Below are 115,343 nucleotides of genomic sequence, written 5' to 3'. Positions count from 1 at the left end.
CCACCGCCTCCGGCGTACGCCCGACCTGGGCCTCGACCAGCGCCGGGAGCGACCGCACCGGAACGTCCAGCACCGGCCCGTTCCACTCCGTCAGCAGCCGCGAACGCTCCTGGTCGGACAGGATCTCCACCCGGCCCAGCCGCACCTCCGGATCCGCGACCACCGCCTCCAGCAACCGCACAAAGCGCGCCACCAACCCCTCGACCGTCTCCCGGTCGAACAGATCCACGCTGTAGCGGATCTCGCCGTGGACGCCGTCGGCGGCACCGTCGGCGCCGTGGCGCTCGGTCAGGTCGACGCTGAGGTCGAACTTGCTGACGGCGACGTCGACAGGCTGCGGCTCGACCGTGACCCCGTCGAGTGCCAGCCGCGGCTCGGGGTTGTTCTGGAGGTTGAGCATCACCTGGAACAGCGGGTGGCGGGCGGCCGACCGCTGCGGGTTGATGGCCTCGACCAGCCGCTCGAACGGCACGTCCTGATGCGCGAAGGCGGACAGGTCCGACTCCCGCACCCGGTCGACCAGTTCACGGAACGAGGGGTCGCCCGAGACATCCGTGCGCAGCACCAGGCTGTTCACGAAGAAGCCGACCAGGTCGTCCAGGGCCTCATCCGTACGGCCCGCGACCGCCGTGCCGAGGGCGATATCCGATCCGGCGCCCAGCCGCGACAACAGCCCGGCCAGCGCCGCCTGCACCACCATGAACACACTCGCCCGCGACTCCCGCGCCAACCGCACCAAACCCCGATGCACCTGCGGCGAAAGCCCGAACTCCACCACATCACCACGACCGCTCAGCACCGCGGGACGCGCCCGGTCCACCGGCAACGCCAACTCCTCCGGCAAACCCGCCAGCCGCTCCCGCCAGAACCCCACCTGACGGCCGAACACACTCCCCTCGACACCCTCCACACCCAGCACCTCACGCTGCCACAGCGCGAAGTCCACGTACTGCACCGGCAGTTCGGACCACACGGGCGCACGGCCCTCGCGACGGGCGGTGTACGCGGCGGACAGATCGCGGGCGAGGGGGCTGAGCGACCAGCCGTCCGAGGCGATGTGGTGCATGGTCAGCAGCAGCACATGCTCGGCCTGCTCAGTGACAGAGAACAGGTCCGCGCGCAGCAGGACATCCTCCGCCAGGTCGAACGGCCGCGCCACCGCCGCACTCAGCGCCTCACCCAACCCCTCCCGCGACACCTCGGCCTCGACGAACGGCACCTCGACCGAGGACCGCACCACCTGCCGCGGCACCCCGTCCACCTCCACGAACACCGTCCGCAGACTCTCGTGCCGCGCCACCACATCACCCAACGCCGCACGCAACGCCACCCGGTCCAACACACCGGACAGGCGCGTGGCGTACGGGACGTGGTACGCCGAGGAGCCCTCCTCGATGCGGTTGATCACCCACTGGCCGTGCTGGGCGTGCGACAGCGGCAGCACCTCGGGGCGCACATACGGGCGCACCCCCGGCCGCGCGTCGCCCGCGTGGGCGAGCTCGGTCTCCAGCCGGGCCGCCGTGGGCGCCTCGAAGAGCGCGCCCACGGCCAGTTCCACGCCCAGCGCGGAGCGGATCCGCGACACCAGGCGCGTGGCCAGCAGCGAGTGCCCGCCCAGGGCGAAGAAGTCGTCGTCGGGGCCCACCCGGTCCACGCCCAGCACCTCGGCGAACAGACCGCACAGGATCTCCTCGCGCGGTGTGCGCGGCGCGCGACCGCTTCCGCCGGTGACGGCGTCGGGGGCGGGCAGGGCCTTGCGGTCCAGCTTGCCGTTGGCGGACACCGGCAGCCGGTCCAGGGACACGAACGCCGACGGCACCATGTACTCGGGCACCGCCGCGGCCAGGTGGGCACGCAGATCCGCGGTGTCGGGGGCGTCCGCCGGGTCCGCGGCGACCACGTAGGCCACCAGGCGCTGGTCCCCGGGCCGGTCCTCGCGGACCACGACGGCCGCCGCGGCGATCCGCGGATGGCCGGTCAGGGCGGCCTCGATCTCGCCGAGCTCGATGCGGAAGCCACGCAGCTTCACCTGGTCGTCGGCGCGGCCGAGGAACTCCAGGACCCCCTCGTCCGTCCAGCGGGCCACATCGCCGGTGCGGTACATCCGGCTGCCCGCCGGGCCGTACGGGTCGGCGACGAAGCGGTCGGCGGTCAGGTCGGGCCGGTCGAGGTAGCCCCGGGCCAGTTGGGCGCCCGCGAGATAGAGGTCGCCCGCGACACCGGGGGCGACGGGGCGCAGCATGGCGTCCAGGACCAGGGTCCGGGTGTTCCAGACCGGACGGCCGATGGGCACCGGGCCGGGTGTGTGTCCGGCCTCGCACCGCCAGTAGGTGACGTCGACGGACGCCTCGGTGGGCCCGTACAGGTTGTGCAGCTCCGCCGGGAGGGTGGCGAAGAACCGCTCGCGGAGCGGGTCGGGAAGCGCCTCACCGCTGCAGATGACGCGGCGCAGCCCGGTGCACCGCGCGGCGGCCGGCTCCTGGAGGAACTCCTGGAGCATCGACGGGACGAAGTGGAGCGTGCTGACGCCCTGCTCGCGCACCAGGTCGGCGAGGTACGCCGGGTCCTTGTGGCCCCCGGGGCGGGCGACGACGAGCGTGGCGCCCTCGGTGAGGGTCCAGAAGAACTCCCACACCGACACGTCGAAGCCGGCGGGGGTCTTCTGGAGCACCCGGTCGTCCGCGGCCAGCCCGTACTGCCCCTGCATCCAGGCGAGTCGGTTGACGATGCCCCGGTGCGGCACGACGACGCCCTTGGGGCGGCCGGTGGAGCCCGAGGTGTAGATGACGTAGGCGGGGTGGTCAGGGGTCAGCGGCGTGGTGCGCTCCGCGTCGGTGACGTCGGTGACGTCGGTGTCCGCGTGGCCCGCCAGGGCCTCGGCCCGCTCCGGCGCGTCCAGGACCAGGACGGGCGCGGCCGTGCTGGGCAGACTCCCGGCGGTGGCCGCGGTGGTGAGCACCAGGGCGGGCCGGGCCTGGGAGAGGACGTAGGAGGTACGGTCCTGGGGGTGGTCGGGGTCCACCGGGAGGTAGGCGGCGCCGGTCTTGGTGACGGCCAGCAGGGCGACGATCAGCTCCACCGAGCGCGGCACGGCCAGGGCCACGGTCCGCTCGGGGCCGACGCCCTGGGCGATGAGGTGGCGGGCGAGCCGGTTGGCCCGCGCGTTGAGGTCGGCGTAGGAGACCTCGGTGCCGTCGAAGACCACGGCGGGGTGGTCCCGGACGGCCGCCGCGCGGGCCTCGAAGAGCCGCGGGAGGGTGTCGGGCCGCACCTCGTGCGCGGTGTCGTTCCACCGGACCAGCACGTTCTCGCGCTCGTCGGCCGCGAGGGCGTCGACGGCGGCCACCCGCTGGTCGGGGTCGGCGGCGACGGCCGCGAGAACCCGGGTGAGCCGCTCCGCGGCGGTCTCGGCCGCGGCGCGGTCGACCAGCTCGGGGCGGTGGCCGACGCGCAGCCGGATCCGCTCGCCCGGGTAGGCGATGAGGCTCAGCGGGTAGTGGGTGGCCTCGGCGCCGGAGAAGCCGGAGACCCGCACACCGTCCACGGTCCGGTCCAGGCCGGACGGGTCGAAGGGGTAGTTCTCGAAGACGGCGAGGGTGTCGAAGAGCGCGCCGGTGCCCATCTCCCGCTGGATCTGGGTGAGTCCGAGGTGCTGGTGGTCCATCAGCTCGGTGTGCTGGTCCTGGAGCCGTCCGAGGAGCTGTGCCAGCGTCTCGGTGGCGTCCAGCCGCACCCGCACCGGCAGGGTGTTGATGAACAGCCCGACCATGGCCTCGACGCCCGGGAGCTCCGGGGGGCGGCCGGAGACGGTGGTGCCGAACACCACGTCGTCACGGCCGGTCAGCGACGCCAGCAGCAGACCCCACGCGCCCTGCACCACCGTGTTGAGCGTCCAGCCCCGCGACCGCGCCAGCGCCGTCAGCCGCTCCGTCAGCTCGGCGGGGAGCTCCACGCTGAACTCCTCGGGCATCCGGTCCACCCGCTGGCCGGCGCCCGGCACCAGCAGGGTCGGCTCGGTGACGCCGTCGAGGGCGGTGCGCCACGCCTTGGCCGCGGCGTCCCGGTCCTGGCGGGACAGCCAGGCGAGGTAGTCGCGGTACGGGGTGACCTTGGGCCGGCCGCTCTCGTCGCCGCGCCGCGCGTACAGCTCGAAGAGGTCGTCGACCAGCAGCGGGAAGGACCAGCCGTCCAGCAGGATGTGGTGCAGGGTGACCACCAGCCGGTACCGGTCGTCGGCGAGCCGGGCGAGGGTGCAGCGGATCAGCGGCGGGGCCGCGAGGTCGAAGCGGCGCGTGCGGTCCCGCTCGACCAGCTCGTCCAGCGCCGTCTGCCGCGCCTCGTCCGAACCGTCCCGCAGATCGGCCTCCTGCCAGGGCAGTTCCACCTCGTGCGGGATGACCTGCACGGGGCGGCTGAGCTTCTCGTGCCGGAACCCGGCCCGCAGATTGGGGTGGCGGCGCAGCAGGGCGGCACCGGCGGCGCGCAGCCCCGCCGGGTCGACCTCGCCCTCGAGGTCGAAGCCCAACTGCACGGTGTAGGCGTCCACCGACCGCTCGTCGTAGAGGGCGAGGAAGAGCATGCCCTCTTGCAGGGGCGACAGGGGCAGAACGTCGGCAAGTCCCGGCTTGGTCACGAATTCCTCCACTCGGATTCCAAAAGGTCGATCTCCGCCTGCGACAACGACACCAACGGAAGGTCCGAGGGGGTCCAGCCACCGCTGTCGGACCGGTCGGACCGGTCCGACAGCGCGTCCAGTGCCGTGAACCAGTCCTCGGCGAGGTCCCGCACCTCGGGCTCGGACAGCACGCCGTCCGGCCACGACCAGGTGGCGGCCAGCCGGGGCCCGTCCACGCCGTCTTGTGTCAGCACATTGATTTCCAGGCAGTGTGCGAGCGGCAGGGCGGGGTCGGCCCCGGCGCCCAGCACGTCCGTCAGGGGGTCGGCGGTCCACTCCGGGTCCGCTCCTCCGGTGTCGGAGGGGGCCGCGAAGCGTCCCAGGTAGTTGAACGAGATCTGCGGTACGGGGCGCGTCGCCAGGGCCCGCGCGGTGTGCGGGTTGAGGTGGCGCAGCAGTCCGTAGCCCAGTCCGTTGTCCGGCAGCGCGCGCAGCTGCTCCTTGACGCGCTTCAGGGCGGCCGTTCCGGGGGCCGGTCCGGGGGCCGGTCCGGCGGCCGTTCCGGGGGCCGGGCGGCCGGGGTCCAGCCGCACGGGGTAGAGGCTGGTGAACCAGCCGACCGTGCGGGAGAGGTCGATGTCCGGGGCGAACTCCTCGCGGCCGTGGCCCTCCAGGTCGATGAGGACGGCGGTGTTGTCGCCGCCTTCGCGCCGACGGCGCCAGCCGGTGACCGCGAGGGCCAGCGCGGTCAGCATGACCTCGTTGACCGACGCGCTCAGGGCGGCGGTCACCTCGGTCAGCACCGCGGTGGTGCGCTCGGGGTCCATCGTCAGGGTGAGGGACCGGGCGGTGCCCACGGTGTCCCGGGCGGGGTCGAGGGGGCGCCGGCCGAGGGTGCGCCCGGGCGCGGCGGTCATCCGCTCCCACAGCTCGAGTTCGGCGGTGCGCCGGGGGCTGTGGGCCTCGTCGGCGAGGCGTTCGGCCCAGGTACGGAACGAGGTGCCCACGGGTTCGAGCCGGGCCGCCCGGCCCGCCCCCGCGGCCTGCCAGGCGGCGGTCAGGTCGGGCACCAGGATGCGCCACGAGACGCCGTCCACCACCAGGTGGTGGAGGACGAGCAGCAGCCGCCCCGGCCGGTCCGGTCCGGCGTCGAACCAGACCGCCTCGACCATGCCGCCGGTCGCGGGGGCCAGCCGGTCCAGGGCGCGCCCCGACTCGGCGGTGACGCGCTCGGACAGGGCGTCGCCGTCCAGCCCCGCCACCTCCACCCGGGTGACGCGGGGCGCGGCCGGGACGGCACCGGGCTCGGGCACCTCCATGGCCCAACTGGCGTCGGACGTCCGCCGGGTCAGCCGCATCCGGAGCACGTCATGGTGGTCCAGCACGGTCTGGAGGGCGTCCTGGAGGCGGGTGAGCCCCAGGTCCGCCGGGACCCGCAGCAGCATGGTCTGGCTGAAGCGGTCGATGGGGCCGCCCCGTTCGCGCTGCCAGGTGATGATCGGCGTCTCCCGGATCGGGCCGACCCCGCTGTCCCGGGCGGCGGGGCGGCTCGTCTCCTCGGTCTCGCGGGCGACGGCCGCGAGCGCCTCGACCGTGCGGTGCCGGAACACATCGCGCGGGGTGATGACGAGCCCCGCCTTGCGGGCCCCGCTGACGAGCTGGATGGAGACGATGCTGTCGCCACCGAGGTCGAAGAAGCTCTCGTCGACGCCCACCTCGGCCACCCCGAGCACCTCGGCGAACAGCCGGCACAGGGTCTCCTCGCGCTCCGTGGCCGGGGCGCGCCCCGGGGCGGCGGCGGTGCGGTCGGGCTCGGGCAGGGCCTTCTGGTCCAGCTTGCCGTTGGGGGTCAGCGGCAGATGGTCCAGTGCCACGACCGCGCTCGGCACCATGTACTCGGGGAGCGCGGCGGCCACATGCTTGCGCAGGATCTGCTGGTCGGGCCGCGCGGCACCGGGCTCGGGCACGATGTAGCCGACGAGCCGGCGATGGCCGGGGCGGTCCTCGCGGACGACGACCACGGCGCGCTCCACGTCCGGGTGGCCCGCGAGCACGGTCTCGATCTCGCCGAGCTCGATGCGGAAGCCGCGCAGCTTCACCTGGTCGTCGGCGCGGCCGACGTACTCCAACTGGCCGTCGGCGCCCCAGCGGACGAGGTCGCCGGTGCGGTACATCCTGGCCCCCGGCGGCCCGTACGGGTGGGCCACGAACCGCTCGGCGCTGAGCCCGGGGCGGCCGAGATAGCCGCGGGCGAGCCCGTCACCGGCGATGTACAGCTCGCCGACCACGCCCACGGGGGCGAGTCGCAGCCGCTCGTCGAGGACGAGGGCGCTGGTGTTCCACACCGGGCTGCCGATCGGCGGGGCCCCGGCGCCGGGGGCGAGGGGGCCGCTGGTGGTGGCGGCGACGGTGGACTCCGTCGGCCCGTACGCGTTGACCATGCGGCGCCCGGACGACCAGCGCTCCACCAGTTCGGCGGGGCATGCCTCGCCACCGACGATGAGGGTGCGGAAGTCGGTCAGGCCCGTGGGGGTCACCCCGGCGAGGGCGGCGGGCGGGATGAGCGCGTGGGTGATCCGCTGCCCGGCCAGGACGTCGGTGAGGGTCTCGCCGACGAGCGGTCCGGGCGGCGGGACGACCAGGGCCGCACCGTGCGGGAGGGCCATGCACACCTCGAGCACCGCCGCGTCGAAGCTCGGCGAGGCGAACTGCAGCACCCGGCTGTCGGGGGTGACGAAGAACCGCTCCGCCTCCGCCCCGGAGAAGGCGGCCAGGCCGTGGTGGGTCACGACGACGCCCTTGGGGCGGCCGGTGGAGCCGGAGGTGTAGATGACATACGCCGGGTGGTCCACCGACAGCGGCGCCAACCGCTCACCGTCGACCAAGTCCGTCCCGGCCAGGGCATCGACCCGCGCCCGGGTCTCCTCCGCGTCCACAACCACCCGCGTCAGACCATCGGTCTCGGGCAGCCCGGCCGCGGTGGCACTGTCGGTCAGCAGCAGGGCCGGGGCGGCGTCGCCGAGCATGTAGGAGATCCGCTCGCCCGGATAGTCCGGATCCACCGGCAGATACGCACCACCGGCCTTCACCACCGCCAGCAACGCCACCACCTGCGCCGCCGAACGCGGCAGTGCCAGGGCCACAATCCGCTCCGGACCCACACCCATCCCCACCAGCAACCGCGCCAGCCGGTTCGCCCGCGCATTCAGCTCCCGGTAGGACAGGGACTCCTCGCCCTCGATCAGCGCCACCGCCTCCGGCGTACGCCCGACCTGCGCCTCCACCAGCGCCGGGAGCGATCGCACCGGCACGTCCAGCACCGGCCCGTTCCACTCCGTCAGCAGCCGCGAACGCTCCCGCTCCGACAGGATCTCCACCCGGCCAAGCCGCACCTCCGGATCCGCGACCACCGCCTCCAGCAACCGCACAAACCGCGCCACCATCCCCTCGACCGTCTCCCGGTCGAACAGATCCACGCTGTACTCGACGACCCCCTCGATCCCGGCGGGTGTGTCCTGCGCCTCGTGGCGCTCGACGAGGTCCAGGGTCAGGTCGAACTTGGCGGTGGAGGTGCGCAGTTGGCGGATCCGCGCGTCGATGCCCGGCAGGTCCAGCTCGGGGTCCGGGTTGTTCTGGAGGGCGAGCATCACCTGGAACAGCGGATGGCGGGCGGCCGACCGCTGCGGATTCACCACCTCGACCAGCCGCTCGAACGGCACGTCCTGATGCGCGAACGCCGACAGATCCGACTCCCGCACCCGGTCCAGCAGCTCACGGAACGACGGGTCGCCCGACACATCGGTGCGCAGCACCAGCGTGTTCACGAAGAAGCCGACCATGTCGTCCAGCGCCACGTCATTGCGGCCCGCGACCGCCGTGCCGAGGGCGATATCCGATCCGGCGCCCAGCCGCGACAGCAGCCCGGCCAGCGCCGCCTGCACCACCATGAACACACTCGCCCGCGACTCCCGCGCCAACCGCACCAAACCCCGATGCACCTGCGACGAAAGCCCGAACTCCACCACATCACCACGACCGCTCAGCACCGCGGGACGCGCCCGGTCCACCGGCAGCGCCAACTCCTCCGGCAAACCCGCCAGCCGCTCCCGCCAGAACCCCACCTGACGGCCGAACACACTCCCCTCGGCACCCTCCACACCCAGCACCTCACGCTGCCACAGCGCGAAGTCCGCGTACTGCACCGGCAGTTCGGACCACTGCGGGGCGCCGCCGGCGAGGCGGGCACGGTAAGCCGTGGTGAGGTCGGTCGAGAGCGGAATCAGCGACCAGCCGTCGGCGACGATGTGGTGCATGGTGAGCAGCAGCACATGCTCGGCCTCGGCCTGCTCGGTCAGGGAGAACAGGTCCGCGCGCAGCAGGACATCGTCCGCCAGGTCGAACGGCCGCGCCACCGCCGCACTCAGCGCCTCACCCAGCCCCTCCCGCGACACCTCGGCCTCGGCGAACGGCACCTCGACCGAGGACCGCACCACCTGCCGCGGCACCCCGTCCACCTCCACGAACACCGTCCGCAGACTCTCGTGCCGCGCCACCACATCACCCAAAGCCGCCCGCAACGCACCCCGGTCCAACACACCGGACAGGGTGATCTCGAAGGCCAGGTTGTAGGTGGCGCCTCCGTCCTCGAGGCGGTCGAGGAACCACAGGCGCTGCTGGGCGTGGGACAGCGGCAGCACCGTGGGGCGTTCATAGCGGCGCACACCGTCGCGGGCCACGGCCGCCGAGGTGAGGGCTTCGGCGACCCCCGCGGGGGTGGCGGCCTCGAAGAGCTCGCCGACGGTCAGCTCGGCGCCCAGCTCCGAGCGGATCCGGGACACCAGGCGTGTGGCCAGGAGGGAGTGTCCGCCGAGGTCGAAGAAGTTGTCCTCCACGCCGACGCGGGGAGCGTCCAGGATCTCCGCGAACAAGCCGCACAGGATCTCCTCGCGCGGCGTACGCGGCGCCCGGCCACCCGCACTCACCGGAGACTCCGGCGCGGGCAGCGCCTTACGGTCCAGCTTGCCGTTCACCGTCAACGGCAACCGCTCCAGCACCACGAACGCCGACGGCACCATGTGCTCGGGCAGCATCCCCGCCGCATGCGCCCGCGGATCCTTCGCCTTCACCTCGGCGCCCGCGTCCGGAACCACATAAGCCACCAGGCGCTTGTCCCCGGGACGATCCTCACGGACCACCACCACCGCCTGACCGACCCCCGGGCACTCCCCCAGAACGGACTCGATCTCACCCAGCTCGATCCGGAAACCGCGCACCTTCACCTGGTCATCCGCCCGCCCCACGAACTCCAGGACACCCTCATCGGTCCACCGCGCCACATCCCCCGACCGATACATCCGGGCACCCGCCGGACCGAACGGATCGGCCACAAACCGCCCCGCCGTCAAATCCGGACGGGCCCAATAGCCGCGCGCCACCCCCGCGCCCCCGACATACATCTCGCCGGAGACACCGGTCGGCACCGGCCGCAAGTCTTCATCGAGCACATACACCCGGAGGTCGGGAATGCCGACGCCGATGACACTTCCCGCTCCGGATGTCGCGATACGGGAATCCAGCGCCGCATAACTGACATGCACCGTGGTCTCGGTGATCCCATACATGTTCACCAGCACCGGCCCGGAATCCCCATGCCGGTCGAACCACTCCTCCAACCGCCAGACATCCAGCGCCTCACCGCCGAACACCACCCACCGCAACCCCAACCGGGCACCCATATCCGGCGCCTCACGATCAGCCTGCATCAGCTGATAAAAGGCCGACGGCGTCTGATTCAGCACCGTCACACCCTCATCCACCAACAACCGCAGAAACTCACCCGGCGAACGGCTCACCTCGAACGGCACCACCACCAGCCGCCCACCCCACAGCAGCGCACCCCACAACTCCCACACCGAGAAATCAAAGGCGAAGGAATGGAACAGGGTCCACACATCATCCGCGCCAAAGCCGAACCACTGATCTGTCTCGTCAAACAGCCGCACCACATTCCCGTGCGACACCACGACGCCCTTGGGCCGTCCCGTGGATCCAGAGGTGTAAATGATGTACGCGGCCGCGTCCAGTGACGTCCGGATGCCGACATCCGACCCGTCCAGCCCCGCCAACTCGGCCGTGACCCCGGCGTCGTCGAGCACCACCAGCGGAACCCCCGCCGGCACCCCGACCCCCGCACCCGCCACCGACACCACCAGCGACGGACCCGCGTCCTCCCACACATACGCCACCCGGTCCGCCGGATAACCCGGATCCACCGGCACATACACCGCCCCCGCCTTCAACACCGCGAGAACACCCACCACCAAATCCACCGACCGCGGCAGCACCAGCCCCACCCGGTCCTCAATGCCCACACCCCGCGCCACCAGCAAACGCGCCAGCCGATTCGCCCGCGCGTTCAACTCCCCGTACGACAACGACTCCTCGCCACAGACCACGGCGACACTCTCCGCCGAAACCCGCACCCGGGCCTCGAACAGCTCGGGAAGCGTGGCGGTCTGAACGCGATCGGACATCAGCTGAACCCCTCGAAAAGAGCGTGACCAGTGGAGGATTCGACGAATTGCGTACGGAATTCACGGCGCGACAAGGCCGGGGTGGAGAGTCCCTCCCCTACGGCTTGGACAATCCGCGGGAGACCCGTCCGCCCCGGCCTCGAATTCTTCTCGGCGGGTGTGGTGACCGAGCGGTCTAGCCGCAGCCTCCTGCGTGTCCAGTATCTCCACCGGGGGCGGAGAACCGGGGCAGCTCGTCATGATGCTGCCAGCCTTTCTCGACCTCTTCGAGAGGTTGGCCGCGGAAGGCCGCGACAAAGGGCGCCAGCCGGTCCGCGCCCCAGAACTTCTCGCGTCCGTGGATGAAGAACGGAACGCCGAACAGGCCGTCCTGATACGACTGGATCAGGCAATCCAGGCCCCGCTTGCGCAGCCCGGGGTCGTCCGACGCGTCCGCCAGCTGCTCGGCCGGGAGCCCCAGCTCCGCGGCGATCTCACCCATCGTCTCGCGCCGGGTGATGTCCCGGCCCTCCTGCCAGCGGGCCCGGTAGGTGAGCTCGATGAAGCGGCGGCCGTGGCCCTCCTCCTGGGCGGCGAGGTAGGCCAGGTGGGAGATCTCCCAGTTGGGGTCCTTGTCGATCGGCACGGTCATCTTCAGACCGCGCGCCTTGGAGATCCGCGAGAGGTCCTGGAGGATGTAGAAGTTCTTCGCGCGGGACATGGCGACGATGGGCAGCTCCACATCGGCCTGGTCCAGCATGTTCTGGGTGATGGCGTCCGGCTCCCAGAAGGGGATCCAGTCCATTCCGTCGGCCACGTCGGGGTAGCGCTCGAGCAGGTCCAGGTAGGCGAACCAGGAGTACGGGCTGCGCAGCGAGAAGTACCACCTCGGTGGCTTCTTGGGCTTGGGCACGGTGATGCTCCGCCTTCCGCTAGGAGTCGGTCAGATGGTGATGCCGCCGTCGATCTGGAAGACGGCGCCGGTGATGTAGGCGGCCCGGTCGGACACCAGGTAGGAGACGAGGTCGGCGACCTCTTCCGGCCGGCCCAGCCGCTTCAGCGGGATCTGCTGCAGGGCCTTCTTGCGCACCTGGTCGCTCAGTTCCGCCGTCATATCGGTCTCGATGAAGCCGGGGGCGACCACATTGGTGCGGATGCCGTACCGGCCGACCTCCTTCGCGAGCGACCGGGAGAAGCCGATGATGCCCGCCTTGGAGGCCGAGTAGTTGGTCTGGGTGGGGTTGCCGTAGACCCCCGCCACGGACGAGAGGTTCACGATGGCGCCGGACTTCCGCTTCATCATCTCGAAGATGACGGCGCGGCATACGTGGTAGACCCCGTCGAGGTTGGTGCCGATGACCTGCTGCCACTCCTCGTCGGCCATCATCAGCAGGGGGTTGTCCCGGGTGATGCCGGCGGAGGTGACCGCGGCGTCGACCGGGCCGAGGGTCTCCTCGGCGCGGGTAACGAAGGACCGCACCGACTCCATGTCGGAGACATCGGCGCGGACGGCCAGCGCCCTGACGCCGAGCTCCCGGACCTCCTTCTCCAGGACGTTCGCCGCGGCCTCGTCGGACCGGTAGCAGTACGCGACGTCGAAGCCGTCCCGGGCCAGGCGCAGGACCACCTCCCGCCCGATGCCGCGGGATCCGCCGCTGACGAGGGCGACCCTGGACTCACTGTTGTGCACGACTGTTTCCCTCTCCTGATGGGCCGCTGGCCCTCGTGACCGGCAGCGAGCCGGCGGCGGGCTATGGAACGGCGGGGGCCGCCGCGACCTGATCGGCGGAGGCCGACGGGCGCAGCTGGTCCCCGGGGCGGAACGCCATCACCATGCGGGAGAAGGTCAGCGCGACCTCGCCGCCGACCAGCGTCTCGCCCTCGAAGATCACGGTGTCGGTGAGCGCCCGGAAGAGCCGCACCCGGTGCTCCAGTACGTCTCCGGGCTGGACCGGGCGGTGGAACTCCACCCCGGACATCGAACCGGCCAGCATGACCTGGCCGGTCGGGCCGCCGGTCGCCTCGGCGCCGCACACCGCGAGCAGCCCCGCGGCCTGGCCCCAGGACTCGACCAGCAGGGTCCCCGGATAGGCGAACTCCTCCGGGGCCGCGTCCTCACCGAGATGGCGGTACCACGGCTCATTGCAGGTGATGGCCTTGAGCGCCACCAGCCGTTCGCCGGGGACGAGCTCCACCACCCGGTCGATCAGCAGCATCGGATGGCGATGCGGCAGCAGGCGCTTGATCCCGGCCGCGTCGATCATGGTGTGACCTCCGTACGAAAGCCCAGCCGCACCTTGGCGGACGTGCCGCGCTCGGTGGCGGCCGTCGCCGTGTACGTCCAGCCGCCGTCGACCGCCTTCCAGTCGGCGCGGACGGTCAGGACGTCGCCGGGGAAGACCGGGCCGATGAACCGGGCCGACTCCAGGGCCCGCAGCGAGATGGCCGCGGGCCCGGGGGCGGTGGCGAGGGCCGCGCGGTGGGCGCACTCGACCACGCACACCCCGGGGAAGATCGGGAAGTCCGGGTAGTGACCGGCGAACACCGGTTCCTCCGGTGCGATACGGAACCGGACCTCGCTGCTCAGCCCCGGCTGCCCGGCGTCCGCCGAGGCCCGCCGCACCACCTCGGGCGCGGCCCGCACCGGGCTGTTGGTGGTGTTCGCGGTCACCGGGCGCGCAGCTTCTGGGTCAGCAGCTCGTGCGCCTGGCGCAGCGACACCACCTGGCGCAGCTCGGACTCCGCGAACTTGACGCCGTACTTCTTCTCCAGGACCACGATGACCTCGAGCGCCATCAGGGAGTCGACCTCGAGGTCCTCCATGAAGTCGGCGTCGTCGGCGACGTCGGTGGCGTCGACCTCCAGGATGTCGGCGACGATGCCGCGCAGTTCGTCCATGTCGAGCGGGGCCGCGCCGGCCGCGTCGGAGTAGGTGACGGACATGGGGTTCCTTTCACACAGCGGTTCACACAGCGGTTCACACAGCGGGAAGGGGCGTCACAGCAGGCGCAGGAGTGCGCAGGCGAGCGCGCCGTCACGGTCCACGGACGTCACCACCGCCAGCCGGCCCGCGGCCCGGTCGTCGTCCTGGGCCGCCGTCAGCACGGAGACGATCTGGAAGGCGGCGGTCGCGGCGGCGGTGTCGCCGATCGTGTCCGGCTGCGGGATCCAGCGCACGTCGTGACCGGCGAACCCGGCTCGCAGCGCGGTCCGTTCCTGCTCGCCGAGGAGACCGGCCGGGCCCGAGGGGGACACCGCCCAGACGTCCTCGCGCGACGCCCCGGCCCGGCGCAGCGCGCGCTCCACGGCGGACCGCAGCGAGGGGCCCGCCCCGTCGGGGCCCGCCACCCCGGACTCGACCGCGAGCACCTCGGCGAGCCCCTCGCCGTCGGCCACGGTCTCGGCGGGCCGCAGCCGCAGCACCGCGCAGCCCTCGCCGAGCACGACACCGGTCTCGTCCTCGCCCCGGGTGTGCCAGTCCAGCCAGGCGCGGGCCGGGGAGTACTCCTCGACGGCGCCGCACAGAACGGTCATGGCGCGCCCGGAGGCGAGCAGCCGCCGGGCGTAGTTGAGGGCGATCAGCCCGGAGGAGCGTCCGGCGGCGACCGTGGTGTTCGGCCCCTTGAGCCCGTACCAGATGGCGCACTGCCCGGCGGGGCAGTTCATGATGGCGTTGGGGATGTGCGAGGGGTCGATGTAGAAGGGCTTCTCGTGGATGAGGGTGTCGCGGGTGATGTCCATCATGCTCTGGGCGCTTCCGGTGGTCGTGCCCAGGACGAGGCCCACGTCGGCGCCGCTGTCCGCCGCGCCGTCGGCCGCCGTGACCAGTTCCCGTACCGTCGCCACGGCCAGGCCGGTGACCCGGTCCATGGACCGGGTGCCCTTGCGGCCCAGGACCTCCTTGATGACCAGGTCCCGGGCCAGGCACACCCGCTCGTCGGGGACCGGCTCACCGCCGGGCTCCGCCGCGGTGGCCGTGGACCGGCCCGACCGGGCGCCCTCGACGAAGGCGTCCCGGCCGATGCCGTACGGCGACACCGCCGACCATCCCGCGATGACGGGACCGCGGGGCGCGGTGCCCTGCGCGCTCACGGCTGGTTCCGGCCGTCGCCGAAGGCGAAGGCGTTCAAAACTCGCTCGTCGAAGGTGACCAGGCGGCCCTCCTTGCCGTTCTCCACCACTCCGTAGGCGTGGGTGATGGTGCCGGTGGAGGTCTGCACCAGGCGGCCGTCACGGACCACATAGGTGTCCAGGCGCGAGGTGTAGAGCAGGTTCTTGAAGACGTTGTCGACGGTGTAGACGACGTAGAGGTCCTCTTCGAGGAGCGCCTCGTCCAGCAGCGTCACCCGGGAGTGGGTGACGGCGGGGATCCAGTTCTTCTCCTCCAGCAGCGCCCGGATGGAGATGCCGCGCGCGTCCACGAAGCGGTGCTTGGCCTCCTCCATCAGCCGCAGATAGCCCGACATCTGGAGCCGCTCGAAGAAGTGCACGAACGGGTACGGGATGCGGAACTTCCAGCCGTAGGCGTTCTGTCCGGCCAGCAGTCGCTCCAGCACCGCGTCGGTCTCGGCGCAGCCGCCGGAGATCAGCTTCTCGGTGACCGCGGGCGCGGCCGCCCCCGGCTCGACGCCGCCGATGCGCGCCGTGACGAACCGCTCCAGGCCCTCGGGCACGGGCAGCCTGCGCGGCATCCGCACATCGTTCTCGTCGTGCCGCAGCACGGCCTTGACCTTGGCGGCGACGGCCTTCTTGGGGGCGCCGTCGCGCTCGACGGTGATGGCGACCTTGAACGACAGCTCGGTGGCGTCGTCCTTGGTCACCGGGGTCACCTCGATCGACGCCTCGTCATCGACGACGAGGGCGGTCTGGAGGCGGGAGTCGATGTCGACGATGTCGAATCCGAGGCCGTGCTCCTCGTAGAGCCTGCCGACCGGGAGCCCGCTGCGCCGGAAGTGCGCGATGACGGCCTTCTCGACCAGGTAGTTGACGTGCTTGAAACCGATGATGGTGCCGATGTTGGCACCCTCGTATCCCGGGCTGAGGACGACCGTGGTCGACTCGTTCAGCAGCGACTTGACGGCTTGCGACATCACTTCTCCGTGAGGTGTGGGGCGGCCCGGTCCGAGAGCCGCCGGAGGAACGCGCCGACCAGGGCGGAGAACGACTCCGCGTGCTCGGACATCGGGTAGTGACCGCACCCGGGGACCGCGTGCAGCTCGGCCCCGGGGAGGTCGGCCGCGAGCAGGGCGCTCTCGGCGGCGGCGAAGTCGTCCTGGCCGGTCACGACCAGGCCGGGCACGGTGATCAGTTCGGGGCGGAGCCAGGGGGTGCGCAGATAGTGCTCGAAGAACCGCACCCAGCCGTAGGGGCCGACCCGTTCGCACACCCGCTCCGCCATGTGCCGCCGGACCTCCGGGGTGGTCCGGCGGGAGGAGTGGGTGCGCAGCCCCTCCTCCATGATGTGGAGGAAGTCCCGCTGCATGCCCGAGACGGAGTCCCAGGCGAAGTCGTCCGGTGAGCGCCGGTAGAAGGGCGAGACGAGGACCACGCCCCGGATCCCGTACCGCTCGCGCACGTCGTTGCCCGCCTCGGCCTCCCGGCTGAGCAGGTCCAGCAGCTGGTTCGCCGAGAACGAGTGGGCGACGACGACGTCGGGCGGGTCCGGCAGCCGTTCCAGGGCCGTGACGATCCAGTCGGTCCGCTCCGGCCGGCGGCTCCACGGCTGGACGTGGTCGGCGCGCCAGGGCAGCTCGGCGGTCCAGGTCTCCAGGTCCGGCGGCAGCAGCGGGGCGAGCCCGTCCCAGACCGCCCCGCTGCTGGCCAGGCCGTGCAGGAACAGGGCGCGCAGCCGGGTCGCGTCCCGCGCGGGGCGGTGGCGCAGCAGCAGGGGCTGGCGCGCCAGGTCGCGGATCCCGGTCGCGCCGGTCTCACCGTGGGCCATCACCGCGCCCGGCTCACCGTGGGCCATCAGGACCGGCCCGGGGCCAGCAGGGCGAGTCCGGCGGTGGCGTCGTCGCCGTCGCGGCCGGCGAGGGCGTAGACGGGCCCGGCGCCACCGTCGGCGTACCAGCCGATGGTTCCGGCGCACTGGAGGACGCCGAGGACCGCCGACGCCTCGCCGAAGGTGTCGGCCAGCGCGTGGTGGACGGTGCCGGACGGCAGCAGCGAGGAGCCGGCCCCCTGCTCGCCGCCGGGGCCGAACCAGGCGGCGGGCGGGGTGCGGTCGTCCCCGGCCAGCCGCTCCAGGCACGCCTCGACGCTTCCGGCACGGACCGCGGAGCCGACCCGGGCCCGGGCCTCGGCGCCGCGGACGGCGGCGGCCGCCCGGCGCTCCACGACGACGGCGGCGGCGCCGTCCACGATCCGGTCGGCCCCGGTGAGGCGGCGGACCATCTCGTTGTCCGGTTCGACGGCCAGGACCAGCGCCCGGTCGGCGCGGCGGGCGCCGACGAGGGCGGCGGCCCAGCGGACCGCGTCCAGGCCGGAGGTGGCGCCGTTGCAGACCATCAGATTGGGGCCGCGCAGCCCGTACTTGATGGCGAGCGTCGAGGCGATCACATTGCTGGACGCGTTGGGCGTGTCCATGGGGCTGACGCCGCCCGCGGTCCCCTCGGCCGCGATGGTGTCCACGACCGAGCAGACGGTGTCCACGTTCCCGTAGTTGGAGGCCACGAGGACGGCGACGGTCTCGCCGGGGACCGTGAGCCCCTCGGGGCCGAGCAGCCCCGCGTCCGCCAGCGCCGCATCGGCGCAGGCCAGCGCGAGCTGGGTGGCGCGGTCCTTGAAACGCAGCCCCTTCTTGCCGATACGGGCGGCGGGGTCCACCGGCTCCGCGCCGCCGGGCACGGGGGCCAGCAGGTCGCGCGGGGTGGTGACGCCGGGCAGGGCGAGCCCGACTCCGGTCAGTACGGCGCTCATCGGGCCGCCTCCACTACCGCCACGGCGTTGATGCCGCCGAAGCCGAAGGCGTCGATCTGGGCGAGGGAGACATCCGCCCGCTGGGCGGTGCCGCGCACCAGCCGGAATCCCTCGGTCTCCGCGGCCGGATGGTCGAGACCGGTGATCGGGGGCACCCGGTGCTCCCGCATGGCGCGCAGCGCCACGATGAGGCTGAGCACGCCGGAGGCGCCGGAGGTGTGCCCGGTCATCGACTTGACCCCGGTCATCACGGGGCGGCCCAGGTGGTCGCCGTACACCTCCCGCAGCGCGGTGGCCTCGGCGGCGTCGTTGAGCGGGGTGCCCGTGCCGTGCACCATCACCAGTTCCACGTCCTCCGGTTTGACGCCCGCCCGGGTGTGGGCGTCCTTGATGGCCAGGGCGATGCCCCCGGGGTCGGGCGCGGTGGCGTGGTAGGCGTCGCAGTTGACGCCCACGCCGCGCACCCAGCCGTGTCCGCCGCCGGCGGCGGCGCGGCGCAGCACGATCGCGGCGGCGCCCTCGCCCATCACGGTGCCCTTGCGGTCCCGGTCGAACGGGCGCAGCGCGTCCGGCGGGTCGAGCTGGAGCCGGTCGGAGAGGCCGAACATGGACTCGGTGATGACGTCCACGCCCGCCACCACGACGGTGTCGGCATCCCCGAACTCCAGCAGGTCCACGCCCAGGGCCAGCGAGTACAGCGACGCGGAGCAGGCGTTGGAGATGGTGGTGGTGTCATCGGCGCCGAACCGCTCCCGCAGCGCGGTGCCGAAGTGCATGCCCCCGGCGTCGAAGTCCTGTCCGTCGCGCCACCACAGCTCCAGCGAGCGCAGCTCGCGCAGCCCGGTGCCGATGAGCACGGGCACCCCGCGCAGGTCCCGGGGCAGACCGGCGTCGTCCAGCGCCTGCCCGACGGCCGTGGTCAGCAGGGCGGTGGCCCGGCCCACGACATCGGTGCCGGGCGCCGGCCGGTCGTCCACCTCGTACAGCAGGTCGGCGTTGTACCAGTCGCGGTTGAAGCCGCGCAGGCTGTGCAGCCCGCCGCGGCCCTGGCACAGGCTGTCGAAAATCTCCGCGGGGTCGGCGCCGACGCTCGCGACGGCGCCGACTCCGGTAATGGGCCAGCGGCTCATCGGTGCTCCTCGTACTTGCCCAGGATGACGACCGCGTTGTTGCCGCCGAAGGCGAGACCGTTGTTCTGCACGATCCGCAGATCCGCCTCGACCGCCTGGTTGGGCACGCAGTCGACCTCGCATTCGGGGTCGGTGACCGTGTGGTTGATGGTCGGCGGGATGAAGCGGTGCACGATCGCCAGCGAGCAGGCGATCGCGGCGAGGGCGCTGGCGGCGCCCATGGTGTGGCCGAGCATCGACTTGATGGAGATGGTCCGCGGCGGGGCCGCGCCGTAGACCTCGCGGATGGCGCGGGCCTCGGTGATGTCGTTGGCCTTGGTGCCGGTGCCGTGCGCGGACACCAGGTCCACCTCACCGGGCTTGACCCCGGCGTTCTCCAGGGCGAGCGCCATGCAGCGGGCGACGCTGCTCTGGTTCGGGGCCACCTGGTGGTAGGCGTCGCAGTTGAGGCCGTAGCCGAGGACCTCCGCGTAGATGCGGGCGCCCCGGGCCAGGGCCGACTCCAGGCTCTCCAGGACGAGCACGCCCGCGCCCTCGCCGGTGAGGATGCCCTTGCGGTCGACGTCGAACGGCTGGCACAGCTCGGGTGCGATGGTGCCCAGCCGGTAGAACCCGGCGAACGTCTTGCGGCACATGGCGTCGGCGCCGCCGCAGAGGGCGAAGTCCACCTCGCCGGTGCGTACGGCGTCGAAGCCGTAGCCGATCGCGTAGTTGCCCGCGGCGCAGGCCGTCGGAATCGTCACCGCCTCGACGTCCGTCAGCCCGAGCTCATGGGCGACGGCCGCGGAGAGGCGGCCGGCCCGCACCCGGCGGGCGATGGTGGAGTCCATCTTCTCCGGCCCGTGGGCGATCTGGCTCTCCACCAGCTGGTCCAGATCGAAGGACTCCCCGTCGGTGGTGCCGATGGAGATGAGGCCGCGCTGCTCGCGCAGTACGTCGACGTCGAGATTCGCGTCCTCGACGGCCATACGGGCCGCGGCTGCCGAGAACTGACTGGCCCGGCCGAGTTCCGCCACGTCCAGATTGCGTATCCACTTCTCCGGTTCGAAGTCGACAATTTCGCAGCCGTTGGCGTGGGCGAACCCCTCGGTGTCGAAGGCGGTGATCGGCTTCGCTCCGCTGCGGCCGGAACGCAGCCCTTCGGCGAACTCGGCGGCGCCCACTCCAATGCTGGAGAAAACGCCAAACCCGGTAAGAACCACTCGGTGAGTCGCGACGGCGGAACCGTCGCGCGCGGGAGCAGTCATCGAAACCTCCAACCAGTCTCGGCTTGAACAGCGGACGGGATTACCAGCCGGCTGACTCGGCGACGACCTCGTGGACGCCCTTGAGGTTGACCATGCGGGCGAGTTCGGACTGGTCGATGACGACCTTGAACTCCTTCTCCAGCGAGGCCAGGATCTCGATGGCGCGCAGCGAGTCGGCGTCGTGGTCCTCGCGGAAGAGGCTGGTCTCGGTGACCTCGTCCTCCTCGAGCTCGAGAATCTCGCAGACGATTTCCTTGATCTTCGCAGTGCGCTCTTCGGTAAGGGTGGGCATGATGAATTCAACCTCTCGGTCATTGCCGCCGGGCGGGAATCCCCCCGTTCGGCGCTCCTTTTGCGTTCCCGCACTCGAAACGATCGCAGTACGGTTATGCGATGTGCACGCCCTGCGTCAGGAAGGTGCCAACACTGCTTCGTCCAGGCGCCTTTTGATGTCGCTCGTCAGGGAATCCCGCTCGGCATTCAGGTAGAAATGGCCACCGGGCAGGACGCGCATGTCGAAGGAATGTCCGGCGACCTCGGACCAGTGCCTCATCTCGTTCTCCCCGGCGCCCGGATCCCGGTCCCCGGCATACGCCACGACCGGACAGCCGACGGGTTGCGGGACTTCGGCCCGGTAGGTGCCCGCGATCCGGAAGTCGGCCCGTACGGACGGCAGCACGATGTCCCGGATCCCCGGGTCGGCCAGCAGCGCGGCGTCCGCGCCACCGAGCCGCACCACCTCGGCGATCAGCTCGTCGTCGGTGCCGAGGTGGATCTCCTTGGGGGTCACCAGATGCGGGGCCTCACGGGACGAGACGAAGAGCCCGGCCAGCCGGTCCGCGTGGGCCGGCTGGAGGCGCAGGGCCAGTTCATAGGCGAGGGACGCCCCCATGCTGTGGCCGAAGAAGGCCACCGGGACGTCGAGGAAGGGGAGCAGCTCCGCGGCCAGCGGATCGGCGAGCTCCGCCATACCGGTCGCGCACGGCTCGGCGATCCGCTCCTGACGGCCGGGGTACCGGGTGGCCAGCACCTCGACGTCGGGGCCCAGCGCCCCGGCCCAGGGGTGGAAGAACGTCGCGGTCCCGCCCGCGTGGGGCAGGCAGACCAGCCGCGCCCGCGGCCGTCCGGCCGCCGGGTACCGCCGGAACCACCGGGTTCGGGCACTGCCGGACGATGTCATCGTCGCTCTCCTCGTGACTGTCTGGCGCGTCTGGCGCGTCTGCCGCGTCTCCCTCGGCCGGGGCGGCGACCGGCCGCCGCCTCCCGGGGCCGGACGCGCTCCCGGGGCCGGACGCGCTCCCGGGGCCGGACGCGCTCCGGGGGGCTCGCCGCCCGCTTCCCGCGAGGTGTCGGCGGCGGGTCGCGGGGAAGGGCCCCACCGCCAGGTCACACTCCGCTGCCCGCTCGGCGGCGGGCGGGAGGACCCGGGACACCTTTCTAACCAGGCCCGCCCCGCGCCTCAATGTCCCTTTCAGGAAGGTGCCAGGGCGGGCGCCGGAAGCGGATCCGGGGCGGCCGGAGGGGAGTTGAGGGAGCGGGGTAACAGCTTGCTGCCAGTGCGCGGCGCAGGTCGCGTCACGATGGATCACCGGCGCCCGGGCGGGGCAGGATGCGCAGGAGATCCTCTGTACCCGTTCCCGTAACCCAGCAGTCAGCGAGCCGCCCGATGACCGACGACCCGACCTCCCCGGCCGCGACCGAGCCTCCATGGGCGTTCCTGGCCCGGCTGGAGGAGCAGATCGCCCTGGACCAGGAGGCGTGTCTGCGCGACTGCGGGGCGCCCTGGGGCGAGTTGCTGGAGCGCTTCGTGGACGCCCTGACGGGACGGCCGTGCCCGGACAGGGAGGCGGACGCGGACGCGGGCGACGCGGCGAACGGTGCCGCGACGAACGCGCCGAGCGGACCGGGCGTACCAAGTGCACCGGGCTCGCCAGGTGGCCCGAACAGGCCAGGCTCGCCAAGTGAAACGTACGGCCCAGGCGAGCCAAGCAAGCCCGGTGAGCCAAGCGAGCCAAGCGAACCAGACGCGCCGGACGGACCACGTGCACCGGGCCCGCCAGGTAGCTCGTACGGTCCGCACGGCCCGAGCGCGCCGAGCCCCGGGGAATGGCGGCCCCCGCCGGCGACGCCGTGAGCGGCCGCGTCCGGGTACGGACGGCCCGTCACCAAACGGCCCGTCAGTGGCCGGCCCGGCCACCGAGCGAACCGCCAGCAGGTGGCCCGCCACCAAACGGCCCGCCACCCGGTAGCCAGCCACCAAGCGTGGCCCGGCCACCGGTGGTGGCGGCCTCAGCGGGGTGGCACGCTCCGCAGCCGGGGGCGGGCCGACCGCCGCGGCAGCGTCTCGGTCAGCCCGGCCGCGGCGTCGATGACCGCGTTCCGCAGCCCGCGCTCGGGCAGCTTCGCCATCCTCGCCCGCGGACCGGACAGCACGAGCGCGGCGGAGACCCGCCCCTCGCCGTCCCGGACCGGTACGGCCAGCACATACTCGTCCAGCACCATCACATCGGGCCCGTGCGCCCAGCCGCGCTGCCGGATCAGGGCCAGCTGCGCCGCGTTGAAGCGCGCGCCGCGCAGCCCCGCGTACAGCTCGTCCGGGTCCTCCCAGGCCAGGAGCACCTGGGCGACCGGGCCGGACTTGGCGGGCCGGGCCGTGCCGAGCGGGACCGCGTCCTGCCCGGTGACCGGGTCGGCCGAGCTGGCCACGCAGATGTGCACGGCGTCGCGGCGGCGGTGCACCCTGGCGTTGAGCCCGGTGCGCGCGTGCAGATCGGCCAGTACGCCCTCCGCGAGGTGCTCCAGCCGGTCGCGCGGCTGCCCGGCCGCGGCGTGGCCGATCCGGGCGCCGGGCAGGAACCGGCCGTGGGCGTCGCGGCTCAGCAGTTCGAGCCGTTCCAGGGCGGTGGCGATGCGGTAGACGGTGGGGCGTGGCAGCCCGCTGATCGCCACCACCTGGGCGAGGCTGGCGGGGCGTTGCTCGACCACGCTGAGGATCACGGACGCCTTGTCGAGCACTCCGACGCCGCTCATCGGCAGCGGCCGTGACGCGACGCTCAGCGTGCCCGCCCCGTCGGCGTCGGCGCGCCGGTAGACCGGACCGATCGGCATGTGACTCATGGAGGATTCGCCTTCCGCACGGCGGACACCGGATGGCGCGAGGCCCCGGGGCCGCGCGGCACCGGAATCCCGCACATCGACGGCTCGCAGGTGTGGCAACCGACCGCCGGGACGGGGCGGGAGCTGCGGCTCGCCGGTCCCCCGCTCTGATGTGCCCATCCAAATCGAAGGGCCCCGGCACGGGCAACGCCGGAGACAGGAAACTGCCAGGCCGACCCCGCCGGACGGCGGCTACGAGGAGGCCGGCGGACCACTCGGCGGAGCCGCATGGCAGGGGCTTCACCCCTGGAGCCCGGGGCCTGGGGCGGAGCCCCACCACGCGGCGGAGCCGCATATCGATGCTGTGGGGGAAGGGGCGGGGAGGGGAACAGCCCGCCGCAGGCGACGAGACCCGCCGAACACCCCCTAGCCGCGGCCATTCGGCTCCGCCCCCGGCGTGGGCGGGAGAAGCCCCAGCTCGGCGGCGCGGACCCCGGCCTGGAACCGGGAGTTGGCGCCGAGCTGGGACATGATGTCGGCCACATAGCGCCGGTAGGTGCGCACCGAGACGGTGAGTTCGCGGGCCGCGACCTCGTCGGTGACCCCGGCCTGGAGGTACCTCAGGATGCGGCGGGCGAACGCCGCCCGCGTACGGTCCCCGAAGACGAACCGCTCCCCGGCCCGGAAGGCGTCCTTCCAGATGGACTCGAAGAGCATCCGCAGCGAGTGCAGCAGCTCCGCCACCCGGATCACCGACGCCCGCCGCCCCGCCGCCGACTCGGCCACCACCAGCGCCACGCTGTCGTCCACGATGAGCGCCTGGAGCGGCGGCATATGGGCCACCCGGATGGCCACGGCCCGCTCCCGGCCCAGCTGTTCGCGGACGAAGTCGTCGTCCAGCAGCGTGGGCGTGGTCAGCAGCCGGATCGCCACGCCCTCGTGGGCGCCGTAGAGCAGGTCCCGCTCCACCTGGTCGCTGCGCCGCCGCAGCCGGTCCGCCCGGGACGGCCGTCGTGCGTGGATGATGTCGATGCTGGTCCGCGCCTCCTTGACCAGGCCCGCGGCCGTCTCCAGCACCGCGTCGTAGGTGTTGTCGACCCCGGTGATGAGCTGCTCCTGGGAGCTGCGGTCCCGGTGCAGCGCGACCATCGACTCAATGCGCGCCTTCGCTTCCAGCAGGGCCTTTTCGAGTTCGTCCTCGCGCGAGCCGGACATGCCAACCATCCCCCTGAAGATATGGATCAGCGGGCCGCCGCGATCCCCCGTGACGGCCCGGTCCCGACAGCGTTGTGTCGTCGCCCTCAGTCGCCCTCAGTCGGCGAGCAGGCCGAGCTCGACCGCGCGCGCCCCGGCCTGGAAGCGCGAGCTGGCGTCCAGCTCCCGCATGATCTCCGCGACATGTCGGCGGTAGGTGCGCAGCGACACATTGATCGCCCGCGCCGCGGTCTCATCGGTGTGCCCGGCGCGCAGGGCCTCCAGAACGGTGCGGGCGAACTCCGTGCGCAGCCTCGGCGCGAGCCCGAGGTGGTCCGCCAGCTTGCGGCCCCGGGACCAGGCACCGGCGAAGAGGAGCTCCAGGGCCCGTACGGCGCCGAGGTCGTTGACGACGGCCACCTGCCCCTCCGGCCCCTGCCCCTCCGGCTCCTGCCCCACCGGCTCCTGGACCTGCGTCTGCACCAGCGCCGAGGCGCCGTCGACCACCACGATGCCGCGCAACTCGCTCTGCGAGACGCGCACTTCGGGACGGACCCGGGTCAGCGGGCGCAGCCGCTCGGCCACGCCCTCCGCGGCCGGCACATTGCACAGCACCCGGACCACCGCCCGGCTCGGGGTGCGGTCCAGCTCCTCGATCACGGCGTTCTCGAAGGCGCCCGCGCCGGTGAGCGTCACGGCCACCGAGTACCGCGCGCCGCCGATGAGCGGGGCGAGGGAGTCGCCGAGCCGGGCGCCGTCGGTGCGCACCACCGGAGAGGGCGTGGTCAGTCTGCGCGAGTGCAGCAGAACCGTGGACTCGATCAGCTTGCGCGCCTGTAACAGCGCCTGTTCCAGATGAGACGCGTGGTCGCCGGACCGCTCCGTCGTCTCGTCGGCACCCCGTGGATCAACACCACGTGGATCAATTGCCACACCCATCCCGAATCCCCCGTCGATTGGCGTGCACCGGTTCTTCGCCATCCACCGAGCCCTGAGAATTCACCCGAGCGGAATGGCACCGTGCGTAGCAGTGTATTGGACACTAGATTGAGCGAACAGATTGGGTCAACCGCAAGCGAGTCAAGGCGCTCACCGGCCAAAGAACAAGTAAACGACCGTTTTCAGTGAGGCGTGCACCCATGCGCCGCTACTGTCAGGTTGCTGCGCACCGACCCCCTAAACGGAATCGCTCCCCCTCCTTTTCGCGCCGATGCGCATGCGCACGATCACGCTTCGCCACACCGGTGACCTCTTGAGGCCAACGCCGCTCCCCCTCAGGCACCTTGCTGCCTACGGTGATCACGTGATGGCACGGCCTCGCGGGCCGCTTCAGCACCTTACGCCACAGTAGTCGGCAATGACCACATCCACATCAGGCATTTTGGCCTGCGCTATCGACTGAAAAGCGCCATGAATTGCCTCCGTCTTTGTTGAGCGATAAAGAATTCAACCGTGCCAGGGGAATGAATTCGGCCATGCTTTGCGCTCCCCCGCCCGTCCTGCCGGGGAACGAATCCCACTCCCCCGCACGGCGGAGCCGGATGGTCCCGGAGAGGGACGCGGCCCCCGGCACCGAGCGCGAAGATGATCGCAACGCACAGAAGGAGAGCTCATGGACCGGTGGGACCGGATGGGGCGGCTGGCCGCGTACGGGGGCGCCGCCGCCATGGCCCCCTATGCCGTGATCAAAGTGTCGTGGGTGGTCGGCTCACTGCTCGGACTGGCGCCCGTCGGGGCCGGGTTCGGGCTCGCCGAATGGGTGGTGCTCAACACCGTGACGGTCGGCATGGCGGTCATCGGGATCGCTCTGGGACTGGCACTGGCCCGGCCGTGGGGGATGCGGCTGCCCGGGGTGCCGCTGGTCTTCTGCGCCTGGGTCGGCGCGGGGTTCCTGGTCTCGATGCTGCCGTACGCGGTGGCCGACTCGCTGGTGTCGGAGCCGGACACCTCCGGGTCCGGGAGCGACAGCGACCCGCAGATGCCCGGCTGGGAGGCCGCCCTGATCCAGTTCGGCTTCATCGGCATGGGCCTGGGCCTCACCCTCGCACTCCCCGCCTATCTGCGCAGGCGCTGGCCGGAAGCGTTCACCGGCCGGACCGACGGGCCCGCACCGCTCGGCCGGGCGGCCGTGGCGCTCGGCGCCGCCGTCGGCCTGATGTGGCTGTACTGGGCGGCGGGCGGCACCGCGGGCCTCGCCCACCCCGACGAGGGCCGCACCACCTGGCGCCTGCTGTGCGGGATCTGCGGCACCTGGGCGCTGGTCGCCGCGTTCGCCGTGGCCCGCCCGGGGCGCGAGGGCCCCGGCCGGCTCCCCCGCTGGCTGCCGTCGGTCCTCGGCTGGCTCGGCTCGGGCTCGCTCTTCGCCTGGAGCGGCTGGAAGCTGCCCTTCACCCTGTACGTCGCGATCGCCTCACCCTCCGACGTCGTCCTCCCGGAGCGGCTGGGCCTCGCGATCACCCTCCACCTGTGCGCCGTTGCGGCGGGCGCCGCGATGATGTGGACCCTCACCCGCGCCCCGTCCCGGACCACCCCGGACGTGGCCACGGCCCCGCCCGCCTGACGCCGCCTGACGCCAACGGCCGCGCGGGGCCGGAGACTTCCGCCTCAGCCCTTCCGTCGCTGCCCTGAGCGATTCTCGGAAAAGGCCAGGTCGCGTTCTCGCGCGGGGTTTCGGGCTGCGGAGTTGACCGCGTAGACGCAAACAAGACGGAGGTCAACGCGACGGCATACCAGCTGCGTGATGACGCGCTAAGGTTGTGCAGCTTACGTGACATCCGTCCATAGATGTGCTGGTTCTGAAGTCACCGTGATGAGACGTCAGCAGGCTTGTCCGAACGCGGCAATCCGGCTGGACGCTGAAGTATCTGGGGGGAACTCGCCATGACCGAAGCTCCGATTGACGCTTCCGACACCGGCACCGGCACCGGCACCGACGATGCCGACCGCAAGGTTGTCGAGCAGGAGCAGGCCGAGATACGAGAGTTCGTCAAGGGGCTGAGCGCGGACGACATCAAGTCGGGCAACTGGTTCACCAAGCTCAGCGCTCATGCCCTGAACTCCTACACCAGCAAGGTCGACTGGCAGTACTTCCAGGAACGGTATGCGGGCGTACCCGCGGACGCCATCGTCGATCAGCGGATCAAGATGGCGGCTCGGTACGCGGCGCTCGAAGGCGGCCTCTCCGCCGGGGCCTACACGGCGGCCGTCGCCGCCACCCTCGGAAGCCTTGGAGGTGCCTCGCCGGCGACTGTCCCGGCCGCCGTCGCGACGCTGATGGTCGATGTCGCATTCATCTCCCGGCTCCAGCTCCGCCTGGCGTACGACATCGCAGTCCTCTATCGGGTCCCGCTCGACCTGTCCGACCCCGATGACATGTGGAAGCTCATTCGAGTGGCCTTCACCATCAAGAGTGGGGAAGTGGTCCGGGGCGGTGTGGTCAAGGCGGTCCCGGCCATCGTACGGCCGGTGATCAAGCGCTTCTACTCCAAAGCAGTACTGACCGCCGCGAAGGGGCTCCCCTTCGTCGGCAAGTTTCTTCTGCAGCGTAACGTCATCAAGATCGGTATCCCCGTGGTCGGCGTTCCCCTTGCGGTGGTGTTGAACCGCTACACGACGCTGCTCGCGGGGCGGCACGCGCAAGTTGTCTTCCGGAACGAGGCGCGGGTGATCGAACTCGCCGAGAATCTGAGCAAGCAGAGTCAGCACCCTCAATTGATGCTGTGGGTCGCGTGGCTCGTTATCAGGGCGAACCACAAGATTACCGACGATGAGACGCTGTTGATGCGTCACCTGGTGTGGCTGGTCCGGGAGCGGCATCAGGTCGTCGACGAACAGCTCGCTCACCTTGTCGATATCGACCCCGCCGAGGTGTGGCGGCGCATAGACGCCGAACCAGGGGATCTGAGTGACATTCTCGACGTGGCCGACAGGGTGGCCACTGTGGACGGTGCCGCCAACGCACGCGAGAAGGCCGTCATCTCCGAGCTTGAAGACCGTTGCCGCCACCGAGTCTGACGCCGTGACGCGCCTCCGTACGGCGACTCCCCCTACGTGGCGGGTCGACGAGCCGGAGTCGCGCACGCTGCCGTTTGTTCAGGGCGGACCACCGACGCATAAGCATCGGCCCACACCTCAGTCCCGCACACCGCGCACAGTGCGCGCACATAAAACCGCGGGTCAGGCGCCCTTGGCAGCAGGTTCAAGAATGGCGACGCACTCCACATGATGCGTCACCGGGAAGAGGTCGAAGGCGCGGGTCCGGCGCGGGGCGTAGCCCGCCTCGCGGAAGTACTTGAGGTCGCGGGCGAGGGCCGCCGGGTCGCAGGCGACGTAGGCGATGCGGCGGGCGCCCAGGGCCGCGAGGCGGGTGACCGTCTCCTTACCCGCGCCCGCTCGGGGCGGGTCCAGGACGATCAGGTCGGCCTCGGTGATCCCGGTGCGGGGCAGCACCTGCTCGACCTTGCCGTGCTCGACGCGGACGCGCTCCAGGTCCTGGAGGTTGTGCCGGGCGTCCTCGACCGCGCGCTTGTTCGACTCGATGCCCAGCACCGCGCCGCGCTCCCCCACCCGCTCGGCGATCGCGCCCGCGAAGAGGCCGACGCCGCAGTACAGGTCGAGGGCCATCTCGCCCTTACGGGGCATCAGGCCCTGCATCACGGCCTCGACGAGGACGTCCGCCGCCTTCGCGTGCACCTGCCAGAAGCCGCCCTCGCCGACCCGCCAGGTGCGGCCCGCCGCGCGCTCGCGGACGAAGGGGCGGCCGTGGACGCGGTGCACCAGACGGGTCCGCTCCCGGCCGCGGGACTCGCTGACCCGCAGCACGGAGACCGGCCGGTCCAGTTCCACGATCGGCAGCCGGGCGCCGGGGCGCGGGGTGAGGACCACCTGCCGGTCGGAGGAGCCGGTGGCGGCGATGGCCTCCACGGTGGCGATCTGGGGCCATTCGCGCTTCTCGACGCCGAGTTCGGTGACGCCGGGGGCGGCGATCAGACAGTGGTCGATCGGCTCGACCTCGTGCGAGCGGTGGCGGCGCAGCCCGGGGCGGCCCTGCTCGTCCACCGCGTACTGCACCCGGGTGCGCCAGGCCGGGACCTCGCCGCGGGCCACCTTGTCGCCGGGCGCGGGCTCGACCGTGCCGTCCCAGCCCGCCTCTTCGGGGGTGAGCCCGGCCAGCCGGGCCAGCTGCTCGGTGATCACGTCGGCCTTGAGCCTGCGCTGGGCGCCGGGGGCGGCGTGCTGCCAGTCGCAGCCGCCGCACTTGCCGGGCCCGGCGAACGGGCACGGCGCCTCGACCCGGTCCTTGGAGGCGTCCAGCACCCGCACCGCGTCGGCGCGCAGGAAGCGCGCGCCCTCCTCGCCCTCGGTCACCCGGGCGACGACCCGCTCGCCGGGCAGCGCGTGCCGGACGAACAGCACCTGGCCCTCGGCGGTCCGGGCGATGCAGTGGCCGCCGTGCGCCACCGGGCCGACCTCGACCTCGTACTCCTCGCCGACCAGCGATGCCTTGGGTTCACTTTGCATGGCGGGCTCAGGCTCCAGAAGGGGTGAGGGGGCGCGGTGGAACAACAGCCCACCAGTCTACGTCGCACCGGACCTCACCCCGTCAACGCCCGGACGTCCCGTAGGCCTGCGGGCCTAGCGACCCGTGGTGACGCCCGGCTTCTCGCCCTTCGGCTTCTCGCCCTTCTCCCGCTTGGGCGGGATCACCGGGCCGCGCCGCACCGCGCCCGGCGCGCTCCACTCGGCCCGCTTGCGGGCCCGCTTGCGGGCCAGCTCGGAGGAGTCCAGCTGCCACGGCACGGAGGTCACCATGACGCCCGGGGTGAAGAGCAGCCGCCCCTTGAGCCGCAGCGCGCTCTGGTTGTGCAGCAGATGCTCGTACCAGTGGCCGACCACGTACTCGGGGATGAAGACGGAGACCACATCGCGCGGGCTCTCCCGGCGCAGGCTCTTGACGTAGTCGATCACCGGCCGGGTGATCTCGCGGTAGGGCGAGTCGAGGATCTTGAGCGGCACGTCTATGCCGCGCTCGTGCCATACCTCCTGCAGCGCCTTGGTCTCGGCGGGGTCCACATTGATGCTCAGCGCCTCCAGCCGGTGGGAGCGCATCAGCTTGGCGTAGGCCAGTGCGCGCAGCGTCGGCTTGTGGATCTTGGAGACCAGGACGATGGAGTGCACCCGGGAGGGGCGCACCTCCTCCTCGTCGAGCTGTTCGGTGGCCGCCGCCAGTTCCTCGGAGACACCGTCGTAGTGGCGCCTGATGGCCGTCATGGTGACGTAGAAGATGACCATGCCGAGCAGGGCGACCCAGGCGCCGTGGGTGAACTTCGTCAGCAGCACCACGACCAGCACCAGGCCGGTGAAGAAGGCCCCGAAGGTGTTGATCGCGCGGGCGCGGATCATACGGCGGCGGGTGTTGGGGTTCCGCTCGGTGGCCAGATGGCGGTTCCAGTGCCGCACCATGCCGGTCTGGCTGAGGGTGAACGAGACGAAGACACCGACGATGTAGAGCTGGATCAGCCGGGTGGAGTCGGCCCCGTAGAGGTAGACCAGGACCGCGGCGGCCGAGGCCAGCAGCACGATGCCGTTGGAGAAGGCGAGCCGGTCGCCGCGGGTGTGCAGCTGGCGGGGCAGATAGCGGTCCTGGGCCAGGATCGAGCCGAGCAGCGGGAAGCCGTTGTACGCGGTGTTGGCGGCCAGGAACAGCACCAGCGCGGTGGCCGCGGCCAGCACCACGAAGAAGAACGAGCCGTCGCCGAAGACCGCGGCCGCGACCTGCGAGATCACCGGGTTCTGGGTGTAGTCGGCGCCGAGCGGTACCCCGTTCCTCAGCAGGTCTTGCGCGGGGTTCTCGGCCATCTTGACGTTGGTGACCAGGGCGAGGGTGATGATGCCGACGAACATGGCCACGGCGAGGCCGCCCATCAACGCCAGCGTCGTGGCCGCGTTACGGCTCTTGGGCTTGCGGAAGGCGGGCACGCCGTTGCTGATCGCCTCGACGCCGGTCAGGGCGGCACAGCCGTCGGAGAACGCGCGCAGCAGCAGGAAGATCAGCGCGAAGCCGGCCAGCCCGGTCTGCTCGGCGTGGACCTCGAAGCCCGCGGTGGGGGCCTTCATGTCGTCGCCCAGGACCAGCCCGCGGTAGGCACCCCAGAGGATCATCGCGAAGACGCCGCCGACGAAGACATAGGTGGGGATCGCGAAGAGCTTGCCCGACTCCCGTACGCCGCGCAGGTTCATGAGCGTCAGCAGCAGGATGATCCCGACCGCGCAGAACGTCTTGTTCTCGACGAAGAAGGGGACGGCCGAGCCGAGGTTCTCCACCCCTGAGGAGATCGACACCGCCACCGTGAGGACGTAGTCGACCAGCAGGGCGCTGGCGACGGTCAACCCGGCCTTGGGGCCGAGGTTGGTGGTGGCGACCTCGTAGTCACCGCCTCCGCTGGGGTACGCGTGGACGTTCTGGCGGTACGAGGCGACCACCGTGAACATCAGCACGATGATGGCGATCGTGATCCACGGGCTGTAGTGGTAGGCCGACGCACCCGCCACGGACAGAACGATCATCACCTGCCCCGGCGCGTACGCGACGGAGGACAGGGGGTCGGAGGCGAAGACGGGGAGCGCGATGCGCTTCGGGAGGAGGGTCTCCCCCAGCTTGTCGCTGCGCAGCGCCCGCCCGATCAGGATCCGTTTCGGGAGGTCGGTCAGTTTGGACACGCAGAGGATCGTAAGGGGTAGCCCGGGCCCCCGCCCACCCGCCCACCCCCGGGAAAAGGGGCGGGCGGGAGCACTGACCCCCGGGCGGTCAGGCCAGTCGCGCGGGCAGGGTGCGGTGGCCGTTGGAAATGAAGGACTCCACCGGCTCCAGCGGGTCCTGTCCGGACGCGAGCGTGAGCCCGGGGAAGCGGTCGAAGAGCGCCGGGAGCGCGGTCGCGGCCTCCAGCCGCCCCAGCGGGGCGCCGACGCACAGATGGACGCCGTGGCCGAACGCCAGATGGCTCTTGAGCCGCCGGGTGACGTCGAAGGCGGCCGCGTCCCCGCCGTGCACCTCCGGGTCGCGTCCGGCGGCCGCGTAGGCGGCCAGGATCGCGTCGCCCTTGCGCAACACCACGCCGCCGTCCAGCTCGATGTCCTCCACGGCGTAGCGCAGCGGCAGGTTGGCGACCGGGGCGGAGTGCCGCAGTGTCTCCTCGATCACATCGTCCCAGCTGGCCCGGCCCGCCCGGACGTGCTCGAGCTGCTCGGGCCGGGTGAGCAGCGCGTGGATGGCGTTGTCCAGGAGGTTGACCGTGGTCTCGTGACCGGCCGAGAGGAACAGGGCGAGGGTGTCGGTGAGCTCCTTCTCGCTGAGCCTGGAGCCGCTCTCCTCCTCCCGCACCGCGATCAGACCGCTGGTCAGGTCGTCGCCGGGCTGCTCACGCTTGGTGGCCACCAGCTCGCCGAGGACGGCGTACATCTCGCCGTAGGTGGCGGTGACCTCGTCCGCGGAGGCGGAGGTGTGGAAGATGCTGTCCACGACCCGGCGCATCCGCTCGCGCAGGTTCTCGTCCTCGAGCCCGAACAGCTCGGAGATCACCTGGATGGGCAGCGGGTACGCGTACGCCTCGCGCAGGTCGACCACCTCGCCCGGCCCGGCGGCGGCCAGGTCGTCCAGGAGCCTGGCGCAGATCTCCTCGATGCGCGGCCGCAGGGCGGAGGTGCGCCGCGCGGTGAACGCCTTGGAGACCAGGGTGCGCAGCCGCCGGTGCTCACCGCCGTAGGCCGTGAACATGTTCTCCACGGCGACCCAGGTGATCAGCGGCCACTCGGGCGAGATCTCACCGTTGTTCCACGCGCGCCAGTGCTGCCGGGGGTCCTTGGAGACCCGGGGGTCGGTCAGCAGCTGTTTGAGCGTGCGCTGGCGGGTTATTGCCCACGCCACCACGCCGTCAGGAAGCTCAACAGGCGTCGCCTCGCCGCCCGCTGCGACTCGGGCTGCCTCTCCGACGATGTCGCGGCCGGCGGGGTCGAGGACGATGGGACGGGGTTCCACTGGCTGCCTCCAGGGCTCTCGTCGAATGGGGCCAACGTGGACGACGTGGACACGGGCGCCGCGAACGGCTCGGCCTGAGCCGCCGCCTGGGCGGGGAAGCGCACCGGCAGGGCGGCCAGGGCGCGGTGGAAGGGTCCGGTCCGCCAGGTCAGCCGCTCGACGGGGACCGCGAGTTCCATGTCCGGGAGGCGGTCCAGGAGCCGCTCGATGGCCACGGAGGCGATCACCCGGGCGGGCCGCTCGGCGGGGCAGCGGTGGGCGCCCGCGCTCCAGGCCAGATGGGCCCGGTTGCCGGAGCGGCGGTCGGAGGCCAGGGCGGCCTCGTGGTTGGCCGCCGCGTAGCTGATCAGCACCGGGTCGCCCTTGCGCAGCCGTACGCCCCCCACCTCGCAGTCGTACCGGGGGAAGCGGGTGCCGTAGTTGGCCATCGGCGGATCGTTCCAGAGCACCTCGTCCAGGGCGTCCTGGACGGGCATGCTGCCGCCGGACAGCTCACCGGCGAAGCGGTCGTCCGACAGCAGCAGCCGCAGCGCGTTGGTGATCAGGTTCTGCGCGGGGTCGGTACCGGCCGCCATCATCAGGATGATCTGCTGCATCAGCTCGTCGTCGGAGAGCTGCGAGGGATGCGCGATCAGCCAGGAGGTGACGTCGGCGGCGAGGTGCTCGCGCTTCTCCGCCACCAGGCCGGAGATCCACCGGAGCAGTTCGTCGTTGGCGGCCGCCGCGTCCTCGCCGCTGTCGAAGAGCTTCATCATCGTCTCGACCAGCTTCGGCCCGTCCGCCGGGCGGGCGCCGAAGAGCTGGTTGAAGACCAGCAGCGGGAGCACCGACGCGTACTCGGTGATCAGATCGGCCTGGCCCCGGGAGGCGAAGGCGTCGATCAGCGTCTCCGCGCTGCGCTCGACGTACTCGCTGAGGGCGTGCGGATCCACCCGGTCCAGGCTGTCGGTGACCGCCCCGCGCAGCCGGGCGTGCGCCTCCCCGTCGCTGAACAGCGCGTTCGGCCGGTACATCATCATCGGCGCGACCGGGTTGTCCGGCCCCACGGTGCCGTCCTGCACCGCCCGCCAGCTACGCGGGTCCTTGGCGAACCGCTCGGTGTCGCGCAGGATCTCCAGGCCGAGCTGATAGCTGGTGACCAGCGAGGCGTGCACCCCCGGCGACAGCTCGACCGGGGCGATCGGCCCGAAGGTGGCGCGCATCCGCGCATAGGCGCCGTGCGGGTCGTCGGCGAACTCGGGACCGTACATCGGTACGGCCGCGCGGGACCCGGTGGCGCCCCCGGCCTCGGCGGGAGCGGCGTGCGCGGGGCAGCCGGGTGGCGGAACGGGTCCGGCGGCTGGACTGGTGGTCACACAATCTCCTGAGAACTACGGGTCTGGCGGGCCTGTAGGTACTGGACGAGGGCGATCAGCGCGTGGGTGGAGGAGGTCCGGTCCCGGGCGTCGCAGGTCACCAGGGGCGTCTCCGGAAGCAGATCGAGGGCCTCCCGGACCTCCGGCTCGGCGAAGCGGGGAGCGCCCTCGAAGTGGTTGACGGCGACGGCGTACGGCAGTCCGTGCTCCTCCAGGACGGCCATCACCGGGAAGGACTGCTCCAGCCGCCGGGTGTCGGCCAGCACCAGCGCGCCCAGCGCCCCGAGCGTCATGTCCCGCCACAGCCGGGTGAAGCGCTGCTGCCCCGGCGTGCCGAACAGATAGAGCACCAGGGACTCGCTGAGGGTGAGCCGGCCGAAGTCCATGGCGACCGTGGTGGTCGTCTTGTCCTCGGTGCCCCGCAGATCGTCGGTGAGCGCACCGGCCTCGGTCATCGTCTCCTCGGTGCGCAGCGGCCGGATCTCGGACAGCGAGCTCACATAGGTCGTCTTGCCGACGGCGAAGTGCCCGACGACCAGGATCTTCGCCGCCACCCGCACCGTGGCCGGGAGGTAGGCCGCCTGGTCAGAGGCGAGCGCGGAGTCCATCGAGCACCTCCTGGAGCAGCTGGACCTCGGGGAGTTCGGCGGGCGGGATGGGGGCCCGCGCGCTGATGTGGCCGCTGTCCACGAGGTCGCCGAGCAGGACCTTGGTGACGCTGACGGGCAGCTCCAGATACCCGCAGACCTCGGCCACCGAGAGCGCCCCGCCCAGACACAGCTCCATGACCCGCCGCTTCTCCGGGCTGAGCCCGGTGAGCGGCCGGTCGGGATGGGCCATGACCAGGGTCACCAGGTCGAAGGTGTTACGAGTCGGGTAGGCACGGCCGTCGGTCACGACATACGGCCGTACCAATCCTCGTTCGCGCCTCCCAGGGCTCATGCGTGACTGCCGATCCCCTGCCGCGGGAGGCCCTGCCTCGGCGGGCTGGTGAGCTCCTTGCCGAGCCGGTCGACGAGTTTCTGCATCCGGTAGCTGACCGCCTCCATGTCCACGGCCTCGGTGGCCGAGACCGCCAGATACGCACCGGGCCCGGCGGCGATCAGGAAGACGTACCCGCCGACGAACTCGACGAGCGTCTGCTGCCACGGCGTCTCGTGCGGATCACAGAACTCGGAGGTGGAGCGGCTGATCGACTGCAGCCCGGAGAGTGCGGCGGCCTGGCGTTCGGCCTCGTCGCGCGCGATGCCCTGGGAGTGCGCCCGGAGCATCCCGTCCGCGGAGAGCAGGATCGCGTGCCGCGCCTCCGGCATCTTGACGACCTCGTCGAGCATCCAGCCGAGCTCGTTGTTGAGATGGTCGTTCATGCCTGGCGATTCCCTTCGTCATGGTGAGCGGCGGAGTCCTGGGTGGCGGAACGGCCGGAGCGGGTGCCGCGGGCGAACGCGCCCATCCGCGAAGCGGTTTCCTTCGCCGACCGCGCACGGAACGCGCCCGTGTCGGGGTCGGCGGCGCCGGTCTGCCCGGCGCCGGTGGTCCAGTCGCCGGACGGCGGGGTGGCGGCGGCCTCCCGGCGGCGGCGCTTGGGCAGACCGCCCGCCGTGGTGCCGTACACGCGGGTGCCCTCGCCGTCGGGGGACAGCTGGGGCGCCGGGGCGGGTGCCGGTTCCGGGGCGGGTGCCGCCGGGGCCGGTGCCGGAGGCTGGGCCTGGTGCGGTGCCTGGGCCTGGTGCGCGGCCGGGGACTGGGCCTGGTGCGCGGCCGGGGCCTGGGCCTGGTGCGGGATCGGGGACTGGGCCGGGGCCCGGCGCGGGATCGGGGACGGCTCCTGCGCCTGGGCCGGGACGGTCGGCGCGTGCGGCGCTCTCCTGGGGGGACGGGTCCGGCGGGAGGGCAGGGTGTGCAGCGGCTCGGCGCCCTCGGGGTCCTGCCCGGCGGTGCCCGGCCGCGCGTCGGGGTCGACATGGGTGAGCAGCTCGGTCGGCAGGAACAGCACGGCGCGCACACCGCCGTACGGGGACCGGGTGTCCACCGAGACGCTGAAGCCGTACCGCCCGGCCAGCAGGCCCACCACGGCGAAGCCGAACTGCGGCGGGTCGCCGAGCCGGACGACGTCCACCGCGCGCTGACCGGAGAGCAGGCCGGCGGCCCGCTGGACCTCCAGGCCGTCCATGCCCACACCGGCGTCGTCGATCACGATGCAGGCCCCGTTGTGCACCGGCTGGAGGCTGACCTCCACCGAGGTGTTGGGCTGCGAGTGGCGCGCGGCGTTGTCCAGCAGCTCGGCGACCGCGAGCACGGCGGGCTCCACGACCCGGCTCACCACGGCGACGTCGATCAGGGCGTGCACCTGAACCCGCTGGTAGTCGCGGATGCGCGACTTGGCGCCGCGGACCACGTCGGTCAGCGAGGAGGCCAGCCGCTGCCGGCCGGGCCAGGAGCCGCAGAGCACCGCGATGGCCTGGGCGCGCCGGCCGAACTGGGCGTTGGCGTGGTCGATCTCCAGCAGGTCCCGCAGCACATCGGGGTTGTCGTGCCGCTCCTGCATCTCGGAGATGGAGACCTGCTGTTCGTTGGCGAGCCCCTGGACGGCTCGCATGGACGCCTTGAGCGCCGCCTTGGCGGAGGCGTCGGCGCGGCTCTGCGCCTTGTCCACCGCCCGGGTGAACTGCTCCATGACGGCGTGCAGGCTCTGCGCGAAGGCCGTACCGGCCAGCTTCTCGTCGCGCAGGCCCGGCAGCGGGCCGGGCTGGCTCAGCGCGTCGGCGATCGAGGGGAGGCGTACGTCGACGAGATGGCGCACCTCCTCGTCACGGGCGCGCAGGCTCTCCTCGAGCGTGGCGTTGCGCCTGCGGACTCCGGCGGTGATCTGCCGCTGGCGGATCAGAAGCACCAGGACGACGAGAAGCGCGGCGGCCAGACACCAGCTCACCGCCTCCGATATGTGATCAGTCATCAGGAACCTCGTGCAGGGGAAACGCGGGCGCGGAAGGAACGTTCAGAGCCCTGATGTCCCGTCCGGAAACGGAATACGACGATCATCTTAGCCATGTCGTGACCTAGCGTCCGACACCCGTGACAAAGTTCGAACCAGCGGGAATCACCGGGCATTTGTCATGTGGTTTCGGTGAAGATCCTGGATTTCAGACGAAGATGAAGGGTCGCGACCACCCGAGGAGCGCCGTAACCCGGGCCCACCGTAGTGGTCACAGCTGATCACCGACAGTCTTTTCACTCTCCATCCGCAACCGGAAATGATCGTTACCTCGTTCCTCCCGGCGTGTCCGCGATCACCTTCGGCCACCTCCCCTCATCACTGATCACCGTGGGAACTTTCCCGCTATGTCGTACGTCACCACCTTCGTTTCCGGACCCTCGCGCGCGGGCGGGGGACCGGGCCGCCGGTACGGATACGGTGGGGACAGGTGCCGCGGCGGCCGATTCCCGTCGTCCCCGGGCACCGGCATCGGGGTCCCGCCCCGCTGTCGCCCCGTACGTCCTGGAAGGAAGATGTGAGCAGGGTGTTTGCGCAGGTCGGCACGGTCATCAGGAGTGCGGGGTAGGACGCATGCATATCGTGATCATGGGCTGTGGCCGGGTGGGCGCGGCCCTCGCCCAGACCCTGGAACAACAGGGGCACACGGTCGCGGTCGTCGACCAGGACCCCACCGCCTTCCGCCGCCTCGGCGCGGGCTTCGGCGGGCGCCGGGTGACCGGCGTCGGCTTCGACCAGGACACCCTGCGCGAGGCGGGCATCGAGGAGGCCGGGGCCTTCGCCGCGGTCAGCAGCGGCGACAACTCCAACATCATCGCGGCCCGGGTGGCCCGCGAGATGTTCGGCGTGGAGAACGTGGCGGCCCGGATCTACGACCCGCGCCGCGCCGAGGTCTACCAGCGCCTGGGCATCCCGACCGTGGCCACGGTGCGCTGGACCGCCGACCAGATGCTGCGGCGGCTGCTGCCGTCCGGCGCGGAGCCGCTGTGGCGGGACCCCAGTGGCGGGGTCCAGCTGGCCGAGGTGCACATCTCCCCCTCGTGGGTGGGCCACAAGGTCAGCACGCTTCAGGAGGAGACCGGGGTGCGGGTCGCGTTCCTCACCCGGCTCGGCGAGGCGATGCTGCCGACCTCCGGGACGGTGCTCCAGGAGGGCGACCTGGTGCATGTGATGATGCGCACCGACGAGGTCGAGAAGGTCGAGGCGGCGTTCGAAAAGGGTCCCGAGGAGGCCGGCCGATGAGGGTTGCCATTGCCGGTGCGGGCGCCGTGGGGCGTTCCATCGCGAGCGAGCTGCTGGAGAACGGGCACGAGGTGCTCCTCATCGACAAGGCGCCGACCGCCATCTCGGTGGAGCGGGTGCCGCAGGCCGAGTGGCTGCTGGCCGACGCGTGCGAGATCACCTCGCTGGACGAGGCCGCGCTGCAGCGCTGCAACGTGGTCATCGCGGCCACCGGTGACGACAAGGTCAACCTCGTGGTCTCACTGCTCGCCAAGACCGAGTACGGGGTGCCCCGGGTGGTCGCCCGGGTCAACAACCCCAAGAACGAGTGGCTGTTCAACGAGGCGTGGGGCGTCGATGTGGCCGTCTCCACCCCGCGTCTGATGTCGGCGCTGGTCGAGGAGGCGGTGAGCGTCGGCGATCTGGTGCGGCTGCTCCGCTTCAGCCACGGCGACGCCAACCTGGTGGAGCTGACGCTGCCGCCGGAGGCGGCGCTGGTGGGCACCCGGGTCGGCGATGTGGAGTGGCCCGAGGACACCACGCTGGTCACCATCATCCGCGGCACCCGGGTGCTGACCCCGAACAAGGACGATGTGCTGGAGGCCGGGGACGAGCTGCTGTTCGTCGCGGCGCAGGCGCGCGAGGAGCAACTCGAGGCGTTGCTGTCCGTCCAGCGCCAGGACGCCGCGGGCTGACGAGGCCGGGCCCTGCTCAGGACGGTGCCCGCCGCCCGGTCTCCCCGGGCGGCGGGCACAGCGCCTCAGTAAAACGCCTCAGTGCCGGGGCGGCTGCTGGTCGGCGGATTCGGCACGGGCCTCGGACACGATCTGGCCGGTCCACTCCGAGAGCAGCGGATCGGCGATCTTGTCGGCCTCGGCCTTCGCCCGCTCCCGGTCCCGCTCGGCCTTCTCCTCCGCCTCCATCTCCGCGATGACGTCGATCGGCGGCGGGGCCTTGGCCAGGAAGATCCAGGTCAGATAGACGCAGAGCAGGAACGGCGGAATGCCGAGCGCGACCTTGACCCAGCCGAGCTGGGTGGCGTCCCCCCACCAGTAGAGCGGGAACAGCACGGCCGACTTGGCCAGCAGGATCAGCCCCCACGCCCAGGTGGACCGGGTGTAGGCGCGGAACCGGCCCGGGTTCCGGGTGCGCCAGGAGAGGTTCTCCTTCAGCATCGGCCCGAGCAGGACGCCGATCAGCGGGAAGCGGAAGATCGCCGAGAGGATGTAGGCGATCGCCAGGCCCAGGGTGTAGAGCATGCCCGGCAGATAGAAGTTCTTCGCGTCGCCGGACATCATCGCGAAGATCGCGCCGAACGCGACCCCGAGGACCCCGCTGAAGGCGTGCTTCAGCGTCTCCTTGCGCACCAGCCGGGCGAGCCCGAGCAGCACGCTGAGGCCGATCGCGGCGATCGCGGCGAGGTGGATGTCCCGCTTGATCGTGTACATCAGGACGAAGACCAGACCGGGGACGGTGGTGTCCACCATGCCCCGCACCCCGCCGAACGCCTCCAGGAGCGCGGTGTCCGCCGCCGCTCTGCTGGCGGCGGCGGTGTGTCGGTGCCCGGTCGGGGGCGTCTTGTCGTCTGGCGTCACCGGCTACTCCTGTCCGAGCGGTCGGAGTTCGTACTTCGGATTGAACAGCACCCGGCGCCCATGGCTCATGGAGATCCGGCCCGAGGCGATCAGCCTGCGCCCCGGTTCTATCCCGATGATGGAGCGACGGCCCAGCCACACCACGTCCAGCGCGGCGGTACCGTCGAAGAGCTCCGCCTCCAGCGCGGGAACTCCGGCCCGCGGTCTGAGCGTCACCGTGCGCAGCGTGCCCGTCACCTTGACGATCTGACGGTCACCGCAGTCGCCGATCTTAGTACAGCCCGCGGCCTCCGCGTCCTGCTGCAACTCGGCGGAGTGCAGCTCCTCCTGGGAGCTCGACAGCCGGTCCAGCATCCGCCGGAACCGGCCGGCCGGTTTGTCGGACCTGTCTCCCCTGTCGGCCCCGTCGGAGGGCTGGCGTACGGAACTCATACGGCCAGCGTACCGGTGAGCCATCGGCGAAACGCCGTCCCCGCGCTCATCGCTCGAACCGGTAGCCCATGCCAGGCTCGGTGACGAAGTGCCGCGGATGGGAGGGGTCGGCCTCCAGCTTGCGGCGCAGCTGCGCCATGTACACCCGCAGGTAGTTGCTCTCGGTGCCGTACGAGGGGCCCCAGACCTCCTGGAGCAGCTGCTTCTGGCTGACCAGCCGCCCGGCGTTGCGCACCAGGACCTCCAGCAGATGCCATTCGGTGGGGGTCAGCCGCACATCGCGGCCGTCGCGATGGGCCTTCTTGGCGGCCAGGTCGACGGTGAACACGTCGGTCTCCACCACCACCGAGTCCTCCGGCCGCCCGACGGGCTCGGCGCGGCGGACGGCCGCGCGCAGCCGGGCGAGCAGCTCGTCCATGCCGAACGGCTTGGTGACGTAGTCGTCCGCCCCGGCGTCGAGCGCCTCGACCTTCTCGTCCGAGGTCTGACGGGCGGAGAGCACCAGGATCGGCACCCGGGTCCAGCCCCGGAGCCCCCTGATCACCTCCACCCCGTCCATATCGGGCAGGCCGAGGTCGAGCACGATCACATCGGGATGGCGGGCGGCGGCGAGCCGGAGCGCGGTGGCGCCGTCCGAGGCCGCGTCCACCTCGTACTTGCGCGCCTTCAGGTTGATCACAAGGGCGCGCACGATCTGCGGCTCGTCGTCCACCACGAGCACCCGGTTCATCTGGCGGGCCTGCCTTTCCCTGTCGTTGTGCCTGACGTGGAGCCGACCTCGACCGGGAGGCCGGGGGTGGCCGGCGGGCGGTCGCGGGCGACCCGCAGCGTGAGCACCATGGTCATCCCGCCGCCGGGGGTGTCCTCGGCGGTCAGCCGCCCGGCCATGGCCTCCGCGAAGCCGCGGGCGACGGCGAGCCCGAGGCCGACCCCGGCGCCGCGCGGGGCGTCCCCGTACCGCTGGAAGGGCTCGAAGATACGGTCCTTCTCGCTGTCCGGCACGCCCGGCCCGGCGTCGGCCACGCGCAGCTCCACCCGGTCGCCGAGGGCGCTCGCGGAGACCAGCACGGGGCGGTCCGGCGGGCTGTACTTCACCGCGTTCTCCACGATGTTGGCCACGGCGCGCTCCAGCAGCCCGGGGTCGACCGCGACCATCGGCAGCTCCTCGGGGATGTCGAGGGCGACATCGGCCTCGGGGACGCCGACGAGCGCCATCGGCACCACCTCGTCCAGGTCGATCTCCCGGATGAGCGGGGTGACGGTGCCGGTCTGCAGCCGGGAGATGTCCAGGAGGTTGCCCACCAGGTGGTCCAGCCGGTCGGCGCCGCTCTCGATGCCCTCCAGCAGCTCGGCCTCGTCCTCCGCCGACCAGGCCACGTCATCGGAGCGCAGGGAGCTCACGGCCGCCTTGATGGCCGCGAGCGGGGTGCGCAGATCGTGGCTGACGGCGGCGAGCAGCGCGGTGCGGATGCGGTTCCCCTCGGCCAGCTCACGGGCCTGCCCGGCCTCCTGGGCCAGCCGCTGCCGGTCGAGGACGACGGCGGCCTGGGCGGCGAAGGCGGCGAGCACCCGGCGGTCCTCGGCGGGCAGGACCCGGCCGGAGAGCGCGAGCGCCATATGGTCGCCGACCGGCATGTCCACCTCCGCGTCCTCGGGCCGCTCGGGCGGCGGAGTGCCGCCGTGGCCGCCGGCGCTGCCCGCGCAGGTCCAGGGGGCGACGTCGCTCTCCCGCTCCAGCAGCACGACGGAGTCCATGGCGAACGTCTCGCGGACCCGCTCCAGCAGCGCCTCCAGGCTGGTCTCGCCGCGCAGCACGCTGCCCGCGAGGAAGGACAGTATCTCGGACTCGGCGCGCAGCCGGGCGGCCTGATGGGTGCGGCGGGCGGCGAGATCCACCACGGAGGCCACACAGACCGCCACCGCCACGAAGATCGCTATGGCGACGATGTTCTCGGGGTCGGCGATGGTCAGGGTGTGGGTGGGCGGGGTGAAGTAGTAGTTGAGCAGCAGCGATCCGACGGCCGCCGAGGCGAGGGCGGGCACCATGCCGCCCAGCAGCGCGGCCAGCACATTGAGGAACAGGAAGAGCAGCACCTCGTTGGCGAAGCCGGGCCCGGCCTCCGAGGCGAGGGTGGCGCCGGTGGTGGTGAGCAGCAGCGTGAGCAGGGCCGGTCCGGCCACCCCGACCACCCAGCCCGCGATCAGCCGGGAGCGGCCCAGCCGGGCGCCGCGCGCCACCGGCAGCCCGCGGCCCTTGGCGACCTCGTCGTGGGTGACGATGTGGACGTCCAGGTCGGGCCCGGACTCCCGGGCGACGGTGGCGCCCACCCCGGGTCCGAACATGTACTGCCAGGTCTTGCGGCGGCTGGAGCCGAGCACGATCTGGGTCGCGTTGACCCCGCGGGCGAACTCCAGCAGCGCCCTGGGGATGTCCTCCCCTATGACGTGGTGGAAGGTGCCCCCGAGGTCTTCGACGAGGGTGCGCTGGACCGCCAGCTCCTTGGGGGATGCCGAGGTCAGGCCGTCGCTGCGGGCGATGTAGACGGCGAGGATCTCGCTGCCGGAGCCCTTGGCCGCCATCCGGGCCGCCCGGCGGATCAGCGTCCGCCCCTCCGGGCCGCCGGTCAGCCCGACGACGATCCGCTCACGCGCCTGCCAGGTGGAGCGGATGGAGTGCTCGTCGCGGTACTGCTGGAGGTATTCGTCCACCCGGTCGGCGGTCCACAGCAGGGCCAGCTCGCGCAGCGCGGTCAGGTTCCCGGGCCGGAAGTAGTTCGACAGCGCGGCGTCGACCTTGTCGGGCGCGTAGATGTTGCCGTGCGCCATGCGGCGGCGCAGCGCCTGGGGCGACATGTCGACCAGCTCGATCTGGTCGGCCCGGCGCACCACCTCGTCCGGGACGGTCTCCCGCTGGCGCACCCCCGTGATCGACTCCACCACGTCCCCCAGCGACTCCAGATGCTGGATGTTGACGGTGGAGACGACGTCGATGCCCGCCCGCAGCAGCTCCTCGACGTCCTGCCAGCGCTTCTCGTTCCGGCAGCCGGGGACGTTGGTGTGGGCGAGCTCGTCGACCAGCGCGACGGCGGGGCGGCGCGCCAGCACCGCGTCCACGTCCATCTCGCTGAAGGCGGACTCCCGGTACTCCACCTCCCGGCGGGGCACCTCCTCGAGCCCGTGCATCATCACCTGGGTGCGCCGGCGACCGTGGTGCTCCACGAAGCCGACCACCAGGTCCGTGCCCCGCTCGACCCGGCGGTGCCCCTCGGACAGCATCGCGTAGGTCTTGCCGACGCCCGGTGCCGCACCGAGGTAGATCCGCAACTTTCCGCGTCCCATGCCCCTATTTTCCCTGTTGGACGGCGCCTGAGCGCTCGGCGAGCCTCCGGCGGGCGATACCCGTCGAGCAAACCCCGCCCCCGGCCGGACCGGCCGTCCCTTGACGCCTCCCTTACGGCCGTCGGCGCCCTCTTGACGCGTCTCTGACGCGCGGCGTCCGCACTCCTCGGGGCAACGCCAGAACTTCCCGGGGCAAACCCCATGAAAAAGCCGGTGGGCCGTACTCCGCAGAGAAGAGTACGGCCCACCGGTAGACGCTCACATCGGGCCGGGCCTTACGCCGTCGGCTCAGCCGGACGCGAGCGAGCAGCCCGCCAAGGCGTCAAGACCGGAGGGGGCGGTCGAGCCCTGGCGGGAGATCGAGAGTTCGATGCGGTCGATCGTCGAGGCGCGCTTGTCCTTCAGCGGGCCGAGGATCGCGTTCTGCACGAAGTTGGGGCCGCCCTCGCCCGCGGAGGAGGCCAGCCGCTTGTTGGCCTCGTCGAGCTGGGTCTGGAGCAGCGCGATATTGCGGTCCACCTCGGCCTGGGCGGCGGCCGGTACGTCGCCGATCCCGGAGGCGACATCGGGGCAGTTGATCGTCTGGCCGGAGCCCGCGCCAGCCCCGCCGCCCTGATCGGCTCCTCCGCCCTGGTCGGCTCCGCCGCCCTGTTCCTCCGCGGGCTGGGACGCGGCGGCGGTCGGGCTCGCGGCACCGCCCGCCTCGCCGCCCGCGCCGGTGTCGGAGCCCGCTCCCGCCCCGCCGTCCGACAACGTGCACTCGGCGAGCGCGTCCAGCCCCGCCGGCTTCTCGGCGCGCCGCCCTATGGAGATCGCGATGCGGTCCAGGGTGGACTTCCGCTTGTCCGCCAGCGGCCCGAGGATGGCGTTCTGCACGAAGTTGGGGCCGCCCTCGCCCTGGCTGGTGCTGAGCCGCTTGTTGGCCTCCGCCAGCTGGGTGTCCAGCAGGGCGAGGTTGCGGTCCACCTCGGCCTGGGCCTCCGCCGGGATCTCCGGGAGGGAACCGGCTACGGCGGGGCAGCTGATGGCCGAGGCCGCCTTGGTCGACGCACTGGCGTCGCCGCTGCCGTCCTGACCGGCCATGGCGGCTCCCACCACGACGGCCGCACAGGTGATACCGCCGATCGCCCCGGAGAGGAGGATTCTCCGGCGGTGGAGTAACGGAAGGCCACGCGACATCTGATCACTCACCTCGTTGAGGTCGGACAGGGGGTGTCTCTCGCGACGCGCCTTCTCCCCCTCGGAGCGTCACAAGGTCTCGCGCCCATGAGTACGGCCGGTGCGGCGGGTGTGTTCAACGGGTTCCGGGAAATCCCGGAAAACCCGAAGGAAGGGCTCCGGAACATGCCGAAGGGGCCCGGGGCCCTGCCCCGGGCCCCTTCCGGGCCTTGGCGCTCTGTCGTACGCGAGCTGCCGTACGCGAGCTGCCGTACGCGAGTTGCCGTACACGAGCTCTCGTACGCGAGCTGCCGTGTGCGAGCTCTCGTCCGCGAGGGCGGCTCAGCGCACCTCGGAGATCTCCGGGCCGCGCTGGAGCCGGTCGGCGCCGCCCGCGAACCGCGAGCCCTGCGCCTCGTCCTGCTGCACCCCGTCGGGCACCATCTGCGCGTCGTCCGGCAGCTTGAGGACGATCGGGTCGCGCGGGGCCATCGGGCCCTCGCCGCGCACCACGACCGTGTCCCGGAAGATCGCTTCCAGGAGGCTGCCGGTCTCGGGCTGCACGGCGCCCTGCCCGGAGATCACACCGCGCAGGAACCAGCGGGGCCCGTCCACGCCGACGAAGCGGACCACCTGCACACCGTTCTTGCCGTCCGGGAGCTGCACCGGCACCTGGGCGCGCAGCTCCCAGCCGAGCGGGCCCTCGACCTCGTCGACGATCCCGCCCTGCTGGGTGATGCCGGTGGCGATCTCGTCGCGCACCTCGCCCCAGATGCCTTCCTTCTTGGGCGCGGCGAACCCCTGGAGCTGCACGGCGCTGTCCCGCAGCACCACGGTCGCGGCGACGATCGCGTCCCCCGCGACCTCCACCCGCAGCTCCATGCCCTCCACGCCGGGCACGAACAGACCTCCGAGGTCCACCCGGCCCTCGCCGGGCTCGCGCACCTCGGACACGTCCCAGGGGCCCTCGGGGCGCGGGGCCGGCGGCAGGCTCACCCGCCCGGCCTCCACGGGTGCGGCGGTGTCCTCAGCGCCGTCCGCGTCCTCCGCGTCCTCGGCCAACTCGTCGGAGGTCACGTCGAGCGACTCGACGTCCTCCTTGCTGCGCTTGCGGCGACGTCCGAACACGTCATCGTCCTTCCCGGTCGGAACCGACCGAAGCGTATCCATTCCCACCCGTTGTGCCGTCCACGGCGGCATGACCGCCGGTGGACCCGAAGCCCCCTTCGGCCCGCGCCGACCCGGGAAGCTCCGCCACCTCCTGGAAGCGCACCTTCTCGACCTGCTGGACGACCAATTGGGCGATCCGGTCGAAGCGCTCGAACCGCACGCTCTCGCGCGGGTCCAGATTGACCACGATCACCTTGATCTCTCCACGGTACCCGGCATCGATGGTCCCCGGGGCATTCACCATGGCGACGCCGCAGCGCGCGGCGAGTCCGGACCGTGGATGCACGAAGGCGGCATACCCCTCCGGGAGCGCGATAGACACTCCGGTGGGCAGAACCGCGCGCTCCCCGGGGGCCAGCTCGGCGGGCTCGGTGGTGACCAGGTCGGCCCCGGCGTCGCCGGGGTGGGCGTAGCCGGGGATCGGCACCTCGGGGTCCACCCTGCGGATCAGCACGTCGACGGGGAGCGGGCTCATGGGTTCACCTCGAAAGCGCGCGCGACCTTCACCTGATCCGGATCGGCGAGCGCCGCGTCGATCTCCTCCGGCCGGCCGTTCTCGATGAAGTGGTCGACCCGGACCTCTATGAAGAGGGCCTGCGCCCGCACCGCGACGGGGCCGTCGGGGGCGTCGATCCGGCCCGTGGCCGAGCAGTAGATCTTGCGTCCGTGCACGGCGGCCACCCGTGCCTCCAGGTGGAGCTCGGCGCCGACCGGTACGGGCCGTACGAAGTCCGTCTCCAGCCGCCCGGTCACCGCGATCACCCGCTGGAGCCAGTTGAGCGATCCGAGCGTCTCGTCCAGCGCCGCGGCCAGCACCCCGCCGTGGGCCAGGCCCGGCGCGCCCTGATGGCCGCCGCGCACGGTGAACTCGGCGGTGACGCTCACGCCCTCGCCCGCCCGTGTGGTCAGCTCCAGGCCCCGCGCCTGGTCGCCGCAGCCGAAGCACTGGTCGTAGTGCGCGCCGAGAATCTCCCCGGGCGCGGGCGCGTCGGGGTGGCGCACGGGGGGTTTGGAGCCCTCCGGCGGCGTCAGCCCTGTCGTTCGTCCACTCACAACGGCTGACCTTACCCGCGAGAACAGTCCGGGTCGGCGGCCATGCCAAGCTGATACGCATGCAGCCTTACGACGAACGCCTCAGCGCGCCCCGTTCCTGGTGGTTCATCGCCGTCCTGATGGGGGTCTCAGTGGGGTTGATCATGCTGCCGTTCGGCACTCTGCCGATGCTCGGCGGGCTGATCGGCGGGGCGGCGCTGGCCTGTGTGGCGGTGAGTTCGTACGGCTCGGCGCGGGTGCGCGTGGTGGCGGACTCGCTGGTGGCAGGCGAGGCGAAGATCCCGGTGTCGGCGCTGGGGACCCCGCGGGTGCTGGACGCCGACGAGGCGGCCGCCTGGCGGACCTACAAAGCCGATCCGCGGGCGTTCATGCTGCTGCGCAGCTACATCCCGACGGCGCTGCGGGTGGAGGTCACCGATCCGGAAGACCCGACACCGTATGTGTATGTCTCCACACGGAATCCGGAGGCGCTCGCCGCCGCGCTCACGGCCGTTCGCTCGGTGTGACAGGGGCGCGCGAGGAGCTCATCTCTCCAGGGCCACGGGGAGGTCCCAGGGGACCTGCTTGGCCCGCAGATCCTTGCGGACCTTGCGCGCGAGCTTCTTGGTGTCGCGCCGGTTCATCGTGGCTCCCACGGCCGCGCCGACCATGAAGGGCGCCAGGGACGGCATGTTGCGGAAGCCGCGTCTGAGGACCTGCTGCCGCAGCTCGCGCTTCATCTGGACGCCGAGAGCCGCGTTGACGGTCGCCGGCTGGGCGACGTCGATACCGCGCTCCTCGGCCCAGGCGCCGAGGTAGGCGACGGCGCGCTGACGCGTGGAGCCGGGCGCGCGCACCCCGTAGACCTCGTGCAGCTCGGCGATCAGCTTGAACTCTATGGAGGCCACGCCGACGATCTCGGCGGCCAGCTCGGTGGGCATGGCGGGCGGGGCCGGCAGCATCGCCGCGGCACCGATGCCCGCGCCCACTGTGGCGGTGCCGCCCGCGGCACCGGCCACCAGCTTGTCCGCGAGCTCTTCGGGGCCCAGCCCCGGGAACTGCTTGCGCAGCGTCGCGAGATCGCGGACAGCAATGCGTGGAGCGTTCGCGATGATCCGGTCGGCGACCGCGTAGACCCCCGCTCTCGCGCGCTCACCGCCTCGTCGCACACCACGGCCGACAGCGGTCGCGAGCGAGGCCATCCGGCCTCGCTCGGTCTCGTTCATGTCGTCGTGTTCCACCTCCACGCCGACCCCGCGGCTCAGGCCGCGCAGTCGCGGCAGATCGGCTGGCCGTTCTTGGTCTCGGCGGCCAGCTGGCTGCGGTGGTGCACAAGGAAGCAGCTCATGCAGGTGAACTCGTCGGCCTGGCGGGGCAGGACCCGGACGGACAACTCCTCGTTGGAGAGGTCCGCTCCTGGTAGCTCCAGGCCCTCTGCCTGCTCGAACTCATCCACGTCGACGGTCGACGCGGACTTGTCGTTCCGCCGGGCCTTGAGTTCCTCGATGCTGTCCTCGTTGACGTCATCGTCGGTCTTACGTGGGGTGTCGTAGTCCGTTGCCATGTCTGTCTCCCCCTCTGGGTGTCTGTGGTGTCTCCAGCGCACGTAACGCGTGAGAGGCCGGACTTGTGCCCGACCCGAGGCGGAGATTTTGCCTCACATCAAGGTCTGTTACTCAATCGACACCCAACCGCACCCCTGAAGAGGTGATCGGGTTGGATGGCCATCGGGACCGTACACGGTCCGAATGTCGCACTCACATGCGCCATGACGTGTACTTCCCGTGATCACGGCCCCTGAAAACCCGGATTTTCCCGGCTTTCCGTCAACCGCGGCGATCACACAGAGTATATGGCCGGAAAATCGCCCATGTGATCGATCCCACACCCTACCTCGGGTGGGCGGATCACGAAAATTCCGCCCAAAGCGAACACATCCCGTCGGATCCCCGGCCGCCCTCTCTCCGACGTCATACCGGCAGCACCACCCGCATCACCAGGCCGCCTCCCTCGCGCGGCTCCGCCGCGATGCGGCCGCCGTGGGCGCGCGCCACGGAGCGCGCGATCGACAGCCCGAGGCCGACGCCCTTGTCGCTGCCGGTGCGCTCCGTACGGAGCCTGCGGAACGGCTCGAAGATGTTGTCCATCTCGTAGGCGGGGACCACCGGGCCGGTGTTCGCGACCACCAGCACGGCCTGGCCCTGCCTGCTCTCGGTGGTGACCTCCACCCAGCCGTCCCGCGCCACGTTGTACCGCACCGCGTTCTGCACCAGGTTCAGCGCGATCCGCTCCAGCAGCACCCCGTTGCCCTGGACCACCGCGGGGGCACGCTGCCCGCGCAGCTCCACGCCCTTGTCCTCGGCCTCCGCCCGCACCTGCTCCAGCGCCTGGGAGGCCACCTCGGCGAGGTCCACCGGCTTGCGGTCGACGATCTCGTTGTCGCTGCGGGCCAGCAGCAGCAGACCCTCCACCAGCTGCTCGCTGCGCTCGTTGGTGGCCAGCAGGGTCTTGCCCAGCTGGGTCAGCTCCGGGGACGCCTGCGGGTCCGAGAGCTGCACCTCCAGCAGGGTGCGGTTGATCGCCAGCGGAGTGCGCAGCTCGTGCGAGGCGTTGGCGACGAACCGCTGCTGGGCGGTGAACGCCCGGTCCAGGCGCTCCAGCATCTCGTCGAAGGTGTCGGCGAGCTCCTTGAGCTCGTCGTCCGGGCCGTCCAGCTCGATCCGGCGGGACAGGTCCGAGCCCGCCACCTGGCGCGCGGTCCGGGTGATCCGGCCGAGCGGCGAGAGCACCCGCCCGGCCATCGCGTAGCCGAAGGCGAAGGCGATCACGGACAGGCCCAGGAGGGCTATCAGGGAGCGGCGCAGCAGCCCGTCGAGGGCCAGCTGGCGCTGCTCCTTCATGCAGGTGTTCAGGACCGCGTTGAACTGGTCGGGGCTGCTCTGGCCGATGATCTCGGGGCAGGTGTTGTTGGTCGGCTGGACACTGCCGCCGACGAGCTTGAACGGCAGCTCGTTGCCGACGTGCAGGGCCTGCGCGGCCAGCAGGTAGATGATCGTCAGCAGCACCACCCCGGCGATCAGGAACATCCCGCCGTACAGCAGGGTGAGCCGTATCCGGATCGTGGGGCGCAGCCAGGGGTTGGGACGCGAGCCGGCCTGCGGGTCCCAGCTGGGCTTGGGCGGCGCCGTCGGCGGCAGCGGAGTCGGAGTCGTCGCCATGCCTGATCAGATCCGGTAACCCGAGCCGGGGACGGTGACGATCACCGCGGGCTCACCCAGCTTGCGGCGCAGGGTCATCACGGTCACCCGCACCACGTTGGTGAACGGGTCGGTGTTCTCGTCCCAGGCCTTCTCCAGCAACTGCTCCGCGGAGACCACGGCGCCCTCGCTGCGCATGAGCACCTCCAGCACCGCGAACTCCTTCGGCGCCAGCTGGATCTCCTTGCCGTCCCGGAACACTTCGCGGCGGTTGGGGTCCAGCTTGATCCCGGAGCGCTCCAGGACGGGCGGCAGGGCCACGGTCGTCCGGCGGCCGAGCGCCCGGACGCGCGCGATCAGTTCGCTGAAGGCGAAGGGCTTGGGCAGATAGTCGTCCGCGCCGATCTCCAGGCCCTCCACGCGATCGCTGACGTCGCCGGAGGCGGTGAGCATCAGCACACGGGTGGGGATGCCGAGTTCGACGATCTTTCGGCAGACGTCGTCGCCGTGCACGAGGGGCAGGTCCCGGTCGAGGACGACGACGTCATAGTCGTTGACGGCGATCCGCTCCAGGGCGGCGGCTCCGTCATACACGACGTCGACGGCCATGGCCTCCCGGCGCAGTCCGGTGGCCACCGCATCGGCGAGCAGCTGCTCGTCCTCGACGACGAGTACGCGCACGTCGTTGGTCCTTCCTCGATTGCCTCAGTGGGCGGGGTGATCTCGCCAAACTCGATGGGTGTTCGGCGCCTCCATCCTGCCTCGAAGTCTCATAAACCGGCGGTAAGAGGGTCGCCGCGGGATCCCGAGTGCGGATCATGGCCGCGGCGGAGGGGTCCGCGGCGGCCGGAACACCGAATTCAGATTCTTTCGGGTCCGGAGGTTTCCCCCGAAGACGGGGTGGGGAGGACGACTGCACACCCGCGATCACGCCCTGTCCCCGGCATATCTGGCCGGCATTGCCGTTGGCAGGGGCCACTCACGTGATCAACCCGCCGTCGGCACACCCCCGTGCCACCGACCCACGACGAGGGGGCGCAACATGGACGCGTTCACCGCAGGCATTCTGCAGCGCATAGAGAACACCAAGACCGATCTCATTCGCGCCCGTGAGACGGGCGACGACTTTCTTGTGGACGTGGAGCAGTCGGAGCTGGAAGACCTCCGTCGCCTCGCCGCCGAGCACGGCGTCGAAGTAAGCGCCTCGTTTGCTTGATCCCTTGTGGATTCCGGACCCGATCCAGATCCGGATTCCATGTGACCGTGTGACCGATTCCCATTCACCGCCGGATGGTGATCCAGAAAACATCCGGTAACCACGCCGAAGCGCCCCGGTGTCCTCATGACTCCGGGGCGCTTCCGTGTGTGTGCTTCTGTGTGTGTTTCCAGGTGTGCTTCCGGGCGTGTGGATGGTGCCGGGGGCGGGATTCAGTCGTGCCAGGCGCCCAGGTCGTCCAGAAGCCCGCGCAGCGGCTCGAAAAGGCCCGGTGCGGCGGCGATGGTCAGCTCGGTGGAGGCCGGGACGCCCGGCCGCCCTCCGGTGAGCGCGCCCGCCTCGCGCGCTATGAGCGCACCGGCCGCGAAGTCCCAGGGGTTGAGCCCGCGCTCGTAGTAGCCGTTGAGCCGGCCGCAGGCCACATCGCACAGATCGATGGCGGCCGATCCGCCGCGCCGGATGTCCCGCACTCGCGGCAGCACCCCGCCCAGGACCCTGGCCTGCCCGATGCGGCGCTCGCGCACATACCCGAAGCCGGTCCCGATCAGCGACTCCTCGAGCGGGGCCGCGGGGCGGCAGTGCACCCGCTCGCCGTTCCGCCAGGCGCCCTGGCCCAGGACGGCGTGGAAGGTCTCGCCGCGCACCGGGGCGATCACCACCCCGGCGACCGGCTCGCCGTCCTTCTCGGCGGCGATGCTGACCGCCCACGACGGCAGGCCGTAGAGGTAGTTCACGGTGCCGTCGAGCGGGTCGATCACCCAGCGCACCCCGCTGCTGCCCTCGCTGTTGGAGCCCTCCTCCCCCAGCACTCCGTCCCTCGGGCGGCGGCGCGCGAGGAGGTCGGTGATCAGCTTCTCGGCGGCGATGTCCATCTCGGTGACGACGTCGATCGGGCTGGTCTTGGTGGCCGCCACCCCGAGGTCGGCCGGGCGGCCGTCGCGCAGCAGGTCCCCCGCGCCGCGGGCGGCCTCCAGCGCCGTCTCGAGGAGTTCGGTCATGAGCGGGTCGGTCATCGTGCTCCTTAGCGGATTGCCCGGAGGGGCGAGCGGCGGTGGCGGGCCGGGACGGCGGGCGCGGCCGGTCGGAGCCCGGGGTGTGAGGGCGAGGCGTGACGGCGGGCGCGGTCAGTCGGAGCCCGCGGCGGCGGGGCGCGGCGACCGGGCCGGACAGCAGCCCACCGGGCACACGTCATGGCTCGGGCCGAGGGCGCCCAGGGCGCAGCGCACCGGGGCGGTCGCCGCCCGGCCCTCGGCGAAGCGCTCGGTGGCCGCGCGCTCCAGCACCAGGTCGCGCACGCACGCCGCGAACCGCGGATCGGCGCCGACGGTCGAGGCGCGGGAGACCGGCAGACCCAGCTCGGCGGCCTTGGCCGTGGCCTCGGTGTCGAGGTCGTACTTGACCTCCATATGGTCCGAGACGAAGCCGATCGGGACCATGACGACGGCGGGCGCGCCCTCGCCGTGCAGCTCCTCGAGGTGATCGCAGATGTCCGGCTCCAGCCAGGGGATGTGCGGGGCGCCGCTGCGCGACTGGTAGACCAGCCGCCAGGGGTGCTCGACGCCGGTCTCCTCGCGCACCGCGTCCACGATCAGCCGGGCGACATCGAGGTGCTGGGCGACGTACGCGCCGCCCTCCCCGTCCTCGGTGTGCGCCGCCACCGGGCCCGAGGTGTCGGCGGCGGCGGTCGGGATGGAGTGGGTGGTGAACGCGAGGTGGGCCCCGGCGCGCCGGCCCTCGGGCAGCTCCGCGAGGGCGGCGAGCGTGGTGTCCACCATGGGCCGCACGAAGCCGGGGTGGTTGAAGTAGTGCCGCAGCTTGTCCACGCGCGGCAGCGGCAGGCCCTCGCCCTCCAGGGCGGCCAGGGCGTCCGCGAGGTTCTCGCGGTACTGCCGGCAGCCCGAGTACGAGGCGTAGGCGCTGGTGGCCAGCGTCAGGATCCGGCGGTGCCCGTCGGCGGCCAGCTCGCGAAGGGTGTCGGTCAGATACGGCGCCCAGTTGCGATTGCCCCAGTAGACCGGCAGGTCCAGGCCGTGCTCGGCGAAGTCCTTGCGCAGCGCGTGCAGCAGCTCGCGGTTCTGCGCGTTGATCGGGCTGACCCCGCCGAAGAGGAAGTAGTGCCGGCCGACCTCCTTCAGCCGCTCGCGGGGGATGCCCCGCCCGCGCGTGACGTTCTCCAGGAACGGCACGACGTCGTCGGGGCCCTCGGGACCGCCGAAGGAGAGCAACAGCAGTGCGTCATAGGGGTCTGCGGCAGGCTGTACTGACTGATCCGGCATGCTTCCGATCCTGCCACCCGCCGCTGACGGGCGGGAAACGGCCCTGCGCGACCGGGCACGGGCCCGTAATCTGTATCAGCGCTCGACGATCCTTACCCTGCTCACGGCGGAGTCTGCCTTGCCCAGTGCCAGCCCCTACCGCGCGATCTTCGCCGCCCCCGGCGCCAAGGAGTTCTCCGCGGCCGGCTTCCTCGGGCGGATGCCGCTGTCCATGGCGGGCATCGGCGTGGTCACCATGGTCTCCGAACTCACCGGCCGGTACGGGCTCGCGGGCGCCCTGTCGGCCACCCTGGCGCTCTCCGCCGCCGCCATCGGCCCGCAGATATCCCGGCTGGTCGACCGGCACGGCCAGCGCCGGGTGCTGCGCCCGGCGACCCTCATGGCGCTCGCCGCCATCTGCGGGCTGCTGCTGAGCGCGCACCGGAGCTGGCCGGACTGGACGCTGTTCGTCTTCGCCGCCGCGTCCGGCTGTGTGCCCAGTGTGGGCTCCATGGTGCGGGCCCGCTGGGCGGCGATCTACGGGGACTCCCCGCGCGAGCTGCACGCCGCGTACGCGTGGGAGTCCATCGTCGACGAGATCTGCTTCATCGTCGGGCCGGTCATCTCGATCGGGCTGTCCACCTCTTGGTTCCCGGAGGCGGGCCCGCTGCTGGCCGCCTGCTTCCTGGCGGCCGGGGTCTTCTCGCTGACCGCGCAGCGGGCCACCGAGCCCGTACCGCATCCGCGCGGGCAGCACACCGGCGGTTCGGCGCTGCGCTCGCGCGGGCTCCAGGTGCTGGTGGCCACCTTCATGGCGACCGGCGCGATCTTCGGGGCGATCGACGTGGTCACGGTGGCCTTCGCCGAGGACGAGGGCCACAAGGGCGCGGCCAGTCTGGTCCTGGCGGTCTACGCGGCGGGTTCCTGCCTCGCGGGCGCGGTCTTCGGGGTGCTGCGGCTGAGCGGTCCGGTGTCCCGTCGTTGGTTGTGGGGTATTTGTGCGATCGCCGTGAGTATGATCCCGCTCCAACTGGTCGGGAACCTGCCGTTCCTGGCCGTGGCGCTCTTCGTCGCGGGCCTGGCCATCGCACCCACGATGGTCACCACCATGGCCCTTGTCGAACAGCACGTACCACGCGCGCATCTGACCGAGGGGATGACCTGGGTGAGCACCGGGCTCGCGGTCGGGGTGGCGCTCGGCTCGTCGGCCGCCGGATGGGTGGTGGACGCGGCCGGCGCCCGGGCGGGGTACGCGGTGCCGGCCGTGGCCGGGGCGCTCGCGGCCGCGGTGGCGTTCCTCGGGTACCGCCGGCTACGGCCGGCGACACAGCGGGAGGGGTCGGGTGCGGATGGCCGTCAGGACCGTGAAGACCGTACGGAGCAGCGTGTGGCGTAACTGGGCGGGGAACGTGATGGCCCGCCCGACGCGGATCGTCGCCCCGTCGTCCACACAGGAGCTGGCCGAGATGGTGCGCCGGGCGACGGCGGAGGGGCTGAAGGTGAAGGCGGTGGGCACCGGGCACTCCTTCACCACCGCGGCCGCCACCGACGGGCTGCTGATACGCCCCGACCGGATGGCGGGCGTGCGCGGGCTGGACCGCGAGGCGGGGACCGTGACCGTCGCGGCCGGCACCTCGCTCCGGCAGCTCAACGAAACGCTGTCGGCCCATGGTCTTTCGCTGGTCAATATGGGCGACATCATGGAGCAGACCGTGGCCGGGGCGACCTCCACGGGCACCCATGGCACCGGCCGGGACAGCGCCTCGATCGCCGCCCAGATCAGGGGTCTGGAGCTGGTGACGGCGGACGGTTCGGTGCTGCGCTGCTCGGCGGAGGAGAACCCGGAGATCTTCGCGGCGGCCCGGATCGGGCTCGGCGCGCTCGGCGTGGTCAGCGAGATCACCTTCGGGGTGGAACCGGAGTTCCTGCTCTCGGCGCGCGAGGAGCCCATGCCCTTCGACCGCGTGATGGCCGAATTCGAACAGCTCGTGGCCGAGAACGAGCACTTCGAGTTCTACTGGTTTCCGCACACCGGCAACTGCAACACCAAACGCAATAACCGCAGCACCGGCCCCGCCGCTCCGGTGGGCCGGGTCAGCGGCTGGGTGGACGACGAATTGCTGTCCAACGGCATCTTCCAGGTGGCCTGTTCGGTGGGCCGGGCGGTCCCCGCCACCATCCCCGGAATCGCCAGAATCTCCAGCCGCGCCCTGTCCGCCCGGACCTACACGGACATCCCTTACAAAGTCTTCACCTCTCCGCGCCGAGTGCGGTTCCTGGAGATGGAATACGCCGTGCCGCGCGAGGCCGCCGTCACCGTGCTGCGCGAGCTCAAGGCGACCGTCGAGCGGTCCGGACTGCGGGTCAGCTTCCCGGTGGAGGTGCGCACCGCGCCCGCCGACGACATCCCGCTGTCCACCGCCTCCGGGCGCGACACCGCGTACATCGCCGTCCATCTGTACCGGGGCACCCCGCACCGGGCGTACTTCACGGCGGCCGAGCAGATCATGATCGCGCACGGCGGCCGTCCGCACTGGGGCAAGCTGCACAGCCGCGACGCCGCCTATCTGGCCGGGGTCTATCCCCGGTTCGGCGAGTTCGCGGCGGTGCGCGACCAGCTGGATCCGGACCGGCTGTTCACCAACGACTATCTGCGGCGGGTGCTCGGCGACTGACGCGTCCCGGCCCGTCGGCCGACTGACGCGTCAGGGCGCGCCGGGCGACTGACGCGTCAGGGCACGCCGGGCGACTGACATCACGGCGTCCCGGGCGGCTGACGTCACGGCGCGCCGGGCGACTGACGCGTCACGGCGCGCCGGTGGCGCCGGGCGTGGGCACGGCCTCGCCGGAGGCGTCCGTTCCGCCCTCCGTGGCACCGCCGGACGGGGTCCGGGAGGGGCCCGGGGTGGCGGGCGCGGAGGGGCCGGGCGCGGTCGCGCCGCCGGTGCCGCCGTTCTGGCCGGAGCCGTCGCCGGAGCCCTTGCCGGAGCCGGACGAACCGGACGCGTCGGGCGTCGGCGCGATCGAGGCGCCGGCCGCGCCGCCCCCGCGGGAGGTGCCCGGGGACGGCGGCTCGTCGCCGCCCCGGGAGGAGCCGGGGCCGTGCGACGGGCCGGCCGGGTCCCGGCGCGCGGGGCCGGGGGTGGACTTCGGCCCCGAGGAGCCGCTCACGCTGTCGCTGACGGTGGTTCCGGTCCGGTTCTCCCCCCAAACGTTGGACACCGGGCCGCCGGAGAACATCTCGATCCCCGTGATCACGCTCATGGCGGCGACGAAGACGGCGGCCGCCCCCACGGCGTGGCGCCGCCGGACGCGCGGCCGGGCGCCGTGCGTGGTCGGCTCGCCGTAGTCGCCGGGGGCCGGGGGCGGCGGGGGCGGGACCGGCTCGGCGGAACCGGCGGGACCGCCGTACCGCCGGCGCCCGGTCGGCCGCGTCTGGACCCGCACCTCCTTGATCTGCTCACCGGTGCGCCGGAACAGATGCTGGAAGACGGTGCCGCCCGCGGTCGCCACCACGCTCACCACACCGGCGCCCAGGATCGTCCCGTAGACGCCCAGTTTGGACGCGAGCACCGCGGCGGCGACGGCCGCCAGCGCGCTGCCGGCCACCTGGGCCACGCTCAGCTCGATCCGCCCGCTTTTGTGTTGTCCGTCGCTGTCGGCCTTGCCGTGCATCTCCCGCCTCGCTTGGACATTCGTTCCAGCCTGCTGGGAGAAGTGACCGATAAACGAAGCAGATCGTTCCGATTCTGTCGTTTCTGTGAAACTTGCCACCCAAATTGGGCCTCACTTCGAAGGATTCAGGCTGCCACCCCCCTCCCGGCCATGAACTCGGCTGGCGTGCCGCTCTACCTGAGCGGCCCGAATGGAGTACTGTGGCGAGCCCTGGCCCCGCTTTCCCGTCCGGCCGCCCGGACCCAACGGGAGGGGTCAGAAAGGCGGCAACCAACCGGCCCGGGCAACTCGGCAAAGTTGTGGCAGGCTGCACCCCGGGCAGGCCACACTCGTCTAGCGGGAGAGCAGCGACGCAACCGTGACGTCGGCAGGCACCACCCGGGAGGTCCCCATGCCCGAACTGCGTGTCGTGGCCGTCAGCAACGACGGCACACGGCTGGTGCTCAAGGCTGCGGACAGCACGGAGTACACGCTTCCCATCGACGAGCGACTGCGCGCCGCGGTGCGCAATGACCGCGCTCGGCTCGGCCAGATCGAGATCGAGGTCGAGAGTCATCTCCGGCCCCGTGACATCCAGGCCCGTATACGTGCCGGCGCCACCGCCGAAGAGGTCGCGCAGATGGCGGGCATCCCCGTCGACCGCGTGCGGCGCTTCGAGGGCCCGGTGCTCGCGGAGCGCGCCTTCATGGCCGAGCGCGCCCGTAAGACTCCCGTGCGCCGCCCCGGCGAGAACACCGGACCGCAGCTCGGCGAGGCCGTCGCGGAGCGGCTGTTGCTGCGCGGCGCCGAGAAGGACACCACACAGTGGGACTCCTGGCGGCGCGACGACGGCACCTGGGAGGTGCTGCTGGTCTACCGGGTCGCCGGTGAGCCGCACTCGGCGAGCTGGACCTACGACCCGCCCCGGCGGCTGGTCCAGGCGGTGGACGACGAGGCGCGGGCGCTGATCGGCGAGGCCGACGACACGCCCGAGCCCAGCTTCCCGTTCGTGCCGCGGATCGCCCGGCTGCCGCGCGACCGGGACCGCGATCGCGACAGGGACCGGGACCGGACGTCGCCCGAGCGCCTCGGCGACGAGGACGCCCCGGCACCCGCGTCCGCCTCGCTGGACGACGGTCTCGGGGAACGGGACTCGCTCACCAGCCTGCTGGAGGCCGTGCCCAACTTCCGGGGCGACATGGTCGTGCCCGAGGCGCCGGTCGCGTCGGCGGCACCGCCGCCGGAGGAGCCCGTCGAGGAGCCGGAGGCCGTCGAGCCGCCCGCCTCCGCGGCGAGCGCGGGTTCGGCGTACGCGGATGTGCTGATGCCGCGCTCGGTGGCGGGCCACCGAGACCGGTTGACCGGTACGACGGACCGCCAGGCGGAGGCGGACGGCGTCCGTCCGGGCCGCCGGGCCGCGGTGCCGAGCTGGGACGAGATCGTCTTCGGCACCCGCCGCAAGAAGCAGGAGTAGCGGCTTCCGCCGCGCCGACGGGCCCTGCCACCGCACGCCGGTGGCAGGGCCCGTCGTGTGGTCAGCCCCGCTCGGGGCCGGTGGCCACCGGACGGGCGCCGTCCGAGGACCATTCGCTCCAGGAGCCGACGTACAGGGCCGCCGGAACGCCCGCGACCGCCAGCGCCAGCACCTGGTGGGCGGCCGAAACCCCGGAACCGCAGTACACCCCGACCTCGGCGTCCCCGGTGGCGCCCAGGGCCGCGAACCGCTCGGCCAGCCGCTCGGCGGGCAGGAAGTGACCGTCGTCCGTGACGTTCTCCGCCGTGGGGGCGGAGACCGCTCCCGGGATATGGCCGCCGACGGGGTCGATGGGCTCGACCTCCCCCCGGTAGCGCTCGCCCGCACGCGCGTCCAGCAGCACCCCGCGCCGGGCGAGCGCCGCCGCGTCGTCCGCCTCCAGCAGCGGTACGGCCCCGGGGCGCGGGACGAAGTCGCCCTCGGGCGCGTCCGGCACCCCGGTGGTCAGCGAGCCACCGACCGCCGCCCAGGCGGGCAGCCCCCCGTCGAGCACCCGGACGGACGGATGTCCCGCCCAGCGCAGCAGCCACCACGCGCGCGCCGCGGCCCACCCCTGTCCGCCGTCGTACGCCACCACGCGCCGGTCCTGGCTCACCCCGGCTCGGCGCATCGCGGCCGCGAACGCGGAAAGATCGGGCAGGGGGTGGCGGCCGGACTTTCCGGGCGGGCCCGCGAGCTCGGTGTCGAGGTCGACGTAGACGGCACCGGGCAGATGCCCCGCCTCGTATGCGGGGCGGCCGGGAGGCCCGCCGAGCTGCCAACGCACATCGAGCAGAAGCGGAGGATGATCCTCCGTCAGCTCACTCATGAGATCGGATGCGGTGATGATGGCATGCATAGGGATCATCCTTGCGTAGGTATCTCTGCGTCGATTGGACCACCCGGTCACCCGGTGTACGTCCGGGCGACACCAGAGCGCAATGAAGCCGAAACGGATGTGCGGTAGCAATTCGGGCATTCTGCTGCGAGGCACGGCGAATTGCGGTTCCGCCAGGGCGCTATGTGCCACAGGTGGTGCAAACATCTGTCGGGCCCCCCGCATCAGCACCTCCGCACGACCGTCCCGCGCCGCCGACCGGCCCGGGGCCGTACGTCCACCACGATGGTCCGAGGAGAGAATGACGTATGACCGAGGCAGCGACTCGGCGCACACCCGGCACGCCCTGCTGGACGAGCCTGATGGTGCACAGCCTTGCCGCGACACAGGACTTCTACCACTCCCTGTTCGGCTGGGAGTTCACCCCGGGCCCCCAGCAGCTCGGCGCGTATGTCCGCGCGGTGCGGGGCGGCCGGCCGGTCGCCGGGTTGAGCGAGCTGCCTCCGGAACGCCATCTGCCCGTGGCCTGGATGACCTATCTGGCCTCCGACGACGCCGATGAGACCGCCGAGATGATCCGCGCGTGCGGCGGCACCGTGGCGGTGGGCCCGCTGGACGCCGACGAGGCCGGCCGGATGCTGATCGCCGCCGACCCCGAGGGCGCGGTGTTCGGGGTGTGGCAGGAGTGCACGTACGCGGCGGCGGAGCCCGGGGCGCCGGGCACCCCGGTCTGGCACGAGCTGCTGACCCGTGACGGCACCGGGGTGCTGAAGTTCTACAAGATGGTCTTCGGCTACCAGGCGGAGGCGGCGGCCCCGGAGGAGCCGGGCTGCCGCACGCTGTACCTGGACGGCCGGCCGGTCGGCGCGATCCAGAGCGTGGGCGACGCCCTGCCGCGCGGCCGGGGCCCGTACTGGATGACCCACTTCGCGGTGGACGACGTGGACGAGACGGTGCGCCGGGTGACCGCGCTGGGCGGTCAGGTGGTGCGGCCTCCGTCGCGGGGAGCGAGCGGCCATCGGGCCACGGTGCGGGACCCGGAGGGGGCGGCCTTCACCGTCGTACGGCGCACGAAGGGATGAGGCGGAGCGCCGGCCGGGGGCCGGGGAGGCCATGAGCCGGGCGTCGGCCGGAGGGCCGGGGGCCGAAGGGCCGGCGGCCGGTCCAGGGGAGGACGCCGTCAGTCGACGGGCAGCACATCCGGCGACAGGGCGGCCGCGCGCGCCCGCGCGGCCGTCATCCGGCGCCGGTGGTGGCGTCGGCACAGCACCTCGTAACCGACCTCGGTCCCCGGCCGGTTGACGTCGCCCACGACCACCTGGGCGCCCTCGACGACCATCTGGCCGCCGACGGTACGGGCGTTGTGCGTCGCCCGTGCGCCGCACCAGCACAACGCCTCCACCTGCAGCACCTCCACCCGGTCGGCGAGCTCCACCAGGCGCTGGGAGCCGGGGAAGAGCTTGCTGCGGAAGTCGGTGGTGATGCCGAAGGCGAAGACGTCCACCTCCAGGTCGTCCACCACCCGGGCGAGTTGGTCGATCTGCGGCGGGGTCAGGAACTGCGCCTCGTCGGCTATGACGTAGTCGACCCGGCCCCCGGCGCTCAGCGCCTGGACCACATGGGTGTAGAAGTCGAGGTCGTCGGCGACCTCGATGGCCTCGGTGGCCAGCCCGAGCCGCGAGGAGAGCTTGCCCTCGCCCTCCCGGTCGTCCCGGGTGTAGATCATCCCCTGGAGCCCGCGCGCCGAGCGGTTGTGCTGGATCTGCAGAGCGAGGGTGCTCTTTCCGCAGTCCATCGTTCCGGAAAAGAACACCAGCTCGGGCATGAGGAGGCGGGGCCTTTCGTAGGGCGGGGGTGACCCGGGCGGGCGTGAACGGGACGGGCATGAACGGGGCGGGCGTGAACGGGGCGGGGGTGAACGGGGGCGCTCAGGAGCGTACTTCGAGGAGCGGCACCAGCTGCTCCAGGGGGGTCATCGAACCGTGCAGCCCGACCATGGCGGACTCCTTCGGCTCGGTGTGCGAGGCGACGATCGCGACGTCGTCGCACGCGGCGGCGACGATATCGCCGATCCGCCGGTACACCCGGTCGTCGACGCCCTTACCGCCGCCATCGGCACCGCCGGGCCCGCCGAACCAGCCCGCCTCGATGGCCTCGTCACGGCCGGCCACCCACATCCGCTCCCCCAGCACCTCGCGCCAGACGGCCAGCACATCGCCCGCGGCACCGGGGACGGCGTACACATGGCGGGCGCGGCCCTCGCCGCCGAGCAGCGAGACGCCCGCGCGCAGCTCCCAGTCCTCGTCGAAGTCGATGCGCGACTCCGGGTCGAACGGGATGTCGATCATGCCGTGGTCGGCGGTGACATAGAGCGCCGAGCGGGGCGGGAGGCTCTCGGCGAGCCGCTGGGCGAGCCCGTCGACATAGCGGAGCTGATCGCGCCACTCGGGCGAGTCCACGCCGAAGCGGTGCCCCTTGCCGTCCACCTCGCTGTAGTACGTGTAGACGAGCGAGCGGCCCGCGGCGCCGAGCTGCTCGGCCGCGAGGTCCATCCGCTCCTCACCGGTGAGCCGCCCGTGGAAGGTGCCGCCGCTGAGCGCGACCTTGGTGAGCGGGGTCTCGGCGAAGGTGGGCGCGGAGACCTGGCAGGTGTGCACGCCCGCGGCGTCCGCGAGCTGGAAGACGGTCGGATACGGCTGCCAGGCGTGCGGCTCCGTCCAGGGCTGCCAGCGGAGCTGGTTCATCAGCTGGCCGGTGTCCGGGTCCCGCACCGTGTAGCCGGGCAGGCCGTGGGCGCCGGGCGGCAGCCCAGTGCCCACCGAGGCGAGCGAGGTCGCGGTGGTGGACGGGAAGCCCGCGGTGAGCGGCTCCCCCGAACCGTTCAGCGAACTGGGCAGCAGCGAGGTCAGAAAGGGCGCCTCGCCGGGGTGGGCGCGCAGCAGCTCCCAGCCGAGGCCGTCCACCAGGAAGACGCAGACGCGGTCGGCGGGGGCGAGCACCAGATCGGAGGAGAGCCCCGGGATCTCCTGGCCCGCGGCCACGGCGGGCAGCAGATCGGCGAGCGAGCCGGTGCCGTACCGCGGCAGGGGCGCGGAGCGGGGGTCGAGCGGGGTGGGCTCGGGCCAGAAGGAGGCGGTGGAGGGCAGCGGGCCGGTGGTGGAGCCGGACATCAGCGGCTGGTGTCCGGGGTGGCCGCGGTGGCCTCGGAGAGCGCCTGGGCGAAGGCGAGGGTCTGACGGACGGTGTCGGGGCCGTCCCCGGCCTCGCTGACGCGCAGGCTGAGGTCGTCGGCGGTGGAGGATCCGGTGTAGCCGTGGTCGGCCTCGCAGTTGGGGTCGCCGCAGGCGGCGGGCTCCAGGTCCAGGCGGCTGACGGCGCCCCAGCCGATGGTCAGCACGACCTCGCGGGGCAGCGTGCCCGGGGTGTACGACTCGGGGTTGGCGACGACGCGGCTGAGCACGACCGAGGAGATCCGCTGGAGCTTCACGGACTCGGTGGAGGTGGTGGCGTACGGCGACGGGGAGGTGCCGTCCGCGGCCTGCTCGTCGGTGTGGCTGACGATGAAGCGATTGTCCGTGAGGACGAGGACCGTCACATGGCGGCGGACCTCGTTGGCGTCGAAGGTGGTCTCCTGGTGGACCAGGAACGACGCAATGGGCTCGCCGCCCACGGCGGCCTCCACCGCCTCGGCCACGAGTGCCGGGTAATAGCCGCTGCGCTCGATCGCCGCGCGCAGCCCCTGGGTCGTCGTACCGGTCTTCGCCATGTGCACCATCCTACGGGGCGACGCCGACGCGGGCGCCCGTGCCCGTCGAGGCTCGGACGACTCCCGCCAAGGTTCGGACGACCGCACGCCGAGGTTCGGACGCCCCGGCAGACGGCCCGGCGGGCGGCTCAGTAGGCGGCTCAGTAGGCGGGCATGTGGCGGGGGCCGAGGTCGGTGCGAGGGGGCGGCGGGGCGAGCCGCGCCGAGGCGCCGAGCACGGACAGGCCGTGCTGGGCGACGACGACGGGTTCGAGATCGACGGCGACCATCTCGGGGTGGTCGTCCACCAGGCGGGACACCCTCAGCAGCAGTTCCTCGAGGGCCGCGGTGTCCACCGGCTTGGAGCCGCGCCAGCCGAACAGCAGCGGCGCGGTCCGGATGGACCGGATCAGCTCGGCGGCGTCCTGGCCGGTGACGGGGACGAGGCCGTGGGCGGTGTCGCCGAGCAGTTCGGACGGGGCGCCCGCGAGCCCGAAGGAGAGCACGGCCCCGGCGGCGGGGTCGATGGCGGCGCGTACGACGGTGTCCACGCCGCGCGGTGCCATCCGCTGGACGACCAGCCCCAGCTCCTCGGGACGGCCCAGATAGTCGGTCAACTCGGCGTAGGCCCGGCGCAGTTCCGTCTCGCCGCCCAGCTCCAGCCGCACCCCGCCCAGGTCGGCGCGGTGGCGCAGATGGGAGGCGGTGGGCTTGAGCGCGACCGGGAAGCCGAGCCGCTCGGCGGCCCTTACGGCGGCGTCGGGGTCGGGCGCGGGGAGGGCGGGCAGCACGCTGACGCCGTAGCGGGCCAGGAGGCGCTGGGTGTCGGCGGCGGACAGTTCGACGCCGGGGCCCGTGCCGTCGAAGGCCCCGCCGCTCGTGGCTTCGCCGATCCCGACGGCCACGTCATGGCCGAGCCCGACGGCCACGTCATGGCCGGTACCGACGCCCGCGTCATGGCCGGTACCGACGCCCGCGTCATGACCGGTACCGACGCCCGCGTCATGGCCGGTTCCGGCACCCGGGCCGGCGCCGGCTCGGGCACCCGGGCCGGCGCCGGTATCGGCTCCGGTGCCGTCGCCGCCCGGACCGTCGGCCGGGGCGAGCAGCACCTGGATGTCGGCCGCCGCGCCCGCCTCGTCGATGTCGTCGTACTGCGGCACCCGCCCGGGCTCGGCGGCCTCCTCCCGCCAGCGCGCGTACCGTACGGCCTCGGCGAGCGCGCGCACGGCCCGCTCGGCGGCGGGGTAGGCGGGGATCCGGCGGGTGCCCGGGGCGGGCTCGCCGCCGGTGCCGGCCAGGGCCTGCGCGAGCTCCTGGATCTCCAGGTGGACCACCGCCACCGGCTTGGCCGGACCCGGCCCGGGAGCCTGCGCCGCCTCCCTTACGGCCGCGGCGAGGGCCTGAGCACTGCCGTCGCCGACCCAGGGGATGGCGGTGACGACCACGGCGTCGCAGGTGTCGTCGGCGAGGGCCTCGGTCAGGGCGCGCCGGAAGTCGTCCGGGGTGGCGTCCGTGGTCAGGTCGCGGGGCGGCAGCGGGCGGAGTTCCTCGGTGAGGCAGGCGTCGTAGGTGATCAGGCCGAGCGACTCGGAGTTGCCGAGGATCGCGACGCGCGAACCGGCGGGCAGCGGCTGGGAGGCGAGCAGCACCCCGGTGTCGGCGAGTTCGGTCACGGTGTCGACCCGGATGACGCCCGCCTGCCGCAGCAGATCGGAGACGGTGGCGTCCGGGATCCGGGTGGTGGGCACGGCATGGCCGGTGGGGGCGCTGCCGGTGTGGCGGGCGCCCTTGACGACGACCACCGGTTTGACGGCGGCGGTGCGCCTGGCGAGCCGGGTGAACTTGCGGGGGTTGCCGATCGACTCCAGGTACATCAGGACGACGTCGGTCAGCGGATCGTCGTACCAGTACTGGAGCAGGTCGTTGCCCGAGACGTCGGCGCGGTTCCCGGCGGACACGAAGGTCGATATCCCCGCGATCCCGGCGAGGCTCGCCAGCCCGGCGCCGCGCCGGTTCAGCCCGGACAGCAGGGCGATGCCGATCGCCCCGGACTGGGTGAACAGGCCCAGCCGGCCGGGGTTGGGCAGCTGTGGGGACAGGGAGGCGTTCAGCCGGACGCCGTCGGCGGTGTTGATGACGCCGAAGGCGTTGGGGCCGATGACGCGCATGCCGTAGGACCGGGCCTGGCGGACCAGGTCCCGCTGCCGGTCGCGGCCCTCGCCCCCGCTCTCGGCGTATCCGGCGGAGAGCACGACGAGCCCCTGGACGCCGTGGTCGCCGCATTCGGCCACGACGGCGGGCACCCGCTCGGCGGGGACGGCGACGACGGCCAGGTCCACGGGCTCCTCTATGGCGCGCAGCGAGCGGTGGGCCGGGACGCCCTCGGGCTCCAGGCGCGCCATGTCGTCGGGGAAGGCGTGGTTGACGGCGTGGACGCGCCCGGTGAAGCCGCCGTCCAGGAGGTTGCGCAGCACGGTGCGGCCGACGCCGCCGGGCGTGCGGCTGGTGCCGATGACGGCCACGGAGCCGGGCGCGAGCAGCCGCTGGACGGACCGGGCCTCGGCCCGCTGCTCGCGGGCGCGCATGACGGCCAGGGAGCGGTCGGTGGGTTCGAGGTCGAACTCGAGGCGGACGACCCCGTCCTCGAAGCTGCGCTTCTGGGTGTAGCCCGCGTCCGTGAACACCTTGATCATCTTGTTGTTGGCGGGCAGCACCTCGGCGGCGAACCGCCGGATGCCCCGTTCGCGCGCCACGGCGGCGATGTGTTCGAGGAGCGCGGAGGCCACCCCGCGGCCCTGGTGGGCGTCCTGGACGAGGAAGGCGACCTCGGCCTCGTCGGCGGGGGCCGCGGCGGGCATCCCTCGGCTGTCGATGCGGTCGTACCGAACGGTGGCGATGAACTCATCCCCCACGATGGCCGCCAGGCCCACCCGGTCGACGTAGTCGTGGTGGGTGAAGCGGTGGACATCGCGATCGGAGAGACGGGGGTAGGGCGCGAAGAAGCGGTAGTACTTCGACTCGTCCGAGACCCGCTCGTAGAAGCTGACCAGCCGCTGGGCGTCATCCGTGGTGATGGGACGGATCTGTGCCGTACCGCCGTCCCGGAGCACCACATCGGCTTCCCAGTGGGTCGGGTAGGCGTGATGGTCCGACGGGCTCCGCATGGGAGCCAGGGTACGGGCCCGCCCGGTCCGGATGGTGGACACCCTTGCGTCGGGGCCGAGTGTCGGGGAAGGTCCGTATCGGGCCAGTCCGGGCATGGCCGGGCTCACTCGGACATCGTTCGGGTGAATCCGGACACCGTATGATTTTGGTCTAGACAACAGCACCCGTCACACCTGAAGGGCAACACCATGGCTGAGCGCCGCGTCACCATCGGCTGGGCCGAGGGCCTGCACGCCCGCCCCGCGTCGATCTTCGTCCGGGCGGCCACCGCCTCCGGCGTCCCCATCACGATCGCCAAGGGCGACGGCACCCCGGTCAACGCCGCGTCCATGCTGGCCGTGCTCGGCCTGGGCGCCCAGGGCGGCGAGGAGGTCGTCCTCGCTTCCGACGCGGACGACGCCGAGGTCGCGCTCGACCGTCTGGCGAAGCTGGTGGCGGAGGGCCTCGAGGAGCTTCCCGAGACCGTCTGACCCCGGGCGAGTCCCGTCCGGAATTCCCGGGTGATTCCCGGGCGATTTCAGGGATTCGGCACGGCGGGGCCGCGGTGGCCGTAATGGTCACCGCGGCCCCGCCGTTTTTCTGTTGCCGCACACAGAATTCCCAGGAGTTGTATACGGGAGTTCTGTTAATTCCGGCCGCTCGCCGTGTTGACGGAATGTTTCGAAGTCCTCACCGGAATCGGGCGGCGCAGTCGGTATTCCGACAGCGCGCGCTCGGTGTGCGTCGTGGCGAGCGCCCGCGCACGGTCGGCGTCGCCGCGCGCCACCGCGTCCACCAGCGCGCCGTGCTCCGCCCAGGACTCCACGGCCCGCGCTGCCGGGTCGGGGCGCGCGGCGCCCTCGGGCGGCGCGGGCCGCGGCCCGGGAGCGGCCGCGTACACCCACGCGGTCTTACGGCGCAGCTGGACGAGCAGCGCGGCCAGGCTCGGGCTGCCGGACGCCTGGGCGAGCGTCTCGTGGAACCAGTCGCCCAGCGGCCGCAGTTCACCGAGCTGACCGCCATGGGCCCGCTCCCGGCCGAGCCGGACCAGTCCGCGCAGCACCTTCAGATGGGCCTCGGTGCGGCGCTGTGCGGCCCGCGCGGCGCCCAGCGGCTCCAGCAGCGCGCGGATGTCCAGCAGATCGGCCGCCTCGCGCTCGGAGGGCTGGGCGACGCAGGCCCCCGCGTGCCGCCGGGTCGTCACGAAGCCCTCCGACTCCAGGGTGCGCAGGGCCTCGCGGACCGGCACCCGGGAGACGCCGTAGCGCCGGGCGAGCAGTTCCTCGGTGAGGCGGCTGCCGGGCTGATACGCGCCGGAGACGATGTCGTCGCGAATCGCCGCGCAGACCGCGTGTGCCGAAATCCGGCGACCGCCCTGGACCGCGCTCGTATCCCCGCTCACTTACGGTCCCGCATTGTCGAACCTCCGCCTTAACGCCCGCGAAACGCGGCCATGGAATGCGCGTTGAACGACTCTATTCCACACGGACGCCATTTCCGATGGCGGGAAGCATTTCATGGTTATTTTTTGGTCAGCGGGCGGGGCACGCCGAAGGCCCCGTCCGGCGGACGGGGCCTTCTCGGAAGTCTCCCGGGATCCCGGGATCGTGAGACCGCGCGGCGTTCGCGTCGGACGCGCGACGGGTCAGACGTTGACGCCGTGGGTGCGCAGGTACGACAGGGGGTCCATGTCCGAGCCGTAGTCCGCGCTGGTGCGGGCCTCGAAGTGCAGATGCGGTCCGGTGACGTTGCCGGTGGCGCCCGACAGGCCGATCTGCTGGCCGGGGGTGACTTTCTGGCCGACCGAGACGCTGATCGACGACAGGTGGCCGTACTGGGTGTACGTGCCGTCGTTCATCTTGATGACGACATTGTTGCCGTAGGAGCCGCCCCAGCCCGCCTCGACGATCTCGCCCATGCCCACGGAGTGCACCGTGGTGCCGGTGGAGGCGTGGAAGTCGATGCCGGTGTGGCTGCCGGAGGACCACAGCCCGCTGGCCGCCTCGTAGCCGGTGGAGACGTAGGAGCCGCTGACCGGCGACACGAAGGTGTTCAGGCGCTTGCGCTCGGCCTCGCGCGCCGCGCGCTCCTTGGCCTCGCGCTCGGCCTTGGCCTTCTTCGCCGCGGCCTCCGCCTTTCTGGCGGCCTCCTGGCGGGCGATCGCCTCTGCCTTGGCCTTGGCGGCGGCCTGTTCGGCGGCGGTCTCCTGGGACTGCGCCTGGGCCTCGATGTGGTCCGCGATCCCATCGCCGATCACGATCGCCTGGGTCAGACCGGTCTGCTGGGGACTGGAGCCCCCGTCGGCCGCGAACGCCTGTCCGGTGATCCCGGCGACCACACCCGAGGCGACGGTCGTGATGCCCACGACGTTCGCGCCCGTGCGGATGTTGACCTTGCTGGTGCGGCGGTGTTTCCCGGTGGCAGTGCGGGTGGACGCCATACTGAGGCGCACTCCTTTCCTTCCTTCTCGCCTACCGGGTTAGCTGACGGGTTCGGAGCAGGAAGGTCTCCTACAGACCCCTCCCCCGGCCGGGGAAGGCGCCCGATTCACCCCTGGGGACGTGTTGGGTCCCCGGCTCCCCTGGCTTGCGCCGTACGGGGACTCGGCGATGACTGTCCGGTGCCGCGGGTGCGGCGGGTCGCTGGCGAACAGCCGGACTGACGCTAAACGGGTGCGCTTTCGATCACCAAACGGTTCCGGTTTTTTGTTGCTCTCCCCACAAACCAAACAAGCAGGCAATCCCATAAATCGGTCATGTCGGAAGGACCCCGGCCCCCTTACGAGAGGACCCCGGCACCCTTTCGGGGCCGGGGTCCTTCCGCTGTCGGCTCATGGACCGGACGTCCGCCGGGCCGCCTGCCTGACTGTCAGTGAGCCGGCCGGACCGTCGGTTCCTCGAACGGATCCGGCCAACTCTCATCGGCTCAGTTGGCGATGACGCGCACCTCGCCGATGCCCAGCGCGCGGACCGGCTCCTCGATCGCCGAGGCGTCCCCGACCAGCACCGTGACCAGCCGGTCCGCCGGGAAGGCGCTCACCACCGCGGCGGTGGCCTCCACCGTGCCGGTCTCCGCCAGACGGGCGTACAACTGCGCCTGGAAGTCGTCCGGAAGATGCTGCTCGACCTGATCGGCGAGGGTGTTCGCGACGGACGCCGCCGTCTCGTACTTCAACGGGGCGACGCCCACCAGGTTCTGCACCGCGACATCGCGCTCGTCGTCGGTCAGCCCCTCCTCCTTCAGCGTGCGCAGCACCTTCCAGAGGTCGTCCAGCGCGGGGCCGGTGACCTCGGTGGCCACCGAGCCGCTGATCGCCAGCATCGAGGCGCCCGAGGAGCCGCCCGCGGGCGACGGGGGCCCGGAGCGCAGCACCTGGCCGAAGGCGCGCACCCCGTAGGTGTAACCCTTCTCCTCGCGCAGCACCCGGTCGAGACGGGAGGTGAGGGTGCCGCCCATGCAGTACGTGCCGAGCACCTGCGCGGGCCAGACCCGGTCGTGGCGGTCGGCGCCCACCCGCCCGATGAGCAGCTGGGTCTGCACCGCGCCCGGCCGGTCGACGATCACCACACGGCCGGTGTCGTCCGCGACGATCGGAGGAGCCGTGCGCGGCGCGCCCGCCCCGCCCGTCCAGGCGCCGAGGGTGTCCGCGAGCGCCCGGTCCAGGTCGACGCCGCCGAGGTCGCCCACGATGACGGCGGTGGCGGTGGAGGGGCGCAGATGCGCCTCGTAGAAGGCCCGCACGGCCGCGGCGTCGATGCCCTCGATGGTCTCCTGGGTGCCCTGGCGCGGCCGGGACATCCGCGACTCGGCCGGGAAGAGCTCCGCGGCGAGGGCCATGGAGGCGCGGCGGGCCGGGTTGGCCAGCTCATGGGGGATCTCGTCCAGCCGGTTGCGCACCAGCCGCTCGACCTCGCCGTCCGGGAAGGCGGGGGCGCGCAGCGCGTCGGCCAGCAGACCGAGCGCCTTGGGCAGCCGGGAGGCCGGGACCTCCAGGGAGACGCGGACGCCGGCGTGGTCGGCGTGGGCGTCCAGCGTGGCGCCGCAGCGCTCGAGCTCGGCGGCGAACTCCTCGGCGTCGTGCTTGTCGGTGCCCTCCGACAGGGCGCGCGCCATGATCGTGGCGACGCCTTCGAGCCCGGCCGGCTCGGCGTCCAGCGGCGCCTCCAGGTTGATCTCGACGGCGACGACCTGCTGGCCGGGGCGGTGGCAGCGCAGCACGGTGAGGCCGTTGGGCAGCTCACCGCGCTCGGGGGCCGGGAACGCCCACGGCCTGGGGGTGCCGCCCTTGGGCTGCGGGTGGAAGGTCATGGTCGCGGTGACGGCGTCGCTCACTGGGCCGCCTCCCCTTCTGCGTCGGTCTCGGCGGCTTCGGCGGTGTCGGCTGCGTCCTCGGCGCCCTGGACGGGCTCGTAGACCAGCACGGCGCGGTTGTCGGGACGCAGCCGCGCCGCGGCCACGGCCCGCACCTCCTCGGGGCTGATGTCGAGCACCCGCTCCACGGCGGTCAGCGCCAGCTGCGGGTCGCCGAAGAGCACCGCGTAACGGCAGAGCTCGTCGGCCCGGCCGCCGACCGTGGCCAGCCGGTCCAGCCACTCGCGCTCGATCTGCGCCTGCGCGCGCTCCATCTCCTGCGGGGTCGGCCCCTCCTCGGCGAAGCGGGCCAGCTCCTCGTCGACGGCGGTCTCGATGGCGGGCACCTCGACCCCGCCGGAGGCCTTCACGTCCAGCCAGCCCAGCGAGGGGGCGCCCGACAGCCGCAGCAGGCCGAACCCGGCGGCCACGGCGGTGCGGTCACGGCGCACCAGCCGGTTGTGGAGCCGGGAGGACTCGCCGCCGCCGAGGACGGTCAGCGCCAGGTCGACGGCGTCGGACTCACGGGTGCCGTCGTGCGGCAGCCGGTAGGCGGCCATCAGGGCGCGGGCCGGGACCTCCTCCTCCACGACCTCGCGCAGCTGACCGCCGATCACCTCCGGGAGCGTGCCGTCACGGGGCGGCCGCTTGCCCTCGTGGGACGGGATGGAGCCGAAGTACTTCTCGATCCAGGCGAGCGTCTGCTCGGGGTCGATGTCGCCGACGATCGACAGCACGGCGTTGTTGGGGGCGTAGTAGGTGCGGAAGAACTCCCGCGCGTCCTCCAGGGAGGCCGCGTCCAGGTCGGCCATGGAGCCGATCGGGGTGTGGTGGTACGGGTGGCCCTCGGGGTACGCCATGGCGACGAGCTTCTCGAAGGCGGTGCCGTACGGGACGTTGTCGTACCGCTGGCGGCGCTCGTTCTTGACGACGTCGCGCTGGTTCTCCAGGCTCTCCTCGTCCAGCGCGGTCAGGAGGGACCCCATCCGGTCCGCCTCCAGCCACAGGGCGAGCTCGACCTGGTGGGCGGGCATGGTCTCGAAATAGTTGGTGCGCTCGAAGCTGGTCGTGCCGTTGAGCGAGCCGCCGGCGCCCTGCACCAGCTCGAAGTGGCCGTTGCCGGTGACCTGCGCCGAGCCCTGGAACATCAGGTGCTCGAAGAGGTGCGCCAGGCCGGTGCGCCCCTTGACCTCATGGCGCGAGCCGACGTCGTACCACAGACAGACCGCGGCGACCGGGGTCAGATGGTCCTCGGAGAGCACCACGCGCAGGCCATTGGCCAGGCGGTGCTCAGTCGCTTTCAAGCCGCCGGAGCCGGCCTGCTGCGTGGCCGTGTGACCCATGGGCATGTACGTCCCTTCGATCGCGTGATGGAGCGCGTGCCAGCCGCATGCGCAGCGCTTCTGTCACTGTATGCAAGGGGACGGACATCTGGCGAAGTTCCGGTCCACTCCCGTCCCGCCGAGCTGTCCCGAACCGTTTCGGCGAGCCCTCCGGCGCCGGATCCGGACCCCTTCGAGGGGGCTTCGGGCGGTACCGCCGGACGCGGTTCCGGGGCCCGCCCCGGTCGCGAGCGCCCCGGGCCGTTCCACACTTGTCGGTGCGCCGGGCCACAATGGTCCGCGTCAGATCCCGCATCGGCAGTTGAAGGAGCCCCAAGCGCGATGGCCCGCCGCCGCACGAAGACCCCGCCGCCGGACGACTTCGAGGAGCGCATCCTCGACATCGACGTCGTCGACGAGATGCAGGGCTCCTACCTCGAGTACGCCTATTCGGTCATCTACTCGCGCGCGCTGCCCGACGCCCGAGACGGGCTCAAGCCCGTGCACCGCCGCATCCTCTACCAGATGAACGACATGGGCCTGCGCCCCGAGCGCTCCTATGTGAAGTGCGCCCGCGTCGTCGGCGAGGTGATGGGAAAGCTCCACCCGCACGGCGACGCGTCGATCTACGACGCGCTGGTGCGCATGGCGCAGCCGTTCTCCATGCGCCTGCCGATGGTCGACGGCCACGGGAACTTCGGCTCGCTGGGCAACGACGACCCGCCGGCCGCGATGCGGTACACCGAGTGCCGGATGGCGTCGGCGACCTCGCTGATGACCGAGTCGATCGACGAGGACACGGTCGACTTCTCCCCGAACTACGACGGCAGTGAGCAGGAGCCGGTCACCCTCCCCGCCGCCTATCCGAACCTGCTGGTCAACGGCACGTCCGGGATCGCGGTCGGCATGGCCACCAATATGCCGCCGCACAACCTGGGCGAGGTCATCGCCGCCGCCCGCCATCTGATCAGGCACCCGGGCGCGGACCTCGACACGCTGATGCGGCATGTGCCGGGACCCGACCTGCCCACCGGCGGCCGGATCGTGGGCATGAGCGGCATCCGGGACGCGTACGAGACGGGCCGCGGCACCTTCAAGATCCGCGCCACGGTGGCCGTGGAGGACGTGACGGCCCGCCGTAAGGGCCTCATCGTCACCGAGCTGCCCTTCGCGGTGGGGCCCGAGAAGGTCATCTCCAAGATCAAGGACCTGGTCGGCGCGAAGAGGCTCCAGGGCATCGCGGACGTCAAGGACCTCACCGACCGTGAGCACGGGCTGCGGCTGGTCATCGAGATCAAGAACGGCTTCAACCCCGAGGCCGTGCTGGAGCAGCTCTACAAGCTCACGCCGATGGAGGAGTCCTTCGGCATCAACAACGTGGCGCTGGTGGACGGCCAGCCGCTCACGCTGGGCCTGAAGGAGCTGCTGGAGGTCTACCTCGACCACCGCTTCGACGTGGTCCGGCGGCGCAGCGAGTTCCGGCGCACCAAGCGGCGGAACCGGCTGCACCTGGTCGAGGGTCTGCTGGTGGCCCTGCTCGACATCGACGAGGTCATCCGCCTCATCCGGCAGAGCGAGAACGCGGCGGAGGCCAAGGCGTCCCTCATCGAGCGCTTCGGCCTCTCCGACATCCAGACGCAGTACATCCTGGACACCCCGCTGCGCCGGCTGACCAAGTTCGACCGGCTGGAGCTGGAGTCGGAGCGCGACCGGCTCAACGCCGAGATCGAGGAGCTCACCCGGATCCTCGACTCCGACGCCGAGCTGCGCAAGCTGGTCTCCTCCGAACTGGCCGCGGTGGCCAAGAAGTTCACCACCCCGCGCCGCACGGTGCTGCTCGAGTCGTCGAACGCGCCGGTGACCGCGGTGCCGCTGGAGGTCGCGGACGACCCCTGCCGGGTGCTGCTGTCCTCCACCGGGCTGCTGGCCCGTACCGCCAACGGCGAGCCGTTCCCGGTCGAGGGGAAGGCCAAGCGCGCCAAGCACGATGTGATCATCTCCGCGGTCCCGGCCACGGCCCGCGGCTCCGTGGGGGCGGTGACCTCCACCGGGCGGCTGCTGCGGCTCTCGGTGGTCGACCTCCCGATCCTCCCGGAGTCGGCCGCACCCCCGAATCTGTCGGGCGGGGCACCCATCGCCGAGTTCCTCTCGCTGGAGGACGACGAGGAGCTGATCTGCCTCACCACCCTGGACGAGTCCTCACCGGGGCTCGCGATCGGCACGGAGCAGGGCGTCGTCAAGCGCGTGGTCCCCGACTACCCCGCCAACAAGGACGAGTTGGAGGTCATCGGCCTCAAGGAGGGCGACCGGATCGTGGGCGCCGTGGAACTGTCCACCGGCGAGGAGGACCTGGTCTTCATCACCGACGACGCCCAGCTGCTGCGCTACGCGGCCAGTCAGGTGCGGCCGCAGGGGCGCGCCGCGGGCGGTATGGCGGGCGTCAAGCTCGGCTCAGGCGCCAAGGTGATCGCGTTCACGGCCGTCGACCCGGCGAGCGACGCGGTGGTCTTCACGGTCGCGGGCGCCAGCGGCACGCTCGACGACTCGGTGCAGCAGTCGGCCAAGCTCACCCCCTTCGACCAGTACCCGCGCAAGGGCCGGGCCACGGGCGGGGTGCGCTGCCAGCGGTTCCTGAAGGGCGAGGACTGCCTGGTCATGGCCTGGGCGGGCACGGTCCCAGCCCGCGCGGCGGGGGCGAACGGCGCCCCGGTGGCCCTGCCGGAGATCGACCCGCGCCGCGACGGCTCGGGCGAACCGCTCGCCAAGCCGGTGACGGTGGTGGCGGGCCCGGTGTAGCCGGGACGGCCGGTGTAGCCGGTGTAGCCAGGACGGGCTGGTCTGGCCGGACGGGCAGGTCGGGCAGGAGTCTGGCCCGGACAGCCGGACGACCCGGCTCTGGCCCGGACACCCGGACGACCCGGCTCTGGCCCGCACGGCCGGACGGCCCGGGTCTGGCCCGGGCAGCAGGATGAGCGCGCAGGGGCGCGGCACCGCGAGGGTGCCGCGCCCCTCGCCGTTCCCGGGCACCGTGCCGTTCCCGAGCACCTTGCCGTTCCCGGGCACCGTGCCGTTCCCGCGCCCCTCGCCGTCCCTGGCAAGGTGCCGTTCACGGGCGGCACAGGCACCGCTCACGCCTCTCGGGCCCGTCCGCGCACACGCGCCGCCCCCGCTCCCCGCCCCGCGCGGCACGGCTCGCCAGGGCCCGGCATACCCGACGTGACGACCGCCCCGCTTCCGGCGCCCGGCACGGCCCCTCGCCGCCGCACCGCAGGCCGCAGGAGCCCGAGTACGCCCGCCCTGCCCAGGACAGGGCCGATCCTCCGCCGTGCGCGCGACCGCACCAGGCTCCCCCGGCTGGGCCCGCTGTGCGCGGCCGGGCGCCCCGTGAAGGCAGCCCCCGCACGGCGGAAGGCCCGGCGAACGATTCAGTGGCCGCTGCCATTGCGCCGGGCGCGCATCTGGCGGAGGGCGAGGCGCGCCCCGTCGTGGCCGCGGTCCGCCGCCCGCTGAAAGTGCCGCTCCGCCTCGCCCAGCTCACCGCGGTCCAGGTGGACGGTGCCGAGCACCACCATGGCCGAGAGATCCCCCGTCTCGGCGGCCTTACCGAGCCAGTGGACCGCCTCGGCGTACGCGCCCCGCTGCCCCAGCCCGATGCCGTAGACGGTCATTCCCCGCGGATCACCGGCCTCGGCCGCCTTACGGGCGAGCGGTTCGGGAATCGGCCGCCCCTCGTCGTAGGCCGCCCTCACCATGGCCCTCAGCCCGGGATCCAGCGAGCGCGCCCCGCGTCTCCCCCGGCGGCCGCGCCACCGCGCCCAAAACCCACCCATATCCACCCCCTCCGCCCCCTGGGCGCCATTTTCCCGCCTGCTCCCACCCCATGGAACGGCGAGTACCCGGCGGAATACGGACTGCCGCGCTCCGCCGCCCGGGGCCGATGAGGCGCCGTCCGGCTCCGGTCGTTCGTCCCTCCACCACGGCTCCGGCGCGTACGCACGCCCCGGCGAGCGCTCTCGATCAAGAGAGGTTAGGCTTACCTTCGTGAGCACGTGCGCGACCGCCTCCCGCGACCTGTCCGAGCCGCTCGCCGGGACGGCGGCCACCGCCTCCACCTGGCTGCTGGTGGAACAGCCCGGGCCCTGGGGCACCGAGGCCCTCACCGCCAGCCGCCTCGACCCGGCCGTAGGGCGCGCCCTGGAGCGCGCCGCCGAGGGCACCGGCGTACGGGTCGCGCTCATCCGCCGCCCCGGCCGCCACGCCGATCTGCACACCGGCGCCCGGCACCGGGTGTTCGTGGCCCACACCCGGCCGGGCCGCTCCTGGATCCGCACCACCGCCCTGGACGACCCCGGCCGCCTGCTCGGCCTGGACTTCGCCGCGCTGGGCGCGGGCGACCCCGACGGGCTCACCCTGCGGCCGCACACGCCCCACGAACCCCATGACCCCGCCGCTGACCCCGGCACCTGGGAGAAGTACACCGGCGATCCGCTGGTGCTGGTGTGCACCAACGGCAAGCGCGACCGCTGCTGTGCCCTCCTCGGCCGACCGCTGGCCGGTGAGCTGGCCGCCTCCGGGGTGCACAGCACCTGGGAGATCACCCATATCGGCGGCCACCGCTTCTCCCCCACCCTCGTCGTGCTGCCGCACGGCTACGCCTACGGCAGGGCCACCGCGCAGGGCGTCAAGGACGTCATCGAGGCGCTGCGCGACGGCCGGGTGGTCACCGACGGCTGCCGCGGCCGATCCGCCTGGGAGCGCCCCGGCCAGGCGGCGGAGCTGGCCGTCCGCGAGCTGACCGGCGAGGACGGAGCCGACGCGCTGACCGTCGTACGGACCGAGGGCGAGGCCCCGGTCCGGTCCGTGACCGTCGCGCACCGCGACGGCCGGGCCTGGCGGGTGAGCGTCGCGCAGCTCGCCGCGGCGCCGCCGCGGCCGGAGAGCTGCGGCTTCCCCCTGGGCTCCCCGGCCCGGATGGAGGTCCTCGGGATCCGGACCGCCCATCGGCCCGCACACGGCGTACGGGCGATGGCCGCCGGACGCCTCTGACGCCCAGGGCCCGCTCCCGTAAGCCCGCTCCCGCTCCCGTAACCCCGCTCCCGCTCCCGTAACCCCGCGCCCGCCCCCGTAGCACCCGGGAGACCGCCGCTCCCGGCCCCCTCCCCGGGTCCTGCCCCGGTCCCTCCCACCCGTCCTTGGTTACCCTTCGTTGCCATGAGCGCCGCGATACCGCCGGGGCCGGCAGCCACGGCCACAAGGTGGCGCATCGGCTGGCCCCGACGCGTCTTCTCCCAGGTCCTGCTGATGCAGCTGGCCATCGCCACGGGTGTCACCGTGCTCGCGACCGGCCTCTTCCTCGCGCCGCTCAGCGACCACCTCGACGACCAGGCCATGCGCCGCGCCCTCGCCATCGCCCAGACCACGGCCGCCGAGCCCCGGATGGCCGAGGCGCTCCAGCACACCCGGCCCGCCCCCGGCGGGCCGGTGCAGACCGAGGCGGAGCGCATCCGCCGGGCGACCGGCGCCGAATATGTCGTGATCATGGACCGGCGCGGGGTGCGCTGGTCCCACACCTCCCCGGACGAGATAGGGAAGCATGTCTCCACCGACCCCACCGACGCCCTCGAGGGCCGGGAGGTCATGGAGATCGACGACGGCACCCTCGGCCGGTCGGCCCGCGGCAAGGTCCCCCTGCGCGCCGGGGACGGCCATATCGTGGGCGCCGTCTCCGTGGGCATCTCCTACGAGAGCGTGCGTGCCCGGCTCGTCGCCGCGGTCCCGGAGATGCTCGCCTACGCGGGCGGAGCGCTCGCGGTCGGCGCCCTGGCCGCGTATGTGGTCTCCCGCCGGCTCCAGCGGCGCACCCATGACCTGGCGTTCTCCGATATCTCGGCACTGCTCGCCGAGCGCGAGGCGATGCTGCACGGCATCCGGGAAGGCGTCGTCGCCCTCGACGCCCACGGCCGCATCCGGCTGATCAACGACGAGGCGCAGCGGCTGCTGGATCTGCGCCCCGAGGACACCGGGCAGTCCCTGGAGGCAGTGCTGTCCCCGGGCCGTACGACGGATGTGCTGTCCGGGCGGGTCACCGGCGCCGATCTGCTGACCGTCAGCGGCGGCCGGGTGCTGGTCGCCAACCGGATGCCCACGGACGACGGCGGTGCGGTGGTCACCCTGCGTGACCGCACCGAGCTGGAGCGGCTGGGCCGCGAGCTGGACGGCACCCGGGGCCTGATCGACGCCCTGCGGGCCCAGGACCATGAGCACGCCAACCATATGCACACCCTCCTCGGCCTGATCGAACTCGAACTGCACGACGAGGCGATGGAGTTCATCACCGAGGCGATCGGGGTGCACCGGGCCACCGCCGAGCAGGTCACCGAGCGGGTGCACGATCCGCTGCTGGCCTCCCTGCTGGTCGGCAAGGCCACGGTCGCCACCGAACGCGGCGTCTCGCTGTCCGTCGCCGAGGACAGCCTGCTGCCCAACCGGCTGGTGGACCCACCGGGGGTGGTGACGATCGTCGGCAATCTCATCGACAACGCCCTGGACGCGGCGGTCGGTTCGCCGGAGCCGCGGGTCGAGGTGGCGCTGTGCGCCGACGACCGTACGGTGCTGCTGCGGGTCTCCGACACCGGACCCGGGATCCCCGCCGACCGGCGCGACGTGGTCTTCACCGAGGGCTGGTCGACCAAGGAGCCGCCCGCGCACGGCAAGCGCGGCATAGGGCTCGCGCTGGTCCGCCGTCTCGCCGAACGCCAGGGCGGCAGCGTCCGCGTGTCCGACCGTGAGGGCGGGGGCGCGGAGTTCACCGTCGTCCTCCCCGAGGCGCTGGCCGAACAGCCGGCCGGGGCCCCGCTGACCGCGACAGGAGAGCCACGATGACCCTTGGAACCGGACCGGGCGGGCCCCTGGAGGTGCTGGTCGTGGACGACGACGTCCGGGTGGCCCGGGTCAACGCCGCGTACGTCGGCAAGGTGGCCGGATTCCGCGTCGCCGGGCAGGCGCACACCGCCGCCGAGGCGCTGGCCTTCCTGGAGGACCCCCAGGGCGCCCACGTCGACCTGGTGCTGCTCGACCACTATCTGCCGGACGAGACGGGGCTGTCGCTGGTGCGGCGGCTGCGGCAGCTCGGCCACCACACCGACATCATCATGGTGACCGCGGCCCGCGACATCACGACCGTCCAGGCGGCGATGCGCCATGGCGCGCTGCAGTACCTGGTCAAGCCGTTCACCTTCGCAGGGCTGCGCGCCAAGCTGGAGGGGTACGCGGCGCTGCGCCGCGCCCTGGAGGGCGACGGCGAGGCCGGGCAGGACCAGGTGGACCGGATCTTCGGCGCCCTGGGCGGCGCCTCGGCCGGCCCCGCGGAGCTGCCCAAGGGCCATTCGGCGCTCACCGCCGATCTCGTACGGGAGGTGTTGCGGGGCGCGGAGGGCCCGCTGTCGGCGCAGGAGGTGGCCGAGCGCTCCTCGCTCAGCAGACAGACCGCACAGCGCTATCTGAAGCTGCTGGAGCGCACGGGCCGGGTGCGGCTCAGCCTCAAATACGGCGAGACCGGCCGCCCCGAGCACCGCTACGACTGGGTCTGAGCCCTCCCCCGCCTCAGGCCGCTCCCGCCCCGGTGAGGGCCCGCACCTCCGTCTCGGCGTGCTGGGCGGCATGGCCGGGCACGTCCGCCGGGGCCGGTGAGGTGACCGTCCCGAACCAGCCCGCGAGGAACCCGAGGGGCACCGAGACCAGCCCCGGGTTCTGGAGCGGGAAGAGGTGGAAGTCCACCCCGGAGAAGATCGCGTCCGGGCCGCCGGAGACCACCGGGGACAGCACCACCAGCACCACCGCCGGAAGCAGCCCCCCGTAGACCGACCAGACCGCGCCGCGCGCGGTGAACCGCCGCCAGAACAGCGAGTACAGCAGCACCGGAAGGTTCGCCGACGCGGCGGCGGCGAACGCGAGCCCCACCAGGAACGCCACATTGAGGTCCTCGGCGAGCAGCCCCAGACCGATCGCGGCCGCCCCGATCCCCACCGCGGCGATCCGCGCGACCACCACCTCGCCACGCGGGGTGCGGCCTACCCGCCTGCTCAGCGAGGAGTAGAGGTCATGGGCGACGGAGGCCGAGGAGGCGAGGGTGAGCCCGGCGACGACGGCCAGGATGGTGGCGAAGGCGATCGCGGCGACGACCGCGAACAGCACCGTGCCCCCGGTCGATCCGGCGCCGCCGCCGAGGTCGAGCGCGAGCAGCGGAACGGCCGTGTTCCCGGCCGCGTTGGAGGTCCGTACGGCATCGGTGCCCAGCACGGCGGCCGCGCCGAAGCCGAGCACGATCGTCATCAGGTAGAAGCCGCCGATCAGCCAGATGGACCAGATCACCGAGCGGCGGGCGGCCCGGGCGGTGGGCACGGTGTAGAAGCGCGACAGGATGTGCGGCAGCCCGGCGGTGCCCAGCACCAGGGCGAGGCCGAGGCTCACGAAGTCCAGCCGGGCGGTCCAGTCGCCGCCGTACTTGAGCCCGGGGGCGAGGAAGTCCACGCCGTGGCCGCTGTTGCGCGCCGCGGTGCTGAGCAGGGTGTCGAGATCGCCGCGGAAGCGGACGAGGACCAGGGCGGTCAGCGCGATCGCCCCGCCCAACAGCAGCCCGGCCTTCACGATCTGGATCCAGGTCGTGGCGCGCATCCCGCCGAGCGCCACGAAGACCACCATCAGGGTGCCCACGCCGATCACCGTCCAGGCGCGGGCGCGGCCGCCCGTCTCCCCGAGCAGCAGGGCGACCAGACTGCCCGCGCCGACCATCTGGGCCACGAGATAGAGCACGCAGACCGTGACCGAGGAGATGCCCGCGGCGATCCGGACCCGGCGCTCCCGCATCCGGGCGGCCAGCACATCGGCCAGGGTGAACCGGCCGCAGTTGCGGACCAGTTCGGCCACCAGCAGCAGGACCACCAGCCAGGCCACGAAGAAGCCCACGCAGTACAGCACCCCGTCGTAGCCGAAGAGCGCGATCAGGCCGGAGATCCCGAGGAAGGACGCGGCGGACATGTAGTCACCGGCGATGGCGAAGCCGTTCTCCATCGGGGAGAACAGCCGCCCGCCCGCGTAGAACTCCTCCGGCGAGCCGTGCCGCCGGCGCCCCGCCCAGGTGGTGATGGCCAAGGTGGCCGCCACGAAGACGCCGAAGAGCAGCAGCGCCAGGCTCTGCTGATCGCCGGTCACCGCCCGTGCCCCCGCATCATCTCCTGCGTCACCCAGCGGAGTTCGAGCGCGACCCGGTCCCGGCGCAGCCGTGCGTGCCGGGCGTACGCCCAGGTCAGCAGGAAGGTGGTGGCGAACTGCGCGAGCCCCGCGACCATCGCCACATTGAGCGTGCCCACGACCGGGCGGGCCATCAGCCGGGGTGCGGTGGTGGCCGCGACGACATACGCGAGGTACCAGATGAGGAACGCGGCGGCCGCGGGGAACACGAACCGGCAGTAGCGCCGGCGCACCTCCTGGAAGGCGGCGCTGCCGTGCACCTCCGTGTAGACCGCCTGGGCGGCGGGCGGACGCGCGCGTCTGGGTTCGCCCTCCGTGTCGTCCGCCTCACCCCAGCCGGAAGCGAGCGCGTCGTACCACGGGTCCTCCAGCCGCGCCGCTCCCGTGTCGCGCGCGTTGTGCATGTCCACCCCGAACACTCCTTGTTCACTGCGGCATTCGCCGCGTGGCCAAGGATGTGCAGATCAGAAAGATCCAGAGCCCTTCAATACCGGACCTTCACCCCATCAGGTGACTCAGGTGATGAACGCCCCGGAAACGGCACGACAAAAGCGGGCAGCACGGGGAAACGCCGGCGGGGTCCCCCGGATGGGAGACCCCGCCGGACCGGCCCTGCCGAGGGGCCGGGCGTCAGACGTCGATGCGCGACCGGTCCAGGGTCGCCGCCGAGTTGGTGATGAACTCCTTACGGGGCGCGACCTCATTGCCCATGAGCAGGTCGAAGGCGCGCTCGGCGGCCTCCAGGTCGCTGATGTTGATGCGCCGCAGTGTGCGGTGGCGCGGGTCCATCGTGGTCTCCGCGAGCTGGTCGGCGTCCATCTCACCGAGACCCTTGTAACGCTGGATGCCGTCCTTGTAGCGGACCTCCCGGCGCTGGAGGTCCAGCAGCGTCGCCTGGAGCTCCTGGTCGGAGTAGGTGTAGAGGTACTTGCTCTGCCCCCGCTTGGGGTTCACCAGCTCCACCCGGTGCAGCGGCGGCACCGCCGAGAAGACCCGCCCTTGCTCGACCATCGGCCGCATATAGCGCTGGAAGAGGGTCAGCAGCAGACAGCGGATGTGGGCGCCGTCGACATCGGCGTCGGCGAGGAAGATCACCTTGCCGTAGCGCGCCTGGTCGATGTCGAAGGTCCGGCCCGAACCCGCCCCTATGACCTGGATGATCGCGCCGCACTCGGCGTTCTTGAGCATGTCCGAGACGGACGACTTCTGGGTGTTGAGGATCTTGCCGCGGATCGGCAGCAGCGCCTGGAACTCGGAGTTCCGGGCGAGCTTGGCCGTACCGAGCGCAGAGTCGCCCTCGACGATGAACAGCTCGCTGCGGTCCACGTCGTCGCTGCGGCAGTCGGCCAGCTTCGCGGGCAGCGAGGAGGACTCCAGCGCGGTCTTACGGCGCTGCGCCTCCTTGTGCTGACGGGCCGCGATGCGCGTACGGGCCGCGGCCACGACCTTCTCCAGGATGGCGCGGGCCTGCTGCTTGTCGTCCCGCTTGGAGGAGGTCAGGAACGCCTTGAGTTCCTTGGCGACCACATTGGCCACGATGCGGGAGGCCGCCGAGGTGCCCAGCACCTCCTTGGTCTGGCCCTCGAACTGCGGCTCCGCCAGCCTTACGGTCACCACCGCCGTCAGGCCCTCCATGGCGTCGTCCTTGACGACGTCGTCCTCGGCGACCCGCAGCAGCTTGGTGGCGCGCAGCGCCTCGTTCACCGTCTTGGCGATCGAGCGCTCGAAGCCGGAGACATGAGTGCCGCCCTTGGGGGTGGCGATGATGTTGACGAAGGACTTGACCGTCGTGTCGTAGCCGGTCCCCCAGCGCAGCGCGATGTCGACGCCCAGCTCGCGGGAGACCTCGGACGGGGTCATGTGGCCGCGCTCGTCGAGGACCGGCACGGTCTCCTTGAAGGTGCCCTCCCCGGACAGCCGCAGCACATCGCAGACGGCCTTGTCCTGGGCGAGGTACTCGCAGAACTCGCTGATCCCCCCGTCGTACCGGAAGGTCTCCTCGACCGGCCCCTCCTGCCCCTCCAGACCCCGCTCGTCCCGGACCACCAGGGTGAGCCCCGGCACCAGGAACGCGGTCTGCCGGGCGCGCGCGTACAGCGTCTCCACGGAGAGCTTGGCGTCCTTGAGGAAAATCTGGCGGTCCGCCCAGTAACGGGTGCGGGTGCCGGTGCGGGTCTTGGGAACCCTCTTGCCCTTGAGGAGGCCGCTGGACGGGTCGAACGGGGCGTCCGGCCCGGATTCGGTGAAGATCCCGGGGACGCCGCGGCGGAAGCTGATCGCGTGGGTCTTGCCGCCGAGGTCCACCTCCACGTCGAGGCGGGCGGACAGCGCGTTCACCACGGAGGCGCCGACGCCGTGCAGGCCGCCGGAGGCCGCGTACGCGCCGCCGCCGAACTTTCCGCCGGCGTGCAGCTTGGTCATCACGAGCTCGACGCCGGACAGCCCCGTCTTGGGCTCGATGTCCACCGGGATCCCCCGGCCGTTGTCCCGCACCTCCACGGATCCGTCGTCGTGGAGGATCACGTCGATGTGATCGCAGAAGCCGCCCAGGGCTTCGTCCACCGAGTTGTCGATGATCTCCCAGAGGCAGTGCATGAGACCACGGCTGTCGGTGGAGCCGATATACATGCCGGGGCGCTTGCGCACCGCCTCGAGCCCCTCGAGGACGAGAAGGTGCCGCGCGGTGTAGTTACCGCCGCCCCGGTCTGCTCCGGTCAGCAGCGCAGTGGACGGCACGGACGTGTCGGCGGTCACGCGGTTCGCTCCTCGCTGAATTTCTTGTTGGCCCGGCTATGGGCACGATGGTGGCACGGTCGCCCGACAGAGCGTACCGAGGCTTGATAGAGCCTTTGTGCCGCCACCCGTTGAAACGTCCATGCTAGTCGCACCGGCCACCGTTTCGCTCGTACGTTCGATAGCTCACGGCGGTGCCGCACAGATCACGTTCCCTTTCAGGCATGAACCATTTAGGCTCCGGGCACGTCCTCATTCACAACCGGCAACCCGGCCGGGAGGGCAAACCAGACAATCGACGCGAAGCATCAAAGCTAGGCAATACGGCTCATTCGCCGCCAAACGTCACCATCCGGCCTACTCAGAAGCAACTTTTGGGAAAAAGCCACGAGCGGGAACGATTTCAGGCTGGTTGGATGTTGACCCTGGTACGACAGCTCGTCGAGCTAGAGAAGAGGCGACGTGACTACTGTTCTGACCCCCGCGAGCCCGTTGACGGCCGCTGACCGCTGCGATCGCTGCGGCGCCCAGGCGTACCTGCGCGTCGTGCTGATCAGCGGTGGTGAACTGCTCTTCTGTGCCCACCACGGGCGCAAGTTCGAGCCGGAACTCAAGAAGATCGCCGCGGAAATACAGGACGAGACCGAGCGACTCACGGCCGTTCCGGCGTCCGCGTCCGAAGACGAACGCTGACGCCTCATACCCACGACGACGAGCGACGCCGGCCCAGGGCCGGATTCCGGGCGGTCTGCCCCCTGAGCGGGGCGGCCGCCCACGCTCGTACCGTGGGTCTTTCCGCACTTCCGGCATGCCCCGGGGGCAGTCCTTCGGCATGACCCAACGGCCCCGCGGAGCTCGCTCCAGGACCCCTTCCAGGCCCTTCCACAGGCGCCCTCGGCCTCCGCGTCAGTCATGGGCGGCCACCAGGCCGGCCACCGAGGAGATCCTCGTGTAGACGCCGGGCCGCCCCGCCACGGCGCATCCACTCCCCCAGGACACCAGGCCCACCAGCTGCCCCCGGACCACCAGAGGCCCTCCGCTGTCCCCCTGACAGGCGTCCCGGCCCCCGTCCGGCAGCCCGGCGCAGACCATGGAGCGCGGGTCGTAGTCCCCCTCCGCGTTGCCCGGATAGGCGCTCTTGCAGACGCTGTCGGCCAGCACCCGGACCGTCGCGGTGCGCAGCGACGAGGCATAGGTGCCATCGCCCTCCGTATCGCCCCAGCCGTACACCGCGGCCCGCTCACCCGGCCGGTACGCCTGGTCGCCGGTGCCCGCCATGCGGATGGAGTAGGCCGCGGGCACCGCGACCCCCAGGGTGAGCACCGCGATGTCCCCGGCCCGGTTGTCGCCCTCGTAGGCCGGATTGACCCACACCCGCGCCGGCGGGTACTCCACCCCGTCCTTCTTCCGCAGGTCGTTGCGGCCGATGATCACCTTCAGGTCCCGTACCTCGCGCCAGTCCTTGCCGAGCACCCCACGGCTCAGACAGTGGGCCGCCGTGACGACCGTTGTGGGGCCCACCACCGCCCCGCCGCAGAACTGGCCCGACCGCTTCTCGCCGAAGAGCTCACGGCTGGCCACGGCCACCGCCCAGGGCGCCTCGACCGTACGGGCCGGATGCCCGCCGATCACCACCCGGTCGGCCGTCGCCGGGGCGGGCGCGGTGAGCACTATCGCGAGCGCGGCGGCCAGCGGCACCGCCGGGGCGATGAGGAGCGAGCGGGGCGACCTGGGCATGCGGCCTCCTGACCATACGGAGCAAGACGCATACTCAGCGTTACCCCCTCCGTCGCGAAGCGCATCCCGAGTGGGCCAAGCGGGGAACAGGACACCAGGGAGACCTGGCACCGCGCAGCGCGAAGGCCGGACCCCCCTCGGAGGGAGTCCGGCCTTCGCGCGGTAGCGCTTCCGCTATGAGGCGGCTATGAAGCGGCGGTCCACATCAGTCCAGGTAGTCGCGGAGAACCTGGGAGCGGGACGGGTGGCGCAGCTTCGACATCGTCTTGGACTCGATCTGACGGATGCGCTCACGCGTCACGCCGTAGACCTTGCCGATCTCGTCGAGGGTCTTCGGCTGACCGTCGGTGAGGCCGAAGCGCATCGAAACCACGCCCGCCTCGCGCTCGCTGAGCGTGTCGAGCACGGAGTGCAGCTGCTCCTGCAGCAGGGTGAAGCTGACCGCGTCGGCCGGCACGACCGCCTCGGAGTCCTCGATGAGGTCACCGAACTCGCTGTCGCCGTCCTCGCCCAGCGGGGTGTGCAGCGAGATCGGCTCACGGCCGTACTTCTGGACCTCGATGACCTTCTCGGGGGTCATGTCGAGCTCCTTGGCCAGCTCCTCCGGGGTGGGCTCACGGCCCAGGTCCTGGAGCATCTGGCGCTGGACGCGCGCCAGCTTGTTGATGACCTCGACCATGTGCACCGGGATACGGATGGTGCGGGCCTGGTCGGCCATGGCGCGGGTGATCGCCTGACGGATCCACCAGGTGGCGTACGTGGAGAACTTGTAGCCCTTGGTGTAGTCGAACTTCTCGACCGCGCGGATCAGACCGAGGTTGCCCTCCTGGATGAGGTCCAGGAAGAGCATGCCGCGGCCGGTGTAGCGCTTGGCCAGCGAGACCACCAGACGGAGGTTGGCCTCCAGGAGGTGGTTCTTGGCGCGGCGGCCGTCCTCGGCGATGATCTCCAGCTCGCGCTTGAGCTTGGGGGCCAGCTTGTCGGAGTTGGCGAGCTTGTCCTCGGCGAACAGACCGGCCTCGATGCGCTTGGCGAGCTCGACCTCCTGCTCGGCGTTGAGCAGCGGGACCTTGCCGATCTGCTTGAGGTAGTCCTTGACCGGGTCGGCCGTGGCACCGGCCGCGGCGACCTGCTGCGCGGGGGCGTCGTCCTCGTCGTCGTCGGAGAGCACGAAGCCCGCGTTCTCCGGCTCGGCCTCGGCGCCCTCGGGACCGGGCTTGCCCGGTGCCTCCTCGATGACCTCCTCGCCCTCGAGGAGCTCGTCGGTGACGTCCTTCTTGGCGGTGGTCTTCTTCGCGACCGTCTTCTTGGCGGCGGTGGTGGCGGTCTTCTTGGCGACCGCCTTCTTGGCCGCGGTCTTCTTGGCGGCGACCTTCTTCGCGGGTGCGGCCATGGCCTCACCGGCCGGGGCAGCGCCCGGGTCCGCGGTGGGGGCGGCCGGGGCGGCGGGGGCCTTCTTGGCGGTGACCGTCTTGGCCGCGACAGTCTTGGTGGCGGTGCGCTTTGCCGGGCTCTTCGCTGCGACGCTCTTACGGGTGCGCTTGGGCGCCTCTGCGGCACTGACCATCAGCGTCACACCCTCCTCGTCGAGGATCTGGTTGAGGCTGCGCAGTACGTTCTTCCACTGGGTTGGCGGAATCTGGTCAGCCTCGAAGGCCCGGCGCACATCGTCGCCGGCGATCTGCCCCTCAGCCTTTCCCCGCTCGATGAGCGCCATGACAGACTCCGACTCGGCGATCTCCGGCGGGAGCGTACGGGATGTGCTGGCCGACACGAACAACCTCTCGGAACGTTGGAAACGGCTTCCGGCTCAGTCCGCTGAGGAACGGAGCCGACGACCGCCGGCAGGGATGAACCGACGGCGCGGGCGGAGTGCGGAGGAGTACAGCGTTTTGAGCGACATCCGTATTCCCTCCGCGGCTGCCACCTCTTTAATCATCGCGCTGCCCCAAAGAGCGTTACGCCCAATACTCGTGGCCCGAGTCACACCCCATAACGGTCTTAATGCCCATCCAACGGGACAGAAAACTCCCAGTCGCGCACCGATGGGAGCCACACGGCGCCGATCGATCAGTTCGCGCCGCGCCGCCGAACCCGCGACGCGGGATCCGGCGACGCCCTCTCGTACGCCGTACGGCATTCATCGGGCCGGAACTCGCCGCCTACTGACACCGCCTTGCCGTACGTCGTACGCCGCACGCTCCGGACGCCCGGCGATCCGGGCGACCGGACGCGCCGCGGCTCAGTGCTCGCGCGGCGCGGGCACCCCGACCTCGGCATGATCGAGATCCGGGTGGACGGTCAGCAGCTGGCGCATCGCCGCCTCGGCCGCCGCGGCGTCACCCTCGCCGACCGCCTCGACGATCCTGCGGTGGTGGGCGACCCCCGCCTCGGTGAGGCGGTCGCAGCCGGAGACCGGGGCCCCGGAGACATGGAGCGCGGCAGCGACGATGCCCGCCAGGTGCTCCAGCATCCGATTGCCCCCGACCTGGAGCAGCAGCGCGTGGAACTCGGCGTCGGCGCGGGCGAAGGTGAGGGCGTCACCCTGGGCCAGCGCATGGCTCATGATCTCGACCATGTCGCCGAGCCGCTGCTGCACCTCCTCGCGGCCGTGCCCGGCGGCGAGACGGGCGGCCAGCGGCTCGATGGTCCAGCGCAGCTCGCACAGCTCACGGCGCTGGTCGTCGCGCTGTGGACCGAAGGCGCGCCACTCGATGATGTCCGGATCGAGCAGGTTCCAGTCGCTGACCGGGCGGACCCGGGTGCCCACATTGGGGCGGGCGCTGACCAGGCCCTTGGCCTCGAGGACGCGCAGCGATTCCCGTACGACGGTGCGGGAGACCTCGAAGCGCTGACCGATCTCCTCGGGGACGAGCGGACGGTCCGCGCCCAGGTCACCGGAGACGATCATCTGGCCCAGCTGCTGAACGAGTTGGCCGTGCAGCCCGCGGCCCCGGTTGCCGGCCGCGCGTCGGCCCACCCGGCCGATCTCCGCCTCGGCACCGTCCCAGGAGGAGGGGGCGCTGCCGCGGTCGGCGCCGGGGGCTTCGGCGTAGGAGTAGCGGTCCAGCTCGCCCGAACCGGCCAGGCCGGAGTCGGCGGGGCGAGCCGCGGTCATCGTGGTGTGCGCAAGGGTACTCACGCATCCTTTGTCGGCGACGCCTCGGAAGCCCTTGAGGTCTTTGGTGAAAAGCACACGAAAGGGTGATCGCCCATTACCTCATAATTGACGCTCAATCGGACAGAAAGAAGCATCCTTCGGGGAGTTGCGAGCAGTTCGCGTGACGGCTGCGCGAATCCGCTTCGGGCCTGCTCCACTGGCTGGGTACGGGGCCGGGCGGGCTACGGACCGAGCGGGCCGCGAAGTGGGGGGGCTACGGGGTGGAGGGCTACGGGGTGGGGGGTGCGTCTGAGCGGGCGGGCTGGTGGTCGACCGCGCGGGCGTGGGCACCCGGCGCGGGGCGGTTGCTACTGGCGGGTGCTCTTGCCGCGCAGACCGGTGAGGGCGTAGGCGCACAGCAGGACGGCCACCGACAACATCAGCGCCTGTCCGACCGGTTGGGACGCGAGCCGCAGCGCGACCGCCAGCCCTCGGTCGATCATGGAGGGCGACCGGTCCAGCGTCGCCGCGCGCAGCCGGTGCGGCAGCATGACCAGCGAACGCAGCGACGGGTCCTGCGCCGCGCGCTGGACGACGGGCACCGCGAGGATCGGCACGGCGAGCAGGGTGGCCAGCCCGAGCGCGGTGGAACGGAAGACTCCGGCGGCGAGCAGCCCGGCCCACGACGAGCCGATGGTCAGGCCGAAGACGCCGACCACCAGCGCGGGCCAGTCGCCCGGCAGCGGCACCGCGTTGCCGCCCACGAGCAGCAGGAGCGCCGCGCTGTCGAGCACGATGACGCCGAGCGACAGCAGGACGGCACCGGCCGCGCAGACCGCGAATTTGGCGGCCAGCAGCCCGAGTCGGCGGGGTACGGCGTCCCGGGTCGCGGCCAGTGCCGGAAAGCGGAACTCGTCGCCGAAGGCCAGGGCGCCCAGGAGACCGGCCGCGATGGCGACGGGAGGCAGCGGGAGGTCGGCCGGCCAGCCGGTGAGCCGGTGCAGCTCCCCGGTGCCACCGGCGCGGGCGAGCAGCACGGAGGCGAGGAGCGAGGCCACGATGGAGGCGACGCCGATCAGCCAGCCGGTCCTTACGCCGGTGGCGCGGCGCACCTCGTAGCGCATCGGCCAGGCGGGGCCGGGGAAGCGGAGCTTGGGGAGCAGCCGCAGCGGGGGCGCCTCGGGGTCGCGGGCGCGGGCGGCGGCGGGAGTCCCCGGGCCCAGATCGGCGGTCTCCTCGACCAGCCGGTGGACCACGATGCCGTGGCGGTAGGCGGTCTCCCCGACGGAGGCGGAGGACAGGCCGTAGACGGAGATGTGGGTGTCGTCGTCCCGCACCACGGAGAACGGGTCGGCGGGCGCGGCGACCGGCTCCTCCTCGGGCTCGGCCCCGCCGGCTCCGATGCCGGCGCCGACGCCGATACCGATGCCGACGCCGATGCCGACTGCGGTCCGCGCGTGGGCCGCTTCGGCGCCGACCGGGTCGGTGTCGGCAGCGGGGGCGGGGATGGAGGCGGGGGCGGGGATGGAGGCGGGGGCAGCAGCGGGGACAGCCTTGTCCGCCGGGTTCGCCGTGCTTGCAGTGTTCGCCGCGTCTGCCTTGTTCGCCTTGTCGCCGGCCGTCTTGTCTTTGGGCGTCTTGTCGTTGGCCGTGGCTTCCGCGGTGGCCTTCTTCGCTTCGGCCCCGGCAGAGCCCCGGGTGGCGAACTGGGGCCTCCTGACCTTACGCCAGATCGCCCTCTTCCTGACCTTGGGCCCGGCGCTCTCGGCCTTGACGACGTCGCCCCCGTCGGCCACGTCGGGCTGGGCCGTGTCAGCCTGGGCGACCTCGGCCTTGGCCGCGAGCTCGGCCACCGCGCGGGCCTCCTCCGCCGCCTGGGCCTCGGCCAACTGCCGGGCGGCCTCGACCTCCTCCTCCAGGACGGCGGCGAGGCGGCCGACGAGCGGCGAGTGGACGACGACACGGGGGCGCAGCCGGGTACGGGCGAACTCGTCCACCGGCTGGTCGGCCACCAGCCGCCCCGCCTCCAGGGTGAGCACCTGGTCCGCGAGGCGGATCACGCCCTCGGCGTCCTCGGTGGCGACCAGGACGGCGCCGCCCTGGGCGGCGAATTGGCGCAGCAGCCCGTACAGCCAGGCGGTCTCCCGGGCCGACAGGCCCCGTGCGGGCTCATCGAGGACCAGGGTGTGCGGGTCCCCGAGCAGCGCGGTGGCGATCTCGAGACGGCGCTCCGCCCCGGTGGACAGATCACCGAGACGCTCGTCCGCCAGATCGGTGAGGCCGACCACATCGAGCACGACATCGGCGCGTGCGGCGGCCACCCCGGCCGCGGCACCGAGCATCCTCAGATGCCCCCGCACGGTGCGGCCCGGGTGACCGGGGACGTCCTCGAGGAGAACGCCGATCTCATGAGCCGGGCGCCGGATGCGGTGCAGGGGGCGGCCCCGGAAGAAGGCGGAGCCATGGCCCCGGTCGAGCTGCAGCAGTAGCCGCAGCGCGGTGGTCTTGCCCGCGTCGGGGCCGCCGAGCAGCGCGGTGACCCGGCCCGCCGGGGCCTCGAAGGTGAGGTCGTCGACAACGGGCGGTTGGTTGCGGCGGGGGGTGCTGGTCAGTCCGGTGGCCTGGATCATGGCTTCTCCCGCGGGGCATGGAACCGCTCGATGGCACGTGGGGACTGGTGGCGTACCGGAGAACGTTAACCCGCTATGTCCTATTTCGTCAGGACATAGCACTCCCGGGGAGTCGTCGTGTCATGGCCCGTCACACCTCGGGACGAAGCATGGGCGGATTGAGCACCGTCGCCCCTCCGGCCCGGAACAGCTGGGCGGGACGGCCGCCCTGACGGGTCGTCGTACCGCCTGTTGGCACCAGGAAGCCCGGGGTGCCGGTGACCTTGCGGTGGAAGTTGCGCGGGTCCAGGGCCACGCCCCACACCGCCTCGTACACCCGGCGCAGCTCGCCGACCGTGAACTCCTGCGGGCAGAAGGCGGTGGCCAGCGAGGAGTACTCGATCTTGGAGCGGGCGCGCTCGACCCCGTCCGCGAGGATGCGGGCATGGTCGAAGGCGAGTGGGGCGGCCAGATCGCTGTCGCGCCCGAAGGCCCCTTCCTGGTCGAGCAGCGACTCGACCGGCGCCCAGCGCACACTGTGCGCGTCGCCCCCGGCCCGGGGCGCGGGCAGATCGGGCGCCAGCGCGAGATGCGCCACGCTGACCACGCGCATCCGGGGGTCCCGCTTCGGGTCGCCGTACGTGGCGAGCTGCTCGAGGTGGGCGGCGTTCGGAGGGACCGGAAGCGTGGGGTCATGGGCGAGCAGCCCGGTCTCCTCGGCCAACTCCCTGGCAGCGGCGACGGCGAGATCCTCATCGGGCCGTACGAAACCGCCGGGCAGCGCCCACCGACCCTTGAAAGGCGGCTCCCCGCGGCGAACGGCCAGCGCACACAGCGAATGCCGCCGCACGGTGAGCACGACCAGATCAACGGTGACGGCGAATGCCGGGAAAGCCGACGGGTCGTAGGGCATGACGCGATCATAGTCGTCTGCCTGACGATAATCAGGCCCTTGAGCATGATCACCGATGTTCGTGAAATCGCTCTCTCAAGCGCTCGCCTGCACGATTCCCACACCCCCTTCCGAATCCCCCGAGCCGCCCTACGCGGGCAGAGCGCCACACCCCCGACCCACGGCCCCCCGGGCCGCCACGCCTCGGCAGACCTCCCTCGCTCGCCGTTCGCTGTCCGCTGTCCGCCGTCCGCCGTCCGCCGTCCGCTGTCCGCCCCTAGCAGCCGGGCTTCAGCACACCCGCCGACCGTCGCCGCCGGTGGCTCAGCCGCCGAACTCGTCCAGCGGATCGGAACCTCCGAGGGCAATCCGCCTGCCGCCCCTGGCCCCCACCCCAGGGCTCCCCCGGCCTGGCCGGGTCAGCGGCGGCTGCGCGTTCCCCGGCTGCCGGTACGGCGCCGGGTGCGCGGCCGCCCTTCCGGACGGCGCCTGCCACCCGGGGCGCTCGTCCCCGCCGGTGCGCTCCTGCCGCCCCGGCCCGCCGCTCCGTTCGGTCGCTCCCGCGCCGGCTGCCGCTCCGTCTCGTCTTCCGTTTCCTGCGCTTCCTCCAGCTCCTCCGCTTCCGCGCGGGCGGCCGTCTCGGCGGACTCAGCCGACTCGACCGGTCCGGCCGTTTCCATGGCCGTTTCCAAGGCCGTTTCGGCCGAGGATCCAGCCACTTCCCGCGGCTCGGCTGCAGCCAAGTCGCCGAGCCTCTCCAACTCCGCGTGCACCGCGGCGTGCACGGCACGATCGGCGCGGTCAGCCTGGTCGGAGCGCTCAGACTCCTCCCGGCGCAGGCATTGACGCAGCAGCTTCGGATGGACCCCCTCATTGCACGCCTGGTGCAACAACCTCGCGAAGAGGTAGTCGGGATCAACACGCAGGGCACGCCCGAGCGCCACCCGTGCCATGAGCTCATCACCCGCCGACCAGGCGACCCACCCCGCCAGGGTGAGCGGCGCCGCCGCATACTCCCCGTAGGAGCCGACACAGCGTCGGGCCAGCGCGCGCCACAGCCGCAGCGCCGCGTCGGCGTCCGCTTCCTCCATCCAGCCGGCCACCCGGTCCCGGGTCCGTCGATCCTGCAGCCCGATGATCATCGCGGCCGCCTCCTGATCGTCGAGCAGACCGTCATCGCGGAGATCAGCCGCACAGGCGTCAGCGACCGGCGGCGCGGCCTGGAACGTGTCCAGCATCCGGCCCATCAGAGCGAGGGTCTGCGCACGCACCGTCGCGGAGCCGGCGCCGTCCAGAATCCTCGGCACAAGATCGGCCCCGGCCGCGTCCAGCGCCCGCTCCTGCCCATCGGCCCGAGGCACCCCGAGCGGGGCGAGCCTGGCCTCCATCTCACGCAGCGAGCCGCGCACCTGGACCCCCGCGAACGTCGCCGCCGCGGCCATGACCGACGTGCCGGGCAGGGCGAGCGGAACGCCTTCCGGCGGACAGCAGCGCCGGTCGGGACAGACATACGACCAGAACCGGCCGCCGGAGATGCACAGCGCCTCGAACACCGGCACCTCCAACCCGCCGCACGCGATGCGCAGCCGCTGAGAGAGGGGCCGCAGCCGCTCCATCGCCTCCTGCGCGGACTCACCCTCGGCCGGCTCCTGGCACAGGAACAGAACGACCCCGTCCGGCCGCACACCACGCCGCTCGCTGCCGCTGATCAGGCATTCGGCGAGCTGATCGCAGACCTCGGGCCACTCCTCCGGGACCCGGGGAATGCCGAGCCTGAGCCTGCCGCCGAACCGGCCGCGGGCGCCGTGCAGCGCGATCATCACGATGCTGTCGTCCGGCTGGAAGCCCAAGACATAGGGCAGGGCATCGGCGAGCTCGGCCGGGCTGCGGAGGGTGACCTGCTCTTCGCCGGGCAGACCGGCCGCTTCGTTGTGTCGAGTCATGGCCCGACGGTCCCTCAGCCCAGCCGACCCCGCCACCCCTGTGGATAACGTTATCCACAGGCTGCCGAGGGCGTTGGCGCGATGTCGGCGGGATCGGGTTGCATGGGGGCATGAGCGACGAAGACCTGCGCATCTCGGCCGACCGCGTCCTGGCCCGCCTCATCGGGGACACCACCGGCTCCGCCCGGCTCCGGGAGGATCAATGGCGAGCTATCGAGGCGCTGGTCGCCGAGCGCCGCCGGGCGCTGGTCGTGCAGCGCACCGGCTGGGGCAAGTCGGCGGTGTATTTCGTCGCCACCGCGCTGCTGCGCGAGCGCGGCAGCGGTCCGACCGTGATCGTCTCCCCGCTGCTCGCGCTGATGCGCAACCAGGTCGACGCCGCCGCCCGCGCCGGTATCCAGGCCCGAACGATCAATTCCGCGAACACCGAGGAGTGGGACACCATCCAGGCGGAGGTGGCCGCGGGTGAGGTGGATGTGCTGCTGGTGAGCCCGGAGCGGCTCAACAACCCCGACTTCCGCGACCAGGTGCTGCCCCAGCTCGCCGCCGCCACCGGCCTGCTGGTCGTCGACGAGGCACACTGCATCTCCGACTGGGGCCATGACTTCCGGCCCGACTACCGCAGGCTGCGCACCATGCTCGCCGATCTGCCCCAGGGCGTGCCCGTGCTCGCCACCACCGCGACCGCGAACGCGCGGGTCACCGCCGATGTGGCCGAGCAGCTGGGCACGGGCGAAGGAACCGGGCGGGCGCTGGTGCTGCGCGGCCCACTGGACCGGGAGAGCCTGCGGCTGGGCGTGCTGCCGCTGCCGGACGCCGCGCACCGGCTCGCCTGGCTCGCCGACCACCTCGATGAGCTGCCGGGCTCCGGGATCATCTACACCCTCACCGTGGCCGCGGCCGAGGAGGTGACCGCGTTCCTGCGGCAGCGCGGCCACACCGTCGCCTCCTACACCGGCAAGACGGAGAACGCGGATCGCCAGCAGGCCGAGGAGGACCTCCTGGCCAACCGGGTCAAGGCGCTGGTCGCCACCTCCGCGCTGGGCATGGGCTTCGACAAGCCGGACCTCGGCTTCGTGGTGCATCTCGGTTCGCCGTCCTCCCCCATCGCCTACTACCAGCAGGTCGGGCGCGCCGGGCGCGGTGTGGAGCACGCCGAGGTGCTGCTGCTGCCCGGCCGCGAGGACGAGGCGATCTGGCGGTATTTCGCCTCGCTCGCCTTCCCGCCCGAGGAGCAGGTGCGCCGCACGCTCGACGTGCTCGCGGCGTCGGACCGACCGGTGTCGCTGCCCGCGCTCGAGCCCCAGGTCGAGCTGCGGCGGTCGCGTCTGGAGATCATGCTCAAGGTGCTCGACGTGGACGGCGCGGTGCGGCGGGTGCGCGGCGGCTGGACCGCCACCGGGCAGCGCTGGGCGTACGACGCGGAGCGGTATGCGTGGGTGGCGCGCCAGCGGGAGACCGAGCAGCAGGCCATGCGGGAGTACGCCACGACAGCCGACTGCCGGATGGAGTTCCTGCGGCGGCAGCTGGACGACGAGAAGGCGGCGCCCTGCGGCCGCTGTGACAATTGCGCGGGGGCGCGGTTCACCAGCGAGGTGTCCGCCGCCTCGCTGGATGCGGCGCGCGGCGAGCTGGGGCGGCCCGGTGTCGAGGTGGAGCCGCGCCGCATGTGGCCGACCGGGCTGCCCGCGGTGGGCGTCGACCTCAAGGGCCGCATTCCGGCGGGTGAGCAGGCCGCTCCGGGCCGGGCCCTGGGTCGTCTGTCCGATATCGGCTGGGGAAACCGGCTGCGGCCGCTGCTGGCCCCGCAGAGCCCGGACAGCCCGGTGCCCGACGATGTTGCCGGAGCGGTGGTGACGGTGCTCGCCGACTGGGCCAAGGGCCCCGGCGGCTGGGCCTCTGGCGCGCCGGACGCCCCGGATCGCCCGGTGGGCGTGGTCACGATCGCCTCCCGCACCCGCCCCCAGCTGATCCGGTCACTCGGCGAACGGATCGCCACCGTCGGCCGGTTGCCGCTGCTCGGGAGCGTCGCGTACCACGACGGCGAGCTCGACACCCGGGTGCCGCGCACCAACAGCGCCCAGCGGCTGCGGGCGCTGCACGGCGCGCTGACCGTGCCGCCGCCGCTGGCGGCTGCCCTTGCCGAGGCGGGTGGACCGGTGCTGCTGGTGGACGATCTGGCGGACACCGGCTGGACCTTGGCCGTCGCCTCCCGGCTGCTCCGCCGGGCCGGGGCGGCCGGGGTGTTTCCGCTGGTCCTGGCCGTGCAGGGGTAGGGACGGCCGGGGGGCCACGGCGGGGCGCCAACCGGCCAGGAATATAGAACGCGCATCCAGGTAAAACGGTCAGTGGTGCCGACTGCGCATTGCCGCACGCGGGCGCTACCGCGAGAATTGTCAGTAGCTCCCCCGCCCCCGGTCCGGCCGTGGTACCGACGGGGCTGTGTCGTGGCCCGCGCCCGTGCCCGACCCTTCGCACGGACCGTGGGCGCAGACGAAGGGAGGACCGTGACCTTCGGCTTCGTTCCGCCACCGTCCGCCGATTCCGCTTCCCGAGCCGGCCGGATGCTCCAGCCCGCCGAGTGGGCGGCAGCGGGAATCCCGTTGCTGCGCAATCCGCGCGAGGTGGTCACCGGACTGCACATCCGCCATCTGCCGACGCCCTCGACCGCCGTCGTCGCGGTCCTCGATCCGGAGGAACGGCTCACGGCGAGCGCCTCGTTCGTCCGCCGCGGCGCTGCCGCCGTCGACGGCTGGGACTTCCGGAACGCGCTGCTGGCGCAGTTGCGCCGGGTGATCCCGCACGATCTGCGGCGCCGCACACCGATCCGCACCGCCGTGCTGCTCTACTGCCGCGAGGGCGAGAGCCGGTGGACGGAGGAGGACGGCGCCTGGATGTGGGGGCTGCGCGACGCCTGCACCCTGCACGGCCTGCGCTGCGGTGCGTACATCACGCTGACCCACGACGGATGGCGGGTCCTCGGCGAGGGGCGGGGCGGCCGTCGGCCGCACTCCGCTTCGCCGCCGACCGAGCTGGCCGTGGCCGTCGAGGGCGACGGCGACGCCAAGGCGCTGCCGCGGCCCCACCTCGGAGGGCGGCGCAAGGCACTGAGCCACTCCGCCGCCGTCTGACCGGTCGTGGGCCGCACGGCCACCGGCCGTCCGGACGCCGGACAGCTCCGCCACGAGGGACAGAGACTGCCGGACACCGGGCGTTCGGGGACGTGCGGCCTCAGGCGCCCAGACCGATGAGGGTGTTGATGCGCTCCGGATCGCCGCAGACGATCAGCAGCGTCCCGGCACGGCCCATCGCCTCGGGCAGCGCGCGGGCCACGGCGTCGTTCGCACCACCGTTGACGGCGACGACCACGGCCGGACGGCCCTTGAGACGGTCGGCATCCGCGCCGGCGTAGAAGACATCGTCTCCGGCGTCGTGCTGCGCCCAGTAGGACGCCTCGCCGAAGGACAACTCATGTGCCGCCCACGGATGCTGCTCCCCGGTGGTCAGCACCAGGATCTCACCAGGGGCCCGGCCGGAATCCAGCAGCAGGTCGACCGCCTCGTCCGCCGCGTCCAGAGCGCCGTCCACGGTGGCGGGGATCAGCTGGATCTGGGGCGTGGCCTTCGTGGCGGTGGGTGCGGCCTGGGCAGCCGAAGCCGCCGGGGCGGTCGGCGCGGGCTTTGTCGCATCGCTCGTGGTGCGCTGCGACTGAGCCGACGAGGTTCCGGCGGAGCCACGGTTGGGACCGGGGCTTCCGGGCCGCCGCGGTGCGGGCCGGGGGCCGGGACCAGGGACAGGACGAGGGGTCGGCGCGGTACGGCCTGCGGCCGGTGTCGCGCGGGGACCCGGGACACTCTCGTGAATCTGAGGCTCCTCGGGGATGAGAGGCATGGGCTGATGTCTATCAAACGTCGGTGCGAGTCGCATCGGCGGGTGGCGGTTTTGACCGCTTGGTCTGCTCAGAAGTCGAAGCCGAGTTGGCCTTCGCCCTCCAGCCCGACCGGTTCGGATGTGCTGCGGAACCGCTTCAGGTGCCGCCAGCGAGGCAGCCCGTCCATATAGGCCCAGGACAGCCGGTGGTGGGGCGTGGGCCCCAGTTCCCGCAGGGCGGCACGGTGCGTGGGGGACGGATATCCGGCGTTGTCCCCGAAGCAGAAGTCCGTGTGCTCGGCTCCCAGTTCGGCCATCATCGCATCCCGGCGGACCTTGGCGATCACTGAGGCGGCGGCGACGGACACACAGGACTGATCGCCCTTGATGACCGTACGAACCGTCCAGGGACCGCCGAGGTAGTCGTACTTCCCGTCCAGGATGACCGCGTCCGGCCGCACCGGCAGCGCGTCCAGCGCACGCGTGGCGGCGAGCCGGAGGGCGGCCGTCATCCCCAGGTCGTCGATCTCCTCGGGAGAGGAGTGCCCCAGGGCGTGTGCGGTGACCCACGAGTCCAACTCCAGGGCCAGGGCCGTGCGCTTCTTGGGACTCAGCAGCTTGGAGTCGGTGAGCCCGGTCGGCGGACGGCGCAGCCCGGTGACCGCCGCGCAGACCGTCACCGGACCGGCCCATGCCCCGCGCCCGACTTCGTCGATACCGACGACGATCTTGGCTCCCGTCGTGGCTCGGAGCGAGCGCTCGACACTGTGGGTGGGCGGTTCATAGGCCATGGCGAGGACAACCTTACGCCGCTCTTACCTGCGTTCGGAACCCGGATCCCCGACAGTGATCAACGGCCGCTCCCGGCGGCCGCCGCCCTGGTGGGTCCGGCGACCGCTTCCGCCCAACACGACGCGGCGCAAGGCGGGTTCGACGGGTGGGGCAAACCGGACGGTGCACCGCATCACACCCACGGGAGGGTCAGTCGACGCCCGCCGGAACCCACTCCGGCAGCGCCTCGGTGTGGTCCAGCCAGTCGGCGGGCGGCACACCGGCGGCCTCGGACGCGACCACTCCCCCGACGATGGCGCAGGTGGTGTCCACATCTCCGCCGGCCGAGGCCGTCCTCCAGAACGCCTCCTCGAAGGAACCCAGGTGGCGAGCGGCGACCCACAGGGCGAACGGCACGGTGTCATGGGCGCTGGTGCGGCGGCCACAGCCGAGCACCGCGGCGACGGTCCCGGCGTCCGCGTAGTCGAGCATGTCGCGGGCGCGGCGCAGCCCCGCCTGGACGGCGCTGCGCGGCACCACCTCGACCACTCGGTCCAGCAGTTCCCCGGGCCCGCCGTGGCCCGCCGGATCGGCCACCACCGCCGCGGCCGCGGCCACCGCCATGGCTCCCGCCACCGCCTCGCGATGCTGATGTGTGGTGTACGCCGAGATCTCGGCCTGATGCGTGGCCTGCTCCACATCGCCCGCGTACCAGGCGCCCAGCGGGGCGATCCGCATGGCGGCGCCGTTGCCCCACGAACCCTGCCCCTGGAACAGCCCGGCGGCCAGGTCACGCCAGTCGCCGCCCTCCCTGATCAGGCGGAGCATCCGGTTCACGGCGGGGCCGTAGCCCCGGTCGAAGTCATGGTGGTCGGCGAAGGACCGGGCGAGATCGTCCTGGTCGATCCGGCCGTGGGTCACCAGGACGGCCAGGATCGAACAGGCCATCTCGGTGTCGTCGGTCCACTGCCAGGGGGTGGGCGGCAGCTCGCGGCGCTTGAGGTAGGGATAGTTGGCGGGGACGAAGAACTGGGAGCCGAGGGCGTCGCCCACGGCCAGCCCGCGCAGGCTCCGCAGAGCCCGGTGGAAACGGTCAGCGGTCATCGTTGCGCACTCTAACCGGTGTGGCCGTAGGGCTTGGGGGTGCACCAGCGTTCAAAGGGCCGGTCGAGGTGGTAGCGCCCGTCGGAGCCGAGCAGCAGGGTCCGCATCTCGCCGTTGCCGGGGTTCGACAGCGACTCGAATTCGGCGACGTTCCAGTGCAGCCACCGCATGCAGAACAGCCGCATGGTCAGCCCATGGGTCACCAGCAGGACGTTCGGCGGATGGGCCGGGTCCTCGAAGCTGCGCCACAGGCTTTCCAGGAAGGCGTCCACCCGGTCATAGACGTCGGCGCCCGACTCACCCTGCGCGAACCGGTAGAAGAAATGCCCGTAGGCGTCGCGGTACGCCATCTGCTTCCGCACGTCCTCGCGGTCCTGCCAGTTCCCCCAGTCCTGCTCCCGCAGCCGCGGCTCCTCCCTGACCCGGGTGCGGGAGGGGTCGAGATCGAGCAGCTTCAGGGTCTGGTGGGTGCGGCGGTACGGCGATACATAGATCGACACGCGCTCGTCGCCGAAGGTGGCGCGCAGCCGCTCGCCCGCCTCCTCCGCCTGCCGGCGCCCGGTCTCGGTCAGCCTCAGAGCATGGTCGGGCACCCTTTCGTAGACCGAGTCATCGATGTTCCCCTCCGATTCTCCGTGCCGTAGGAGGACGATGCGCCGGGGTCGTGCCATGGCGCCACCCTAGATCGAGGCCGTGACCGGCGCCTCGCTCCCCTCCTCGGCCAGGGGCCGGCCTCCTCGTATCTCACGGCGCCGCCCGGTGAAGCGGCTGCGCAGCAGCCGGTCGTGCGAGACCACCACCAGCGCCCCGGTCCACTGGGCCAGCGCCTCCTCCAGCTCCTCCACCAGGCCGAGGGCGAGATGGTTGGTCGGCTCGTCGAGCAGCAGCAGATCGGCGGGGCGGGCCAGCAGCCGGGCGAGCGCCAGCCGGCGGCGCTGGCCCGCGGAGAGCGACCCCACCGGGACGTGGAGGTCGTCCGGGCGGAACAGCCCGTACGACAGCAGCAGGTCGGCCTGCTCCTCCGGCGTCCCCGGCAGCCCCCGGCCGAAGGCCGACAGCAGCCGCTCCCGGGGCCGGGCAACCGGTATCTCCTGGGCGAGGTAGCCGATCCTGCCCCGGCGGACCACCCGGCCCGCCTCCGGTTTCTCCACCCCGGCCATGACCCGCAGCAGCGTGGATTTACCCGCGCCGTTGGCACCGTGGACGAGCAGTCGCTCTCCGGCCGCCACCGTGAGCCGGTCGACCGCCAGCCGCTCCCCCACGCGGACATCGTGAAGGTCGATGAGCAGACCGTCCGCCGTGCCCGCGGCGGGGAGCGCCGAGAACCGCAGCGGCTCCGGCGGGCGCGGCACCGGGTCCTCCTGGAGTCTGCGCAGCCTCTCCCGCGCGTTCCGCACCCTGCTGGACACCGAGGACTGCACACGCCCCCGGTCCCGGTCGTAGGCCATCTTGTTGCCGTCCTTCATGCCGCGGCCCGGGGCAACCCGCCGGGCGACGGTGGTGGCGGCCTCCGCGAGCGCGGCCGTCTCGGCGCACCACTCCTCGTACGCCTGCTCCCAGCGGCGGCGCGCGGCGGTCTGCTCGGCGACGAATCCGCCGTACCCCCCGCCGTACCGCACCAGGGTGCGCCGGTCGGCGTCCACCTCGACGATCGCGGTCGTCACCCGCTCCAGGAAGACCCGGTCGTGGGAGACCGCGAGGACGGTGCCCGGATGCGCCCGGAGCGCCTCCTCCAGCCAGCCGAGCGCCGCGCCGTCGAGGTGGTTCGTCGGCTCGTCCAGCAGCATCACCTCAGGGGCGGCCGCGATCAGGCAGGCGAGCCCGAGCCGGGCCTGCTCACCGCCCGACAGGCTGCCCAGCCGCCGCCCGTACTCGATGCCGCCGAGCCCCAGGCCGTGCAGGGCCTTCTCCACCCGGGCATCCGCCTCATAGCCGCCGCGGGCCTCGAACGCGGTGAGCAGATCGCCGTACGCGGCGAGCACGTCGGGGGCGCCGCCGCCGAGATCCGCCTCCAGCTCGCGCAGCCCGCGCTCCATCGCGCGCACCTCGGCGAGGGCGGTGTCCACCGCGTCGCGCACCGTGCGGTCCGGCGGCAGCTCGGGCGTCTGGCCGAGGTGGCCGACGCCGCCGTCGGCCACCGTGACCACGGCGCCGTCGTCCGGTGACCCGCGCCCGGCCAGCAGCCGCAGCAGGGTGGATTTACCGGCCCCGTTCTCCCCCACGACGCCGATCCGTTCCCCGGGCCGCACCGCGAAGGACACGTCGTCGAGCAGCAGCCGGTCGCCCCGGGACAGCGTGACGTCTCGCAGCGAGATCTGAGTGGGCAAGGGCGCACCTCCGAGCACGCGAGCGGCCATCCGGACCACTCACTCCAAACACAACCGAAGTTGCATTACCCTCAGCATGACATAGTGAACCCACTAACACAACTGGAGTTGCACTTGTCCACAGAGAGCACCGCCCCGACACCGGGCACCGTCCGCCCCGGCGGGCGCACCGCGCGCACCCGCTCGGCGGTGCGCGACGCCGTCCTCACCGGCCTCGCCGAGCACGGCTACCCCGGTCTGACCGTGGAGTACGTCGCCGAGCGCTCCGGCATCCACAAGACGACCGTCTACCGGCGCTGGGGCAGCGTCGAGGGACTCGTGGCGGACGCGCTGGACCTGGCGGGGGAGGACGCCTGGACGCCGCCCGACACCGGGAATCTGGAGGACGATCTGCGCGCCCTCGCCCGCGAGGTGACCGAGACCTTCGGCAGCGTGCCGGCCGCCGCCGCGCCGACCGCTTTCATCGCGGCCGCGTTCCAGTCCGAGCGCGCGGCGCAGGCGCTGCGCGACTTCTACACCGAGCGCTTCGCGCGCTGCGAATCCGTGGTACGGCGGGCCGTCGACCGAGGTGAGGCCCCCTCCGGCACCGACGCCGCGGCGGTGGTACGCGCCGTCTCCGCGCCCTTGTTCTTCCGGGCGCTGATCACCCGCGAGCCCATCGACACCCCGCTCGCCGACCAGACGGCGGCCGCCGTCGCCGCCGCGGTCCGGGCCGGGGCCTACCTCCCCGCCCGCCGCTGATCAGGACTCCTTGACCGGCAGCGGGCTCCGCCTCACACCGTCCAGGCGGACTCGACCCGTACGACATCGCCGGCGATCGCCGCCACATCCGCTTCCGTCTGCGCGCGCAGGCCGAGCCGCTCGATCCGCTCCACGCGGTACTTCCCGTGCTCGGCCGCCGAGTCCCACATGGACAACACCAGGAACTCGTTCCCCGGCGCCTCCCCGAACACCCCGCGCAGCATCCCGGGCGACCCGGCCATGGCCGGATTCCACACCTTCTCCTGCACCAGCGTGAAGTGATCCACCCGGTCGGGGCGCACCCGGCAGTGCGCGACGCGCACCACGTCCGCGTCGGAGAACCGCGGCTCGAAGCCGACCTTCACATCGAATCGGTGCTCGAACAGCCGGACTTGCATATCCCGGTACGTGCCCGACTGCGAGGCCGCCAGCCGGTCGTGCGAGCGCGCCATGAAGGAGTCGTAGAACGCCCGGCTCTCCCAGAACGAGAAGACATGCGCCACATTCGGCCGCCCCCGGCTCCAGCCACCGCCCTGCCCCCGGAATCCCGGTTCGCCGGGCAACCCCGCCCACTTCCGCTGCCCCCGCTCGAAACCCGGGCGGTCCACCACGGTGCAGCGAATCCACTTGACCAGCACCGCGCCATCCTACGGCCGTACGGTGGCCCTCATCACATACCGGAGAGTCCGCCCCCGGTTCGCCATCGCGTCGTACGGCGCCGGGGACAACGGCGGCGGGGCGCGGACCCGAAGGTCCGCGCCCCGCCTCGGATGTCATCCCTCGGATGTCATCCGTAAGAGCTCGCGATCAGCTGCAGCCGCTCGTCGAACCGCAGCCCTCGCACAGGTAGCAGCTGCCCGCACGGCGCATCTTGGTGCCACAGGAGAAGCAGAGCGGCGCGTCCGCGTTCAACCCCAGCTGGATCTCGACCAGTTCGGTCGAGCTGTGGGCCTCCTTCGCCGACTCGGACCCGCTCCGCGACCGCGACGACGACCCGCCGCTCTTCGGGGCAGCCACATGGCGCGGCGCCGACTGGGCCAGGCCCTCGACGTCCACCTCGTCGTCGGCGGCCTCGTAGGACCCCGTCTCCAGGTGGCGCTGGCGCTCCTCGGCGGAGTGGATGCCGAGCGCCGAGCGGGTCTCGAAGGGCAGGAAGTCCAGCGCCAGCCGGCGGAAGATGTAGTCGACGATCGACTGCGCCATCCGCACGTCCGGGTCGTCCGTCATACCGGCCGGCTCGAAGCGCATGTTGGTGAACTTCGAGACGTAGGTCTCCAGCGGCACGCCGTACTGCAGGCCGACCGACACGGCGATCGAGAAGGCGTCCATCATGCCCGCCAGGGTCGAGCCCTGCTTGGACATCTTCAGGAAAACCTCACCGAGACCGTCGTCCGGGTAGGAGTTCGCGGTCATGTAGCCCTCGGCGCCGCCCACCGTGAAGGAGGTGGTGATGCCGGGACGGCCCTTGGGAAGGCGCCTGCGGACCGGGCGGTACTCGACGACCTTCTCGATCTCGGGCTCGGCCTGCTCCTTCTCCTCCTTCTTCTTGGCGGAGAGCGGCTGGCCGACCTTGCAGTTGTCGCGGTAGATCGCCAGCGCCTTGATACCGAGCTTCCAGCCCTCGAAGTAGATCTCCTCGATCTCCTCGACGGTGGCCGACTCCGGCATGTTGACCGTCTTGGAGATCGCGCCGGACAGGAACGGCTGGGCGGCCGCCATCATCCGCACATGGCCCATCGGCGAGATGGAGCGCTCGCCCATCGCGCAGTCGAAGACCTCGTAGTGCTGGGGCTTCAGCCCCGGCGCGTCGATCACATTGCCGTGCTCGGCGATGTGGGCGACGATCGCCTCGACCTGCTCCTCCTGGTAGCCGAGCCGCTTGAGCGCCTTGGGGACCGTGTTGTTCACGATCTGCATGGAGCCGCCGCCGACCAGCTTCTTGAACTTGACCAGGGCCAGGTCCGGCTCGACGCCCGTGGTGTCGCAGTCCATCATCAGGCCGATGGTGCCGGTCGGCGCGAGCACCGACGCCTGGGCGTTGCGGTAGCCGCTCTTCTCGCCGAGGCGCAGCACGTCCTGCCAGGCCTCGGTGGCCGCGGCCCAGACCGGGGTGTCCAGGTCGTCCATGCGCTTGGCGACGGCGTTGGCGTCCGAGTGCTGCTTCATGACGCGCTTGTGGGCGTCCGCGTTCCGGGCGTAGCCGTCGTACGTACCGACCACGGCGGCGAGCTCCGCGGAGCGCTTGTACGAGGTGCCGGTCATCAGGGAGGTGATGGCTCCGGCCAGGGCCCGGCCGCCGTCGCTGTCATAGGCGTGGCCGGTGGCCATGAGCAGGGCGCCCAGGTTGGCGTAGCCGATGCCCAGCTGGCGGAAGGCGCGGGTGGTCTCGCCGATCTTCTCGGTCGGGAAGTCCGCGAAGCAGATGGAGATGTCCATCGCGGTGATGACCAGCTCGACGACCTTGGCGAAGCGCTCGGCGTCGAAGCGCTGGTTGCCCGCGTCGTCGGCCTGGAGGAACTTCATCAGGTTGAGCGAGGCGAGGTTGCACGAGGAGTTGTCCAGGTGCATGTACTCGCTGCACGGGTTGGAGGCGGTGATCCGGCCCGACTCCGGCGACGTGTGCCAGTGGTTGATGGTGTCGTCGTACTGAATGCCCGGGTCGGCGCAGGCCCAGGCGGCCTCGGCCATCTTGCGGAAGAGGGCCTTGGCGTCGATCTCCTCGATGGGCTCACCGGTCATCCGGCTGCGCAGCCCGAACGAGGAGCCGGACTCCACCGCCTTCATGAACGTGTCGTTCACGCGGACGGAGTTGTTGGCGTTCTGGTACTGGACGGACGTGATGTCGTCGCCGCCCAGGTCCATGTCGAAGCCCGCGTCGCGCAGGGCGCGGATCTTCTCCTCCTCCTTGACCTTGGTCTCGATGAACGCCTCGACGTCCGGGTGATCGACGTCGAGCACGACCATCTTGGCGGCCCGGCGGGTGGCGCCGCCCGACTTGATCGTTCCGGCGGAGGCGTCGGCGCCGCGCATGAAGGAGACGGGGCCGGAGGCGTTGCCGCCCGAGGAGAGGAGTTCCTTGGAGGAACGGATGCGGGAGAGGTTCAGGCCGGCGCCGGAGCCGCCCTTGAAGATCATCCCCTCTTCCTTGTACCAGTCCAGGATCGACTCCATGGAGTCGTCCACGGAGAGGATGAAGCAGGCGCTGACCTGCTGCGGCTGCTTGGTGCCGACGTTGAACCAGACAGGCGAGTTGAAGCTGAAGACCTGGTGCAGCAGCGCGTAGGTGAGCTCGTGGTCGAAGATCTCGGCATCCGCGGGCGAGGCGAAGTAGCCATTGTCCTCACCGGCCTTGCGGTAGGTGCGCACCACGCGGTCGATGAGCTGCTTCAGGCTCGCCTCGCGGTCCGGGGAGCCCACCGCACCACGGAAGTACTTGCTTGTGACGATGTTGACCGCGTTCACCGACCAGAAGTCGGGGAACTCCACGCCGCGCTGCTCGAAGTTGACCGAACCGTCGCGCCAGTTGGTCATGACGACGTCACGGCGCTCCCAGACCACCTCGTCGTACGGATGCACGCCGGGGGTGGTGTGGATGCGCTCGATGCGCAGACCCTTGTTCGCCTTGCTGCCCTTGGAGCGGGAGCCTCGTGCCGGGCCGCTCGTCGTCTCTGTCATTCCGCCTCCCTGTACGGGCGAAAACGCCCTGATGTGCCCATTTCTTCCCCGGGCACGGTGTGTCTGTCTTTCACCCGGACGCGGCAAGCGCGCCGGGCGGGTATGTGGGCCGCCGGTCAGTCGGCGGCGATGGCCGGCGCGGGGGCCTCCGCGGCCCCTTCGGCGCCGGGCCCGCGGTCGCGCGCGGGAGGCCGTTGCTGGTCACGCAGCTCCGCCACGGCGTCCTCGAAGTCCTCGAGGGAGTCGAAGGCGCGGTAGACGGAGGCGAAGCGGAGGTAGGCGACGAGGTCGAGCTTCTGGAGCGGGCCGAGTATGGCGAGCCCGACGTCATGGGTGGACAGCTCGGCGCTGCCGGTGGCCCGGACCGCCTCCTCCACCTGCTGACCGAGCTTGGCGAGGGCGTCCTCGGTCACCGGACGGCCCTGGCACGCCTTGCGAACCCCCGAGATGACCTTGTCGCGACTGAAGGGCTCGGTGACCCCGCTCCGCTTGATCACCATGAGTGACGCGGTCTCCACAGTCGTGAAGCGACGCGAGCAGTCGGGGCACTGGCGGCGCCTGCGGATCGAGCAGCCGTCATCCGTAGTACGGCTGTCGACGACGCGGCTGTCGGGGTGCCTGCAGAAGGGGCAGTGCATGACTCCGAGCCCTCCCTCACCCTCAAAAACGGCGCATGACTGAACATGCCTGAACATGCCTGATGAGCCCCGTCCGGGCCGTAAGACCCTCCGGGGCGGCCACAAGCATAGGCCAAAACTCTGTCGGCGGATCCACCAGGGACCACAACCTGTGGGTGGCTTGCATCCATCAAACCACTAGATCTGGTGTCCGGCACTCAACCGAGCCGGATGGCGTGTCACGGGTCGGGAGCAGGCACGAGACTACGCGAACCCCGTGCGTCCCGGATTCACAGGGGTCGGGATGCAAGACTGGGGCCGCCGCACGGCGACCGGATCAAACGGCCCATACACCTAACCCTGTGATCACGTCAGTCCATCTGCGAAATTTCACTCGAACGTGTGTTTGGCGCAACCTTTCGAAAGCAACTACCGTTGTCCAACTAGGGAGAACATCTCGAGAGGGGCCGTCGTGACCACCACCGCAGAGAGCGCCACCGTTACCGCCCAGGAGCGCTCCCAGAGCCGACTCGAACAGACACACGCGATGAACCAGACCCACCCGATGAACGATGACGCCACGACCCCGGAGGGGCAGAAGCCCGCGCGCTCGCTACCAGGCCGACCTCCAGGCATCCGGGCGGACAGCTCGGGGCTGACCGACCGGCAGCGGCGCGTCATCGAGGTCATTCGCGACTCTGTGCAGCGGCGTGGCTACCCGCCGTCCATGCGGGAGATCGGTCAGGCGGTGGGCCTTTCCAGCACGTCGTCGGTCGCCCATCAGCTGATGGCCCTGGAGCGGAAGGGCTTTCTGCGGCGCGACCCCCATCGGCCCCGGGCCTACGAGGTCCGCGGCTCCGACCAGCCCAGCACCCAGCCCCAAGACACCACCGGCAAGCCCGCAGCCTCCTACGTGCCGCTGGTCGGCCGGATCGCGGCCGGTGGCCCGATCCTCGCCGAGGAGTCGGTCGAGGATGTCTTCCCGCTCCCCCGGCAGCTGGTCGGCGACGGTGAGCTCTTCGTGCTGAAGGTGGTCGGCGACTCCATGATCGAGGCCGCCATCTGCGACGGCGACTGGGTGACGGTGCGCCGCCAGCCCGTCGCGGAGAACGGCGACATCGTCGCCGCCATGCTCGACGGTGAGGCCACGGTGAAGCGTTTCAAGCGTGAGGACGGCCATGTGTGGCTCCTCCCGCACAACGCCGCCTACCAGCCGATCCCCGGCGACGAGGCCACCATTCTGGGCAAGGTGGTCGCGGTACTGCGGCGCGTCTGAGCGCGCCAGATCGAGGTGCGCCCTTAGCGTGCCCCACGACCGGGCCCCGGGACCACTGCGCCGGTTCCGGGGCCCTGCTGTGTCTCGCGACCGTCGAGGCCCTGTCGTATGAGACGACCGCGCCCCCGCTAGGCCTCCTGTGCCTTGGCCGCCGCGTCGATGGCGGCCAGCGAGCGGCGCACCTGGTTACGGTCAGTCGTGTACCAGAATTCCGGCATGGACTTACGGAGGAACGAGCCGTAGCGGGCCCGCTCGACCCGCGGATCCAGGACGGCGACGATGCCGCGGTCGCCCGAAGCCCGCACCAGCCGACCCGCGCCCTGGGCCATCAACAGCGCGGCATGGGTCGCGGCGACGGCCATGAAGCCATTGCCACCGGCCTCCTCCACCGCCTTCTGGCGGGCACTCATCAGAGGGTCGTCGGGGCGGGGGAAAGGCACCCGGTCCATCACCACCAACTGACAGCTGGGCCCCGGCACATCGACGCCCTGCCAGAGGGACAGCGTGCCGAACAGGCAGGTCCTGGCGTCGGCGGAGAAGGAGCGGATCAGCTCGCCAAGCGTCTCCTCGCCCTGGAGGAGGATGGGCATGTCCACCCGCCCACGCAGGTCCTCCGCGGCCGCCTGGGCGGCACGCATGGACGAAAACAGCCCGAGCGTGCGACCACCCGCTGCCTCCACCAGCTCGGCGAGCTCATCGAGCATATCGGCGCGGCTGCCCTCGCGGCCGGGCTGGGCGAGATGCTTGGCGACGTAGAGAATCCCCTGCTTGGCGTAGTCGAAGGGCGAGCCGACGTCGAGACCCTGCCAGCGCGGTGCGGCTTCCTCGCCGCCCTCCGGATCCTGCGGGCTCTCGGGGGCCAGACCGAGTGAGGCCGCCACCCCGTTGAAGTCCCCGCCCAGCTTGAGCGTGGCGGAGGTGAGGACGACGGACCGGTCCTCGAACAGCTTCTCGCGCAGCAGCCCCGAGACCGAGAGCGGGGCGACACGCAACGAGGCGCCGAAGCGGTCGTGCCGCTCGTACCAGACCACGTCGTACTCGGAGGCTTCGACGATCCGCTCGGCCACCTGGTGGATGTTCTCCACGGCGCCCAGCGCCTGCTTGCGGACCGCGTCCTCGTCCTTGACCGAGGCGTCCCGTGTGGCGCCGAGCGCCGAGATCACCGTGCGGGCCGCGTCACGCAGCGCCATCAGCACATAGCCGAGGTCCTCGGGGATCTTCTCGAGGCGGCCGGGCAGGGCGAGCTCCATCAGCCGCTCGAAGCCCTCGGAGGCGGTCTGCAGAGCGTCCGCCGCCTGTTCGTTGACCAGCTTCGCGGCACGCCGCACGGCGCGGTTGACCTGGCCCGGGGTGAGCTCTCCGCTGGCGACGCCGGTGACCCGGGAGACCAGCTCATGGGCCTCGTCGACGATCAGCACCTCATGGCTGGGCAGCACGGGAGCGCCCTCGATCGCGTCGATGGCGAGCAGCGCGTGATTGGTGACGACGACGTCGGCGAGCTTGGCCCGCTCACGGGCGGCCTCGGCGAAGCACTCCGCGCCATAGGCGCATTTGGACGCGCCGAGGCACTCCCGGGAGGTGACCGACACCTGGGACCAGGCGCGGTCCGAGACACCGGGGGTCAGATCGTCCCGGTCGCCCGTCTCGGTATCGTCCGACCAGTCGCGCAACCGCAGCAGGTCCTTGCCGAGCTTGCTGGTGGGCGCGGCGGCCTCGAACGGGTCGAAGAGCCCGGCCTCATCGGCGTCTTCCTGCGGGACGCCCTCGTGGAGCCGGTGCAGGCACAGATAGTTGGAGCGGCCCTTGAGCATGGCGAACTCGGGGCGGCGGCGCAGCTGCGGGTGCAGCGCCTCCACGGTGCGGGGCAGGTCGCGCTCGACGAGCTGCCGCTGCAGGGCGAGGGTCGCCGTGGCGACGACGACGCGTTCGCCGTGGGCGAGGGCGGGCACCAGGTAGCCCAGGGACTTCCCGGTGCCGGTACCGGCCTGGACCAGCAGGTGGGAGCTGTCGTCGATCGCCTTCGCCACCGCTTGGGCCATGGCGGTCTGGCCAGGGCGCTCGGTGCCGCCGACGGCGGTTACGGCGGCGTGCAGCAGATCTTCGAGTGGAGGCGAGGACGATTCAGTCATAGGGCTGCCAGCCTAAGGGGCGGCACCGACATCACTCCTGTCGGTGTGGTCGGTGACGGACGGTTTCGGCCGGGGCGGGGTTCGGGCGGATCTTCGCTTCGTGGCACGGGCGGAGCCGCGGTGCGTGGCACGGGCGCAGCCGCGGTGCGTGGGAACCGGGACCGGGCGAGCGGTGTATCAACAGTGGAATCTCGCATCGAGGCGGATGGATCACCGGGGGGCACGGATGGTTGCGGAGGCTCACAGGACGTGTCGCAGGGCACGGTCGCGCAGCATCAGCGCGGCGCGTTTGCCGGGGAGTTCGACTTCCGCGGAGAAGCGGAAACCGGCGCCGAGGAAGGCGGCCACGGAGGGGGTGTTGCGGAGATCCGGTTCGGCCACGACCCGGGTGCAGGACCGACGGTGCTCGAGGACGAGGTCGGCGGCCGCGCGGAGCAGGGTCGTCCCCAGGCCACGGCCGCGATCGCTGACCCGGCCGATGAGCAGGTGGATACCCGTGTCGTGCGGCCGCGCCGGGTAGTACCGCGCGAGCGGGTCCAGATCGGCGCGGTACACCTCCCAATAGCTCATCGGCGCGCCGTCCAGGACGCCCAGACAGGGCACGCTGCGCCCATCGCCGTCGAGTTGGTCACCGAGATGGCTCGCGGTGGCCTCCTCGGGGCCGTCGAGCTCCCAGAAGGCGGCCACGGACGGGTCGTTCATCCATTGGGCGATGAGCCGCAGATCGCGCCCGATACGGACGGGGACGAGCTGGAAGGTGCCCAACGGGGTGTTGGTGGGCCCCCATTCGACGATGTGGTCGAGCAGATCCGGCCGGCCATCGGCCTCCGGTCGGACGGAGTCCAGGTCGCTGAGTCGTGCGATGTCCTCTTCCTGGCGCAGCCGCATGTCGATGGTGTCGTCGGTGCTGGAGTTCGTACTGGAGTCGGTGTGCGGCACGGCGATGCTCTCCTCTCAGGGGTCTGGGCACGTCGAGAGGGACGTGGGGGTGAGGGGCGTGATCGCGGGTCGCGGAGTCAAGCCATGGGGATGACAGCGGTGGAGCCGGAAGGCGAGACAGACATGGAAAGAGGGTTGGGGATGGTCACATAGACGGACTGGGTGTCCACCGGTCCCACGAGTTCGTCCAGGCCGCGCAGCCGCGTGAGCAGATTGGCCTTGCAGCGCAGGGTGGGTGTCTCCAGGAGCCGGGCGGGGAGCGGTGAGCGGGTTCTGGCGGGGCCGGACGCGGCCTCGGCGAGGAAGCGGCGGAACGCGGCCAGCAGGACGCGCTCGTCGACGAGTCGCTGGGATCCGAAGGCGCCGATCAGTCCGAGGACGTTGTTGACACCCAGGTAGTAGGCGAACCGCTCGTCGGTGACGTCGTCGGAGACGAAGGTGTCGCTGCGGCCGCCGATACCGGGCAGCCGACGCTGGAGTTCGGCGTGCCGGGACGCGCGGAAGTAGTAGCCCTGGTTGTCCCGGTAGCGGCCACCGACCGGCCAGCCATCGGGGTCCAGCAGCACCAGGGTGTTCTGCTGGTGCGCCTCGAGCGCGATGCCGGCCTCTCCGTCCAACCAGAGCAGGGGGCGTACAACCGTGTGCAGATAGCGCAGGAACCACTCCGTGCCGGCGGCCGCGGTGGAACGGCCGGTTCGAGCGGCGAGCCGGGCGACGAGGTGGGCGAGCCGGGAGCGCATCACGGGCTGTCCGGGCCAGGGGCGCGGCGCGAGGAGTCCGGCGACGCAGACGGCGTCGTCGCCGGGGCCGAACGGGTTGTGCCGGATGACGACGTCGAGGCCGGTCAGGGGCTCGCCATCCGGTCCGTCGACGGCGAGCCAGGCCGGATCCCGGACGATGTCGAAGCCCGGGAAGCCGGGGAAGGCCGCCCGCCACTGCTCGGCCAGTCCGCTGCGGAGCAGCCGGTGCACCTCGACACCGCGGCGGAGTTCCTTACGGAGGTTCTCACGACGGGAGTTGGTGATCCGCAGACCGAGGGAGAGTTTCAGCATGGCGGGAGCGCCGGGCCGGTAGACGGTACGGACCGAGGAAGTGGGGTGCCAGGGCCCACCGGACGGCCCGAGGTCGTGCAGCAGGCCGGCGTCGAAGAGCGCGGCGACCTCCGGACGGTGCCGGATCTCGCGAGCCTGCCAGGGATGCAGGGGCAAGGGCACGGTTCCGGTGGGCAGTTGGAGGCCGCTGCCCGCCAGGGAGAGGGCGAGCCGTTCCGCGGGCACGGTCCGGCCGCGCTCCGTCCAGGCCGACTCGCAAGCCAGCGCGGACCGGCCGACCGCGATCCAGTGAAGGGGGAAGGAGCCACGCGTTTCCGGTGAGCAGACGGTGGATTCGGAGTCGGAGAGGCCCTCGCGGCTCTTCGGCGTGGGATGCAGGGGGTGACCGAAGAGGAGGGACTGTTCCGCGCTGAGGAATGGGGTGCTCGTGCTCGGATCGGCGGGTGTGGCCCGGCGGAGGGTGAGGAAGAGGGCGGTGCGCCGTACGGAGTCCGCGACACGGCCGACGAGTTCGGTGGCGTCCGCGTCAGGGTCGTCCCGCCGCGCGCTGTACGTCGCCTCGCGGCTGAGCAGGGCCGCGAGGGTGACGGCGCCGACAGCGGGCGCGTCATGGGGGCCGTGTTCCAGCAGCGGCGGACCGAAGCGGTGCCAGCCGGTGGGCGACCAATAGCGCACCGGGACGATGAGGACGGTTCCGCTGGCGTTGAGGGGAATGCGCAGGGTGTCCCCGTCGGGGCGCACGAGGCCGCTCTCGCGCACCCAGCAGCGCAGCAGGTTGTCGACGGCTGCGGCGTCGGCCACGATCTGCGGGTCGGGGTCGTCGAGCGGATCCGCGCCGACCTCGCGGGCGCCGGCCTCGCGGGTGCGGTTGTCTGGCGACGCCTCATGGCTGTCGCGGTGCTGCCGGGGCACGGCCGCCACGGCGAGGGGCGGCCCCTGAGCGGACAGCCGCGGCGCGGGCGACTCCTCCGCCGACGGCTCCGGAGCGGGCGGCGGCTCCGGAGCGGGCGGCGGCTCCGGAGCGGGCGGCTGGGGTACTCCCGTTCCGGTTCCCGTTCCCGCTCCCGCCACGCTGCTGAGCGGCGCCATGGCGGGCGACGCCGCCGGGGCCGGTGGTACGGGTGCTGGGGACGGTGGCGCCGCCGTTGGGGGCGATGGCGGTGCTGGGGGCGCCGTCTGGTCGCCGGCGGCCGCCATGGCGGTGGACGGCGCCCTGACCGTCGAGACCGCCGAGGGTGGAGCGGGCGGTCTTGCCGCCTCGGCCGGGGGAGGTGCTGTGTGGGGCGGCTGTGGGAGGTG

The 115,343-nt window shown here is 72.0% G+C and carries 92 protein-coding genes, 1 pseudogene and 1 riboswitch (1 of these 94 only partly in view); of the genes and pseudogenes, 22 read left to right on the top strand and 71 right to left on the bottom strand.

Features of this window, described 5'->3' with window-relative positions; translation table 11 throughout:
• From JK364_RS21295 to JK364_RS21225, 15 genes and pseudogenes are all read right to left on the bottom strand, one after another.
• Window positions 1–4,633, bottom strand: partial view of a non-ribosomal peptide synthetase gene (locus tag JK364_RS21295; RefSeq protein WP_201852727.1) — the 5' portion only. 3,251 nt of this gene lie to the left of the window's left edge; 4,633 of the gene's 7,884 nt are visible here — the first part of the coding sequence; it begins with the start codon at window positions 4,631–4,633; its stop codon lies beyond the left edge, outside the window.
• Window positions 4,630–11,130: pseudogene (locus JK364_RS21290) on the bottom strand (amino acid adenylation domain-containing protein); the annotation flags it as partial. The pseudogene JK364_RS21290 and the gene JK364_RS21295, both read right to left, overlap by 4 nt.
• A 193-nt stretch (window positions 11,131–11,323) precedes the next feature.
• On the bottom strand, window positions 11,324–12,040 hold the full coding sequence (locus JK364_RS21285; RefSeq protein ID WP_201852725.1) for a 2-hydroxychromene-2-carboxylate isomerase: 717 nt from the start codon (window positions 12,038–12,040) through the stop codon (window positions 11,324–11,326).
• A gap of 30 nt (window positions 12,041–12,070) precedes the next feature.
• Window positions 12,071–12,817: a 3-oxoacyl-[acyl-carrier-protein] reductase gene (fabG, locus tag JK364_RS21280; protein WP_201852724.1), complete on the bottom strand. Its 747-nt coding sequence runs from the start codon at window positions 12,815–12,817 to the stop codon at window positions 12,071–12,073.
• A gap of 61 nt (window positions 12,818–12,878) precedes the next feature.
• Complete coding sequence (locus JK364_RS21275; RefSeq protein ID WP_201852723.1) at window positions 12,879–13,391, bottom strand: 3-hydroxyacyl-ACP dehydratase FabZ family protein; 513 nt, start codon at window positions 13,389–13,391, stop codon at window positions 12,879–12,881.
• A complete protein-coding gene (locus tag JK364_RS21270) occupies window positions 13,388–13,798 on the bottom strand; it encodes a 3-hydroxyacyl-ACP dehydratase FabZ family protein (protein ID WP_307841341.1) in 411 nt (136 codons plus the stop codon). The genes JK364_RS21275 and JK364_RS21270 overlap by 4 nt, the downstream gene beginning before the upstream one ends.
• Window positions 13,795–14,070 carry an acyl carrier protein gene (locus JK364_RS21265; protein ID WP_201852722.1) on the bottom strand — a complete coding sequence of 92 codons (276 nt, stop codon included), beginning with the start codon at window positions 14,068–14,070 and terminating at the stop codon, window positions 13,795–13,797. The genes JK364_RS21270 and JK364_RS21265 overlap by 4 nt, the downstream gene beginning before the upstream one ends.
• 54 nt (window positions 14,071–14,124) lie before the next feature.
• Complete coding sequence (locus JK364_RS21260; protein WP_201852721.1) at window positions 14,125–15,219, bottom strand: beta-ketoacyl synthase N-terminal-like domain-containing protein; 1,095 nt, start codon at window positions 15,217–15,219, stop codon at window positions 14,125–14,127.
• Window positions 15,216–16,217 carry an acyl-CoA thioesterase family protein gene (locus tag JK364_RS21255; protein WP_201852720.1) on the bottom strand — a complete coding sequence of 334 codons (1,002 nt, stop codon included), beginning with the start codon at window positions 16,215–16,217 and terminating at the stop codon, window positions 15,216–15,218. Before JK364_RS21255 ends, JK364_RS21260 begins: the two co-directional genes overlap by 4 nt.
• Window positions 16,217–17,095: an alpha/beta fold hydrolase gene (locus tag JK364_RS21250; protein WP_201852719.1), complete on the bottom strand. Its 879-nt coding sequence runs from the start codon at window positions 17,093–17,095 to the stop codon at window positions 16,217–16,219. Before JK364_RS21250 ends, JK364_RS21255 begins: the two co-directional genes overlap by 1 nt.
• Window positions 17,095–18,045 (bottom strand): beta-ketoacyl synthase N-terminal-like domain-containing protein, encoded by a 951-nt coding sequence (locus tag JK364_RS21245; RefSeq protein ID WP_201852718.1) that lies wholly within the window; start codon window positions 18,043–18,045, stop codon window positions 17,095–17,097. Before JK364_RS21245 ends, JK364_RS21250 begins: the two co-directional genes overlap by 1 nt.
• Complete coding sequence (locus JK364_RS21240; RefSeq protein WP_201852717.1) at window positions 18,042–19,175, bottom strand: beta-ketoacyl synthase N-terminal-like domain-containing protein; 1,134 nt, start codon at window positions 19,173–19,175, stop codon at window positions 18,042–18,044. Before JK364_RS21240 ends, JK364_RS21245 begins: the two co-directional genes overlap by 4 nt.
• Window positions 19,172–20,422, bottom strand: a complete 1,251-nt coding sequence (locus JK364_RS21235; RefSeq protein WP_201852716.1) for a beta-ketoacyl-[acyl-carrier-protein] synthase family protein — start codon at window positions 20,420–20,422, stop codon at window positions 19,172–19,174. The genes JK364_RS21240 and JK364_RS21235 overlap by 4 nt, the downstream gene beginning before the upstream one ends.
• A gap of 40 nt (window positions 20,423–20,462) precedes the next feature.
• Window positions 20,463–20,714, bottom strand: a complete 252-nt coding sequence (locus JK364_RS21230) for an acyl carrier protein (RefSeq protein ID WP_201852715.1) — start codon at window positions 20,712–20,714, stop codon at window positions 20,463–20,465.
• Window positions 20,715–20,831: 117 nt separating this feature from the next.
• Complete coding sequence (locus tag JK364_RS21225) at window positions 20,832–21,602, bottom strand: thioesterase II family protein (RefSeq protein WP_201852714.1); 771 nt, start codon at window positions 21,600–21,602, stop codon at window positions 20,832–20,834.
• A gap of 429 nt (window positions 21,603–22,031) precedes the next feature.
• Here JK364_RS21225 and JK364_RS58065 point away from each other — a divergent pair, with 429 nt between their 5' ends.
• Entirely contained in the window at window positions 22,032–22,556 is a 525-nt protein-coding gene (locus JK364_RS58065) for a DUF6269 family protein (RefSeq protein WP_372461972.1), read from the top strand.
• A gap of 155 nt (window positions 22,557–22,711) precedes the next feature.
• Here the strand turns inward: JK364_RS58065 and JK364_RS21220 are convergent, their stop codons facing one another.
• Window positions 22,712–23,539 carry an IclR family transcriptional regulator gene (locus JK364_RS21220; RefSeq protein ID WP_230992287.1) on the bottom strand — a complete coding sequence of 276 codons (828 nt, stop codon included), beginning with the start codon at window positions 23,537–23,539 and terminating at the stop codon, window positions 22,712–22,714.
• Here JK364_RS21220 and JK364_RS21215 point away from each other — a divergent pair.
• The gene (locus JK364_RS21215) at window positions 23,531–23,689 is read left to right on the top strand and encodes a hypothetical protein (RefSeq protein ID WP_201852713.1); all 159 of its coding nucleotides are present in this window, start codon (window positions 23,531–23,533) and stop codon (window positions 23,687–23,689) included. The genes JK364_RS21220 and JK364_RS21215 overlap by 9 nt on opposite strands.
• Before the next feature lie 255 nt (window positions 23,690–23,944).
• Here the strand turns inward: JK364_RS21215 and JK364_RS21210 are convergent, their stop codons facing one another.
• The gene (locus tag JK364_RS21210; RefSeq protein WP_201852712.1) at window positions 23,945–24,733 is read right to left on the bottom strand and encodes a helix-turn-helix domain-containing protein; all 789 of its coding nucleotides are present in this window, start codon (window positions 24,731–24,733) and stop codon (window positions 23,945–23,947) included.
• A gap of 96 nt (window positions 24,734–24,829) precedes the next feature.
• On the bottom strand, window positions 24,830–25,651 hold the full coding sequence (locus JK364_RS21205) for a helix-turn-helix domain-containing protein (RefSeq protein WP_201852711.1): 822 nt from the start codon (window positions 25,649–25,651) through the stop codon (window positions 24,830–24,832).
• Window positions 25,652–26,324: 673 nt separating this feature from the next.
• Between JK364_RS21205 and JK364_RS21200 the strand changes: the two genes are divergently transcribed.
• The gene (locus JK364_RS21200) at window positions 26,325–27,272 is read left to right on the top strand and encodes a hypothetical protein (protein WP_201852710.1); all 948 of its coding nucleotides are present in this window, start codon (window positions 26,325–26,327) and stop codon (window positions 27,270–27,272) included.
• Between the two features lie 320 nt (window positions 27,273–27,592).
• Window positions 27,593–28,726 (top strand): hypothetical protein, encoded by a 1,134-nt coding sequence (locus JK364_RS21195; protein WP_201852709.1) that lies wholly within the window; start codon window positions 27,593–27,595, stop codon window positions 28,724–28,726.
• A gap of 162 nt (window positions 28,727–28,888) precedes the next feature.
• On the opposite strand, the gene JK364_RS21190 is transcribed toward JK364_RS21195, so the two are convergent.
• From JK364_RS21190 to JK364_RS21155, 8 genes are all read right to left on the bottom strand, one after another.
• Window positions 28,889–30,232, bottom strand: a complete 1,344-nt coding sequence (locus JK364_RS21190) for a class I SAM-dependent RNA methyltransferase (protein WP_201852708.1) — start codon at window positions 30,230–30,232, stop codon at window positions 28,889–28,891.
• A 114-nt stretch (window positions 30,233–30,346) separates the two neighbouring features.
• Window positions 30,347–32,431 (bottom strand): APC family permease, encoded by a 2,085-nt coding sequence (locus tag JK364_RS21185; protein WP_201852707.1) that lies wholly within the window; start codon window positions 32,429–32,431, stop codon window positions 30,347–30,349.
• Window positions 32,432–32,519: 88 nt separating this feature from the next.
• Window positions 32,520–33,638, bottom strand: coding sequence for a cytochrome P450 family protein (locus JK364_RS21180; protein WP_307841340.1), 1,119 nt, complete (start codon window positions 33,636–33,638; stop codon window positions 32,520–32,522).
• Entirely contained in the window at window positions 33,620–35,101 is a 1,482-nt protein-coding gene (locus tag JK364_RS21175) for a cytochrome P450 (protein ID WP_201852706.1), read from the bottom strand. Before JK364_RS21175 ends, JK364_RS21180 begins: the two co-directional genes overlap by 19 nt.
• On the bottom strand, window positions 35,098–35,709 hold the full coding sequence (locus tag JK364_RS21170; RefSeq protein ID WP_201852705.1) for a GTP-binding protein: 612 nt from the start codon (window positions 35,707–35,709) through the stop codon (window positions 35,098–35,100). Before JK364_RS21170 ends, JK364_RS21175 begins: the two co-directional genes overlap by 4 nt.
• Window positions 35,687–36,043, bottom strand: coding sequence for a DUF742 domain-containing protein (locus JK364_RS21165; RefSeq protein ID WP_201852704.1), 357 nt, complete (start codon window positions 36,041–36,043; stop codon window positions 35,687–35,689). The genes JK364_RS21170 and JK364_RS21165 overlap by 23 nt, the downstream gene beginning before the upstream one ends.
• Window positions 36,040–36,468 (bottom strand): roadblock/LC7 domain-containing protein, encoded by a 429-nt coding sequence (locus JK364_RS21160; RefSeq protein WP_037962350.1) that lies wholly within the window; start codon window positions 36,466–36,468, stop codon window positions 36,040–36,042. The genes JK364_RS21165 and JK364_RS21160 overlap by 4 nt, the downstream gene beginning before the upstream one ends.
• Entirely contained in the window at window positions 36,465–38,057 is a 1,593-nt protein-coding gene (locus JK364_RS21155) for an ATP-binding protein (RefSeq protein ID WP_201852703.1), read from the bottom strand. Before JK364_RS21155 ends, JK364_RS21160 begins: the two co-directional genes overlap by 4 nt.
• A 612-nt stretch (window positions 38,058–38,669) precedes the next feature.
• On the opposite strand from JK364_RS21155, the gene JK364_RS21150 reads away from it, so the two are divergent.
• Window positions 38,670–39,338 carry a potassium channel family protein gene (locus tag JK364_RS21150; protein ID WP_020867937.1) on the top strand — a complete coding sequence of 223 codons (669 nt, stop codon included), beginning with the start codon at window positions 38,670–38,672 and terminating at the stop codon, window positions 39,336–39,338.
• Window positions 39,335–40,012, top strand: a complete 678-nt coding sequence (locus JK364_RS21145) for a potassium channel family protein (protein WP_201852702.1) — start codon at window positions 39,335–39,337, stop codon at window positions 40,010–40,012. Before JK364_RS21150 ends, JK364_RS21145 begins: the two co-directional genes overlap by 4 nt.
• A gap of 78 nt (window positions 40,013–40,090) precedes the next feature.
• Here the strand turns inward: JK364_RS21145 and JK364_RS21140 are convergent, their stop codons facing one another.
• The 8 genes from JK364_RS21140 to JK364_RS21105 all read right to left on the bottom strand — a co-directional run bounded on the left by JK364_RS21140 (window position 40,091) and on the right by JK364_RS21105 (window position 48,064).
• Window positions 40,091–40,912, bottom strand: coding sequence for a DUF3159 domain-containing protein (locus JK364_RS21140; protein WP_201852701.1), 822 nt, complete (start codon window positions 40,910–40,912; stop codon window positions 40,091–40,093).
• 3 nt (window positions 40,913–40,915) lie between these two features.
• Window positions 40,916–41,266 carry an OB-fold nucleic acid binding domain-containing protein gene (locus JK364_RS21135; RefSeq protein ID WP_372461975.1) on the bottom strand — a complete coding sequence of 117 codons (351 nt, stop codon included), beginning with the start codon at window positions 41,264–41,266 and terminating at the stop codon, window positions 40,916–40,918.
• A gap of 124 nt (window positions 41,267–41,390) precedes the next feature.
• On the bottom strand, window positions 41,391–42,074 hold the full coding sequence (locus JK364_RS21130; protein ID WP_044569286.1) for a response regulator: 684 nt from the start codon (window positions 42,072–42,074) through the stop codon (window positions 41,391–41,393).
• Entirely contained in the window at window positions 42,071–44,683 is a 2,613-nt protein-coding gene (locus JK364_RS21125; RefSeq protein WP_201852699.1) for a DUF4118 domain-containing protein, read from the bottom strand. The genes JK364_RS21130 and JK364_RS21125 overlap by 4 nt, the downstream gene beginning before the upstream one ends.
• 288 nt (window positions 44,684–44,971) lie before the next feature.
• Window positions 44,972–45,862 carry a hypothetical protein gene (locus JK364_RS21120; RefSeq protein ID WP_201852698.1) on the bottom strand — a complete coding sequence of 297 codons (891 nt, stop codon included), beginning with the start codon at window positions 45,860–45,862 and terminating at the stop codon, window positions 44,972–44,974.
• 321 nt (window positions 45,863–46,183) lie between these two features.
• The gene (locus tag JK364_RS21115; RefSeq protein ID WP_201852697.1) at window positions 46,184–46,969 is read right to left on the bottom strand and encodes a DUF3710 domain-containing protein; all 786 of its coding nucleotides are present in this window, start codon (window positions 46,967–46,969) and stop codon (window positions 46,184–46,186) included.
• Between the two features lies 1 nt (window position 46,970).
• Window positions 46,971–47,486, bottom strand: coding sequence for a dUTP diphosphatase (gene dut, locus JK364_RS21110; RefSeq protein ID WP_191066121.1), 516 nt, complete (start codon window positions 47,484–47,486; stop codon window positions 46,971–46,973).
• A complete protein-coding gene (locus JK364_RS21105) occupies window positions 47,483–48,064 on the bottom strand; it encodes a PaaI family thioesterase (protein ID WP_201852696.1) in 582 nt (193 codons plus the stop codon). Before JK364_RS21105 ends, dut begins: the two co-directional genes overlap by 4 nt.
• Window positions 48,065–48,123: 59 nt before the next feature.
• Between JK364_RS21105 and JK364_RS21100 the strand changes: the two genes are divergently transcribed.
• Complete coding sequence (locus tag JK364_RS21100) at window positions 48,124–48,570, top strand: DUF3093 domain-containing protein (RefSeq protein WP_201852695.1); 447 nt, start codon at window positions 48,124–48,126, stop codon at window positions 48,568–48,570.
• A gap of 18 nt (window positions 48,571–48,588) precedes the next feature.
• Here the strand turns inward: JK364_RS21100 and JK364_RS21095 are convergent, their stop codons facing one another.
• The 4 genes from JK364_RS21095 to JK364_RS21080 form a co-directional block, all read right to left on the bottom strand.
• Window positions 48,589–49,269, bottom strand: a complete 681-nt coding sequence (locus tag JK364_RS21095; RefSeq protein ID WP_230992285.1) for a hypothetical protein — start codon at window positions 49,267–49,269, stop codon at window positions 48,589–48,591.
• Window positions 49,270–49,304: 35 nt separating this feature from the next.
• Window positions 49,305–49,607 (bottom strand): DUF4193 domain-containing protein, encoded by a 303-nt coding sequence (locus tag JK364_RS21090; protein WP_009714537.1) that lies wholly within the window; start codon window positions 49,605–49,607, stop codon window positions 49,305–49,307.
• 406 nt (window positions 49,608–50,013) lie between these two features.
• Complete coding sequence (locus tag JK364_RS21085) at window positions 50,014–51,261, bottom strand: sensor histidine kinase (RefSeq protein WP_201852693.1); 1,248 nt, start codon at window positions 51,259–51,261, stop codon at window positions 50,014–50,016.
• 6 nt (window positions 51,262–51,267) lie between these two features.
• The gene (locus JK364_RS21080; RefSeq protein WP_044569293.1) at window positions 51,268–51,921 is read right to left on the bottom strand and encodes a response regulator transcription factor; all 654 of its coding nucleotides are present in this window, start codon (window positions 51,919–51,921) and stop codon (window positions 51,268–51,270) included.
• 361 nt (window positions 51,922–52,282) lie between these two features.
• Between JK364_RS21080 and JK364_RS21075 the strand changes: the two genes are divergently transcribed.
• Window positions 52,283–52,456, top strand: coding sequence for a hypothetical protein (locus JK364_RS21075; RefSeq protein ID WP_014055412.1), 174 nt, complete (start codon window positions 52,283–52,285; stop codon window positions 52,454–52,456).
• Window positions 52,457–52,668: 212 nt separating this feature from the next.
• Here the strand turns inward: JK364_RS21075 and JK364_RS21070 are convergent, their stop codons facing one another.
• Together JK364_RS21070 and JK364_RS21065 are read right to left on the bottom strand one after the other, a co-directional pair.
• On the bottom strand, window positions 52,669–53,469 hold the full coding sequence (locus JK364_RS21070; RefSeq protein WP_201852692.1) for an inositol monophosphatase family protein: 801 nt from the start codon (window positions 53,467–53,469) through the stop codon (window positions 52,669–52,671).
• Window positions 53,470–53,580: 111 nt separating this feature from the next.
• Window positions 53,581–54,732 carry a ferrochelatase gene (locus JK364_RS21065; protein ID WP_201852691.1) on the bottom strand — a complete coding sequence of 384 codons (1,152 nt, stop codon included), beginning with the start codon at window positions 54,730–54,732 and terminating at the stop codon, window positions 53,581–53,583.
• Between the two features lie 118 nt (window positions 54,733–54,850).
• On the opposite strand from JK364_RS21065, the gene JK364_RS21060 reads away from it, so the two are divergent.
• Together JK364_RS21060 and JK364_RS21055 are read left to right on the top strand one after the other, a co-directional pair.
• Complete coding sequence (locus tag JK364_RS21060) at window positions 54,851–56,107, top strand: MFS transporter (protein WP_201852690.1); 1,257 nt, start codon at window positions 54,851–54,853, stop codon at window positions 56,105–56,107.
• The gene (locus JK364_RS21055) at window positions 56,061–57,386 is read left to right on the top strand and encodes a D-arabinono-1,4-lactone oxidase (RefSeq protein WP_201852689.1); all 1,326 of its coding nucleotides are present in this window, start codon (window positions 56,061–56,063) and stop codon (window positions 57,384–57,386) included. Before JK364_RS21060 ends, JK364_RS21055 begins: the two co-directional genes overlap by 47 nt.
• 130 nt (window positions 57,387–57,516) lie before the next feature.
• On the opposite strand, the gene JK364_RS21050 is transcribed toward JK364_RS21055, so the two are convergent.
• Window positions 57,517–58,386 (bottom strand): hypothetical protein, encoded by an 870-nt coding sequence (locus JK364_RS21050; RefSeq protein WP_201852688.1) that lies wholly within the window; start codon window positions 58,384–58,386, stop codon window positions 57,517–57,519.
• A gap of 391 nt (window positions 58,387–58,777) precedes the next feature.
• Here JK364_RS21050 and sepH point away from each other — a divergent pair, with 391 nt between their 5' ends.
• Window positions 58,778–59,839 carry a septation protein SepH gene (sepH, locus tag JK364_RS21045; protein WP_230992284.1) on the top strand — a complete coding sequence of 354 codons (1,062 nt, stop codon included), beginning with the start codon at window positions 58,778–58,780 and terminating at the stop codon, window positions 59,837–59,839.
• Window positions 59,840–59,900: 61 nt separating this feature from the next.
• Here sepH and JK364_RS21040 read toward each other — a convergent pair whose 3' ends face one another.
• Window positions 59,901–60,737 (bottom strand): sulfurtransferase, encoded by an 837-nt coding sequence (locus tag JK364_RS21040; protein WP_201852686.1) that lies wholly within the window; start codon window positions 60,735–60,737, stop codon window positions 59,901–59,903.
• Window positions 60,738–61,024: 287 nt separating this feature from the next.
• Between JK364_RS21040 and JK364_RS21035 the strand changes: the two genes are divergently transcribed.
• The gene (locus tag JK364_RS21035; RefSeq protein WP_201852685.1) at window positions 61,025–61,798 is read left to right on the top strand and encodes a VOC family protein; all 774 of its coding nucleotides are present in this window, start codon (window positions 61,025–61,027) and stop codon (window positions 61,796–61,798) included.
• Between the two features lie 98 nt (window positions 61,799–61,896).
• On the opposite strand, the gene JK364_RS21030 is transcribed toward JK364_RS21035, so the two are convergent.
• The 4 genes from JK364_RS21030 to JK364_RS21015 form a co-directional block, all read right to left on the bottom strand.
• A complete protein-coding gene (locus JK364_RS21030) occupies window positions 61,897–62,541 on the bottom strand; it encodes a thymidine kinase (protein ID WP_201852684.1) in 645 nt (214 codons plus the stop codon).
• Window positions 62,542–62,644: 103 nt separating this feature from the next.
• Window positions 62,645–63,886, bottom strand: a complete 1,242-nt coding sequence (locus JK364_RS21025; protein WP_201852683.1) for an alkaline phosphatase family protein — start codon at window positions 63,884–63,886, stop codon at window positions 62,645–62,647.
• Window positions 63,886–64,482 (bottom strand): DUF5998 family protein, encoded by a 597-nt coding sequence (locus JK364_RS21020; RefSeq protein WP_201852682.1) that lies wholly within the window; start codon window positions 64,480–64,482, stop codon window positions 63,886–63,888. The genes JK364_RS21025 and JK364_RS21020 overlap by 1 nt, the downstream gene beginning before the upstream one ends.
• Window positions 64,483–64,622: 140 nt before the next feature.
• Window positions 64,623–67,628: a bifunctional acetate--CoA ligase family protein/GNAT family N-acetyltransferase gene (locus JK364_RS21015; RefSeq protein ID WP_201852681.1), complete on the bottom strand. Its 3,006-nt coding sequence runs from the start codon at window positions 67,626–67,628 to the stop codon at window positions 64,623–64,625.
• Between the two features lie 189 nt (window positions 67,629–67,817).
• On the opposite strand from JK364_RS21015, the gene JK364_RS21010 reads away from it, so the two are divergent.
• Window positions 67,818–68,099 (top strand): HPr family phosphocarrier protein, encoded by a 282-nt coding sequence (locus JK364_RS21010; RefSeq protein WP_137979878.1) that lies wholly within the window; start codon window positions 67,818–67,820, stop codon window positions 68,097–68,099.
• A gap of 155 nt (window positions 68,100–68,254) precedes the next feature.
• Here the strand turns inward: JK364_RS21010 and JK364_RS21005 are convergent, their stop codons facing one another.
• The 4 genes from JK364_RS21005 to JK364_RS20990 form a co-directional block, all read right to left on the bottom strand.
• Window positions 68,255–69,010, bottom strand: a complete 756-nt coding sequence (locus JK364_RS21005; RefSeq protein WP_201852680.1) for a GntR family transcriptional regulator — start codon at window positions 69,008–69,010, stop codon at window positions 68,255–68,257.
• Between the two features lie 243 nt (window positions 69,011–69,253).
• On the bottom strand, window positions 69,254–70,048 hold the full coding sequence (locus JK364_RS21000) for a M23 family metallopeptidase (RefSeq protein WP_201852679.1): 795 nt from the start codon (window positions 70,046–70,048) through the stop codon (window positions 69,254–69,256).
• Window positions 70,049–70,062: 14 nt separating this feature from the next.
• Window positions 70,063–70,227: riboswitch (cyclic di-AMP (ydaO/yuaA leader) on the bottom strand.
• Between the two features lie 306 nt (window positions 70,228–70,533).
• The gene (locus JK364_RS20995) at window positions 70,534–71,916 is read right to left on the bottom strand and encodes a M16 family metallopeptidase (RefSeq protein ID WP_201852911.1); all 1,383 of its coding nucleotides are present in this window, start codon (window positions 71,914–71,916) and stop codon (window positions 70,534–70,536) included.
• Between the two features lie 20 nt (window positions 71,917–71,936).
• Window positions 71,937–73,307, bottom strand: coding sequence for a M16 family metallopeptidase (locus JK364_RS20990; protein ID WP_201852678.1), 1,371 nt, complete (start codon window positions 73,305–73,307; stop codon window positions 71,937–71,939).
• 315 nt (window positions 73,308–73,622) lie between these two features.
• Between JK364_RS20990 and JK364_RS20985 the strand changes: the two genes are divergently transcribed.
• Window positions 73,623–76,076 carry a DNA gyrase/topoisomerase IV subunit A gene (locus JK364_RS20985; protein WP_201852677.1) on the top strand — a complete coding sequence of 818 codons (2,454 nt, stop codon included), beginning with the start codon at window positions 73,623–73,625 and terminating at the stop codon, window positions 76,074–76,076.
• A gap of 629 nt (window positions 76,077–76,705) precedes the next feature.
• Here JK364_RS20985 and JK364_RS20980 read toward each other — a convergent pair.
• The gene (locus JK364_RS20980; RefSeq protein WP_230992283.1) at window positions 76,706–77,032 is read right to left on the bottom strand and encodes a tetratricopeptide repeat protein; all 327 of its coding nucleotides are present in this window, start codon (window positions 77,030–77,032) and stop codon (window positions 76,706–76,708) included.
• Window positions 77,033–77,321: 289 nt separating this feature from the next.
• Here JK364_RS20980 and JK364_RS20975 point away from each other — a divergent pair, with 289 nt between their 5' ends.
• From JK364_RS20975 to JK364_RS20965, 3 genes are all read left to right on the top strand, one after another.
• Window positions 77,322–78,326, top strand: coding sequence for a ferredoxin family protein (locus JK364_RS20975; RefSeq protein WP_201852675.1), 1,005 nt, complete (start codon window positions 77,322–77,324; stop codon window positions 78,324–78,326).
• Between the two features lie 165 nt (window positions 78,327–78,491).
• The gene (locus JK364_RS20970) at window positions 78,492–80,162 is read left to right on the top strand and encodes an ATP-binding protein (RefSeq protein ID WP_201852674.1); all 1,671 of its coding nucleotides are present in this window, start codon (window positions 78,492–78,494) and stop codon (window positions 80,160–80,162) included.
• Complete coding sequence (locus JK364_RS20965) at window positions 80,159–80,869, top strand: response regulator (RefSeq protein ID WP_201852673.1); 711 nt, start codon at window positions 80,159–80,161, stop codon at window positions 80,867–80,869. Before JK364_RS20970 ends, JK364_RS20965 begins: the two co-directional genes overlap by 4 nt.
• 13 nt (window positions 80,870–80,882) lie before the next feature.
• Here JK364_RS20965 and JK364_RS20960 read toward each other — a convergent pair whose 3' ends face one another.
• The 3 genes from JK364_RS20960 to JK364_RS20950 all read right to left on the bottom strand — a co-directional run bounded on the left by JK364_RS20960 (window position 80,883) and on the right by JK364_RS20950 (window position 85,283).
• Window positions 80,883–82,490: a monocarboxylic acid transporter gene (locus JK364_RS20960; RefSeq protein ID WP_201852672.1), complete on the bottom strand. Its 1,608-nt coding sequence runs from the start codon at window positions 82,488–82,490 to the stop codon at window positions 80,883–80,885.
• A complete protein-coding gene (locus JK364_RS20955; protein WP_201852671.1) occupies window positions 82,487–82,939 on the bottom strand; it encodes a DUF485 domain-containing protein in 453 nt (150 codons plus the stop codon). The genes JK364_RS20960 and JK364_RS20955 overlap by 4 nt, the downstream gene beginning before the upstream one ends.
• 220 nt (window positions 82,940–83,159) lie before the next feature.
• Window positions 83,160–85,283, bottom strand: a complete 2,124-nt coding sequence (locus JK364_RS20950) for a DNA gyrase/topoisomerase IV subunit B (protein WP_201852670.1) — start codon at window positions 85,281–85,283, stop codon at window positions 83,160–83,162.
• A 441-nt stretch (window positions 85,284–85,724) separates the two neighbouring features.
• Between JK364_RS20950 and JK364_RS20945 the strand changes: the two genes are divergently transcribed.
• The gene (locus tag JK364_RS20945; protein WP_037964812.1) at window positions 85,725–85,955 is read left to right on the top strand and encodes a DUF7455 domain-containing protein; all 231 of its coding nucleotides are present in this window, start codon (window positions 85,725–85,727) and stop codon (window positions 85,953–85,955) included.
• Window positions 85,956–86,168: 213 nt separating this feature from the next.
• On the opposite strand, the gene JK364_RS20940 is transcribed toward JK364_RS20945, so the two are convergent.
• The 6 genes from JK364_RS20940 to JK364_RS20915 all read right to left on the bottom strand — a co-directional run bounded on the left by JK364_RS20940 (window position 86,169) and on the right by JK364_RS20915 (window position 95,543).
• Window positions 86,169–86,999, bottom strand: a complete 831-nt coding sequence (locus tag JK364_RS20940; RefSeq protein ID WP_201852669.1) for a S1 family peptidase — start codon at window positions 86,997–86,999, stop codon at window positions 86,169–86,171.
• A 205-nt stretch (window positions 87,000–87,204) separates the two neighbouring features.
• Window positions 87,205–88,773, bottom strand: a complete 1,569-nt coding sequence (locus JK364_RS20935) for an RNA polymerase sigma factor (RefSeq protein ID WP_201852668.1) — start codon at window positions 88,771–88,773, stop codon at window positions 87,205–87,207.
• A 468-nt stretch (window positions 88,774–89,241) separates the two neighbouring features.
• A complete protein-coding gene (locus JK364_RS20930) occupies window positions 89,242–90,195 on the bottom strand; it encodes a FadR/GntR family transcriptional regulator (RefSeq protein WP_307841339.1) in 954 nt (317 codons plus the stop codon).
• 272 nt (window positions 90,196–90,467) lie between these two features.
• Complete coding sequence (locus JK364_RS20925) at window positions 90,468–92,729, bottom strand: ATP-binding cassette domain-containing protein (RefSeq protein ID WP_201852666.1); 2,262 nt, start codon at window positions 92,727–92,729, stop codon at window positions 90,468–90,470.
• 130 nt (window positions 92,730–92,859) lie between these two features.
• Window positions 92,860–93,621 (bottom strand): NUDIX hydrolase, encoded by a 762-nt coding sequence (locus JK364_RS20920; RefSeq protein ID WP_201852665.1) that lies wholly within the window; start codon window positions 93,619–93,621, stop codon window positions 92,860–92,862.
• Window positions 93,622–94,019: 398 nt separating this feature from the next.
• A complete protein-coding gene (locus JK364_RS20915; protein ID WP_201852664.1) occupies window positions 94,020–95,543 on the bottom strand; it encodes a DUF4192 domain-containing protein in 1,524 nt (507 codons plus the stop codon).
• 110 nt (window positions 95,544–95,653) lie between these two features.
• Between JK364_RS20915 and JK364_RS20910 the strand changes: the two genes are divergently transcribed.
• Window positions 95,654–97,819: a RecQ family ATP-dependent DNA helicase gene (locus JK364_RS20910; protein WP_201852663.1), complete on the top strand. Its 2,166-nt coding sequence runs from the start codon at window positions 95,654–95,656 to the stop codon at window positions 97,817–97,819.
• 231 nt (window positions 97,820–98,050) lie between these two features.
• Complete coding sequence (locus tag JK364_RS20905) at window positions 98,051–98,674, top strand: hypothetical protein (protein WP_201852662.1); 624 nt, start codon at window positions 98,051–98,053, stop codon at window positions 98,672–98,674.
• A 100-nt stretch (window positions 98,675–98,774) separates the two neighbouring features.
• On the opposite strand, the gene JK364_RS20900 is transcribed toward JK364_RS20905, so the two are convergent.
• The 5 genes from JK364_RS20900 to abc-f form a co-directional block, all read right to left on the bottom strand.
• Window positions 98,775–99,434, bottom strand: a complete 660-nt coding sequence (locus JK364_RS20900; protein WP_201852661.1) for a hypothetical protein — start codon at window positions 99,432–99,434, stop codon at window positions 98,775–98,777.
• 68 nt (window positions 99,435–99,502) lie between these two features.
• Entirely contained in the window at window positions 99,503–100,204 is a 702-nt protein-coding gene (rnhB, locus tag JK364_RS20895) for a ribonuclease HII (RefSeq protein ID WP_201852660.1), read from the bottom strand.
• A 190-nt stretch (window positions 100,205–100,394) separates the two neighbouring features.
• Window positions 100,395–101,288, bottom strand: a complete 894-nt coding sequence (locus tag JK364_RS20890; RefSeq protein WP_201852659.1) for an ADP-ribosylglycohydrolase family protein — start codon at window positions 101,286–101,288, stop codon at window positions 100,395–100,397.
• Window positions 101,289–101,299: 11 nt separating this feature from the next.
• Window positions 101,300–101,959, bottom strand: a complete 660-nt coding sequence (locus JK364_RS20885) for a histidine phosphatase family protein (RefSeq protein WP_201852658.1) — start codon at window positions 101,957–101,959, stop codon at window positions 101,300–101,302.
• Window positions 101,960–101,968: 9 nt separating this feature from the next.
• Window positions 101,969–103,645, bottom strand: coding sequence for a ribosomal protection-like ABC-F family protein (gene abc-f, locus JK364_RS20880; RefSeq protein WP_372461971.1), 1,677 nt, complete (start codon window positions 103,643–103,645; stop codon window positions 101,969–101,971).
• An 84-nt stretch (window positions 103,646–103,729) separates the two neighbouring features.
• On the opposite strand from abc-f, the gene JK364_RS20875 reads away from it, so the two are divergent.
• Complete coding sequence (locus JK364_RS20875) at window positions 103,730–104,356, top strand: TetR/AcrR family transcriptional regulator (RefSeq protein WP_201852656.1); 627 nt, start codon at window positions 103,730–103,732, stop codon at window positions 104,354–104,356.
• 32 nt (window positions 104,357–104,388) lie between these two features.
• Here JK364_RS20875 and JK364_RS20870 read toward each other — a convergent pair whose 3' ends face one another.
• The 3 genes from JK364_RS20870 to nrdR all read right to left on the bottom strand — a co-directional run bounded on the left by JK364_RS20870 (window position 104,389) and on the right by nrdR (window position 108,669).
• Window positions 104,389–104,994 carry a YdbC family protein gene (locus tag JK364_RS20870; RefSeq protein WP_201852655.1) on the bottom strand — a complete coding sequence of 202 codons (606 nt, stop codon included), beginning with the start codon at window positions 104,992–104,994 and terminating at the stop codon, window positions 104,389–104,391.
• A 169-nt stretch (window positions 104,995–105,163) separates the two neighbouring features.
• A complete protein-coding gene (locus JK364_RS20865; RefSeq protein WP_201852654.1) occupies window positions 105,164–108,031 on the bottom strand; it encodes a vitamin B12-dependent ribonucleotide reductase in 2,868 nt (955 codons plus the stop codon).
• A gap of 116 nt (window positions 108,032–108,147) precedes the next feature.
• A complete protein-coding gene (nrdR, locus tag JK364_RS20860; protein ID WP_201852653.1) occupies window positions 108,148–108,669 on the bottom strand; it encodes a transcriptional regulator NrdR in 522 nt (173 codons plus the stop codon).
• 451 nt (window positions 108,670–109,120) lie between these two features.
• Here nrdR and lexA point away from each other — a divergent pair, with 451 nt between their 5' ends.
• Window positions 109,121–109,924 (top strand): transcriptional repressor LexA, encoded by an 804-nt coding sequence (gene lexA, locus JK364_RS20855; protein WP_201852652.1) that lies wholly within the window; start codon window positions 109,121–109,123, stop codon window positions 109,922–109,924.
• A 128-nt stretch (window positions 109,925–110,052) separates the two neighbouring features.
• Here the strand turns inward: lexA and JK364_RS20850 are convergent, their stop codons facing one another.
• The 3 genes from JK364_RS20850 to JK364_RS20840 all read right to left on the bottom strand — a co-directional run bounded on the left by JK364_RS20850 (window position 110,053) and on the right by JK364_RS20840 (window position 115,133).
• A complete protein-coding gene (locus tag JK364_RS20850) occupies window positions 110,053–112,053 on the bottom strand; it encodes an ATP-dependent DNA helicase (protein WP_201852651.1) in 2,001 nt (666 codons plus the stop codon).
• A gap of 240 nt (window positions 112,054–112,293) precedes the next feature.
• On the bottom strand, window positions 112,294–112,992 hold the full coding sequence (locus tag JK364_RS20845) for a GNAT family N-acetyltransferase (RefSeq protein WP_201852650.1): 699 nt from the start codon (window positions 112,990–112,992) through the stop codon (window positions 112,294–112,296).
• A gap of 77 nt (window positions 112,993–113,069) precedes the next feature.
• On the bottom strand, window positions 113,070–115,133 hold the full coding sequence (locus JK364_RS20840) for an IucA/IucC family protein (protein ID WP_230992282.1): 2,064 nt from the start codon (window positions 115,131–115,133) through the stop codon (window positions 113,070–113,072).
• Window positions 115,134–115,343: the final 210 nt, after the last annotated feature.

Source organism: Streptomyces endocoffeicus, from assembly GCF_016741935.1.
In the GTDB taxonomy this organism is placed as follows: domain Bacteria; phylum Actinomycetota; class Actinomycetes; order Streptomycetales; family Streptomycetaceae; genus Streptomyces; species Streptomyces endocoffeicus.
Note: the sequence above shows the minus strand (reverse complement) of the source record. Positions and strands in the feature narration are given on the sequence as shown.

Bases quoted from the DNA above. Each gene is read 5' to 3' on its own strand.
- JK364_RS20900 (WP_201852661.1), bottom strand. From the start codon at position 99,434: ATGCCTCTCATCCCCGAGGAGCCTCAGATTCACGAGAGTGTCCCGGGT.
- JK364_RS20985 (WP_201852677.1), top strand. From the start codon at position 73,623: ATGGCCCGCCGCCGCACGAAGACCCCGCCGCCGGACGACTTCGAGGAG.
- JK364_RS20970 (WP_201852674.1), top strand. From the start codon at position 78,492: ATGAGCGCCGCGATACCGCCGGGGCCGGCAGCCACGGCCACAAGGTGG.
- abc-f (WP_372461971.1), bottom strand. From the start codon at position 103,645: ATGGCCGCTCGCGTGCTCGGAGGTGCGCCCTTGCCCACTCAGATCTCG.
- JK364_RS21015 (WP_201852681.1), bottom strand. From the start codon at position 67,628: ATGCGGAGCCCGTCGGACCATCACGCCTACCCGACCCACTGGGAAGCC.
- JK364_RS21145 (WP_201852702.1), top strand. From the start codon at position 39,335: ATGAGGGTTGCCATTGCCGGTGCGGGCGCCGTGGGGCGTTCCATCGCG.
- JK364_RS20990 (WP_201852678.1), bottom strand. From the start codon at position 73,307: ATGCCCATGGGTCACACGGCCACGCAGCAGGCCGGCTCCGGCGGCTTG.
- JK364_RS21250 (WP_201852719.1), bottom strand. From the start codon at position 17,095: ATGGCCCACGGTGAGCCGGGCGCGGTGATGGCCCACGGTGAGACCGGC.
- JK364_RS21000 (WP_201852679.1), bottom strand. From the start codon at position 70,048: ATGGCGTCCACCCGCACTGCCACCGGGAAACACCGCCGCACCAGCAAG.
- JK364_RS20890 (WP_201852659.1), bottom strand. From the start codon at position 101,288: ATGACCGCTGACCGTTTCCACCGGGCTCTGCGGAGCCTGCGCGGGCTG.
- JK364_RS21275 (WP_201852723.1), bottom strand. From the start codon at position 13,391: ATGATCGACGCGGCCGGGATCAAGCGCCTGCTGCCGCATCGCCATCCG.
- JK364_RS20865 (WP_201852654.1), bottom strand. From the start codon at position 108,031: ATGACAGAGACGACGAGCGGCCCGGCACGAGGCTCCCGCTCCAAGGGC.
- JK364_RS20965 (WP_201852673.1), top strand. From the start codon at position 80,159: ATGACCCTTGGAACCGGACCGGGCGGGCCCCTGGAGGTGCTGGTCGTG.
- JK364_RS21075 (WP_014055412.1), top strand. From the start codon at position 52,283: ATGGACGCGTTCACCGCAGGCATTCTGCAGCGCATAGAGAACACCAAG.
- JK364_RS20925 (WP_201852666.1), bottom strand. From the start codon at position 92,729: ATGATCCAGGCCACCGGACTGACCAGCACCCCCCGCCGCAACCAACCG.
- JK364_RS21130 (WP_044569286.1), bottom strand. From the start codon at position 42,074: ATGAACCGGGTGCTCGTGGTGGACGACGAGCCGCAGATCGTGCGCGCC.
- JK364_RS21220 (WP_230992287.1), bottom strand. From the start codon at position 23,539: ATGAGTCACATGCCGATCGGTCCGGTCTACCGGCGCGCCGACGCCGAC.
- JK364_RS21090 (WP_009714537.1), bottom strand. From the start codon at position 49,607: ATGGCAACGGACTACGACACCCCACGTAAGACCGACGATGACGTCAAC.
- JK364_RS21150 (WP_020867937.1), top strand. From the start codon at position 38,670: ATGCATATCGTGATCATGGGCTGTGGCCGGGTGGGCGCGGCCCTCGCC.
- sepH (WP_230992284.1), top strand. From the start codon at position 58,778: ATGCCCGAACTGCGTGTCGTGGCCGTCAGCAACGACGGCACACGGCTG.
- JK364_RS20920 (WP_201852665.1), bottom strand. From the start codon at position 93,621: ATGCCCTACGACCCGTCGGCTTTCCCGGCATTCGCCGTCACCGTTGAT.
- JK364_RS21035 (WP_201852685.1), top strand. From the start codon at position 61,025: ATGACCGAGGCAGCGACTCGGCGCACACCCGGCACGCCCTGCTGGACG.
- JK364_RS21245 (WP_201852718.1), bottom strand. From the start codon at position 18,045: ATGAGCGCCGTACTGACCGGAGTCGGGCTCGCCCTGCCCGGCGTCACC.
- JK364_RS21055 (WP_201852689.1), top strand. From the start codon at position 56,061: ATGGCCGTCAGGACCGTGAAGACCGTACGGAGCAGCGTGTGGCGTAAC.
- JK364_RS21100 (WP_201852695.1), top strand. From the start codon at position 48,124: ATGCAGCCTTACGACGAACGCCTCAGCGCGCCCCGTTCCTGGTGGTTC.
- JK364_RS20840 (WP_230992282.1), bottom strand. From the start codon at position 115,133: ATGGCGCCGCTCAGCAGCGTGGCGGGAGCGGGAACGGGAACCGGAACG.
- rnhB (WP_201852660.1), bottom strand. From the start codon at position 100,204: ATGGCCTATGAACCGCCCACCCACAGTGTCGAGCGCTCGCTCCGAGCC.
- JK364_RS20885 (WP_201852658.1), bottom strand. From the start codon at position 101,959: ATGGCACGACCCCGGCGCATCGTCCTCCTACGGCACGGAGAATCGGAG.
- JK364_RS21265 (WP_201852722.1), bottom strand. From the start codon at position 14,070: ATGTCCGTCACCTACTCCGACGCGGCCGGCGCGGCCCCGCTCGACATG.
- JK364_RS21155 (WP_201852703.1), bottom strand. From the start codon at position 38,057: ATGACTGATCACATATCGGAGGCGGTGAGCTGGTGTCTGGCCGCCGCG.
- JK364_RS21230 (WP_201852715.1), bottom strand. From the start codon at position 20,714: ATGCCCACCCTTACCGAAGAGCGCACTGCGAAGATCAAGGAAATCGTC.
- JK364_RS21050 (WP_201852688.1), bottom strand. From the start codon at position 58,386: ATGCACGGCAAGGCCGACAGCGACGGACAACACAAAAGCGGGCGGATC.
- JK364_RS21025 (WP_201852683.1), bottom strand. From the start codon at position 63,886: ATGTCCGGCTCCACCACCGGCCCGCTGCCCTCCACCGCCTCCTTCTGG.
- JK364_RS21020 (WP_201852682.1), bottom strand. From the start codon at position 64,482: ATGGCGAAGACCGGTACGACGACCCAGGGGCTGCGCGCGGCGATCGAG.
- JK364_RS21235 (WP_201852716.1), bottom strand. From the start codon at position 20,422: ATGACTGCTCCCGCGCGCGACGGTTCCGCCGTCGCGACTCACCGAGTG.
- JK364_RS21160 (WP_037962350.1), bottom strand. From the start codon at position 36,468: ATGAACGACCATCTCAACAACGAGCTCGGCTGGATGCTCGACGAGGTC.
- JK364_RS21190 (WP_201852708.1), bottom strand. From the start codon at position 30,232: ATGCAAAGTGAACCCAAGGCATCGCTGGTCGGCGAGGAGTACGAGGTC.
- JK364_RS21030 (WP_201852684.1), bottom strand. From the start codon at position 62,541: ATGCCCGAGCTGGTGTTCTTTTCCGGAACGATGGACTGCGGAAAGAGC.
- JK364_RS58065 (WP_372461972.1), top strand. From the start codon at position 22,032: ATGCGCAGGAGATCCTCTGTACCCGTTCCCGTAACCCAGCAGTCAGCG.
- JK364_RS21065 (WP_201852691.1), bottom strand. From the start codon at position 54,732: ATGCCGGATCAGTCAGTACAGCCTGCCGCAGACCCCTATGACGCACTG.
- JK364_RS20915 (WP_201852664.1), bottom strand. From the start codon at position 95,543: ATGACTCGACACAACGAAGCGGCCGGTCTGCCCGGCGAAGAGCAGGTC.
- JK364_RS21210 (WP_201852712.1), bottom strand. From the start codon at position 24,733: ATGTCCGGCTCGCGCGAGGACGAACTCGAAAAGGCCCTGCTGGAAGCG.
- JK364_RS21240 (WP_201852717.1), bottom strand. From the start codon at position 19,175: ATGAGCCGCTGGCCCATTACCGGAGTCGGCGCCGTCGCGAGCGTCGGC.
- JK364_RS21225 (WP_201852714.1), bottom strand. From the start codon at position 21,602: ATGACATCGTCCGGCAGTGCCCGAACCCGGTGGTTCCGGCGGTACCCG.
- JK364_RS21135 (WP_372461975.1), bottom strand. From the start codon at position 41,266: ATGCTGGACCGGCTGTCGAGCTCCCAGGAGGAGCTGCACTCCGCCGAG.
- JK364_RS20940 (WP_201852669.1), bottom strand. From the start codon at position 86,999: ATGCCCAGGTCGCCCCGCTCGCTCCTCATCGCCCCGGCGGTGCCGCTG.
- JK364_RS21040 (WP_201852686.1), bottom strand. From the start codon at position 60,737: ATGCATGCCATCATCACCGCATCCGATCTCATGAGTGAGCTGACGGAG.
- JK364_RS21200 (WP_201852710.1), top strand. From the start codon at position 26,325: ATGGACCGGTGGGACCGGATGGGGCGGCTGGCCGCGTACGGGGGCGCC.
- JK364_RS20980 (WP_230992283.1), bottom strand. From the start codon at position 77,032: ATGGTGAGGGCGGCCTACGACGAGGGGCGGCCGATTCCCGAACCGCTC.
- nrdR (WP_201852653.1), bottom strand. From the start codon at position 108,669: ATGCACTGCCCCTTCTGCAGGCACCCCGACAGCCGCGTCGTCGACAGC.
- JK364_RS21095 (WP_230992285.1), bottom strand. From the start codon at position 49,269: ATGAACGAGACCGAGCGAGGCCGGATGGCCTCGCTCGCGACCGCTGTC.
- JK364_RS21165 (WP_201852704.1), bottom strand. From the start codon at position 36,043: ATGAGCCCTGGGAGGCGCGAACGAGGATTGGTACGGCCGTATGTCGTG.
- JK364_RS21195 (WP_201852709.1), top strand. From the start codon at position 27,593: ATGACCGAAGCTCCGATTGACGCTTCCGACACCGGCACCGGCACCGGC.
- JK364_RS21070 (WP_201852692.1), bottom strand. From the start codon at position 53,469: ATGACCGACCCGCTCATGACCGAACTCCTCGAGACGGCGCTGGAGGCC.
- JK364_RS20850 (WP_201852651.1), bottom strand. From the start codon at position 112,053: ATGACTGAATCGTCCTCGCCTCCACTCGAAGATCTGCTGCACGCCGCC.
- dut (WP_191066121.1), bottom strand. From the start codon at position 47,486: ATGAGCCCGCTCCCCGTCGACGTGCTGATCCGCAGGGTGGACCCCGAG.
- JK364_RS21205 (WP_201852711.1), bottom strand. From the start codon at position 25,651: ATGGGTGTGGCAATTGATCCACGTGGTGTTGATCCACGGGGTGCCGAC.
- JK364_RS21170 (WP_201852705.1), bottom strand. From the start codon at position 35,709: ATGGACTCCGCGCTCGCCTCTGACCAGGCGGCCTACCTCCCGGCCACG.
- JK364_RS20995 (WP_201852911.1), bottom strand. From the start codon at position 71,916: ATGACCTTCCACCCGCAGCCCAAGGGCGGCACCCCCAGGCCGTGGGCG.
- JK364_RS20910 (WP_201852663.1), top strand. From the start codon at position 95,654: ATGAGCGACGAAGACCTGCGCATCTCGGCCGACCGCGTCCTGGCCCGC.
- JK364_RS21125 (WP_201852699.1), bottom strand. From the start codon at position 44,683: ATGGGACGCGGAAAGTTGCGGATCTACCTCGGTGCGGCACCGGGCGTC.
- JK364_RS21120 (WP_201852698.1), bottom strand. From the start codon at position 45,862: ATGTCGCGTGGCCTTCCGTTACTCCACCGCCGGAGAATCCTCCTCTCC.
- JK364_RS21255 (WP_201852720.1), bottom strand. From the start codon at position 16,217: ATGTCGCAAGCCGTCAAGTCGCTGCTGAACGAGTCGACCACGGTCGTC.
- JK364_RS21085 (WP_201852693.1), bottom strand. From the start codon at position 51,261: ATGGCGACGACTCCGACTCCGCTGCCGCCGACGGCGCCGCCCAAGCCC.
- JK364_RS21010 (WP_137979878.1), top strand. From the start codon at position 67,818: ATGGCTGAGCGCCGCGTCACCATCGGCTGGGCCGAGGGCCTGCACGCC.